This window comes from Amycolatopsis keratiniphila subsp. keratiniphila (assembly GCF_001620365.2).
Lineage (GTDB): Bacteria > Actinomycetota > Actinomycetes > Mycobacteriales > Pseudonocardiaceae > Amycolatopsis > Amycolatopsis keratiniphila.
Genome location: NZ_LQMT02000039.1, coordinates 117,068 through 231,118, shown reverse-complemented (window position 1 = coordinate 231,118; position 114,051 = coordinate 117,068). Strand labels below are relative to the sequence as shown.

Sequence of the window (114,051 nt, the reverse complement as noted above, 5' to 3'; positions counted from 1 at the left end):
CGGCCGTCGAGCCGTTGGCCGTGGCTGGTCGGCGTCGATCTCGCGCTGACCGTCGCCCTCATGTTCACCTCGGCGTGGATCCTGACCACCGCGCAGTTCGACGCCAACACCCCGCTCATCACGACGGTGTGGGCGGCGGTCCCGCCCGCGGCCGCCGGGACTCGGTTCGGCGCGCTCGGCGGGGTGCTCGCCGGGCTGGTGGTCTCGGTGGTCACCGGGCTGGTGCGCTGGCGGTTCGACGTCGACGTCGCGAGGGACGGTTTCCTGCTCACCGCGAGCGGGTTCGTCATCGGGCTCGCCGCGACCATGGCCCGCCGGTCCGCCGACGCGCTGACCAGGGCGTTGCGCATGGAGGCCGCGACGGCCGAACGGGAGCGGCTCGCCCGTTCGATCCACGACAGCGTCCTCCAGGTGCTCGCACGGGTGCGCAAACGCGGCGCCGAATTCGGCGGGGAGGCCGCCGAACTGGCGAAACTGGCCGGTGAGCAGGAGATCGCGCTGCGCGCGCTGGTCACCACTGAGCCCACGCATTCGAGCGAGAACGGGACCACCGACCTCCGGTCCGCGCTGCAGCTGCTCGCGACGCCGTCCGTGCAGGTCTCGACGCCGGCGGGCGAGGTCCAATTGCCCGAGCACGTGACCTCGGAGCTGGTGGCCGTGGCGCGCGAGGCGTTGTCGAACGTCGAAAAGCACGCGGGCGAAGACGCGCATGCCTGGGTGCTGCTGGAGGACCTGGGCACCGAGGTCGTGGTCAGCGTCCGCGACGACGGCCCGGGAATCGCGCCCGGTGTCCTGGAACGCGCGGCGGCCGAGGGACATCTAGGTATCGCGGAGTCCATCAAGGGACGGGTGCGGGATCTGGGCGGGAGCGTCGCCCTGGACACCGCGCCCGGCCAGGGCACGGAATGGGAAGTCAAGGTTCCAGTGGCGGCGAGGGGGAAGCGATGACCGAAGCGCCTCAGGTCTCGGTGATGGTGGTCGACGACCATCCGATGTGGCGGGACGGCGTCGCGCGCGACCTGGCCGAGCACGGGTTCGACGTGAAGGCCACCGCGCCGGACGCGCCCGCCGCGGTGCGGATCGCGCGGACGGTCCGGCCGGACGTCGTGCTGATGGACCTCAACCTCGGCGAGACGTCGGGTGTCGAAGCCACCCGCGAGATCACCGCGGAACTGCCGTCGACGAAGGTGCTCGTACTGTCCGCGAGCGGCGAGCACAGCGACGTCCTCGAGGCGGTCAAGGCCGGAGCGTCGGGATACCTGGTGAAATCGGCCTCGGCGAGCGAGCTGGTGGACGCGGTCAAGCGGACCGCGGCCGGCGACCCGGTGTTCACCGCCGGACTGGCCGGGCTCGTCCTCGGCGAGTACCGCCGCATGGCCGACGCGCCGGACGACGGGCCCGCGCCGCCGCGGCTGACCGAACGCGAGACCGACGTCCTGCGCCTGGTCGCGAAGGGGATGACGGCGCGGCAGATCGCCGAGAAGCTCGTGCTTTCGCACCGGACGGTGGAGAACCACGTCCAGTCGACGCTGCGGAAACTCCAGCTGCACAACCGCGTCGAACTCGCCCGCTACGCCATCGAGCACGGGTTGGACGAGGAGTAGCTCACCCCTGGCCGATCGTCACCACCCGCTGGTTCCGCTCGGCGGGCAGCGGGGTTTTGACGACCGTCCACTGTGGCCGGTCGAGCCGCCAGCTCGCGACGACGTCCGTGGCGAGCACCAGGCTGTCGTCCTCGGTCCATTCGACCGCGGCCCGCTTGAGCTCGGTCGCGATCGGGGTCGAGGGCGCATGTGTCCAGGTCAGCGTGTCGAGGGCGAGCACCCAGACGTCGGCGGTCTGCGTGGCCGTCCCCGCCCAGGCCGGGTCGCCGAACAGCACGGCGACCTTGTAACCGTCGCGGCTCGGCACCACCGGTCCCGGTTTGCCGTTGGCCACCGGCAGCTTGACCGGTGTGCGCTGGTTGTTCCGCAGGTCGAGCACGGAGAACTCGGTCAGCTCGGCCAGCAGCATCCGCTCCTTGGTGATCGCGAGGACACGCGGGAACTGGTGCACGGCGCGGCCGGTGGCGGGGTCGATCAGCACGTCCTCGGCGGTGGCCGTCCCGGTGTTCACCGTGATCAGCAGGCCCTGCGGCACCTCTTGGCGCACCGCCATCGTGCAGCTCGCCGGACGGCCGCGCCCGCGCTCGACGCCGAGCAAGGAGACGTATTGGAGGCGGCAGAGGTCGTCGCCGTCGTCGCGGATCAGCCAGACACCGCTCTCGTCGGCGGCCGGGGCCACACTGCGGGCCTTGCCGAGTCTCCAGGGCTGGTTCTTGGGATCGCCGTAGACGAGCACCTCGGACGGTTCCAGGCACGACGGCCCGCAGCGGCCTGCCGACAGCACGACCGGGAACTTGCCGACGCGGATGACGTCGTTGACCCGGTCACCGCCCGGAACACCGGGCAGCGGGGTGGTGGCGCCGGTGGCGGGATCGAGCATCGACGGCGGTGAGGTCGCCATGACGAGCCGGAAACCGCTGTAGTCCACCGGGATGCCTTCGAGCTTCGACGCCGGCGGGGCCGTCGGCTCCGGGACGGCTTCCGGCGGGTTCGCTTCGACAGTGCATCCGGTCAGCAGCAGGACAGCCGCCACCAGGGCGGCACAGGGGAGAAATGCGGGTCTGTTCAGGGTATTTCCCCGATCTCGCGCGTGAGAATCGGTTCTACCATTCCTGGCATGGGCGAGGAAGAGCAGCCGGCGACCGAAACCAAGCCGTTGACCGGACGGGACATCCGGGTCTCCGACGCGGAGCGCGAACACGTCGTCGAGGTCCTGCAGAAGGCGATCGGCCTCGGGATGCTGAACCTCGACGAGTTCACCGAACGGACCGACCGCGCCCTCGCCTCGAAGACCCGCGGTGAGCTGAACGCGGTGCTCACCGATCTGCCCGGCCTGGTGCATCCCGAAGCCGGGATGGTGCGGCAACAGCAGAACCCGTGGGCGCCGCCGCAGCAGCAGCCCGCCTACGCCTCGACGTCCGGTGTCATGGAACTCAACGGCAAGTACTCGGCGTTGCAGCGCAACGGGAACTGGCTCGTCCCCGAGTCGATGGTGATCCGGAACAAGTACGGCGCCACGAAACTGGACTTCTCCCAGGCCGAGATCCGGTATCCCGTGGTGCACATCGAACTGCAGGCCAAATGGGGGCCGGTGGAGATCACCATCCCCGAGGACGGCGCCGTCGACACGAACTCGATCACCGACATCAAGTTCGGCAACCTCGACGACCGGACCCGCTCGAACGGCCGCCCCGGCACGCCCCGGTTCGTCATCACCGGGCGCGTGCACGGGGGGTCGCTGATCATCAAGTACCCGCGGCGGGGGTTTTTCGGCTAGATGTGGCGCAGGTGCCGGACCACGAAGTACGCGACCGCGGCCAGCACCAGCGCCGCCAGCGCGGACACCGCGTGCATCCCGCTGGCGAACGCGTCATGCGCCGGAACGGCGTCGGCGAGCCGGGACCGGGTGACCGCGTTGCCCAGCGTCCCGACGGTCGCGATCCCCAGCGCGTAGCCGAATTCGTTGCCGGTCTGCGAAAGCGAGGCCGCCGAACCGGCCTTCTCCGGCGGCACGGAGCCGACGACCAGATCCGTGCCCAGGGTGATCAGCGGGCCGCCGCACAGGCAGGTGATGGCGAAGGCGATCGACGGGACGACCGGACCGGCTCCGGGCTCGACCTGCGTGAGCAGCAGGAACCCCGCGATCGCGCCGGCCAGCCCGGTGGCGATCAGGGTCGCGGGGCGGATACGACGGGCGAGGATCGGGGCGGCCAGGAAGCTGACGGTCGAGGCCAGCATGCCGGGCAGCAGCGCCAGCGCGGCGCCGACCGGGGAAAGTTCCAGGACGATCTGGAAGAACTGCGCGACGAAGAGCATGGTCGTGCCGCCCAGCATGGAGAACGCGCACATCCCGCCCAACGCCGTCGAGAACGCCCGGCCGCGGAACAGCGCCAGGTCGATCAGCGGGTCCTGGAGGATTCGCTGGCGCCGCACGAACACCACGCCGAAGCCGAGACCGATCAGGAGCGAGGCCACCGGGACCACGTGCACACCCTCGCGGGCGAGTTCCTTGATGCCGTAGACCGCGGGAAGGATCGTGACCAGCGAAAGCGCGACGCTCACCAGGTCGAGACGGCCGGCGTTCTCGTTGCGGTACTCGGGCAGGAGCTTCGGGCCGACGACGAGCAGCAGGACCATGGCGGGAACGCCGAGCAGGAACACCGAACCCCACCAGAAGTGCTCCAGCAGCACGCCGCCGACCATCGGCCCCACGATCGCGCCGACGGTGAAGCAGCCCGCCCAGATACCGATCGCGAGCGAACGCTGACGGCTGTCGGAGAACAGGTTGCTGATCAGGGCGAGCGTCGACGGCGCCAGCGTCGCACCGGCGATCCCGAGGATCGCGCGGGCGGCGATGAGCATCAGCGCGCTGGTCGAGAACGCGGCCAGCACGGAGGCCAGCCCGAACGCCGTGGCGCCGATGAGCAGCAGTTTCCGGCGGCCGATGCGGTCGCCGAGGGTGCCCATGGTGACCATGAACCCGGCGATCATGAAACCGTAGACGTCCATGATCCACAGCTGCTGGGTGCCGTCGGCGCCGAGGCTCTGGCTGAGCTTCGGCAGCGCGAGGATCAGCACGAACACGTCGAGGGAGACCAGGAAGGTGGGCAGGGCCAGCACGGCCAGCCCGACCCATTCCCGGCGTCCGGCCCGCGTCGGGGTCATGGTGGTCGTCATGGTCCGGTCCTTTCGTCGCTTCGGTGTCTTCACCTAGGCGTCGAAGTGGTGGACCGGATTTCGACATGCCCCCGGATCCGATTTTGGGAGCGGGGGACCTTTGCTACCGCTTGGCGGCGGCCTGCCTCGCGGACACCGGGTCCGACGTGGCCAGAACCGCGTCGGCCAGTGCCTCGCATTCGGCCAGCGTCGTGGCCGCCACGCTCGCGCCGACCGCGCGCACGGCGGGCGCGTTCATCGAGAGGCTGGTCAGGCCGAGCCCGGCCAGCACCAGCGCGAGCCTCGGGTCGGCGGCGGCCTCACCGCAGACGCCGGCGGGCTTGCCGGTGTCCTTCGCGGCCTGGCCGATGACCTTGAGCAGGCGCAGCAGCCCCGGCTGCCACGGGTCGTTGAGCTTGGCGACCGCGCCGAGCTGGCGATCCGCGGCGAAGGTGTACTGCGCGAGGTCGTTGGTGCCGACGGAGACGAAGTCGACCGCGTCGAGGATCTCGCGGGCGGTCAGCGCGGCGGCCGGGATCTCGATCATCACACCCGCGCGGGCGATTCCGGCGGCGCGGACGCGCTCGGCGAACCAGGCTGCCTCGGCGGCGGTGGCGACCATCGGAGCCATCACCGAGACCTCGGCGCCGGAGTCCTGAGCGGCGCCAGCGATGGCTTCGAGCTGGCGGTCGAGGATCTCGGGACGGTCGAAAGCGACGCGAAGGCCGCGTACGCCGAGGGCCGGGTTGGGCTCGTCCTCGGGCTCCAGGAAGGCGAGGGGTTTGTCCGCGCCCGCGTCGAGGGTGCGGACGATGACCGGCTTGCCGCGGAACGGCGTGAGCACGGCGGTGTAGGCCTTGCGCTGTTCTTCGACGCTCGGCTCGGAAGAGGCGTCGAGGTAGCAGAACTCGGTGCGGAAGAGGCCGACGCCTTCCGCGCCCGCCTCCGCGGCGGCCTTGGCGTCGGTGGCGGAACCGACGTTGCCGAGCACCTTCACGCGGTGGCCGTCGGAGGTCGCGCCGGTGCCGTCCCACTCGATCGCGCCGATCTTGGCGGCCGTGACGACCTCGGCGTCCGGGTCCGCGACCTCGACGACGCCGGTGTCACCGTCCACCGCAAGCGCTTGCGCGTCGAGCGCGAGGAGCCCGCGGACCGCGACGACGGCGGGAATGCCGAGCGCGCGGGCGAGGATCGCGGTGTGGCTGGTGGGGCCGCCCTCTTCGGTGACGAGCGCGAGCACCTTGTCCGGGTCGAGGCCCGCGGTGTCGGCGGGCGCGAGGTCGCGGGCGACGAGCACGCTCGGCGAGGCGAGGTCGGGAACGCCGGGAGGTGCGATGCCGAGCAGTTCGGCGATGAGCCTGTCGCGCACGTCGAGGACGTCGCGGGCCCGCTCGGCCATGTAGCCGCCGGCGGCCGCGAGCGCGTCGGCGAACTTCCCCGCCGCCTGGTGCACCGCACGCGGCGCGGGCAAGTTCTGCTCCTTGACCAGCTGCTCCGCCGAGGAGACGAGCGCCGGGTCGGCTGCCATCGCCGCGGTGGTGATGAGGATCGTCGCGGCCTCACCGGTCGCCGTCTCGGCGAGCTTCTCGAGCCTGCCCGCCACGATCTGCGCGGCCGGGGCGATCCGGGCGGCCTCGGCGGCGGGATCGGCCGGTGCCGGCGTGCTCGCGGGTTCACCGAGCGGTTCGGCGACCCGGACGACAGGACCGCTCGCGCGGCCGGGACTGACGGCGACCCCGGACAGTGACTCAGACGGCATGGTCTAGACCATATCTCATAAGCGGCGTGAGCTGGCTCATAGCCATCAGCAGAACACAGAAGAAGACATCATTCCAGTTCGGACGCCGTCGGATACGAAGGCTGCGCGCCTTGGCGGGTCACCGTGATCGCCGCCACCTTCACCGCCTTGCGCGCCGCATCGACCAGTTCCTCGCCCTTCGCGAGCGAAGTGGCGAGCGCCCCCGCGAAAGCGTCGCCGGCACCCGTCGTGTCGACGGCCTCGACCTTCGGTGACGACACCTCCGTCACCCCGTCGGCCGTCACCACCGCCGCCCCCTTCGCGCCGAGCGTCACGACCGCGGCCTTCGGCCCGAGGTTGAGCAACTTGGGGAAATCCGCCTCGCCACCGAGCAGGAACGCGGCCTCGTGCTCATTGACCAGGAGGACGTCGAGCCCCTTCAGGGTCTTCGTCGACAGTTCGGCCGCCGGGGACAGATTCAGCAGCGTCTTCACTTGGTGTTCGACGGCCTTCGCGACGGCGTGCTCGACGGTTTCGAGCGGGATCTCCAGCGACAACACCACGATCTCGGCGCCGTCGAGGTCGACGTCCTCGGGCCGCAAGGCGGAATTGGCGCCGGGCGAGACGAGGATCGAGTTCTCGCCGTCCGGCGTGACTGTGATGTACGCGATCCCCGTCGGGCGCTCGCTCGTGCGCAGCGAACCCGTGTCCACCCCGGACTCGGCGAGCGACCGCTTGAGCAAATCGCCGTACGGGTCGTCGCCGACCGCGCCGAGCAACGCGACATCCGCCCCGAGCCGGGCCGCGGCGACCGCGGTGTTGGCGCCCTTGCCACCCGGCGACAAGATCGTGTCGCCACCGAGTACGGTTTCGCCACCACCAGGTCGCCGATCGACCGGGACGACGAGATCGGCATTGGCGGACCCGATGACCAGCACCTGAGAAGTCATGGAAGAGACCATGCCATGACCAGCAGTTGTCCGGTCGAGACCCTTCTCCAGGCGAAGATGTGAAGAACTTTGTAACTTTCTCGGCGCGTAGTGCGACAATCAGGCGAGCAGCGGAACGCCGTCACTCTTTCGGGGGATAACCTTCCCCCGGGCGTCACTTCGGCGATCACGCCCGCTCTTGAGATGCGTTGCCGCGTCCAAGCGGTGACGTTGCCCCGATCCCGGCTTCCGTCGGGAAGAGGGCATCGGGTCGCCGGCGTCGATCACGTAGCCCCCCGAGTGATCGGCGCCGGCGGCGCCCCGGTGGGCGGGCTCCTCAGCTTGCTACCGCCGTCTCCCGGAATTCCACACGGTCTGATGTCCGCATACTGCTTTCGAACTCACGCCTCGCGTTCACGCTGAACGGGCGCCCCAGCCGATACCAACCACCGGCGAGACTTTCGGACTCGTCGTTGTACGGATCACTTCTGGTCAATTCAGCCAGCTTCGGATGGCGGATCGCGAACATGTCCGATCCCGGCAGGAAGTCCAAGTAGGTGGAGCCATGGTCGACTCCCCACCGCACCGCGTCGATCTCGTGCCACCACACTCCGACGAAGGTGCCGTAGGTCCGGAAGTAGAAGCCGCGAGGTCCGAGTTCCAGGACGACCTTTCTCTTCTTCTCGTGCGTCGCTCCTTCGAAGGCTTCGACCACCATCGTCACCACAAAGAGTCCGAAGAGCACTACAAGCGCGCAGACGCGCACTGAGCCCTCAGCGGCGGCAGCGACCACCACGGCCGTGACCTCGATCATCAGGGCCGCGAACCGAAAGACCCCCAGCTTGCGCTTGTCCCATCCGTTGACGTGGATCTTCACCACGTCGTCCACGACGTCAAGAGCTTCCTCGTGGGCCGTGACCACCACCGGTTCGTCGGGCACAGTCCGCACGGCGGTGTTGTCGTCCTCGATCGCGACATCGACATGTTTCACGAGAAAGGGCATCAGCAGCTTCAGCTCACGATGCCTGAGGTCCACGTCGGCCACTTGGAGGTCTCCATCGGGTTCACGGGCCAATCCAGCGGACAGCGCGTCGAAACCCGATCCCGGGCGAATGACCAGAGTGAAGTCGTCAGATCCGGAACGGTACGGGGAGTACTCGCGAAACTTGAGGCTCAGGATGACTTTCGCGATGTCCTCCCACCTGGCGCTCCAGGCCACCACGCCACCCTTGATGCGCCTGATTCCCGCAAGATCGAAAATCAGTTCATCAGCGGGAGGGGGCGTCCGGTAGTTACGGAACTCGATGGTTCCGCAGTAGATGAACACGGCGCAGAGGACCCCGGCCACGATGCGCACTGCCAACTGGTAATCGCCGACCACGGCGATCGCCATGACCACGGTCAAGGTGCCGAAAAGGATCACCAGCACCAGATGACCGATGACGCCGGGCGTTCGTGAGATCACCAACCGGTCATCGATCACTTGGCGTTCCTTTCACGTCGCTTAGAGTCCTACAGGGACCCAGAGATCCGCTGCCCACCCTGTTGCTCGAAGATCGGTGGCTCGGCTGCTTGATTCTCGGAGTCAGGAGACTTTTGTGGTGCGCCTGCCGCACTGTATGGACCCATGACCCCGGCTGGAGGCGGCGCCTTCTTGCTGGGCGGCTCCTCCTCCTCGCCGAAAACGTCGCCTACCGTCTCGTCGATCTTTTTCCCGATAGCCTTGCGTTTCTCCTTGACGAGGTTCGACTGGAAGTCTTCGCCGTATTTTTCCTTGAGGCGCCCAGTCATATTTTCCTTCACTTGCGCCAGGTTGTCGGTGAGGCTTTTGTCTTTGGCTGTGCCTTCCAAACCAAAGATGTGCTTGCGAGTCTCAGGCAGATCCTTTCTCGCCTCTGCGACCTTCGACGCGAAGGTGGTGTCAACTGGGCTGTCGACTGCCTTCTTCCCACCACCGGTGAACTTCTTCAGCGCCTTCGGAGTCAGGGCGTCCTTGATCTTGTCGAAGCCATCCGTGAGACGCTTGAAGAGGCCCTTCGCCTTGTCGAACGCCTTGGTCAGCTTCTTGATCCAACCGACGCATTTGTTCGCGTAGCCGATGGCCTTCGGTGTCCCCTCGGCGGCGATACCGGCGGGCATCGCCGGCCCGGGGTAACGCATCGCGATGCTTATGAGCTTCCCGAGACACTCGGAGATCAAGTCACGGACGATGGTTCGCACGACCGCGAGGATCATCTTGCATACGCTGACCAGCGTCCCGATGGAGTTCGCACCCGAGGCGATACCCGCGTACAGATCGGCCCGATTCTTGGCGAAGGCCCGATAGGCGTCCGCAGCATCACCGGTCCAATTCGCACTTTCGCGGTCGACGGCCTTGCCCAGGTCTTCGCTGACCGACTCGAGTTCTTTGCCTATGTTCTCCCAGGTCCCGATCATGTTGTCCAAGGCGACCTGATCACCGACGAGCCAATCGAGTGGCTCACGGAGAAACGGGACGTGCTCGATGATCCAACCGAACGCCGAAGCCGCCAGAGTCCCGATGGGATCGGCGACGAGATCGGCCAAGCCCATCGCCCCGTTGGCGAGGTTCGCCAACCCTTCCGCCCAGTCTCCGCTCGCGATCTTGGCGCCGGTGTCCCAGAAGTCTTGGAGGATTCCCGCGCCTTCGAGCGAGCTCTCATCCTGAGCGGCGTCTGTCTTGATCAGCGGATTGGGGCCCGGAGCCGCAACGGGGGTTTCTGCCATCGGTCAGTCCTCCACCTTGAAGAGGCTTTTGAACTCGTCCTCCTGCATTTGCTTCCTTTGCTGCCAGGTGTGCACACGATCGGCATGGTCGGCCGAAGCTTCGACAGCCGACTCGATCGCGCTCCGCGCCAAGCTTTGGACGGTGGCGCAGATCGCGGCGAGCGGGATTCCGACGAGGCCGAATGCTTCGTCGCCCATTGCCGCGTCTGCGGCAGATCCCGTCATCGCGACTCGTTGCCCCAGATAGTCGATCGTGTTGCGATGTGCGGCGAGCTCCGCGGGATCGACCTTGAAATCTTCACTGCCTTGTGGCTCTCCCATGCTTTCCCTCCCTCAAGAACCCGCTCAGCGCAGGAAGTCGCCGCCGGTGAAGTAGTCGTCCTCGTGGTCCGTCTGCTGCCGTCGCGCGGCTCGCGGCGGCGCGGGCGGGGCCGGGGGTGTCGGCGGCTTCGGGGCGGGAGGGGGCGGAGGCGCGTCGAGCTCGTCTTCGGCGACGAAGCGGTCGTCCTCGTCCGCTTCCTGGTGGCCGCCCTCGACGTAGCCCGTCGGTTCGGGTTCCGGGTACTCGTTGTGCAGCTGGTTGACCAGCTCGTTCATCGTTTCGGTGCCCGCGATGGACGGCACGCCGGTCTGCATCGCGCCCGCGAGTTTGCTCTGCGCGCTTTGGACGACGCGGAGGATCTCCTGCGCGAGCGCCGGGTTGTCCCGCACGGACGGGCCGATCTCCAGGCCGACGAGGTTCCCCGCGTAGTTGACCTTGACCGAGATCTGGCCGTCTTTGCTGCGTTCGGACACCGAGACGCTTTCGATCTCGGTGCGCATCTGATTCGCCTTCCGCTGGGCGTCGGCCAGTTTGGCCTCGAAATCAGCGAAGAGCTGCTCAGGGTTCGACACGCGAACCTCCCCTGTTCACGTCGTAGCCGTTCGGCGACCGAGTGTGGCATACGCGTCTGACATCGGGGAACGTTTGGCGGACATCCGCACCCCGGTCGTGTGGATCACCACAGGCGGCCTCCGGTTTTCCCTACCGGATCCGACGGCTTACCCCATGTTCCCGCAGGTCAGCGGGCCGTAGCGTGCCGGATATGACGATTTCGGACTGGAAACGCGCGGTCTACGCGCTTCTCGCGCTTCCGGGGTATTTCGGTGGCGCGAAGGTCCAGCGTGGACTGACGCGGCGCTGGCTCGGGCACGAGAGCGGGTCGCGGCCGCGGTACGTGGCGGCCTTCGGTCCGAGCGCGGTCGCGTTCCTGCTCGCTTTGCTGCTGTTCTACCTCGTCGGGCGCATCGCGACCTACGGGCTCTTCTGGACCGGCAGCGATCCCGAGGGCACGTGGGGCGGGCCGACGCTGGCGGGAGCGTGGATCGTGCACTTCCTCATCGCCGCCGGGATGGCCGTTCCGATCTTCCTGGCGCTCCGGCCGCTCACCAGGCTCCAGGCTCGCCTTCTCGGCTGAAACCCGTCTACCAGGTGTGATCGGCACGGTATTGTGCGTGAGCGCAAGACATCGACCGATTGGGCCGGGGAGGGCTTCGATGGGTTTGTTCGGGGATGTGTGGGAGGCGGCCACCGGCCTGCTCGGCAAGACCGGGGCCGGTGCGGTGGCCGGTTTCGCCGTGGGCGGGCCGGTCGGCGCGATCGTCGGTGGCATCGTCGCCTCGAACGCGAGTGACGGCTCCGGCGCGGTCAATCAAGGCGGCTTGACGCCCAAGCAGCTGCTCGAAGCCGTCGTGAACGGCCCTGGCACCGGCTCGTTGGAAGAGGCGCGCAGGGTCGGCGGTGAGCAGGCGCGGAACCAGACCCAGCTCCATGACGGGACCCGCGACGTGATGACAGCGTTGGAGTCCGCCTGGACCGGTGGAGCCGCGGACGCCGCGCGAGCGAAGCTTCAGCCGCTCGCCGACTCCTCCACCTCGGCGTCATCGAGCCTGGAGCGCAATTCGGGGCTGACGCAGACGCAGCTGGATCAGTTCGTGTCGCTGAAGAACTCGCTGGACCGCGAAGTCGCCGCCGACCCACCGACCACGGGCACCTACGACGACGTGACGCCGTGGGACACCGACACCGAAGACAAGGTCAACCAGTACAACCAAAAGGCGCAGGCGAATCTCGAGCGCTACAACGCCTACAACGCCCAGTCCACTTCGAACAACGCAGGCCGGACCATCGACTACGGGCAGCTCGGCGCTTTCGACGGCGGGGATTTCAAGGTCGACGACAGCCGGCCCGGCCCTGGCGACGGCGGCAAGGTTCGCGGGTTCGACGGGCGCTCCGATTCCGGTGGAGACGGGTATCGGCCGCCTCCCGGCGGGGTGCAGCCGCCGATCCCGTCGTCGGGACCTCCACCGTCCGGCCCCGAAACGCCGAACCACAGGCCGTACGAGATCCCTCGCCCACAGCCGTCAGATCCGGGCTACCGCCCCGGGCAGTACGACGACGGCACTCGGGCGGCGGGGTACACGCCTCCGCAGCCTTCGTCCTATCCGGGTTACCAGCCGCCGTCCTTCGGTCCCGGCACCGGCGGCGGGACCAACTTCGGCCCTGGTGGTGGCGGAGGCGGTTTCGGGCCGGGCTTCGGGCCCGGCGCAGGCGGCGGTTTCGGGCCAGGCTCGGGCTCGTCCGGCGGTCCTGGAAGCGGCTCGGCGCCTGGACCCGGTCGCGGCAGTGGGGCGATGGCGCCCGGTCAGCCCGGTCAAATCGCGCGGCCCGGAATGCCCGGTGGCCCCGCCGGGGGCGCGGGCAGGCCTGGCGCACCGGGAATGGGCCCGCTGGGTGCCGGTGCGGGCAAGGGCAAGGGCGGCGAGGACGAGGAACACAAGCGCGCCTCGTACCTGCAGGAAGCCGACCCTGACAGCGTCTTCGGCGGCACTGAGACAAAGCCGGTCCCGCCGGTGATCGGGCTCTGATCGTGTTCGAAGCACCCCTGTACCTGCCGAAGACCGTTCTGCTCACCGCGTGGGAGTGGGAGCGCCACGGCACTCCGCTCGCGGTGCTCGGCCCGGACCACCTGTGGCTCGCCGAGGACACCAAGAAGAAGCTCGACGACGCGGTGCTCGACACCCTCACCGAGTTGAAGCTGGCCTCCGGTGGCACTTTGACCAGGGAGTTCCGCGACCTCCTCCGCGTGCTGGCCACCGGTCCGCTCCGGTTCACCGCCTGGCTCGGCGACATCGAGTCGGAGGAGACCGGGAACATCCTCGTGTCGGCGTCCGGCCGGGACGCGGTCCGGGTGATCCGCCAGGACGAGAAGGTCCGAATCGATGTCATCGACCCGGGTTACGGCGCCGAATCGCTGGTCGACATGTTGCCCCCGGTCGAACCGGCCCGGATCGACCCGGTCAAGATCCCGAAATCCCGCTTCTCGGGCCAGCCGGTCTACGAGGATTCGTACGATCTCGAGGACCCGACCGAAGAGCCCGACTACGACCCCTTGCCCTCGGCACGGGAGCTGATGGCGGCGAAACGCACCGGCGTGCACCAGCTCTACGCGGCCAATAGCGGCACCAGGAGCACTCCGCTGACCGTGGTCGACACCGTTCACGCCGGACGCGTCCTCACGTACGTGCTGCCGGGCGAGGACGGCGAACCGCTGGTCAGCTTCGAACCGGGGCGGAGGGATGTCCTTGTCGACGTCCTCTACGCGACCCTGCACGGACTGAAGTAAAGGGGATTCGATGACTTCGTTCTTCGGGGACGTCTGGTTTCAGAACAGTGATGACGTCGGAGGCGGTGGAGCGGCGCCTGCCAGTGGTCAGGGCTTCACCATGAGCGGCGATGAAATGCGGGCCCTGCTCAAGAAGTGCCAAGACCAACGAAAATTGGTCCGGGAAATGCAAGATACCGCTTGGAAATTACAGCAAGTCACAGCGCCAGGCAATGAACCCGCGAGCAGGCATGCGGTCTATGGCCCAAACGGAATAAAAGAAACCGGGGTGTACTATGAAGGACACTTGCGATTCCAAGATAACTATTTCACCGAACTGATCCTCCGACTGGAAAAAGCACTGGGGATGACCGAGGAAACCGACCGGCAAGCAGCCGAAGCAACCAAGAAACGCGGGTCACTCGAATGACTTCACGGCACCAGGTGGCCACTCTCGTACTCATGGCGACCGGCACCTTGCTCCTGACGGCTTGCGATGGCAACCGCGTCGCTCCTGGCACTCCGACTCCAGGTACAAGCACACCTGCCGCATCGTCAAGCGCGGCGGGTGTCCCGCACAGCGGAGCGCCCGCTGTGCAGAACCCGCTACCAGCAAAGGTTCTCGACGGAAGCCCTTGCGATAGTGCGCTCACCGCCCAGCAACTCGAAACCTTCCTCGGCGAACCGGATCCCGCCAAACCCAGCACCGACGCTCTCGGCGCCGCTTGCAGGTGGAATGCCGCGTCCGGCAGTGGCGCAGGATTCACGGTCAGTTACCAAACCAAATCGGACCAAGGCATCAGCCTCGCCTACCAGAGCGTGAAATCAAAGGTAGCTCGATGGGTGGAGCTCACTCCTGTCGACGGCTATCCCGCGATTGGGTACGGCGGAAATGCTCCGGGCGACGAGCGGCATTGCGTCGTGGTGGTCGGGGTCTCTGATCAGCTCGCCTACTCGGTTTCTCTCTCTCGAGGAGACAAAGCGGGCCGCGAGGGCAAGGACTCGTGTGAACTCGGCCGCGACGTGGCCGCGGAAGTCCTGAAGAACGTCAAGGGGAGGGCGTAAGCCGCGCATAGACGGCCTCCGCACCTTTGGCCAGGTTTTCGCGGGTGGTGGCCGGGTCGGTCTTCGCGGCGACGAGACTGATCCGCACCATCGAGCGGCCTCTCTGGAACAGAACCTGGCCGCCGTCGGCGCGTCGATGGGCGCAGCTCGCCTCGCCGACCGGCCTGGCCAGCGCCTCGCCGCGTTCGAAATCGCACTGCTCGCGAACGGCGGCGATCGCGGCATCGGGGTGCGGCACGGACAGCACGGTCTGGCTCACGGTGACGTTCGGTGCGATTCCCTCCGAAAGCGCCACCAGGCCGGTCCGATCACAGCGCATCTCGACACTGTTGTACTTCGAGCCAGGGGTTTCGCTCAAACTGAACAGATCCTGCTGCAGACCATCGGTCGGCCGCTCGGTGATCGTGGTGAAGACCTCCGCGGGAAAGGCGGCACACGGGTCGGCGACGAGGTCGTAAGGCGCGGGGTACGTGTGCACGGGCATGGACCGCGGGCCTTGGGCGATGTTACGGCGGATGCCGTCGAGCAGCGTGGCCAAGGCGGCTTCGGGATCGGGGAGCTTGGTGAAGCCGGTGATGCCGAGTTCCAGGATGTTGTAGTCGGTCTGGAGACTCACCCTGACGTCGTCGCCCTCTCGGTGAGTACCGACCTTCAGGACGGCGTCCCGCCAATCCATCCTCCTCGAGAATCGCGAGTGCAGGACCTTCAGGTTCACGCTCGCGCCGGACACGGTGACGCCGCCGCACGTACTCGCCCACAGCCCCGTTCCGGCGAGATCCGGACGGTCTCCGTCGGTGGTGCTCAAGCGTTGTCCGCCCTGGAGAAAGCCGTCCTTCAGCACCATGCCCGCGGCGGCCAGCACCTCATGGGTGAGGACCGCGCAGGCGTTGTGGACGAACCCGCCCTGGAAGGTGGCGGGTGGTTCGGCGCTCGGGGTTTCCTTCAGGATGAAGCGCCGAGCTGGCGGAGGAGGGTCGGCGGCGGGCCCGGATCGGGGTACGCAAGCGGCGCAGAGCAAGGCGGGCACGACCAGCAGAAGTACGCGTTTCATCAAGCCGGAACGTTACGATTTGCGATCGCGGAAGCCAGCCCACTCCGGAGTGGTCCATTTGCCGCGAATCCCGTACTGACCACCTAGAATGCCCGGATGACGAACACCGGCCGCAGGGGTCGCGAGCGGGCCGCGACCGATCAGGACATCCGCCGGACGGCGCGGGCGCTCCTGGTCGAGCAGGGGCCGGAGGCCGTGACCCTGCGGGCGATCGCGCGCGAGCTCGGCATCACGGCGCCGGCGTTGTATCGCTACTACGGGTCCCGCGACGATCTGGTCGAGCATCTGCGCGCGGACGTCGTGGCGGATCTTGCGGCCGAGCTCGCCGAGGACATCGCGCAGCTGCCGGACGAGGGCGCGCTGCAGCTTTTCGCCATCTGCAAGGGATTCCGGCGCTGGGCGCTCGCGCACACCAAGGAGTTCACGCTGGTCTTCGCGTCGCCGGCGGGCGACGACACGTTGAGCAGGCTGGGCGAGCCGTTCGGGCGGATCTTCCTGGCGGCGGCTGGGCGGGTGCTCGCGATGCACGATCTGGTGACGCCGTCGAACGACGTGGTCCCGGCCGAGCTGCGCGACGATCTCACGTCGTTCCAAGAAGAACTGCTCGCCGTGCTGAAGGAGTCCGGGGCGACGTTCCCGCTCGAAAAGCTCGACCTCGGCGTGACGTACCTGATGATCCAGTTCTGGGCCCGGCTCTACGGGCACGTCACGCTCGAGGTCTTCGGCAACTACCCGATCCCGTTCTCGAAACCGGACGTCCTCTTCGACGCGATGCTGGCCGATCTCGCGCGCGAGATCGGCCTGTCCACCGAGTAGCTACGCCGCGTGCCCGCCGTCGACCGAGACGGTCGAGCCGGTCACGTACTTGCTTTCCGGCCGTGCCAGGAACGACACGGTGGCGGCGACCTCCGACGGCGAACCGTAGCGGTCGAACGCCGTCAGGCTCCGCTGGTCGGCGGCGTACGGGCCGTCGGCCGGGTTCATGTCGGTGTCGGTCGGGCCGGGGTGGACGATGTTCACCGTGATGCCGCGCGGCCCCAGTTCCCTGGCCAGGCCCTTGGTCATGCCCAGCAGCGCGGTCTTGCTCACCGCGTACAGCGACATCCCGGGGCCGGGCACCCGGTCCGAGACACAGCTGCCGATGCTGATCACGCGGCCGCCGTCGCCGAGGTGCCGGGCAGCGGCCTGGGTGGCCACGTAGACACCGCGGACGTTGACCGCGAGCACGCGGTCGATGTCCTCCAGGCTCGTCTGGTCGAGCGGGCCGACGAAGCCGACGCCCCCGTTGTTGACCAGCACGTCGAGCCTGCCGAATTCGGCGACCGCGGTGTCGACCGCGGAGACCACGGCCGCGGCGTCGGCGCTGTCGGCCTGGATGGCCAGCGCGCGGCGGCCGAGCGCCTTGATCTTGTCCACGACACCGGCCGCGAGTTCGGCGTTGTTCTGGTAGGTGAGCGCGACGTCGGCGCCGTCCTCGGCGAGCCGGATCGCCGTGGCGGCACCGATCCCGCGGCTGCCGCCGGTCACCAAAGCCACCTTGCCGTCGAGGGTCATGCGGTGTTCTCCGTTCGATTTCGTTGTCCTTGAACAACTCCATCGAATCGCCTCATGACCCTCGACGCTGGCGCCTTTCGGCCACGGCGTTACAGCACGATGTTGACCAACCGTCCCGGCACGACGATCACCTTGCGCGGGGTGCCGTCGCCGACCAGTGCGGCGACCTTCTCGTCGGCCAGCGCGGCCGCCTGCACCGCGTCCTTGCCCGCGTCGGCGGGCACGGTGACGCGGGAGCGCACCTTGCCGTTGACCTGGATCGGGTACTCCACCGAATCCTCGACCAGGTACTTCTCGTCGACGACCGGGAACGGCCCGTGCACCAGGGAGTCCGCGTGGCCCAGGCGCTTCCACAGCTCCTCGGCCAGGTGCGGGGCCAGCGGCGCCAGCATCAGCACCAGCGGCTCCACCAGCTCACGCGGAGTCGCCTCGGCACCGCCGTAGACCTTGGTGACGTGGTTGTTCAGCTCGATCAGCTTCGCGCCGGCCGTGTTGAACCGCAGCTCCGCGTAGTCCTCGCGGACCCCGGCGATCGCCTTGTGCAGCTGCTTGCGGTCGGCGTCCGTGGCGTCCACGGTGGACACACGCAGCTCACCGGTCTCCTCGTTGACGACCAGGCGCCACAGGCGCTGCAGGAAGCGCTGCGCGCCGACGACGTCCTTGGTCGCCCACGGCCGCGAGACGTCCAGCGGGCCCATCGACATCTCGTAGAAACGGAAGGTGTCGGCACCGTAGTCGGCGGCCATCTGGTCAGGAGTCACGACATTCTTCAGGCTCTTGCCCATCTTGCCGTATTCCTGGTTGACCTCTTCGTCGCCGAAGAAGAACTTGCCGTCCCGCTCCACGACCTGGTCGGCCTGGACGTGCACACCTCGGGCATCGGTGTACGCGTACGCCTGCACGTAACCCTGGTTGAACAGCTTCCGGTACGGCTCCTTGGACGACACGTGGCCCAGGTCGAACAGCACCTTGTGCCAGAACCGCGAGTACAGCAGGTGCAGCACCGCGTGCTCGACACCGCCGACGTACAGGTCCGTGCCGCCGGGGTCGTCGACGCCGTGCTCGGCGGGCCGCGGGCCGACCCAGTACGCCTCGTTCTCCGGCGCGACGAACACGTCCTGGTTGGTCGGGTCCAGGTACCGCAGCTGGTACCAGCAGGAACCCGCCCAGTTCGGCATGGTGTTGATGTCGCGGCGGTAGGTCTTCTTGCCCTCGCCCAGGTCCAGTTCGACCTCGACCCAGTCGGTGGCGCGCGCCAGCGGCGAGGACGGCGTGCTGTCCTTGTCCTCCGGGTCGAACGTCACGGGCGAGTAGTCGGCGACCTCGGGCAGCTCGACCGGCAGCATGCTTTCCGGCAGCGCGTGGACGTGGCCGTCCTCGTCGTAGACCACCGGGAACGGCTCGCCCCAGTAGCGCTGACGCGAGAACAGCCAGTCGCGCAGCTTGTACTGGACGGTGCCGCGGCCGTGCTCGTTCTCCTCCAGCCAGCCGATCATCGTCTTCTTGGCTTCGTCGACGCCCATTCCGTCCAGGAAGCCCGAGTTGATCGCGGGCCCGTCTCCGGTGAACGCCTTGCCGTCGAAGCCTTCCGTCGGCTGGACCGTGCGGATGATCTCCAGACCGAACTTCTCGGCGAACTCCCAGTCGCGCGTGTCCTGGCCGGGGACGGCCATGATCGCGCCGGTGCCGTAGCCCATCAGCACGTAGTCGGCGACGAAGACCGGGATTTCCTTGCCGTCGGCCGGATTCACCGCGTAGGAGCCGGTGAAGACGCCGGTCTTCTCCTTGTTCTCCTGACGGTCCAATTCGGACTTCCGCGAAGCGGCGGCGCGGTACTCGGCGATGGCTTCGGCCGGGGTGGCGGCGCCACCGGTCCAGCTCGCGTCGACGCCTTCCGGCCACGTGGCGGCGGTCAGCTCGTCGACCAGCGGGTGCTCGGGCGCGACCACCAGGTACGTGGCGCCGAACAGGGTGTCCGGACGGGTCGTGAAGACCTCGATCTTCTTGTCGCCGGACTCGAACGACACCCGCGCGCCGTGCGAACGGCCGATCCAGTTGCGCTGCATGGACTTGACCTTCTCGGGCCAGTCCAGCAGGTCCAGATCGTCGACCAGGCGGTCGGCGTACGCGGTGATGCGCATCATCCACTGACGCAGATTGCGCCGGAACACCGGGAAGTTGCCGCGTTCGCTGCGGCCGTCGGCGGTGACCTCTTCGTTCGACAGCACCGTGCCCAGCCCGGGGCACCAGTTCACCGGCGCCTCGGAGAAGTAGACCAGCCGATGCGTGTCGATGATCTCCAGCTGCTCGGCACGGGTCAGCTCGCACCAGTTTCGGCCGTCAGGCGTCCGGCGCTTGTCCTGGGCGTACTCGGTCTCCAGCTCGACGATCGGCCGGGCCTTGCCCGCCTTTTCGTCGTACCAGGAGTTGAAGATCTGCAGGAAGATCCACTGGGTCCACTTGTAGTACTCCGGATCGATCGTCGAAATCCGGCGACGCTCGTCGTGACCCAGGCCCAGGCGCCGGATCTGGCGCAGGTAGGTCTCCATGTTCTCTTCGGTCGTCTTGCGCGGGTGCTGCCCGGTCTGCACCGCGTACTGCTCGGCGGGCAGCCCGAAGGCGTCGAAGCCCATCGTGTGCAGCACGTTGCGGCCGATCATGCGGTGATACCGCGCGAAGACGTCGGTCGCGATGAAGCCCAGCGGGTGCCCGACGTGCAGGCCGGAGCCCGACGGGTACGGGAACATGTCCTGGACGAACAGCTTGTCCGACGGGACCTCGCCGCTCTCGTCCGCGAGCGGGCCCACCGGGTTCGGTGCGTGGTAGGTGCCGTGGTCGGACCAGTAGTCCTGCCAACGCTGCTCGATCTGGCCCGCCAGCTCCGCGGTGTAGCGGTGCTGAGGGGCCGCGTCGGCGCCTTCGCTCGCCTGGTTCATCGCCGAAATCCTCCGTGCTCATCCACGTCAAGCCACTCCAGAAACAACTCGACCCCTCAGCCCGGAGGGCATGAGGGGTCGCCGCGCTGGTCCCGGCCGTTCGACCGAGTTCAGCGCGGCAGGCTAAGGAGCAGCCGAGCCGTGTTCATGGGTCCAGTTTAACGCCCAGGTCAAAGGCGTTCCGAGGGGACCGCCAGAGCGATGAACTGGGTCACCTGGGTCGCGGAGAAGTTGTTGTCGCTGACCAGGACCAGGCTGCGCTCCCCGTTCGGGAGGCGCGGGCCCCAGGTCATGCCCTCGACGTTGTCCACCGTGGACAGCTTGAAGTCCGCGAGATCCGCGAGCAGGCGCTTCTTGACCGGCTTGACCTTCTTCGCGTCGGCGAGGGAGGGCGTGTTCAGGATGTTCGTGGCGCCCTTGGTGTCGATTTCGTAGATGCGGATCTTGTTGCCGACACCGGTGACGAACGACCGCTCCATCACCAGGTAGCGCGTCGGATCGGCCTGGTCGACGGCCAGCAGCGACGAGATGCCGGTGGTCGCGAACGCGCCGGGCGGGTTCGGCGACGCGAAGACCTTCTCCTGCGGGTACGCGTACTGCGCGAGGACCGGCCCGAACCGCGACTGGACGGTGATGCGCGAAAGGGCGCCCGACGTGGTGTTCGCCTCCGGGCCGTCCTGAAGCAGCGGCCCCTCGGCCGAGCTGGCGACCAGCGAGCCGAAGCCCGCGAAGGTGAGGCCTTCGAGCGCGAGGTTCTGCCGCGGCCCTGCCGTCGCGGTCATCTTCTCGTTGGCGGGAATCGGCAGGTCACGGACGTACGCGCCGTCGCGCTTCGCCTCACGGATCGACGGGTCGATCAGCGCCGCCGCCGACCGTTCGCCCTCCTGCGACCAGACGTACTGGCCGGTCCAGGGGTCGACGCGCAGCTCTTCGGGGTCGATCGTCTGCATGTTCGGCGGCTGCGCGGGATCGTTCTTCGCGAGCGGCGGGTACGGCGTGCCGTCGGGACGCAAGAGCGGCTTGGTGCCGGTGAAGGTCACCGGGCCGAGCCCTTTGGCGTCGAGGGAGAACTTCGCCGTGTAGAAGCGCGCCGGGTTGAGGGCGGAGCGGTCGTCGCAGATCAGCGCGTACTCGCCGGTGCGGGGGTCGTAATCGATGCTGGACAGGCCACCGACGACGGTGCCCTCGTAGGGCAGGGCGTTCGGGACGATCTGTTCCCCGATCAGGCGAAGCGGACGGTGACCCGCTTCGGCGGCCGGTGCGGCCATCAGGGTGAGGGGAACGGCCCCGATCAGGGCGGCAGTGAGAACTCGGCGTGACATGGCCTGTAGCACAGTCGATCAGGGTATCCGGCAGGTTGCCGGGACGTCACGCTTATCCTCGTGGAGTGTTCGTCATAGCGCTGGTCCCGATCGTGCTGGGTGTCCTCGTCGGCTGGGGTGGGTTCCTCGGCCTGCGTGAGAAGCTGCCGCGTGACCGCGGCGCCGGCGTGCGCACCGCCGCCACGATGCGCAGCGAAGACGCCTTCCGGCTCGGCAACAAGGTCGCCGGGGTCCCGACGCTGGCGGGCGGCGTGATCGCCGTGCTCGCGGGGATCGCCGCGCTGGTCATGCCGACGACCTTCGGGCTGCTGCTGGCCTCGTTCGTGGGCGTGGTCGGGCTGGTCGCCCTGGTCGCGGCCGGGGGAGTGCTCGGCAACCGCGCCGCCGCGACGGTGCCGGAGCCCGAACCGGAGCGGCCCGCCGGCTGCAGTGGCTGCGCTTGCGGCACCTGCGGTGTCTTCAAGAAGGCCGACACCGCCACCGCCTAATTACGCTGGAGGTCTCCCGGATGGGTGGCCAGCAGCGCCAGCGGGATTCCCTGCCGCCGCAGCACCTGACCCCACAGGTCCTGGTGCGGCGAGGCGAGGACGTCACTCGGCAGCGCCGGGACGATCACCCAGTCGTCGCGTTCGATCTCGTTCGCCAACTGGCCGGAATCCCAGCCCGCGTACCCGGCGAACACCCGCACGCCGCGGACCTTCGGCACCAGGATCTCGGGATCGGTGTCGAGGTCGACCAGCGCGACCGGGCCGCGGACGGCGATCACGCCGGGCACGCTCGACGCCGTCTCGCCGGTCCGCAGCGCGGCCAGGCACAACGCCGTCTTCTTCTCGACCGGACCACCGACGAACACCGACTGCGGCTCGGCGACGTGCCCGCCCCAGTTCGGGAGCACGTCGTACACCGGCACGTCACTCGGCCGGTTGAGCACGACGCCGAGCGTTCCCTCGTCCCGGTGATCGATGACGAACACGACGGTCCGCCTGAAGTTGGGATCGAACATCGTGGGGGCGGCGACCAGGAGCGTTCCCGGTTCGACCTCGGCGTCCGCTGGCACGTCCGCCATGATCCCACTTCGAGCGGAGACAAATCGTCCGGCTCTGGGAACAACAGCATCACGAGCACCGTTGGACACAACGGTCGGTGCGCTTTCCGTGTCCCCCGGGCTCACTGAAGAACCGCCTTTGTGGAATACCGTCCGGCTGGAGCCACACTGCGCATAGCCGCCGAGAGGCGACCTCAAAGCGCATCGGCCACCTTCAATAGGCTGGTGCCGTGACGACCACCGCCACGGCGCCCACCAGGGCGTTCGTCCGCGACCGTGACTTCCTCCGACTGCTGTTCACGCGGTTTTCCGCGCACTGGGGCAACGGCATGTACCAGGCCGGGCTGGCCGGCGCCGTCCTCTTCAACCCCGAACGCGCCGCCGACGCGCTCGCCATGGCGGGCGGGTTCGCGGCGCTGCTGCTGCCGTACTCGATCGTCGGCCCGTTCGCGGGCGCGCTGCTCGACCGCTGGGATCGCCGCAAGGTCTTGATCTTCGCGAGCCTGCTGCGGTCGGCCACCATCCTCGCGACGGCCGTCGCCGTGGGCACGGGTGTGGCCGGGATCGGGCTCTTTTCCCTCGCCTTGGCCTCCGAAGGCATCTCGCGGTTCATCGGCTCGGGTCTGTCCGCGTCGCTCCCTCACGTCGTCGAAGAGAAGTCCGTGGTGGCCGCGAACGCCTTCGCGGCCACCTGGGGTTCGGTGCTCGCCGTCGTCGGCGGCGGCTGCGCGATCGGCCTCCGGGCGCTGACCGGCGCGGACGACGCCGGTTCCGCCTGGGTCACCGCCGTCGCCGCGCTGGGCGGGATCGGCGCCGCCGTCCTCGCCGCCGGATTCGCGCGCGGGCTGCTCGGGCCGTCGACGGTCGACGAGCCGTCGAACCCTGCCCTAGCCGTTGCCCGCGGCCTGGCCGACGGCGCGAAGGCGGCCTGGCGCACGCCCAGCGTCACGGCCGGGTTCGTCGCGCTGTTCGCCCATCGCGCGTCGTACGGCATCTCGCTGCTGGTGACCGTGCTGTTGATGCGCAACCACTTCGCCGCCGGGATGACGGGGCTGGGCCAGATGGCGGCGTTCGCCGGTGCCGGGATCCTCGTCGCCGGATTGCTGACCGCCCGGCTGATCGAGCGGTTCGGCAGGGTCCGCGTCGTGGTGGGGGCGCTGGTGCTGGCGGCGGTCGCGCAATCCGCGCTCGGCCTGCCGATGGCGATCCCCACCGCGTTGCTCGCGGCGTTCCTGGTGACCGGCGCCGGGCAGGTGCTGAAACTGTCCGTCGATTCCTCGGTGCAGCTCGACGTCGCCGACGAAGCGAGGGGACGGGTCTTCGCGCTCTACGACACGCTTTTCAACATCACCCAGGTCGTCGCGGTCTCGCTGGCCGCGACGGTGATCCCGGCCGACGGCCGCTCACCGGAACTGCTCGTCACGGCGACCGTCCTCTACCTGGCGGGAGCGGCCGGTCATCTGCTCGCCGTGCGAAAACGCCAGATCCGGTGATATGACGCAAGCGTTGGCATTAGGGTGACGCTTACCGACACCGGGTGGCGTATGCCCGGGATCCAGCACCAGCGGGGGCTCAAGTGACGACGGCCGGCGACGACAGCGCACGCCTCGAAGCGCGCAATGCCGCCATGAAGGACCAGGTCGACACGCTGCTCGAACAGTTCGAGCGCCAGACGGCCCAGCTCCGGGACGCGCAGGAAGCCGCTTCGCAGACGTCGGCGACGGTGGTCTCGCAGGACGGCCTCGTCCGCGCCACCATCGACGCGACCGGCACCCTGGCCAAGCTCGAGATCCAGCCGAACGCCTTCGAGCGCACCAACCCCGCACAGCTGGCCAACACCGTGCTGACCCTGGTCCGCCAGGGATCGCTGCAGGTCAAGCAGCAGGTCGCCGAGCTGATGGCCCCGATCACCGAAGGGCTGCCGGACCTCTCGGACCTCATCGAAGGCGCGCCTTCGCTCCAAGGGCTGATGCCGGCCATCCCGGACTTCCTCGCGGCCGAAGAGGAAGAGGCACCGGCGAAGTCCGACGAAGACTTCGACGCCCCGCTGATGATCAAGGAGGACGCACCGCCGCCTCCGCCGCCTGCCCCGCCGACACCGAAACCGGTTCCGAAACGGGTGCGTCAGCAGGACGACGATGAGGAAGAGCCGCCCTCGAGCTGGCTGACCAGGGGAGTCTGATGCCGAACGGTGGGGGTGGCGCCGGGTTCACCGCGGACCCGGACGCGGTGAAATCGGCCGCGGCCAAACTGGGGATCGCCGCGGACCAGCTGGACGAGGCGGGCAAGGAACTGCTGGCCGCGATGAATTCGCTCGGCGCGTGCTGGGGCGACGACGACGCGGGCAAGGAGTTCGCGAAGGACTACGAGCCGGGCGCGCAGGGCTCGTCCGAGGGATTCGCGAACGTCGTCGAGGCGCTGCGGGGGATGCAGCACAACGTCGAACGGTCGATGACCGCGTTCACGAACGCCGAGGAAGAGATCAAGTCGACGCTGGACAAGAAGGTCTAGCGCCGTGGGTATGGAGATGCCCGACGCGGTCAAGTGGCTCTTGCCGATCGTCGTCGGGGAAAGCTGGCCCGAAGGCGACGAGGACAAGCTCCGCGAACTGCGCGACGCCTGGCACAACGCCTCGAAGGCGATCCAGCCGATCGCCGACACCGCGACCAAGGGCGCCACCGAGGTCCTCGGCGGCTGGAGCGGTCAGGGCGCGGAAAAGTTCGCCGAGGCCTGGAAGAAGTTCGTCGAGGGCGACGAGGCGTACTTCAAGTCGCTCGCCGATTCGTCGAAGGCGCTCGGCGACTCGTGCAACGCGACCGCGCTGGACGTCGAGTACACGAAGTACATGATCATCATCTCGCTGGTGATCCTGGCCGCGCAGATCGTCGCGATGATCGCGGCCGCAGCGGTGACGTTCGGCGGTTCGACGGCCGGGATCGCGCCGGCGCAGATCGCCACCCGCATGACCGTCCAGATGATCTTCCGCCAGCTGATGCAGAAGCTCGCGCAGGAAGGCTTCAAGAAGGTCGCGAAGGAACTCCTGGAGAAACTTCTCAAGGAGGGCCTGAAGAAGATCGGCAAGGAAGTCCTGCAGAACACGGCGATGAACCTCGCCATGGACGCGGGGATCCAGGGCCTGCAGATGGCCAAGGGCGACCGCGACAGCTGGGATTTCAGCAAGACCAAGGATTCCGCGATCAGCGGCGCCGTCGACGGTGTGGTGGGCGCGGGCAGCAGCAGTATCGGCAAGGGCGCCACCAAGGGACTTTCCGACAGCGTCGGCGGCCAGATCGTCGACAGCGCGGCGCGGGGTGCCGTGCGCGGCGCGGCCGAAGGCGTCGCCAGCACGGTCGGGCAGGCCGCCGTCACCGGTGACCTGGACAAGCTTTCGGCCAAGGACGTGCTGATGGGCGCGTCCGGCGGAGCGGTCGGCGGGGGTGTCGACGGGGCGAAGAGCCAGATCGGCGACATCAAGGCCGCGAACACGCCCGGCGATTCGGGTCCTTCCACGCCGGATGTGGATACCGGGGATGCGGGGACGGGTTCGCGTACTCCGGGGTCTTCGGACTCGCGCTCTTCTTCTTCGGATTCTTCGGATTCGAGTTCCTCCTCGGACTCGCGCTCCTCCTCGGACTCTGGCTCCTCCTCGGATTCGGGCACTTCGGCGGAACCGCGTTCTTCATCGGATTCCGGTTCCTCTTCGCGGTCGGACTCCTCGCCGGATCCGGCACCGCGGTCCACTTCGGACGGTCAGGCGGCTTCGAGCCGGGGTTCGGACGGCTCCGGCGATCCGCAGCCGCGTTCCGAGAGCGGCCCGCAGCGGACGGCGGAGAGCGACCGGGTCAGCCAGTCGTCGACGCAGGCTCCGGAACGTCCGGCCGACGCCCCGGCGAACACCGGGGACGGTCAGCGTGCGGCGCAGACCCACCAGAACGCCCCAGCGGCCGCCGCCGACAACGGATCCGGTCAGCAGCAAGCCGCGGCGGGTAATCAGCAACAGGCACCCGCCGCCCAGTCGCAAGCGCCGGCTTCGGGTCCCGCGCCGAGCCCGGCACCGGGACCGGCGTCCGGTCCGGCACCGAGTCCTTCGCCATCCAGCGCGATGCCGCCGGCCGCTTCCACGGGCGCGCCGTCGAGTTCGGGCGGATACGGCATGGCGTCGAACCCGGGTTCGAGCTCGCCCGCTCCGTCAGGCGGTTACGGCATGACGCCCGGCGGCAACGGGCCCACCCCCGGCGGCGGTTTCCCGCCTCCCGGGCACGACCCATCCCGGCCTCCCCGGCCGAACGACGGCGTCCAGGCCGCGGGTTTCGCGAGCAACGGCGGACCGCAGCAGCCGCGGTTCGACCAGCCGCCCGCGCCGATGCCCTTCCAGGGTCAGCAGCCGATGCAGCCGCCGCCTCCGGGTGGGTTCGCGCCGCCTCCGCCCGGTGGTGGCGGCCCCATGCCACCGCGAGGACCGCAGGGTCAGCCGGGTCCGATGGGCCCCCGTCCACCGCAGCAGCATCCCGGCCAGGGTGGACATCCGCAGGACCGCGGACCGCGTCAGCGTCCTCAGCAACCACCGCAGCCCCCTGGTCCGCAGGGTCCGCCGAGGCCGCCCCAGGGTTACCAGGGCAGGCCCGGACCTGGTCCGGGGCCGAACGGCGGGGTTCCGCCGCGCCCGCAGACACCTCCGCCCGGACCGCCTCCGGGCAACCGCGGTCCGGGGGGCTACCCGCCGCCTCCGCCGCGACCCCAGCACCCGGGCAACGGTCCGTTCCCCGGCAACCGCGGCCCGATGCCGCCGCCTCCGCCCGGGCACCACCCCGGTCAGCCGGGACGTCCCGGACAGCAGCCCGGACGGCCGATGCCGCCCGGTGCCGAGCCGCCGCGTTTCGGTGGTCCGCAGCGTCCGCCGCAGGTGCCGTCACCGCGTCCTGGCCACGACCCGAACGCGGGGCCCCAGCGTCCGCCGCAGCAGCAGCCGCCGGTGCGGCCGGTGGAGCACGCGCCGCGGCAGGTGCCTCAGGACCACGGCGCGAACGCGCCCAAGGACACCGAGCTCCCGAAGGACACCCAGGCGCCGAAGGACGTCGAGGCCCCCAAGGACACGGAAGTCCCCAAGGACACCGAGACGCCGAAGGACGTCGAGAGCCCCAAGGACACCGACGCGCCAACGCCCGACGACAAGCCGACCATCGACGAGCCGTACCTGACCGACCCGGACTTCCACACGGACGATCCCGCCGCCTACCGCGCGCTCGCCGAGACGCAGATCGACAAACGCGGTTTCGACAAGGACACCGGGGAAGCGCGGAGCGAGCAGGTCCGCCGCGAAGGCCTCGCCAAACGCGACGCCCACGAAGACCCGCGTGTCAAGGAAATGTCGGATCAGGGCGCGTACGCGGTGCACAGCTACACGCGTACCGACATGGCCGAGCGGATCACGCACGCCCAGCGCCACGGCGGCCCCGAGCTGGACGCGCTCCGGCCGCATATCGAGGCGATCACCTCGGGCCTCAACGAGATGCCCGCTTACGAGGGCCTCGTCTCGCGGCGGGTGAACTTCAACGGCAACGAAAGCGCGATCCGGGCCTTCCTCGAAGCGCACGCCGAGGGCAAGGTCATCGTCGACCCGCAGATGCTGAGCACGTCGCGGGTCACGCCCGAGCATCCGCGCAGCAACTTCCCCGGCGAAGTCGAGATGCGCATCCAGTCGAAGACCGGGCGCCACATCGAAGACCTCGCGTCCAAAAAGGACGAACGCGAAGTGCTGATGAAGTCGGCGACGCAGCTGCGCGTCACCGACGTCAAGATGGGCCCGGGGCATCCCGACCACCCGGACTACAAGAAGCGCCTCGACGACGGTTCGCCGAACGACCTGCCGAAGTGGATCGTCGAATGCGAGGAGGTCGTCAAGGGCGACGACGGCCACCTGACCGCGGAGCAGGTGCAGCAGAAGGTCGCGGAACGGCGTGAGTACAACAACGCCGTGCAGGAGCGGCTGGCGCAGGAAGCCGCCGACCAGGAAGCACAGCTGCGCCGCGATCACCCGGAGCTGTTCCAGAACCAGGGTCTCGGCGGGCTCGAAACCAAGCTGGCCGACGGCAAGGGTGGCTGGATCGACGCCACCGACGCCCCGGCCAGGGAGACCCCGAAGCCGCCGAGGGAGCACGCTCCCGACGGTGGCTGGTCCGAGCTGGCGAAGCCGCTCGAAGAGGGTGGGACGCCGGTCATCCACGCCGGTTCGACCGAGACGCCGCACCAGCAGGTCCGGCTGGTCATGGACGAACTGCCCGCGATCGGCGAGGCCAACACCCGCAACTACTACGCGCCCGAATCGTGGAAGGACGGCTACCAGACGAACTCGGCCGAGGCACTGGTCGCGTTCGAGAACCGGATGAACGGTGGCGACGCCGTCGCGGGGCCGTCGACGGCTGGTTCGCCGCTGCAGCACGTCAGCGACCGGCTCGGCGGGCAGTGGTCGGATCGGAACGGTTTCGCCGACATCGCCCGTGAGCTGGGCGAACGTCCGGTCGGCGCGCGGACCGCGGTGGCGTTCGAGCATCACGCCCCCGCCGATCCGAACGCGCCGGAGGGCTCGCCGCGGTCGAAGGACCGGATCGAGACGCGCATCGTCGCCGCGGTGAACACGCCGCACGGCGTGGTCTTCGCCGACCCGATGACCGGGCGGCTCGCGACGCTGCCCGACGATCCGACGTCGATCAAGGCGATGCCGATGGGCGGCAGTGAGGCTCCTGACGCTCCGCACACGCCGGAAGCACCGGAGCGCACGCATACGGAAACCCCGGTCCAGGAGCAGGCGCCCAAGACCGAACTCGACATCGCCGAGCGGCTCAAGGGCCCGGAAGAAACGCCCACGCGAATCGACGAGAGCTATCTCGGCGACGAGAACTTCCGTGGCACGCCTGAGGATCACAAGAGCCTCCGTGACCGCTACGACAGCGCCGAACTCGCCGAGCAGGCCCGCGAAAAGGCGCTTAAGCGTCTTGAAGCAAGCCCGCTGAAGGACCGCGTCTCACCCGAAGCCGCCGAAGCGATCTACTCGTACTCGCGCGAACACGCCTACGCGATCAACGAAGCCAACCGCAAGGGTGAGTCGCACCCCGACTTCGAGAACGCCCAGCGCAGCACCCGGGCGATCGTCGGCGCGCTCAACGAGCTGCCGGACTTCCACGGTGAGGCCATCCGCGGCATCGACACCAAGGGCGACATGCAGGCCGCCGCGATCATGGCGGCGCACTACGAGCCGGGGCAGACCGTCCCCGAGCCGACCATGACCAGCTCCACGATCAAGACGTCGCCGGACACGAAGTCGAAATTCGGCCAGGACGTCGAGATCCACATCGTCTCGAAGACGGGCAAGGACGTCTCGTCGCTCGCCGAGAACCCCGGCGAGAACGAGGCCATCAACAAGCCGGCCACGCAGCTTTACGTGCACAGCAAGGAGTTCAAGACTCCGCCGCTGGTCGACCGGCCGAAGTGGGTCATCCACGCCGAAGAGGTCACTCCCGGCGACCCGCGCTACCTCGACCCCGAGACCGCCAAGCAGAAGATGGACGAGCGGCGGGCCCGGCACGCCGCGGAGGCGCCGGAACTCGCGCGTCTCGCCCAGGCGCAGTCGATGGCGCGCCTCGGCGGCTTCGACGAGCCGCAGACCCCGCACGTCACCACGGAGAACCCGGCACAGCACACGGTCGCGGACGCCGACAAGGGACCCGAGTACGGCGAGCAGCCCGTCACCGACGACACGATCGAGCTGCCCACCCCCGAGCGGGACTACTCGTCGATGGCGGTCGCGACGAACCCGCCGAGCGAACCGGCGATCCACGCCGGTTCGGCGAGCCCCGAGCAGCAGGCCGCGTACATCGCCGACCGGCACCCGCGGCTCGGCGAGGTCAACCCGCATTTCAACGACCCCGACGCGCTCGCGAACGGCTACCGCTCCAACTGCACCCGCACTCCGGGCGCGTACATGGACCGGCTGAACGGCATCGATTCGACCGCCGACCCGCTGCTCGTGCACGAGATGGACAGCCGCGGCACGCTGGAGCACGTCGAAGAGCGGTTCGGCGGGCAGTTCTCCGACCGCGCCGACTACGACACCGTGATCCGCGAGATGCGCGGCATGCCGACCGACCACCACGCGGTCGTCGCGGTGAAGTACCTCGACGAGAACGGTGTCGAGCGCGGCCACGTCGCGATGGTGGCGAACACGCGTGACGGTGTCGCGTTCATCGACCCGCAGTCGGGTGCGCTGATGAACCTGCCGCATCCGCCGCTGAGCATGAAGCTGATGCACGTCGGTGTCCCGGAGGGCCCGGCCGCGCAGCCAGTCGACCCGCGGATCGCCTACGCCAGGGAAGACACGCCCGACGTGCAGCCGTCGCGGATCGGGCCGGACGGCCGTCCGATCGTGACGCCGCCGCACGACGCGGGCTACGGCATGGCCCACGACGAGCAGCCCCGGGCCGACGCCGAACGGTTCCTGAACGATCCCGAGGTCGCGGCCGCGGTGGACGGACTCGACCCGGACAAGAAGCGGGCCGTCCACGAGGACGAAAACGGCGTCAAGCACGACGTCGGGCCGATGCGGGACTTCATCCGCGAGCACCTGCCCGCGCATCCGGAACTCGTCCGGCTGATGGAGCACCCCGACAACGCGTACCTGCGGGCTTCGCTGCTGAACAACCCGATGACGATCGGCAGCCTGCTGCTGCACCCGGAGGCCATCCCGATCCTCGAAGACGCCCTGCGTGACGTCGAGGAACGCGGCTACCAGATGATCGACGACGTCCGTGAGGACGGCCCCGGCGACACGCCGCTGACGCAGGAGCAGCGGGACCTCGCGAACACGGCGGCGGACATCGCCGCCGACGTGGACCCCGGCGACCAGTACCACGCCGGCTTCGATCGCGCGGACAAGGGCGATGCCGCGAAGATCCAGGAATTCCTCGACGCCGAACGGGCGGCGTGGCCGCGGAACCAGGGCGATCTCAACCGGATCGCCGAACGGATCGCGGAGGAGAACAACGGCGAGTCTTCAGGGCGTCCCGGCCCGAAGGACGACGACCGCGCGAAAGCGAAGATCGCGGGCTACGACGGCGACGCGTCGAAACTCACCGACCTGGTGGGTGTGAAGATCCAGTTCGACACGCTGGCCGACGTCTACAACGCGCTGAACGCGGTGATGGCCGATCCGGATCTCCGGATCGTCAGCTTCGACGACCGGTTCGCGAATCCGCAGGACAGCGGGTACCGCGATCTGCAGATGAATGTCCGGCTGCCGAACGGGCATGTCGCCGAACTGAGGCTGCACCTGCGGCATATCGACACCGTTTCGGCCTACGAACACGCCTTGTACGAGGTCCGCCGCGACTTCCCGACGTACAACCGGACACTGGACGCGGACAACAAGAAGCGGTTGTCCCCGGAGCAGGCCCTGCTGGAAGCGGCGCTGATGGACCGGGTCCGGGAGAAGTTCATGGCCGGTCTCCGCAAGGGCCTGCCGCCGGAGGAGAACACGTGATCCAGACACCGTCCTTCTACACGTACTTCGGGAAGACGTACCGCGTCGAGTCGACTCCCGACGGTGGCCTGACGGGTTACCTCCTCAACCTGAGCTCCGGCGAGTTCGACGAAAAGCCGGAGCACGTGCGCGAGGTCCTGCGGGCGATGGCGAGTTCGGACATCAGCAAGGTGCCCGAGGAGAAATTCGTCCAGGAGACCGAACGAGCCCGCGCGTACGAACTCAAAGGCGACGGTCCGATCTTCGCGTTGTACGAGACCATCGACGGCCTCTACCGGCAGGCCAAGAGCGAGAACCGGCGCGTGGAACCGCAGGAATCGGCGTTGATCAAGGCACTTCGCAAGCGCACCTTCAAGATGTGGGAGGACGAGCTGGCCCGCCGCGCCGCCGGTGAGCCGCCGTCGTTCCGCGCGGAGCCGCGTTTCCCGAACCGGGCGCGATGATTCACGTGGAACAACTCACTCCGGAACAACAGCGCGGGCTGCTGGTCCAGATCGGCAGGCTCATCCTGGCGGGTATCACCGACCCCGCCCACGCCGCGGTCGCCGATTTCCGGCAGGCCGGGGAGCACACCGAACTCGAGGGCCACAACCTCGCGCCCGCGTCCGAGCTGAACGAGCTCTTCGGCAGGCTTCGCACCGGGATGTACGCGACCGGCCGGGGGACCTGGCTCCAGTCGCGGTTCACGCTGAAACCCGACGGCACCTTCGACTTCGACTTCACTCTCGACGACGAGCCGTCGTGGACCGAGGCACCACCGTCTTCGGCGTACCCGGACGAGCTGGCCGCGTTCCCGCGCGAGGACGAGCACGTCCCGGACTGGTGGCGGCTACGCGCTCAGCTGCCGTTGCGAGTCGAGTTCCGGCACGCCCGGATCGTCGACGCGTACACCGAGGGCGAGCCGCCGGTGGTGGACAGACCGGAGCTCGACGAGTCCGAGGCGCCGCTGGTCGCGCAGTACCTCGAACGTGAACCGGCGATCCTGTCCGGCAGCGGACTCGGCAAGGACATCTTCGATCCGGAGGCCGATGGCGACGTCCCGGAGAGCTACCACACCGACGGCACCTGGATCTGGCACGCGTCCGTGCCGCACTACCTGCGGAAATACGGGGTCCCGCCGGAGCCGGAGCTGGTCGAGCACATCCGCGGTCAGCGCTTCCAGCCGCCGTACGTCGAGCATCTGGTGCGGCGTACCGCGGAGGCGGATCTGCTCGGCAAGCCGCGGCCGAGACCGGGCCGCTCCGACGTCAAGAGGACCGAGGGCGACATCGCCGCGGAGCTGGAGACGTCGCCCAATCCGCAGCTGATCGACGAAGAACTCCTGGTCGTGCTGGTCAGCAGGCTCGGCGAACACGCCGTCTGGCCCGAGGCCTACCGCATCGGCGACCGCGCGGACGGCGCCTGGTGCCTCAACTTCACCGAGAAGGGCTGGGAGGTCGCGGCTTACTCGGATGGCGCCGCGGTCTCACCGAAGTATTTCGACAAGCTCGAAGACGCGTCGCATCAGCTACTCGGCGCGCTTCTGCTGCATCCGGCGAGGATGACCGCCGGACATGAGACGCCACTGGAGACGGCGAAGGAACTCGCCGACTGGCCGGTGCAGGCGGCGCCGGGTGAGCCTCCCCTCACCTTGCTCCGCAACAAGCGCGTCAGCCGGATGGTCGCCGGTACGGTCGTACTGCGGTTCGGCGAGGAAACCGGCAATCTGGTTCACCACGGAGGGGTACGGTTCGCCACGACGTCCCTGCCGCTGGAACGGGAGCGTGTCGGTGGGACCTACCGGCTGCGACGCCCGCTCCACGTGATCATCGGTGTCACCGTCCCTTGGGCGAACATGCCCGGTGGGGCGGTGGCCTACGTGCTCCCGAGGACCATCGCCGAGCACGTGTCCGACGGCAGCCTGGAGAGGATCGAGTAGGTGGAATCGGCGGAAGCGGTAGCCAAGGTCGAAGAGTGGCTGCGCGCGGTCCACGGTCCGGACGTGTCCGAACCGGGCGGCGCCGGCCTGCGCGTGAACCACGAGAAGGTCCTGCGCATCCCTGAGGGCTGGTCTGTCCCCTACAACACGATCGCCTTCCTCGACGAGGGTCACGCCGAGAAGGAGATCTTCCCGCCGCCGTCGGTGATCGTGCGCGAGCCCGACGGCGAGCTGCGCCAGGCGCATCCGCAGCCCGGCGGGCTCAGCGTCCCGGTCGCGTTCCCCGGCCAGGAGGCCTGGCGCGAGGTCGTCGACCCCGAGTACGCCAAGTCCGGTCTCGGTGACCTCGGCGTCCCGCCGGCGGTGGTCGCGGGCTGGGTCAAGGTCAACGCGGAAGGCGTGCAGACCGGGGAGGAACGGGAGAACCCCGAGTACAAGGCCGGTCCGGTCCGCCGCGGCTACCCGAAACCGGAGAACAAGCTCGAAACGCTGCTGTCGTTCGCCAGTGTCGGCTGGCTGACCAGGGAACAGCTGCTCATCGGGCTGCTGCGCTGCGAGGTCTACGTCCCGCTCGACCTGGCGTCGGGCAAGACGGAGCGGTTCTACTTCAACGAGGAACGCGCCGAGCTGCGCGTGTTCAGCTCCACCAGGAACCTCCCGTCCCGCGAACACGGGTACTGGAAGGTCGACATCGCCACCCTGGCCGGGTACGAGAGCCCGCCGAACCTCGTGATCAACGGCGGTCCCGCGACGTTCGAGGACGTCAGCGGCGCCGAGCTCGCCGAGACCGCGCAGCGGTTCCCCCGCCGGGGCCCGGGGGTCGACGTCAACGAACGCTGCCCGGAAGCGGAACCGGAGCTGGAGACCCTCGCGGTCGAAACCGCCGCGAAGATGGGCCTGTCCGAGCCGGTGAAGCCGCCACTGGCCGCGGCCGAGCGGGCACGCCGCCGCGGGTTCGAGCTGAGTGCCGAGGAATGCCAGAAGACCGTCCTCGGCCAGTCCTGGCTGGCCCGGCTCAAGCAGCCGGAACCGACCCGCGCCCGGCCGAACGACCTGCGGGCGAACGGGCTGGCGCCGGGTTACGACAACGAAGGCCAGATCCAGCCGCGTCTGGACACCTTCGGCAAGTACTTCGACCGAGACCGCTCCAGCTCGCGCTACGGCTGGCAGCGCGTCACGGGCGCGTACGTGGGCTTCGCGCTCGGAGAGGCGCTCGGGGCGGCCGTCGACCGCATGCGGCTCGACGAAATCCACAACACCTACGGCCCCGAGGGCGTCTCCGACCTGACGGTCGCCTTCGACCTGCCCGGTCGCGTCGGGCCGCTCACCCAGCGGCTGCTGTTCTACACCGAGGCCGTGATCCGCAGCCCGCATCGCGAGCAGCCGGAGAACCGCGACGCCGAGAAGGCGCTCGGCACGGTCGCCCGCAACTCGCTGATGCGCTGGCTGCACACCCAGGGCGCGCCGCTGGACAACGCCGACGGCTGGCTCGTGAAGGTGCCGGAACTCCGTGTCCGCCGCACCCCCGACGACGCCGAGCTGAACGCCTACCACGCGCTGGCGACCGTCTCGCCGACGGCGATGCCGATGAGCGGGCCGGACGCGCTGGTCGCGGCGCTGCCGGCGGCGATGACCGCGGCCGGGCCGGGGAGCGCGATGAGCGGCGGCGTCCGGCAGGCGGTGCGCGACCTCGTCGCGGTCACGCATCCCGGCGAGGTCGACGTCGAAGCGGCGACCTACCTGACCTGGCTGTTCGAACCCGCGCTGACCTCGGAGGCGTTCAGCTACCCGATCTGGAACACCTCCCGCGAGATCTTCAGCGACCAGAACCCGCACCAGCGGGGGCCGGTCTGGGCGGATCTCAAGGCGATGGTCGCGGAATCGGTGCCGTTCTTCGGCAAGCACGGCCTGCCCGACCTGCGGGTCCCGGAGCTGATCGGCGACGGCAAGAGCACGCTTTCCGTGCTGGGCCGCGCGTTCGCGGCGCTGTCCGGCTTCGAGAACTACCCGGAGCAGGCGCTGCTGCGGGCGGTCAACCACTCGGGCCGCAGCGCGATCACCGGCGCCATCGCCGGCGCGCTGCTCGGCGCCCGCACCGGTATCCCCGGGCTGCCGCAGAAGTGGGTCGAGCAGCTGGAACTGCGTTACCTGCTGGAGAACATCGCCACGGACGCGTTCTGGCACTTCGACCGCCATTCGGCGCTGCACGAGGTCGACGGCTGGTCCCAGCGGTATCCCCGCTGGTGAAACTGGAATGGGGGGCGGAGCTGAGATGAAGCCTGGAAAAGCGACCGAAGGCGTGAACCCACTCCGGCCGTAGGCGCGGGTTCACCGACAGGCAACTGGAATGGGGACGATGAACGAAGAGGAAGCCGTCAGCCGTGTCGAGGAGTGGCTGACGGACCGAGGCGGGGAGGGCACCGGCGCGTTGCGGGTCCGCCGCGACTACGTCGTGCGCGCGACCGACGGCTGGAACGTCACGTACAACACCGTCGGCTGGCTCGACGGCACCGACCCCGGCGCGGGCCTGTTCCCCAGCCCGGTCGCCTTCGTCCCGGACGACGGCGGAGAGATCCGCCTCGACCTGGAGCTGATGGCCGTTTCGGCGGCGGGAGACGATCCGGACGCGTTCACCCGGTGGGCGGAAGTCGTCGATCCCGAATTCGATCCGGCCGCGGTCCCCGGCTTGCCCGTGCCGAAGGCGGCGATCCTGCGCTGGGAGCAGCACACGCTCCTCGGGGAGCCGACCGGCGCGGTCCGCGCGAACCCCGACCACCGGCCGGGGCCGCGGTTCGCCGGCCGCCCGGCACCGGAAAGCCCCGTCGAGACACTTCTCGGCTATCTCCGCGTCGAGTGGATCACGCCGGAGGAGTTCGTCCACTGGATGCTCGACCTCGACGTGCTGGCCCCGGCGAAGGACGGCCACCTGCAGGTCCGCGACTTCGGTGACGCGGGCGTGCGTTTCGTCGTCTACACCTCCGAGGCTCAGGTGCCGTCCGAGTACACGGTGTGGCAGCGGATCCAGCCCCGCGTGCTCCTGCGCCGGGGCAAGGACAACCCCGGCGTCGGTCTGCTGGTCAACCCCGGGCGTCCGGAGACGTTCAACGTCTACCCGGAGACGCTGCGGCAGGTCGCCGACCTCGAACTCCCGGCCGGTACCGAGCGGCCGGAGTCCGTCGGGCGTCCCGCCTACTTCAGCGGGGAGTACGACACTCCGGCCGTCGCGAACCTGCGGAGCCTCGTCGACCAGGCGCGGGACAACGGCTACCCGCTGAGCAGCGAAGAGCTCACTCTCTTCACGCAGGCCGCGACGCTGTCGTTCGAGCGCTCGCGGGCGAAGTACGACGGCCGTCCGCTGCCCGAACTGCCCGAAGACCTGTTCGCGAACGGGCTGGTCACGCACTTTTACGACAATGGTGAGCCGCGTCCGAGCGCCTGGACGTTCGGGAAGTTCTACGACCCGACGCTCCCCGTCGGCAGCTTTGCGTACCCGAGGCTTCTCGGCGCGTACGTCGGCTTCGCGCTCGGAGACGCACTCGGCTCTGGCGCCGATCCTGCCGACGGCCTGCCGCTCGGCGGCCTGACCCGGCAGCTGCTGTTCCACACCGAATCGGTGATCCGCGGCCTGGACCCGACGCCGGACAAACCCGAGATCCCGGCCTCGCTGCCCGCGGGTGGACGGCCGGACGGCTGGGTCGCCAAGGCCACCGCGGCCGCCGGACCGGCACCCGCCGAGTTCTCGGCCATGCTGGCGACCGCGCTCGCCGCGACGGTGACCGGTGGCGTGCAGGGTCCCGCCGACAGTACCTTCTACGCGATGAAGGTGGTCCGCGAACTGGTCGGTTCCGCGGCCGGTCACGAGGTCGTCCACGGCGCCGAACTGCTGGTGAACGTGTTCCGCGCCCAACTCGCGGCCCAGAACGGCGAACCGGCGGTCGCGAACTTCCTCGAAGGCTTCGACGAGTACAGCGGCGAGGTCGGCGAGCTGGTCAAGACGGTGCTCGACCTCCGCAACGACATCGGCGGAGACGACATCGAGCAGTTCGACAGCATCGGCGACGGCCGGACGCCGCTTTCGGTGCTCGGCCGGGCCCTGTTCGCCGCCGCCAAGCGCGGGTACGACGCCGAAGCGGCGCTGGCGCTGGCCGCTCGCGGCGGTTCGGTGACGGCCGCGCTGACCGGCGCGATGGTGGGCGCGAGGCTCACCGTGCCCGGTCTGCCGGAGGCCTGGCTCGCCGCGTACGCCGGCCTCGGCGTCATCGACAATCTGGCGGGCGACGCCTATTACTACTTCAACCGCTTCGGCCTGCCCCGCGAGCCCGAAGAGCGGCGGCGCTGGGAAGCGAAGCGGTATCCACGAGGAGATCAGTAGAGCAATGCGCGAGTGGCTTCAACATCCGGCGACCAGGTCGCGGCTGCGCGGCAGCCTGTTCGCCGGGGCGATCGGTGACGCGCTCGGCGCGAAGACCGAGTTCGACTCGATCGACCGCATCCGCGAGATCGCCGGCCCCGCCGGGATCACCGACCTCATCCCCGCGTACGGCGGCGTCGGGCGCATCACCGACGACACCCAGATGACGCTCTTCACCCTCGAAGGCCTGATCAGGGCCCACCACGGAACGGTGCCCGTCGAGCAGTCGCTCCAGCTGGCCTACCAGCGCTGGCTGCACACCCAGGGCGTCTCGTGGGAGCGCGCCCGCGGCCCGCAGGACACGAGCGCGGAACCGGACGGCTGGCTGATCACGAACCGCGAGCTGTTCAGCCGTCGCGCACCCGGGCTCACCTGCTTCAGCGAGCTGGAGGCGTACGGCAGGACGGGCGTGCGCGCCGGCATGGACAAGCCGGTGAACAACTCGAAGGGCTGCGGCGGGATCATGCGCGCGGCACCGGTCGCGCTGTGGTCGGACGACCTCGCCGAGGTGTTCCGGCTCGGCGCCGAGAGCGCGGCGCTGACGCACGGTCACCCGAGCGGGTATCTCTCGTCGGGTGCCTTCGCGGTGATCGTGCGCGAACTGCTACTCGGGAAACCGCTGCTCGACGCCATCGCGACCGCCCGTGCCGAGCTGGAGAAGTACCAGGGTCACGAGGAGCAGAGCGTCGCACTCGACCAGGCACTCGCCCTCGCGAAGGAAGGCGCCCCGACGCCGGAGAAGCTCGAAACACTCGGCCAGGGGAACATCGGCGAAACCGCGCTTTCGATGTCGGTCTACGTCGCGCTGACCACCACGGACGCGAACGCCGCGCTGCTCGCGTCGGTGAACCACAGCGGCGACAGCGACTCGACCGGGTCGATCTGCGGAAACCTCGTCGGCGCGATGTACGGCGAGGAAGCGCTCAACACCGACTGGCTCGCGAAGCTGGAGCTGGCCGAGGTCATCGGCGGGCTGGCGGACGACGCGCTCGCGGAGTTCGGCGGGAGCGCACCGGGTGACGACCGGTGGTACGCCCGCTATCCGGCCCACTAGATTTACCTCCGGTTTGGGGTACTTGGGGAGGGGACACATAGTGCGTTACCGGGTTCAAGCGGCGGAGCGGCCGGATGGCCTGTACGCCGTCTGGGGGGACACCGTCTTCGCGGCCCAGCGGTCGACCGAAGACGGCACGCTGCTGCTCATCGCGCCGCCGGGGGAAGCGGCGCCCGAGGGCTTCGACCGCGACTGGAACGGCCGTCCGGCCAGGGTCGTGCTGAACGGCGAGGCGGGAGCGACCTTCAGCCTCCAGTCGTACGGCCGGTTCGACGACGAGCACTTCCAGATCGCGCCGAGCACCGGCGGCGGCGACCTGACGTTGCGCTGGGCCGGCGAGGACGCGGCCCGCGCGGCCGAACTGGGCCTGACGGACTTCTCGACCACGGCCGCGCCGACGCGGCTGACGGCCTTGTGGCAGACCAGGCACGACTTCGTCGAGACGCCGGAAGCCCGGCTTCAGCCGGGTACGGGCGATCAGGGCGCGCTGCTACGCGCCATCGGCCGGACGCTGCTGCGCGTGCTGCCGCCGGGCTGGCAGCGGGTCGGCGCCCAGTTCCGGCAGGTCGGCGACTACTCCGAACTCGAGGTCCGCTCGGTCGGCGACGAGGGCAACGGCCCGGTGTCGGTGTCGATCGCGGCGCCGCCGGAGCTCGGCTCGCTGTTCGCGCGGCTGCGCGCGGCGATGCACCAGCCCGAGACCGGCACCTGGTTCCAGGGCACGTTCACGCTCGACTCGGAGTCGCACTTCGACTTCGACTTCGACGCCGACCAGGAACCGACGTGGCGGCTCGCGCCGAACGAAGGCGGGAAGCCGTCTCCGCGCGCGTACGCGACCGAGCTCGCGATCTTCCCGCGCGACCAGAAACACGTCCCGGCCTGGCTTTCGGCCAAGGCGGGCCTGCCGCTCGACATCGTGTTCCGGCACGCGCAGGTCGTCGACGCGCACAACGAGGGCGAACGACCGGTCGTCAACCGGCCGCCGGTGCCGCCGGACATGATGCGCGGCGTCCTCGACTACCTCTTCCGCTCGCCGGTGGCGCTGACCCGGCCGGGCCCGCAGCCCGACATCTTCACCCCGAACGGCCCGCCGGACGTGCCGAACGCCTTCCACACCGACGGCGTCTGGATCTGGCCCGCGGCCGTCCCCCACTACCTGCGGAAGTACGGGGTGCCGCCGGAACCCGAGCTGGTCGAGCACATCCGGGCCGCCGGTTTCCGGCCGCCGCTGATCGGCGAGCTGGTGCGGGCGACCGCCGAGGCGGAGATCGTCGGCAAGCCCCGGCCGCCGCAGACCGCCGCGGACCTGCCGGACGACAGTGCCCGCACCCGGGTCGAACGCGACGGCGAACCGTCTCGCGACATCCGGGCCGTCGAGGTGCTGGACGTCCTGTACCAGCGGCTGGCCGAGCACGGCGTGGCGCCGACGTCGTACCGGATCGGCGCGAACGCGGTACCGGAGCCGGGGCTCTGGACCTTGCGCCGCACCGAAAGCGGCTGGGAGGTGTCCCGTCCGCCGACCGACGAGCCGGTGGCGTTCGCCAAACTCGAAGAGGCGGCGCGGTTCTTCCTCGGCACCCTGCTGCTGTATCCGGCACGGGCCGCGGCGGGCGCGAGCGAGGAGGCCGACAACCCGGCCGACTGGCCGATCCTGCCGCTGCGGGGCGAGCCGCCGCTGAACTTCTTCCGGCGCAAGCGGATCGTCGTCCTCCCGGCGGGCACCACGGTGCAGCGGTTCGGGAACGAGACCGGCAACCTCGTGCACGCCGAATCGGCGCGGTTCATCGAGACGTCGCTGGCCGCCGACCGCGAACGGGAGCGCCGTCTCTACCGCGTCCTGCGGCCGCTGCGCGTGGTCACCGGTATCACCGCGCCGTGGAACGGGACGCCGGGCGGGGCCGTGGCCTACGTGCTGCCCCGGCCGATCGCCCAGCATCTCGAAACCGGCGCGCTCTCCCGGGTCCAGTAGTCAGAAGGCCTTCGCGACCAGCTCGTAGGACCGGGCCCGCGCGGCCGCGTCGTACACCGGTGCCGTCAGCATCAGCTCGTCGGCACCGGTGGCCGCGGCGAGATCCTTCAGCGACCGCACCACCTTCTCCGGTCCGCCGTGTGCCTGCGCGGCGGTGAACTGCGCGATCAGCTCCTTCGACTCCGGCGTGAACTCGTGTGCGGCGGCCTGCTCCCTGGTCGGGAAGGCGAGGTCGCCGCCCTCGCCGTTGAGCAGGTACGACTTGATCACCGCGCACGGCCCGGCGACGTAGGCCGCTTCGGCGTCCGTGTCCGCGCAGATGGTCTCGACGCAAAGGATCACGTACGGCTCTTCGCGCCACCGGGATGGCTTGAAGTTCTCGCGATACGCCTGCAGCACCTCGGCCGTGTTCTGCGGCCGGATGTGGTGCGCGACCGCGATCGGCAGGCCGAGCTCGGCGGCGAGACCGGCGCCGGCCGCACTCGAGCACAACAGCCACGGCTCCGGCGTCGGCACCTCGCCGGGCAGCACCCGGATCCCCGTCTCCCCGGCCAGATGACGCAGCAACTCGGCGACGTCGGCGCGGTATTCGCCGTCCGTCGCCGGATCCGCGCCGCGTCGCAGCGCCCGGACGATCTTCTCGTCGAAGGTGCCCGGACCACGCCCGACGCCGAGGTCGATCCGGCCGGGGTGCAGCGCCGAAAGCGTCGCGAACTGCTCGGCGACCGCCAGCGGGGCGTGGTTCGGCGCCATCACCCCGCCGGAACCGACCCGGATCGACGACGTCACCGCCGCCAGATGCGCGGCAAGCACCGGCGGCGAAGCCGTGGCGATGGCCGGCGAGCCGTGGTGCTCCGCGATCCAGACGCGGTGGTACCCCAGTTCCTCCAGTTTCGTGGTGACGGTGGCTGTCGAAGCGAGTACTTCGGTGGCCGCGCGGCCGTCCTCGACGATGGCGAGTTCGAGCGCGGAAAGCGGGATCCCCATACCCCCAACGTAGCCAAACTCAGGACGCGGTGATCAGCACCGCGGGCGACCACCAGTAGTCCGCGAGCGGCTCGATCCGGATGCCGGTGAAGCCCGCTTCCTTCAGCTGCGAAGCCCAATCGGTGGCGGGCTGCTCCCAGTTCGTCCGGCCCGTCCCGGGTTCGACCAGGCCGAGCAGGACCGGCAGCAGGAACCCCTGCGCCACCAGCGACGCCTCCTTGCCGTACTCAGCGATCCCGCGTTCGTAGCGCGTGACCAGGGAAAGCAGGTACTCGGCGGAGTCCTCGTCGTACTCGGGCACGTCGAACTCGGCCAGCACCAGACAGGAGGTTCGGGGCCGGAGCGCCCGCAGGACCTCGGTGCGTTCCTCGGTCGGGATCGACTGGAGCGCGAAGGTCGACTGCGTCAGCTGCCACTGCTGGTCGTCGTCGCGGTCGAGGAACTCCTGCGCGGTGGCCTCCCAGGTGTGCAGGCCGCGGGTGCCGTCGAGGTGCTTGCGCGTTTCCGCCAGCAGAGCGCGCGACGGCTCGACGAGATCGATCCGGCCCGGCTGCCGGTCCGCCTGTTCGAGGGCCGGGACGACGGCGAGCCCGTCTCCGCAACCGAGGTCGAGCAGCGAACCGACGGTGCCGTAGCGCCGGGCGAGCATGGCGCTGAGCTGCCGGTAGAGCTTGACGTTCCCGCCCCCGCGGATGAACGCGGTGAACGCGGCGGGCCGGTCGTAGACGGCACCACCGCCGCCCTCGGTCAGGTATCGGTGCAGTTCGATGCCGAGCGTGGATCCGGCCCGCTCGGCGAGGTCCGCTGCCTTGGCCCGGTCACCGTCGCGGTACGCGGTGAGCGCTTCGGCCAGGACGTCCGTTTTCTTCATGTTCTCCTGTTTACCGTCAGAAAGGCACCCAAAGGGTGACTCTGGTGCCATTGCCCGGAGCCGACTCCACCCGCGCGGTCCCGCCGACCTCGTTCAGGCGGGCGGTGATGGACTCGCTGATCCCGAAACCGGCGGGCCGGGTGTCGAGGCTGAACCCGGCGCCGTGGTCGCGCGTGATCACCGCGACGCCGCCTTCCTGCTCCTCGACCCGCACCACGACCTTGTCCGTCCCCGCGTGCTTGAGCGTGTTGCGCAGCGACTCGCGGACGGCGTCGCGGATGGCGATCTGCCGTACCTCGGAAAGCGTGTCGTCGTCGAGCTCCGCGATCACGAGCTGGGCACGCAACCCGTCCCGCGCCATCTCCGCGGCCAGCGAGGCGAGCTTCTCGCCGAGCGGCCGCGACCCGGCCTCCGAGCGTTCCGAAGCCTCGTTCTCGATCGTCCGCCGCAGCTCCATCGACTGCGCCCGCGCCAGCCGCTGCACCTCGGCGAGCCGCGCGGCCGGATCGCCCTTGTTGGCCAGCGCGATCGCTTCGAGGGTCTGCAGCACGGAGTCGTGCAGCATCCGGTGCTGGCGGGCACGTTCGGCGATCCGGCCGTTGCGGATGCCGTACGCGAGAGCGAGCCGGGTGCCGAGCCCGATCAGGACGAGGGCGCCGCTCGCGGTGAAGAGCACACCGAGGATCGCCGGGAAGGTGGCCATGGCGTCGCCGGGCGCGGCGTGACCGGTGCCGAACACCGACGCCAGCATCCGCACCGGGAAGCTGACGACGGCGAGCGCCGCGGCGGCGGGCATGCCCAGCGCCAGCGCCAGCAGCGCGACCTCGCCGAGCAGGTGTTTGCCGGGAACCGCCATCGCCTCGGTGAAGACCGAAGCCGGCACCAGCGCGCCGACGGCCAGCGGCGCGAGCAGGGTGAACACGAGGTCGATCGCGAGCAGCCGGGCGGCGTGCTGCGGGCGGAACGGCGCCGAGCGCAGCATCCACCGGATCCCGTACAGCGAGAGCCCGACCGAACCGAGCGCCACCAGCCCGACCGGGCCGATCCCGATCATGCCGTGCGTGGAGACGTAGACGCCGAACGCGCCGGGCACCGCGAAAAGCCGGTAGACCAGCGGGACGAGGGCGACGTAGCGGGCGGCTCTGAGCAGCAGGTTGTCGCGATGTGCCGTGTCGATGGGACCGGACATCTGCTGGATCCGCCGCAGCGCGCGCATCGGTGTCGGATCGCCGACCTCGTCCGAAAGCTCGCTCGTCGCCGTCGCCAGCGCGGGCGCGCCACGGCGCAGCAAAGTCACCAGGAAACTGGGCGGCCGCTTCGCCATGGATTTTCCCCCTGCCCGGAGCACCGGCAGGAGTATCTCCGGTTACGCCGTGTGGATCCAGAGACCAAGGGGGTTTATCTCAGCCTATGCCGTTCTCGGCGGCCCACTTCTTCAATTCGGCCACCGCCTCGTCGTGCTCCAGCGGGCCGCGGTCGAGCCGCAGTTCCTTCAGGTGCTTCCACGCCTTGCCGACGTCCGGCCCCGGCTTGAGCCCGAGGATCCGCATGATCTCCTCGCCGTTGAGGTCCGGCCGGACCCGGTCGAGGTCCTCCTGTGCCTGGATCGCCGCGATCCGCCGCTCGAGGTCGTCGTAGGTCGCCTGCAGCGCGGCCGCCTTCTTGCGGTTTCGCGTGGTGCAGTCGGCGCGCACGAGCTTGTGCAGCCGGGGCAGCAGGTCACCGGCGTCGGTGACGTAGCGCCGCACCGCCGAATCCGTCCATTCGCCCTTGCCGTAGCCGTGGAACCGCAGGTGAAGGAACACGAGCTGGCTGACGTCCTGGACGATCTCCTTCGAGAACTTCAGCGCCCGCAAACGCTTGCGCGCCATTTTCGCGCCGACGACCTCGTGGTGGTGGAAGCTCACGCCGCCACCGGGCTGGAACTCGCGCGTCGCGGGCTTGCCGATGTCGTGCAGGAGCGCCGCGAGCCGCAGGATCAGATCCGGCTCGGAGGTCGGTTCGTGCGACTTCTCCAGGTCGATCGCCTGCGCGAGCACGGTCAGCGAGTGCTGGTAGACGTCCTTGTGCTGGTGGTGCTCGTCGATCGCCAGCCGCATCCCCGGCACTTCGGGGAGCACGCGATCGGCGAGACGGGTGTCCACCAGCAGCTCGATCCCGGGCCGGGGGTCGTCCGCGAGCAGCAGCTTCGACAGCTCGGCCTGGACGCGCTCGGCGGTGATCCGGTCGATCTCCTCGGCCATCGACGACATCGCGTCGACCACGCGCGGCGCCGCGGTGAACCCGAGCTGCGCGGAGAACCGCGCGGCCCGCAGCATGCGCAGCGGATCGTCGGCGAAGGACTCCTGCGGGGTCGCGGGCGTGTCGAGCACCTTGTCCTGCAGCGCCTGGAGCCCGTCGTGCGGGTCGACGAAGGTCTTGTTCGCCAGGTCGATCGCCATCGCGTTGACCGTGAAGTCGCGGCGGAGCAGGTCTCCCTCGATGCTGTCGCCGAAGGTGACCTCGGGGTTGCGGCCGACGCGGTCGTAGCTGTCGGCGCGGAACGTGGTGATCTCCAGGGTCATGCCCTGTTTGGTCACACCGACGGTGCCGAACGCGATGCCGACGTCCCACACCGCGTCGCCCCAGGCGCTGACGATCTTGAGCACCTGGTCCGGCCGGGCGTCGGTGGTGAAGTCGAGGTCGCTCGACAGCCTGCGGAGCATCATGTCGCGGACGCTGCCGCCGACCAGGTACAGGCTGTGCCCCGCCTTCGCGAAGAGCTTCGCGAGCTCGTCCGCCAGCGGGGAGATGCGCATCAGCTCGGTCACAGCGTTCTGCATCGCAGTGCTCTTCCCCGCAATCGCCTGCCCGGCGACCACCTTGTTCACGACAATCCCACCACGATTTGGATGTACTACTACGGCCCGGCCCAACACGGGCACGGTGAGCCAGCGTACCCGTACCGCCGTTTGCTCTAGCATCGCAGCATGTCTGGATCAGCCGGCCGCTCCGGCGCTTCGAAGCCGGGCCGCCGGCGGAGGCGCAGGCGGGGGCGGCGGCTGACCACGGTCGACGAAACCTCGGCCGGCGGACTCGTCGTCGACGCCGAACGGGCGAACGCCGCGCTGATCGGGCGGCTCGACCGGCACGGCAGACTGCTGTGGTCGCTGCCCAAGGGCCACATCGAGGACGGTGAGACGGTGGAGCAGACGGCGGTGCGCGAGGTGAAGGAAGAGACCGGAATCTCGGCGCGCGTCCTGCAGCCCCTCGGCACCATCGACTACTGGTTCGTGGCCGAGCGACGGCGTGTGCACAAGACGGTGCACCATTTCATCCTGGAATCCACCGGCGGCGAACTTTCGGACGAGGATGTCGAGGTGACCGAGGTCGCCTGGGTGCCGCTCGCCGACCTGGAGACCAAACTCGCCTACTCCGACGAGCGCAAGCTGGTCCGGAAGGCCAAAGAACTCTTCGCGCAGCAACAGCACACCGCCGAGGGAGCACCTGAGTGAAGCGGCTTGCCGCCACTGTCCTGTCGATCCTGTTCCTGGCCCTGGCCGCCTCGCCCGTCGCGGTCGCGCAGGCACAGGAACAGCCCCGGCTGCGCGTGGACCTCGACCAGCTGAACCCCCGCGTGATCAGCACGAACTCGGCTTCGCTCACGGTCACCGGCCGCGTCACCAACATCGGCGACCGGCGGATCAGCAAACTGGGCGTCCGGCTGCAGCTGGGCACCAGGCTGCAGAGCGAGCAGCAGATCGGCGACGTCCTGGCCGGTGACAAGTTCAAGGACCTCGGGGCGACCGAGTTCGTCGACCTCGAACCGGACGAACTGGAGCCGGGGCAGAGCGCCGCGCTGAACCTGTCCGTCCCGCTCGGCCAGTCGTCGAAGCTACAGTTCCCGAAGCCCGGCGTGTACCCGTTGCTGGTCAACGTCAACGGCACCCCGGATTTCGGCGGCCCCGAGCGGCTGGCGGCGGTCACCCTGCTGATGCCGGTGCTCGGCGTCCCCGGCAGGGCTCCCGCGTCACGTCCCACGTCGGCGCCGTCCACGAGCCTGCTGTGGCCGATCGCCAACAGCACCGTGCACGTCGTCTCGTCCCCGCTCGGCGGTCCGCTGACCCTGGCGGACGAGCGGCTCGCCGGTGAACTGGCCGCCGGTGGACGGCTCGACTCGCTGGTCGAGGCGGCGCGAGCGGCCGAGGCGGACACGAAGGTCTCGTCGTCGTTGTGCCTGGCCATCGACCCCGACCTGGTCGCGACCGTCGACGGGATGAGCCGCGGCTACCAGGTCGCCGGCGGCGCTCCCGGCAAGGGCGTCGAGACCGCGAAGAACTGGCTCGGCAGGCTGAAGGCGCTGGTCGCGGGGCGGTGCGTGGTCACCCTCCCGTTCGCCGATGCCGACCTCACCGCGCTGACGAAGGTCCGCGCGGGCGACGCCACCGACACCGCGCTCATGGCGAGCGCGCTGGGCGGTGCCGGGACGATCAAGAACCTGCTCGGCATCCAGCCGCAGGACGGCGTGCTCTGGCCCGGCGGCTCCCTCGACTCGCAGACCGTCGAAGCGATCGCCAAAGCCGGCGTCAAGACCGTGCTGACCGATTCGGGCAGGCTCCAGTCCGGCTCGCCGCTTTCGGGCGGGGTGTCGATCGAGGGCACGGACCTGCGCGCGCAGCCGATCGACGCGCTGATCTCGTCCGCGCTGAACGGCTCGGGGTCCACGCAGAACGGGCTCGGCGCCATCGCCTTCCGGGCGGGCCTCGGCGGGCAGCCCGAGGGACCGGCGCGCTCGCGGCTGCTGATCGCGCCGCCGCGGCACTGGGCGGCGAGCGGCACCGAACTCACCACGTTCCTGGAGCGGATGGGCGACTTCTACACCGCCGGACTGATCAAGGCGGCGCCGTTGCCCGAGCTGCTCGGTGACAGCCCGTCCGGGACGGCGTCGGTCAACTACGACCCGCAGGATCTGACGGCCGCGACCAGCGGTGAGGTCACCGCGAAGATGTCCCAGATCGACAACGAGACGCTCGGCCTGTCGTCGGCGATGACGATGGATGCCACCAAACGAGTGAATCCGGCCGACGTGATCGCCCCGGTCCGGTTCGCCCTCATCCGGGCCGCGTCGACCTCGTGGCGCGGCGCGGACGCGGCGATCGTCACCGGCAACGCGCGCGGCGACCTCGAAGCGATCCGCAGCCAGGTCACCGTGGAGCGGCCGAAGCAGACGATCGCGCTGGCCTCCGGCGCGTCGCCCCTGCCCGCGTACATCACCAACGGCCTTCCGGTCGGTATCAACGTCCGCACCGTGCTCAAGAACAACGTGGGCCTGCGCCCCACCGAAGCGGTCCCGGAGCGCACCGTCCCGGCGAACGGCGCCATCAACCAGCTGCTCCCGGTCGAGGCGCTGCGCGCCGGCCGGTTCAGCGTCGACGTGGCGCTGACCACGCCCGACGGGACCCCGCTCGGTTCCGACGCGCGGTTCGAGCTGACCTCCACGGAGTACGGCGCGATCACCATCATCATCACCATCACCGCGGCGGGTGCGCTGCTGCTCCTGTCGTCCCGGCGGATCTACCGGAGGATCAAGGACTCGCGGGCCGATCGGACGAACGAAACCGCCCCACGTGTGACCGAGGACGCACAGGTTTAAGTGTTTCCGGCCGTTCCCGATTACCCTGGGTCGAACGATGCCGCCGGGCATCACGTAGCCGAGCACCGAGGATTGGGCGCGCGTTGGAAAGAGAGCCGGGTGTACCGCCCGAGCGTGCAGGCCGTCCCCGGCGCGAAGGTACTCCGCCACCGCCCCGTCGCACCGAAGGGCAGCCACGCCGTCCGGAGCGTCGCCAGCCGCCCCCGCAGCAGCCTCCGCCCGAACGCGGTGAGCGGCCGCGGCGGGCCGTGCCGCCGCCTCCCCAGCAGCCCCCGCCGGACGGCCGCCGCCAGCGGGTGGTGGGCCGTCCCGACGACGAAACGCGACGGCTGAGGCCACCCCAGAACCCGCCGCCACCACCGCGGAAAATGCCCCCTGGGCAGGGGACGCCGCCTCCGCCGACCCGCCGTCAACCGGTGCCGCCTCCGCAGGGGCCGCCGCTGCCGCAGCCGTCGCAGAACCAGCCGCCGCGCCGTCCGACGGCTCCTCAGGCTCTCAACCAGACACCGCCCCCGCCGCATCGCGGGCGCCGCCAGCCGCCGCCGGTCCGCCCGTGGCAGGTCGACCGGCGTGACGAAGCCGACGCGACGCGGTTCATCCCGCGCACCCCCGGCGTCCCGATGGGCTCGCGCTGGCCGGTCGCCGACCCCGACGTCCTCCGCCCGTACGACCAGCTCGCCACGCAGGTCATGCCGGCGATCAAGGACGCGCCGCTGGTCAAACCGCGTCCAGGGGACACCGGCGAACAGGATGTCGCCGCCCCGGCGAAGGCGCCGTCGATCGCGAAGTCCAGCGGCCGGATGGCGATCGCCTCGCTGATCAGCCGCATCACCGGCTTCGCGTGGAAGCTGCTGTTGGTCGCGGCCATCGGCGCCCAGGTGGAGAACGACTCGTTCAACGTCGCCAACACCATGCCGAACATCATCTTCGAACTGCTGATGGGCGGCGTGCTGTCCAGCCTGGTGGTCCCGCTGCTCGTGCGGTCGCAGGACGACAAGGACGGCGGCGAGGCCTACACCCAACGGCTGGTCACCGTGGCGGGCACGCTGCTCGTCGTCGGGACGACGATCGCCGTGTTCGCGGCGCCGCTGATCACCAAGCTCTACGTCGACGACAAGGGTCAGGCGAATCCCGAGCTGGTCACGGCGTTCGCGTACCTGCTGCTGCCGCAGATCTTCTTCTACGGCGTGTTCGCGCTGCTGTCGGCGGTGCTGAACGCGAAGAACATCTTCGGCCCGACGGCGTGGGCGCCGGTGATCAACAACCTCGTCGTCATCTTCACGATCCTCGTCGTGTGGATCATGCCGGGGAACATCTCCACCGATCCGGTGTCGATCACCGACCCGAAGCTGCTGACCCTCGGCATCGGCGTGACCTCGGGCATCGTGGCGCAGTCGGTGCTGCTGGTCCCGCCGCTGCTGCGGTCCGGGTTCAAGTTCAAATGGCGCTGGGGCATCGACAAGCGCATGAAGGAGTTCGGCGGGCTGGCGCTGTGGACCGTCGGCTACGTCGCGGTCAGCCAGATCGGCTACACGATCACCACCCGGGTGCTGACCAGCGGTTCGCAGGGCGGTGTGACCGCGTACAGCAACGCGTGGCTGCTCTTCCAGCTGCCGTACGGCGTCATCGGCGTGTCGCTGCTGACCGCGATCATGCCTCGGATGAGCCGCGCGGCCGCCGACGGCGACCACAAGAAGCTGATCGGCGACCTCTCCTACGCGTCGCGGATCTCGACGGTGATGCTCGTGCCGATCTCCGCGGTGATGACCGTGGTGGGCGGTTCGGTCGGTATCGCCCTGTTCACCCTGGGCAAGGGCACCGTCGAAGACGCCTCGCGCATGGGCGAGGCGCTGGCCATCTCCGCGTTCGCGCTGCTGCCGTACGCGCTGGTCATGCTCCAGATGCGGGTGTTCTACGCGATGAAGGACGCGCGGACGCCGGTGCTGATCATGATCGTGATGACCGTGGTCAAGGTGCCGCTGCTGTACCTGTGCCCGGCGCTGCTGTCGCCGGACAACATCGTGCTCGGCGTGATGATGGTCAACGGCCTCACGTTCGTCGTCGGCGCGATCCTCGGTCAGGTCTGGCTGTGGGTGACCCTCGGAAACCTCCGGAGCAAGCGAGTGCTCGGGGTGATCCTCTTCACGGTCGTCGCGAGTGTGCTCGGAGTCGGCGCGGCGTGGCTCGCCGGGCAGATCGTGCCTGACTCGTTCGGGCCTACTTTCCATGCCTGGGTGAAACTTCTCCTGCAGACGGTGGTCGGGATCGCGGTGTCGTTCGGCGTGCTCATCGCCTTGAAGGTCGAGGAATTGAAGCCCGCCACGGCGAGGATCACCCGGTTGATCAAGCGTGGATAACGATTCACGTACGGATGGCGCGCGTTCACGGGTCGTATTCTGGGTACCCTCGGGGCGGGAGCTACGCGGGAGAGTGCGGTGGATACGAGACGGAGCGAACAGGCAGGGGAGGCGAGCCAGGTGGGCATCCGGGCCCAAGGCGGGTCGCTGGCCCCTGGCCGGGTCGTCGGTGACGGCCGGTATCGCCTGCTCGCACAGTTCGGGGTGGACGAGCGGGCGGCCGCGCATCTTTGGCGCGCCCGAGACGGGCAGCTGAAGCGAGATGTCGCGCTGACGCTGCTGGTCGGCGACCCCGCGGACGCGGAAGCCGCCCGGCTCGCGCGCCGGACGCTGGAGCGTGCGGCGCACGCCTCGAAGTTCGGCCACGGCGGGGTCGCGCGCGTCCTCGACGTGCTCAGTCTCGGCAGCGGCGTCACCTCGAGCGAAGGCCTGCTCGGTGTCGTCGTGGCGGAATGGACCAAGGGCAGCGACCTGGTCGACCTCGTGGCGCAACGCCCGGTGGCGCCCGCGGCGGCGGCCCGGATGGTGCAGGCACTGGCGGAAGCCGTCGACCATGCCCATCAGAACGGTCTCGTCCTCGGCCTCGACCACCCGCAGCGTCTGCGGCTCACCCCGGACGGCGCGCTGAAGCTCGCCTTCCCGGGCCCGTTGCCCGAAGCGACTCTTCGCGACGACGTCAAAGCACTCGGCGCCGTCCTGTACCTGCTGCTGACCGGCCGTTGGGCGCTTCCCGGCGGCCCGGCCGCGATCCCGGCGGCGCCGCACGCGCCGACCGGCCGCGTCATCCCGCCGCGTTCGCTGGTCCCGACGGTGCCCGTCGAGCTGTCCTCGCTCGCCGTCCGCACCATCGAGGACGGCGGCCACGGCGGCATCCGCACCAGCGCGGCGATCCTGCGCGTGCTGGACCAGGTCGCCGAAGCCGAGGAACGCACCCAGCTGATCAAGGCCGTCGGCGAGGAAGAGGCCGTCGCCGAATCGGACGGCACGGTCTGGACGACGAAGAAACCGGTCAAGGACGTCGCGCGGCGCAAGAAGCTGGCGTTCGGCGTGACCGTGCTGGTCGTCGCGACCGTGGTCATCCTCGCCTGGGGCGGGATGATGCTGATCAACCTGTTCCAGGGCGAATCGAAGTCCAGCGGCCCGAAGATCAACGTCGCCGCGTCGTCCTCACAGGTCGCGCCACCCCCGGGTGAACAGCAGCCGCCCGCGCAGAAGCCGCCGGCACCCGCCGTGGGTGCCGCGGTCAAGCCGTCGGCCGTGGCCGTCTACAACCCGGGCAGCAAGGGCGACAGCCCCGGCAAGGCCAGGAACGCCACCGACGGCGACTCGGTCACCTCGTGGAAGACCGACCAGTACGACGAGCAGTTCCCGGTGCTCAAGGACGGTGTCGGGCTGGTCGTGACGTTCAAGGACCCGATCAACCTGAGCCAGGTCAAGATCGACGCGGCGAACGCCGGTTCGAAGGTCGAGATCCGCTCCGCCGACAAGAAGAACCCGAAACTCGACGAGACGAAGGTCGTCGGGAGCGGGGACCTCGCGGCGGGCGAGTCGACCATCGCTTTGCAGCAGCCTCAGCAGGGTCAGTACTTCATCATCTGGATCACTCAGCTGGGTGAAGATGACAAAGGAAAGTTGGTCACCGAACTCAAAGAGCTGACCTTCCTGCCTGCGGGGTGACGTCAGACACCGGGTCAGTAGGCTCTCCCGGGTGACAGCTGCAGCTCCCACGGACGCGGATCTCATAGCGGCGCATGCCGCTGGGGATCCGCACGCGTTCAGTGAACTGGTCCAGCGACATCGAGACCGCATGTGGGCGGTGGCCCTGCGCACCTTGCGGGATCCGGAAGAAGCCGCGGACGCCCTGCAGGACGCCTTCATCTCCGCGTTCCGAGCAGCGGGCAACTTCAGAGCGGAATCGCAGGTCACGACGTGGTTGCACCGTATCGTCGTGAACGCGTGCCTCGACCGCATCCGGCGGGGCAAGGCCAGACCGACCGTCCCGCTGCCCGAGACCGGGCAGTTCAACGAGCCGGCTTCGCCGCGCGACTCGATGTCCGAGCGCGAGACGAGCCTGGTCGTCAAGGAAGCCCTCGACCAGCTCCCCGAAGAGCAACGTGCCCCGATCGTGTTGGTCGACGTCGAGGGATACTCCGTCGCCGAGACGGCGAAGATGCTCGGCATCGCCGAGGGCACGGTCAAGAGCCGGTGTGCCCGAGGTCGCGGAAAGCTCGCGAAGGTTCTCGGACATCTACGGAACCCCGATGCTATTGCGAACGTCCCAACTCACGAAAGCAAACGAGAGCGCGCTACCCCGCAACGGGGTGCCAGGCGTCCTCAGGGCACGCCGGGTGACGGGGAGGGACGATGACAGACGAGAGCAGGGGGATCGGTGGGACCGTCGGTCCGCCGTGGTCTGTCGATGTGCTCGCCGACCTGCACGCAGGTGTGCTGGACGAGCGTGAGGCGGCCGAACTCTGGCCGTTGGTGAACGCCGACCCCGAAGCACTGGCGATCATCGAAGCACTGGAAGCGACCACGGCCGACCTCGCGGAACTCGCGAACGAGCCGGTCGCTCCGATGCCTGCCGAGTACGCGGCACGGATCGATGCCGCGCTGGCCGCCGAAATGCGGGCGACGCCTGCGTTTCAAGGCGCATCTGAAAGGCAGCAGGAGCAGGTCGCCCCGGTGGTGGACCTCGCGGCCGCACGGCGGCGGCGGAACAAACGGATCGGCTGGGGCGCCGGGATAGCGACGGTTGCCGCGGCGGCCATCGCCGCCGTGGCGATCGTCGTCCCGACCACCCGGGAGCCGGATTCGGGCGGTATCGCCCAGCCGGCGCCTTCGGCTCCTGCCGGACCTTCGGTCGGCGGAGACGGCGGAGGGGCCGAAGCCCTCGTCGGCAAGGCGATCGGCGTCCGCGACTTCGGCTCACTGAAGACCGAAGAGCGCCTCGACGCGTGCGTCGCCGCTGCCGGCATGGACGCCGACGTGCGGCCGGAGGGCATCCGGCCGGTGAACGTGGCGGGCAAGGACGGCGTGATGGTGATCTACACCACAGGCAAACTCGCCCAGTTCCGCATCGTCGCCTTCGGTGCCGACTGCGGCCCGGGCAACCCGTCGGTCCTCTTCGACAAAATCATCGGAGCGAAGTAACCGGCCGAAACCTCATTGGTCCCCCGCTCCCCACCAGCCCCAATTCCGGGGGAGCGGGGGACCTTTGCTACCACGCTAGTTTTCCTAGCGGCGCTAGAGGTCGGATCTCCGCCGTGGCGCAAGGCGGGAGAAAGTAGCGCCGGTCACCACGGGAACACCGGCCCTTACGATCGTGTTGAGCCTGGTGAACAGGTCACTACGAGCGGAGGTCACGGGTGGCTGCCGAGGAGATCAGGAACCTGATCATTGTGGGGTCGGGTCCTGCGGGATACACCGCCGCTGTCTACGCGGCACGAGCGCAGCTCGAACCGCTGGTGTTCGAGGGCACTCAGTTCGGCGGTGCGTTGATGACGACGACGGAGGTCGAGAACTTCCCCGGCTTCCGCGAAGGCATCCAGGGCCCCGACCTCATGGAAGAGATGCGTGAGCAGGCGAAGCGTTTCGGCGCCGACCTGCGCCAGGAGGACGTCGAGTCCGTCGAGCTGACCGGTGACGTCAAGTACGTCGTCGCGAACGGCAAGCGCTACGCCGCCCGCGCGGTCGTGCTCTCGATGGGTGCCGCCGCCCGCTATCTGAACGTGCCCGGCGAGCAGGAACTGCTCGGCCGCGGTGTTTCGGCCTGCGCCACCTGCGACGGCTTCTTCTTCCGCGACCACGACATCGTGGTCGCGGGCGGCGGCGACTCCGCGATGGAGGAGGCGACCTTCCTGACGAAGTTCGCCAAGTCCGTCACGATCGTCCACCGTCGCGAGGAGTTCCGTGCCTCCAAGATCATGCTGGAGCGCGCCCGCGAGAACGAGAAGATCAAGTGGGCGCTCAACAAGCAGATCACCGGGGTCGAGGGTGAGGGCAAGGTCGAGGGCCTGACGCTCAAGGACACGGTGACCGGCGAGGAGTCCAAGCTGGACGTGACCGGGTTCTTCGTGGCGATCGGGCACGACCCGCGCAGCGAACTGGTGCGCGGTCAGGTGGACCTCGACGAGGACGGCTACGTGCTCACCCAGGGCCGGACCTCGTACACGAACCTCCCCGGTGTCTTCGCGGCCGGCGACCTGGTCGACCGCACGTACCGGCAGGCGATCACCGCCGCGGGCTCGGGCTGCGCGGCCGCCATCGATGCAGAACGATGGCTGGCGGAGCACGCCGGGGTCGAGGCCGCCCAGGAGACGCCCGAGCTGGTCGGCGGCGGCTACGGCGCCACCACCAACTGACTTTTCCCAGCCCGTTCACCACCCCCAGAAGGAGACACCATGGCCAACACCGTGACGGTGACCGACAAGACCTTCGTCGACGACGTGCTGACGAGCGAGAAGCCCGTCCTGGTCGACTTCTGGGCGACCTGGTGTGGCCCGTGCAAGATGGTCGCCCCGGTGCTCGAGGAGATCGCGGCGGAGAACGGCGAGAAGCTGACCATCGCGAAGCTCGACATCGATGCGAACCCGAACACTGCGCGTGACTACCAGGTGATGTCGATCCCGACGCTGATCCTGTTCCAGGGCGGCAAGCCGGTGAAGCAGATCGTCGGCGCCAAGCCGAAGGCCGCGTTGCTCTCGGACCTCGCCGACGTCCTCTGATCTCGCGTTTCACCAGCCGAAACCCGGGGCCTGCTCAGGCTCCGGGTTTCGTCGTTCGCCGGAATGGGTAAAACTCCCTGTTACGGGAACGCCTGGACGAGTTCCACGAACGGCGACTTGACGCACCGACCGGGCCTCCGCGCTCACCGAGAGTTCACAGGGCACAATAGAGCACCGGGGTTCGCCCCGCAGGGTTTTCATAGTCGTGCATCGAGCTCGATCGGTGCCCCAAAGGGAAGAGCGAGGAGTGCATGCGGGTACTCCGCCGCGGTGACGCCGGACCGGACGTCGCCGAGATCAGGTCCACGCTGGCGGCGATGGAGCTGCTCCCGCCGGTGACCGAATCCGGGGAGTACGAGGTCTTCGACACGGCGATGGAACACGCCGTCCGGGCGTTCCAGCAGCGCCGTGGGCTCATCACCGACGGCCTGGTGGGCCCGGCGACCTATCAGGCGCTTCGCGGCGCGGGCTTCCATCTGGGCAGCCGCCCGCTGACCTACATGTTCTCCGCCCCCATGCAGGGTGACGACGTTTTCGCGCTCCAGGAGCGGCTGACCGAACTCGGTTTCGACGCCGGCCGCCCGGACGGGCATTTCGGCCCGCAGACCGAACGCGCGCTCAAGACCTTCCAGCGCGACATGCGCCTGGTCGCCGACGGTATGTGCGGCCCGGCCACCATCCGTGAGCTGCACCGGCTCTCCTCGCCGCGGGCCCGCGGCGGCCGCCCCGTTTTCCTGCGTGAGCAGGAGCAGGTGCGGCAGGCGGGTCCCCGGCTGCGCGGCAAGCGCATCGTGATCGACCCGGGCCACGGCGGCGAGGACCTCGGTGTCGTCGCCGGTGGCCTGCGTGAGGCGGACATCGCCTGGGACCTGGCGCGGCGGCTCGAAGGCCGGATGCAGGCGACCGGCATGGAGGCGCTGATCTCGCGCGGCCCGAACCAGAGCCCGAGCGAGGGCGACCGGGCGAAATTCGCGAACGAGGCGGGCGCCGACCTGTTCCTTTCGCTGCACAACGACAAGAACTCCTCGCCCAAGGCGCAGGGGGTCGCGAGTTTCCACTTCGGTACCGGCAACGGCACCACGTCGACCGTCGGCGAGCTGCTGGCGGGCTTCATCCAGCGTGAGCTGGCCGCCCGCACCGGCATGCTCGACTGCCGCACGCACTACAAGACCTGGGAGATCTTCACCCGTACCCGCTGCCCGGCGGTGCGGATCGAGATCGGCTACCTGACCAACCCGGAAGACAGCCGCAAACTGGCGGACCCGGCTTTCCGCGACGTCGTCGCCGAAGGCATCCTGGTCGCCGTGAAGCGGCTGTATCTGCTCGGCGAAGGGGACCAGCCGACCGGCACGTTCACCTTCGCGGACGTCCTGGCCCACGAACTCGCCAAAGCGGAGTAGCCAGTCCTCCACACCCGCACGCGGGCGCACATCCCTCCGCCGAATCCCTCGGCACAACCGGTTGTGTGCCCTCTCGGCCGAGCACGCCACCCCTAGATCCACCCGGCGCGCAGCCCCCGCCCTTCCCGGGGGGCGTCCCCAGGTCCAGCCTACCCATCCACAGATTTTCCACCGCTCCTATCAGCGATCTGTGGATAACTCGGCGGGTTACCCACAGCTGTCCCCAGGCCGGGGGATGGCTGCTGCGCGCGCTCGAAAACTCTGCTAAATGGCGCCGGCGGAGAGGGTCAGGCGCGGCCCAGGCTCGGCTCGGCCGTCGTGATGGAGACCTGGCCGAGCAGCCGCTCGAGGGCCGCCTCCACGTCTTCCTTCCACGAAATCGCCGACCGCAGTTCCAGTCGCAGCCGCGGCCACCGCGGATGCGGCCGCACGGTCTTGAACCCGACGCTCTGCAGGAACGCGGCAGGCAGCACACAGCTGTGCCCGCCGTCCGGATCGGTCTCGTCGGGCTTGGCATCCCCGAAGGCCTCGATCGCGCGGACACCTCGTTTGGTGAGGTCCTTCGCGACGGCCTGCACCAGCATCCGGCCGAGTCCGCCACCCTGGAATTCGGGAAGCACCTGGAAGGCGGTCAGCAGGACCGCGTCCGGGCCGGGAGGCGAAGTCGGGAAGGCCAGCGAGCGCGGCACGGCGTTCGGCGGCGCGTAGAGCACGAAACCGACGGGCAAGGTGTCGCTGTAGACGATCCGGCCGCAGGAACCCCACTCCAGCAGCACGCTGGAGACCCAAGCTTCCTTTTCGACCTCGGTCGCGCCGTATTCCTCGGCCTGCGCCTTCAGATGCGGCGCCAGCTCCCAGTACACGCAGCGGCGGCAGCTCTTGGGCAGGTGCTCGAGGTTGTCCAGGGTTACGCCCACGACGCGACGCGACACAGACAAACCTCCCTGAATGACGACACCCGACGCAGCCTTGTCCCGAGCAGGGCTCACCGAAGGGGTCCAGACCGAGGATAGGCCGATGTGATGAACACCGGAAGGCCAGGGCCCCTAGAGGGAGGGTGGTTACACTCGATGGAACTACCAGTCGGTAGCGACTATGTCCACTTCGAAGCCGGGTGAAGCGCCTGATGACCGAGAACCGCCCTGTCCGGCCGGAGCCCGGCCGCCACAACCTCGACCCTCACCTCGACCGCTACGCCGCGCGTACGGCCGGGATGACTGCTTCCGAGATCAGGGCGTTGTTCGCGGTGGCCAGCCGCCCCGAAGTGGTATCGCTCGCCGGCGGGATGCCGAACCTCGCGGCGCTCCCGCTGGACACACTGTCCGCGCAGGTCGGCGAGCTCATCGCCGAGGACGGCCTGGTCGCGCTCCAGTACGGCTCCGCGCACGGCGTCCCCGCCCTGCGCGAGCAGATCTGCGAAATCATGGCCCTCGAAGGCATCAAGGCCCACCCGGACGACGTCGTCGTGACGGTCGGCTCCCAGATGGGGCTCGACATGGTCACCCGGCTGTTCTGCGATCCGGGCGACGTCATCATCGCCGAGGGCCCGTCGTACGTCGGCGCGCTCGGCTCCTTCGCCGCGTACCAGGCGGACGTCGTCCACGTCGCGATGGACGACCACGGCCTGGTCCCCGAGGGGCTGCGCGCCGCGCTCGCGGAGACGCGGAAAGCGGGCCGCCGGGTCAAGTTCCTCTACACGATCCCGAACTTCCACAACCCCGGCGGCGTCACACTGGCCGTTGAGCGGCGCGCGGAGATCGTGGAGATCTGCCGCGAGAACGACATCCTCATCGTCGAGGACAACCCGTACGGTCTGCTCGGCTTCAGCGGTCAGACGTACCCGGCGCTTCGCTCGATCGATCCCGACAACGTCGTGTACCTGGGCTCTTTTTCGAAGACATTCGCCTCGGGCCTGCGGGTCGGCTGGGTGCTCGCACCCCACGCCGTCCGGGAGAAGCTCGTGCTCGCGGCCGAGTCCGCGACGCTTTGTCCGCCGACGCTTAACCAGTTGATCGTGTCGCGATACCTCTCGACTCACGACTGGATGGGTCAGATCAAGACCTTCCGCGAAAACTACCGGGAGCGCCGGGACGCGATCCTGTCCGCGCTCGAACAGCACATGCCAGCCGGCTGCAGCTGGACCAAACCCGATGGCGGTTTCTACGTCTGGATGACCGTCCCCGAAGGCGTGGACACGAAGGCGATGCTGCCGAGGGCCGTCACGGCCCGGGTCGCGTACGCCTCCGGAACCGGTTTCTACGCCGACGGTTTCGGCAGCAGACAGCTTCGTCTTTCCTACTGCTACCCGACACCCGAACGGATCCGCGAAGGCGTCCGGCGGCTCGCCGCGGTGCTCGAGTCCGAAATGGACTTGGCGCGTACCTTCGGTAACGCGAGCCCACGCTCGATCTCGGGGCCGCAGAACCCCTCTCCGGACACGGTCTGATCGACCGGACGTCCCCAAAGTACAAAGGAGTCCCGGTGGTCGACCGCACCGTTGCCGTACTCGCAGGCGGCCTTTCCCACGAACGCGACGTCTCCCTCCGCTCCGGGCGCCGGCTCTCGGTCGCGTTGCGGGCGGAAGGTCTCATCGTCGAAGAATGGGACACCGACGCGGGTCTGCTCGAACGCCTTCGCACCCAGCGGCCCGACGCGGCCATCGTCGCCCTTCACGGTGGTGAAGGGGAGAACGGTGCGGTGCAGACGATCCTGGAGATGCTCGACGTGCCTTACGTCGGCACCAGTTCGCGAGGCTGCCGGCGCGCGTGGGACAAGCCGACGGCCAAGGCACTCGTCGCCGACGCCGGCTTCACCACGCCGGATTGGGTCGTGCTGCCGCACAGCACCTTCCGCGAGCTCGGCGCGCAAGCCGTGCTGGACTCGATGGTCGACACGCTGGGGCTGCCCATGATCCTGAAGCCCGACCAGGGTGGATCGGCGCTGGGCGCCCAGGTCGTCAGGGAAGCCGCGGAAATGCCCGGCGCGATGGTGGGCTGCTTCGCCTACGGCGACACCGTCCTCGCCGAGAAGTTCGTTTCCGGCGTCGAGGTGGCCGTGACGGTCATCGAAGGCGAAGAGGGACCTGAGGCCCTGCCGGCGGTCGAAATCGTGCCTGAGAGCGGCGTGTACGACTACACCGCCCGCTACACCGCCGGGCTGACCGATTTCTTCACCCCCGCGCGGATCCCCGACGACGCCGCCAAGGCGGTCGGCGAGCTGGCCGTCGCCGTGCACCGGCAACTCGGGCTGCGCGACATCTCACGCACCGACGCGGTGATCACCGACGACGGCACGGTCCACTTCCTCGCGGTGAACCCCTCGCCGGGTCTCACCGAGACGTCGATCGTGCCCGTGGCGATCGAGGCGGCCGGCTCCACCCTCGGCTCGGTCTTCGCCGACCTCGTCGGACGGGCGATTTCCCGCAAGAGCTGAATCGGATTCGGCGAAGAGGACTTGCCCGCTGCGGGCAAGTCCTCTTTTTCTATTGCCGGGCCACGACGACGATCTGGTGCTCGTCCTCGTAGACGACCTGTCCCGGGTTCGCCGACCAGACGGTTTCACACGGAACTTCGTGCGTCTCCAGGATCGACAGGTAGCCATCGACTCGCTCGATGAAGACGCGAGCGGTCGCCTTGAACCACGCCGCGGCCCCTGGATTGACCTCCGCGTCGTAGACGCTCGGGTCGGTGCGCGCGGGGTTGATGAAGTTCGCGTCGTACCAGTCGTTGTTCGTCCGGCGGAACGCTTCCTGCTCGACGGTGAGGCGTCCGGCGCGGGCGAGCCCGTTGACGAGACCGAAGACCCCGGTGAAGTTCCCTCGTTCATCGCGGGTCGGACTCTGGAAGCGGACGAAGGGGAGGCCGGTCATCGCCGGGGCCATCCGCGCACCCACGACAACAGCTCTTCGTCGCGCAGGGAGCCGATCACGACATCGGCGGGGAAGTCCTGGTGCTTCAACGTGGGCACCCCGATGACGGGTACGCCGGCCGCTCGCGCCGATCGGAGGCCGGTCATGGAGTCCTCGAACGCCAGCGCGTCGGCAGGCTCGACGTTCAGGAGGACACAAGCGGTCGAGTACATCTCCGGATCCGGCTTCGGCGCGGTCACCTCGTCGGCGGCCAGTTTCACGGGAAACATTTCCGCGAGGCCACCGCGAGCGAGCGCGGCGTCCAGCAGAGCTCGGGGCGAGTTGCTCGCGACGGCGACCGGTACGGCGGCGGCGGCCAGTTCGACCAACTCACGCGCGCCGGGCATCGCCTCCGCCTTCGCGGTGACGACTTCGGTCACCAACCTCAGCAACTCGTCCGCGATCTCGGCGCCGGCATCCGGTTCACCGAACGCCTCCGCCATCGCGTCGGCGGCGGCCGGGAGCGACTTGCCGATCACCAATGCCTTCTCGTCCGCGCCGAAGGGGAGCCCGCGCCGCGCGAACAGTTCGGTCTCGGCGACGGACCAACACGGCTCGGTGTCCATGAGCAATCCGTCGCAATCGAAGACGACCGCGCGCGGATTTCGACCGCCGAAAAGCGCCTTCACACTTGCCCCCAGTCAAGCACTCAACGTCACCGAATCGTCAACACTCAGCTATCGTCACCGTGACAAAACGACCCGGGGTGATCCCTAATCGGTTTCCGATGCCCGATTTGCCTGATTTTGATCCATGAGCGCCACGATGCGTTCAAGATCGTCAACGGAGCCGAATTCGAGCGTGATCCGCCCCTTGCGACGACCCAAGTCGACCTTCACCCGAGTGTCGAATCGGTCCGAAAGACGGTTCGCCAGTTCTTGGAGACCGGGCGCCTGGATCGGCTTGCGGGGAGCGGGCTTCGGCTTGGCCGGCTTTTCGCTCTTTTTGAGCGTGACGGCTTCCTCGGTCGCGCGGACCGACATGCCCTCCGCGACGATCCGTGCGGCGAGCTCTTCCTGACTGTCGGCGTCCTCGAGAGACAGCAGCGCCCGCGCGTGGCCCGCCGAAAGCACCCCGGCCGCGACTCGTCGCTGGACCGCGAGGGGGAGTTTGAGCAAGCGGATCGTGTTCGTGATGACCGGGCGGCTGCGCCCGATCCGGCTCGCCAGCTCCTCGTGCGTGACCGCGAATTCGTCGAGCAGCTGCTGATACGCGGCCGCCTCTTCGAGCGGGTTGAGCTGAACGCGGTGGATGTTCTCCAGCAGCGCGTCGCGCAGCATCGCCTCGTCGGCGGTCTGGCGGACGATCGCCGGGATCGCCTCCAGCTCCGCCAGCTGCGAGGCACGCAGCCGCCGCTCGCCCATGACGAGCTCGTACTCGTCGTTGCCGAGCTCGCGGACCACGATGGGCTGCATGAGCCCGAACTCGCGGATCGAGTGCTCCAGCTCGTTGAGCGCGTCTTCGTCGAAGACCTGCCGCGGCTGCTTCGGGTTCGGCTTGATCTGGCTGACCGGCACCTCGCGGTAGACCGCGCCGGCGACCGTTCCGCCGTGCGAACCGGCCGCGCCGTTGGCCGCGAACCAACCCTTGTCATCCGGCCCCGCGGGCTTGCTCGGGGGAGCGGCGGGGACGGGGGAACCGTTCTCGGCCGGAGCCGCGGAACCCGGCGGCGGACCGGTGGGGATCAGGGCGGCGAGCCCGCGCCCGAGCCCCCCTCTGCGCTCGCTCATGCCGTACCGCTCCTTTCCTTCATCTCCACTCCGCGCTGGGCGATCTCCTTCGCCGCGTCCACGTAGCTCATCGCGCCCCGCGAACCCGGGTCGTACGCGAGGACGGTCTGCCCGTATCCGGGCGCCTCGGAGACCTTCACACTGCGCGGGATCACCGTCTTGAGAACAGTGTCCCCGAAGTGGTTTCGGACCTCGTTCGTCACCTGATCGGCCAGCTTCGTCCGGCCGTCGTACATGGTGAGCAGAATCGTGGAGACGCTGAGTTCGCGGTTCAGGTGCGCCTGAACGAGCTCGATGTTGCTCAGCAGTTGCCCCAGACCTTCGAGCGCGTAGTACTCGCATTGGATCGGGATCAGCACCTCCTGCGCGGCGACCATCGCGTTGACGGTCAGCAGACCGAGCGACGGCGGGCAGTCGATGAAGACGTAGTCGACGCCGATCTCGTCGAGGATCTCGGACGAGAGCGCCTCCTTGAGCCGCATCTCACGGGACGCCATGGAGACGAGTTCGATCTCGGCACCGGCGAGGTCGATGGTCGCGGGCACGCAGTAGAGATTGGGCGACTGCTCGCTCTGCGCCGCCGCCTCGGCCAGCGACACCTCACCGATCAGCACCTCGTAGATCGACGGCGTGCCGGATCGGTGGTCGATGTCGAGCGCGGTGCTCGCGTTGCCCTGGGGGTCCAGGTCGATCACGAGCGTCTTGAGCCCGTGGACGGCGAGGGCGGCGGCGAGGTTCACCGTGCTCGTCGTCTTGCCGACGCCGCCCTTCTGGTTGGCGACCGTCAGCACCCGCCGACGGTTCGGCCGGGGGAGCGCACCCTCCTTGGGGTGCAGCACGCTGGCGGCGCGGACGGCTTCTTCGGCGATGGGCGTCCAGCCGAGTTCCTGGCCGGCGCTCGCAGGGTCGGACGGCGGGGGAGTCACCGGTCTCGAGCCTCCTCTGTAGTGGACGTGAGAGTCGTTCTGCGTTGTTTCACGTGGAACCGGTCTAGCTACGCCTGCGCGATCGAGACGGTTTCGGGGGCAGACGGTGGATCACGACGACCGTGCTCGGAACCTCGAGCACCTTGGTGCCGCACTCGAAGACTTCCGGTTCGCCGCCGCCGGCCTTCCGGACGTCGGCGCGATCGCGTTCGATTTCCTCTCCAGCGCTCGCTCCTTTGAGGGCGACCAGAGCGCCTTGGGAACGCACGAGCGGGAGGCACCAGTTCGCGAGCCGGGCCAAGGGAGCGACCGCCCGGGCGGTGACGACATCCGCGCCACCGAGCTCCTCACGTACCTGCCGCTCTTCCGCGCGCCCGCGGACAACGGTGATGGGGAGTTCCAGCTTCTCGGCAACCTCGGCCAGCCAGTCGACCCGGCGAGCCATCGGTTCGAGCAGAACGATATCGAGGTCCGGTCGGCTGATCGCGAGCGGTACACCCGGCAGCCCCGCACCCGAGCCGACGTCGACCACACGGGCGCCTTCGGGGATCCGCTCACCGATCACGGCGGAGTTGAGGACGTGCCGCTCCCACAACCGGTCGACCTCGCGAGGGCCGATGAGCCCGCGCTCGACGCCATGCCGTTCCAGGAGTTCGACGTAGCCGGCGGCTTGCTCGACGCGGTCTCCGAATACTTCCGACGCCGCATTCCGTACCGATGCGGCGACCCCGTCCAAGCCCACTCTCGCTCCTCAACCCTCGACGCCGTTTCACGTGAAACGCGCTCCACTGATTGTCCATGACGCCGACCGCAAAACGGGGAGACAGTCCGAAGTTGTGGACAACTCCACTCGGCTTCCCTCGTTTCACGTGAAACCCCACGGCTGTAATTCACCCCGGACACAAAGAAGCGGCCCGCCGGATGACCGGCGGGCCGCTTCGTTCGAGTAACCGTCAGGCGGGGAAGATGACGACCCGGCGCTTCGGGTCCTCTCCTTCACTCTCGCTCTTGACGCCGTCGACGGCGGCGACCGCGTCGTGCACGACCTTCCGTTCGAACGGGCTCATCGGCTGAAGCCGGACACGCTCGCCGGACGAGACGACCGTCTCGGCGGTCGAGCGACCGAGCTCGCGGAGCTCCTCGCGGCGGTCCGCGCGCCAGCCCGCGATGTCCAGCATCAGCCGGCTCCGCGAACCGGTCTCCTGCTGCACCGCCAGCCGGGTCAGCTCCTGCAGTGCCTCGAGGACGGTGCCGCGGGGACCGACGAGCTTCTCCAGGTCCTCGCCGCCGTCGATGCTGACGATCGCACGGCCCGCTTCGACATCGAGGTCGATGTCGCCGTCGTAGTCCAAAAGGTCGAGCAGCCGCTCGAGGTAGTCACCGGCGATGTCGCCCTCCTTCACGAGGACGTCGTCGTCGACACCTCCCTTGCGAGCGGTCTCTTCAGCGGCGCCCTCAACCTCGGGCGCGCTGTTCTCCTCGGCGTCGATCGTGTCGATCGTCTCCGCCATTACTGGTCTCCTCTCCGGCCCGGTCGGCGTCAGCGACGCTTCCGGCCCGATTTCTTAGTCGAGTCCGAGATGAGACCGGGCACGTCCGCACCGTTCTCCTTCGAGCCGTTCGTCGACGACTCGGCTGTTGCGTCTTTGGCGTCCTTCTTCTCCGCGGCGGACGATCCGGTCTGGGCGAAGCCGTGCGGCGAGCCCGCCTTCTTGACCTGACCACCGGAGGACGGCTTGTTCTTCTTCTGCTGGACCGGCTTCTGACCGGGGCGCGGCGCGGTCGGCTTCTGGCCGGGCTTCGGGCCGAGGTTGGAGCGCTTCTCCTTCTCGGCGGCCTTGCGGGCCTCTTCTTCCTTGTCGATCTTCGTGTAGACGAGACGCTGCTGCATCAGGGTCCAGCCGTTGTTGGCGAGCCAGTAGAAGAGCAGACCGATCGGGAAGAGGGCACCGAAGACGAGGACACCGAGCGGGAAGATGTACATCGTCAGCTTGTTCATCATCGCGGTCTGCGGCGTGGCCGACTCGGGGTTCTGGCGCTGGACCGAGTGACGCGCGGTGAGGTGCGTGGCGATGCTGGCGACGATCATCAGCGGGATCGCGACCGGGGCGACGTGCCAGTGGAAGCCGGCGGCCGTGTTGCCGCCGCTGACCATGTCGACACCGGTGTAGATGGCTTCACCGAGGTTGGTCCCGAACAGCTTCGCGTTGACGTACGACTCGACACCGGCCTGGTCGAAGAAGTAGTTCTCGGTCTTCGGCCCGCCGTACGGGTTGATGGTGAACATCCGCAGGACGTGGTTCAGACCGATGAAGACCGGGATCTGAAGCAGCATCGGCAGGCAGCTGCCCAGCGGGTTGACGCCGTGCTCCTTCTGGAGCTTCTGCATCTCCATCGCCTGGCGCTGCCGGTCGTTCGCGTACTTCTTCTGGATCTTCTTCATTTCCGGCGCGAAGTCCTGCATCTTCTTCATCGACCGGACCTGGTTCACGAACGGCTTGAACATGATGCCGCGGACCGTGAACGTCAAGAAGATGATCGCCAGGACCCAAGAAACCGCGTTCGCCTCACCGAACACGAGCCCGAAGACCTTGTGCCAACACCACAAGATGAAGGACACGGGGTAGTAGATGAAGTCGAGCACTGAGCTACTCCTCGATCGGTGTTTCAGGTCGGCGGTGGCGCCACGAGAACGTCTCGGGTACCGGGTCGCGGCCGGGCATGGTCCACGGGCCACAGCGCAGCAGACGCCGGACCGCGAGATAGGTGCCGCGGCCGGCGCCGTGCCGGGTCAGTGCCTCGACGGCGTACGCGCTACAGCTCGGGTAGAACCGGCACGCCGGAGGAAGGAAGGGCGAGATCGCCTTGCGGTACAGCTTGATGGGCAGGAGCAGCACCCATGCCACCGGGCCTGGGCGGGCGTCTTCGGTGGTCTCGTTCTCGGTGGCTCGCATGCCGTTACACCGCTGATCCGTGGTCGGAAGGTCGCGTCTGGCGGGACAGCCCGAGACGCCGCAACGACGCGTCGAGGTCCGAGCCGAGTTCCGCGCTGGACGCGTCCGCGGCCGGAGGTAGTGCCCGTATCACCAACGTGCTGCCCGGCGGCAGTGTTCCGATCCTGGCGGAAACGAGATGCCTCAACCGGCGGGTGACCCGGTGGCGGACCACCGAATTGCCCACCGCCTTGCTCACCACAAAACCCGCCCGCGCCGCTTCGGCGGCATCGGGCGGGTCCGTGGTCAACGCATGGACGACGAGGCGGCGCCTGCCTGCCTTGGCCCCACGCCGCATCACGGCACGGAAATCCTCACTGCGCCGCAACCTCGCGGCGGCCGGCAGCACGACGTCCCTCGACGACGGCCGGATCAGGCGGACAGCGCGCCGCGGCCCTTGCGACGGCGAGCCGCCAGGATGGCCCGGCCGGCGCGGGTCCGCATGCGCAGCCGGAATCCGTGGACCCGGGCGCGGCGGCGGTTGTTCGGCTGGAAGGTGCGCTTACCCTTGCTCACGACTAACTTCTCCTGTTTCTCGGCCGCCGGGAACGGTTCGACCCGTTCCTGGCGTGTCGTGCTGACGCACGGCAGTCTCTGGTGTCTCCTACCAACGTGTGGCCTCGTCACGTCGAGCGACGACAACGTGGGCACGCGAAACGCCCCCGCTGTATACGGGAGACCTTACGAGGGTACGCACCCACCGCCCGGGCCCGGCAGGCACCCCCTCGACCACGGACCGCGACCGTACGTGGAGAGTGATCACCGGCGACGCGAGGGCACCGAATGGCAACACGCCGTACACCGTGAAATGCTTGCGCGCGAGGACGCCTTGTGGCAACGAGCGGGGCTTGTTAGCGTGCCCCTCCCGGGTTTTCGCCGAGGTGGAACGGTGCAGGCGCCCGGGTGTCCTTGGGGATGTGGAGGCGTCCCGTCGGCATACGACGATCCCGCAGGTGGCGTCACCGCGGGCCGCCGTACATTAGTGCACAGCTGTGGACAACTATGTGGATATTTGCTGTGCGCACGAGCCGACCGGGCCATGATGACGCTCGACCCGGCGTTCGGGCCGCTGAGTGATCTCGCCGCAGCGCACCGACGAGGGGAGGGGAGTCAGGCAGGTGTCCGATCACCAGCACAATCTTGGCGTCATCTGGGAACAGGTCGTGCGCGAGCTGTCCGATGGCACCCTCTCCCCGCAGCAGCGCGCCTGGATGCGGGTGACCCGGCCGATCGGCCTGCTCGACGGCACCGCGCTCCTCGCCGCCCCCAGCGACTTCGCCAAGGAAGCGATCGAACGCGCCCTGCGCGGCGCGATCACCGAAGCCCTCTCGCGACGGCTCGGCCGCGCGGTCTCGCTCGCGGTGAAGGTCGACAGCACCGAGCCCCACACTCCGATGCCTCCGCCTTCGCCGGGTCCTCGCTACGAACCGACGTCACCCAGCCGGGTGGAAAACGGGTCCGGCCCGGTGCCGGGTACTCCTCCGCTGCCCGAGGGTGACGGCATGCTGTCCCCGACCAGGCCCCGGCCCGAGCCTCCGAAGCCCAGGCCGCCGAGGCAGCAGCCGGTGGACAACAGCCTCAACGATGGCGATGACAGCGATGAAGAAGTCGACGAAGAGGGCGAGGCCCTCGCCGCCGTGACCGAGATCTGGCCGACGTTCTCCGGTCAGCCGATCGCCGGCCAGCCCTACACCGCGCCGGCGCAGCCGCAGACGTCGAAGACGAAGCTCAACGAGAAGTACACGTTCGACACCTTCGTCATCGGTGCGTCGAACCGCTTCGCGCACGCGGCCGCGGTCGCCGTCGCCGAAGCACCGGCGCGCGCGTACAACCCGTTGTTCATCTGGGGAGAGTCCGGGCTCGGGAAGACCCACCTGCTGCACGCCGTCGGGCATTACGCCCAGCGGCTGTTCCCCGGTATGCGCGTGCGGTACGTGTCGACCGAAGAGTTCACCAACGACTTCATCAACTCGCTGCGCGACGACCGCAAGGTCGCGTTCCAGCGCCGCTACCGCGACATCGACATCCTGCTCGTCGACGACATCCAGTTCCTGGAGGGCAAAGAAGGTACGCAGGAAGAGTTCTTCCACACCTTCAACACCCTCCACAACGCGAACAAGCAGATCGTCGTCTCCTCCGACCGCCCGCCGAAGCGCCTCGAAACGCTGGAAGACCGGCTTCGCACGCGGTTCGAGTGGGGCCTCATCACCGACATCCAGCCGCCGGAACTCGAAACGCGTATCGCGATCCTTCGCAAGAAGGCGGCGCAGGACCGGCTCGCGGTTCCCGGCGAGGTCCTGGAGTTCATCGCTTCGCGCGTCGAGGCGAACATCCGGGAACTCGAAGGCGCGCTCATCCGCGTCACCGCCTTCGCGTCGCTGAACCAGCAGCCGGTCGACGTGGCCCTCGCCGAGATCGTGCTCCGGGACCTCATCCCGGATTCGCACGCGCCGGAGATCACCGCGCCGACCATCATGGGCGTCACTTCCGAGTTCTTCGACGTGACGCTCGACGACCTCTGCGGCCCCGGCAAGACGAAGGCGCTCGCCACCGCACGCCAGATCGCGATGTACCTCTGCCGCGAATTGACCGACATGTCGCTCCCGAAGATCGGGCAGACCTTCGGCGGCCGCGACCACACCACGGTCATGCACGCGGACAAGAAGATCCGCAAGGAGATGGCCGAACGACGGCGCATCTACGACCAGGTCCAGGAGCTGACCTCCAGGATCAAACAGCGCGCTCGGCAGTAATCCTCTAGTACACAACGCTTTTCAGGGGCTCTCACCGTCCAGGTGGGAGCCCCTTCTTCGTGTCCACATAGGCCTGAAACGCGTGTAGAGCCGCGAAGCACGGGTACATGAGGAGAAGCGGCGAAGGGCGCGAAGGAGGCGAAGCGCGCTTGAGTCGCCTTCGCGTTTTTCCTTGTGTACAAAGGAATCCACATGCTGTGGGCAGCTTGTGCACAACTCCGGCGGGGCGGAGAGCTGCGGCGACCGGGGTTCCGTCCACATCGCACTCACAGGGAATCCACAGTATTTCCACACCAAGATCCACACGCTGTCCCCAGGTTGCCCACATCTTGTGCACAAGGGTGATGCGGGCTGCACAGATCACTCTCCCGAGCGATTCCGGTCACGAACGCCGCCCACAACCCTGGGTACAAACCGCCCCGCGACTGGGGATAACCGTGGGGACAACTGTGGATGACTGTGGACAGATCGAGCGCCGCCCGAATCCATCCACGGACACCCTCAGCTGTCCACCGTCCGTACACACCCGGAGTCCACAGGCTTCCGAGCGCCCGGACCTGCGCGAACGAGCCTTGTCCACACAATCCACAACACCTATTACTACTGCTGTCTTTTCTTCTTCTCTAGAAGAGAACAAAACAAAAACAGGCGAAGGACGAAGTTGGGGACAGCTCCGGAGTCGTGTCGTCTTGTCGACAAAAGCAAGGGGAGGCCGAGGTGACGTGGACCCCGGGGACGGCCTAACGTGGGTCCCTGCACCTGGTCTGCGTGTCGACGTGCGTTCGCGTCCTCGCACGGACCGAACACACCTGCGAGGCACCTGGCCATCGCGCTCTCCGGCCGAGGTGACCCGTTGAGCTTTCGAGCCGTCAGGGGCTCGGCTGTCGAAAGGAAGCGCGCATGAAGATCCGCGTCGAGCGTGACGGGCTGGCCGACGCCGTCGCGTGGGTGGCGAGAAGCCTCCCGTCGCGGCCTCCGGTCCCGGTTCTGGGCGGTGTCCTGCTCGATGCGGGATCCGACGGGACGAGTGACGCCCTCACCGTCTCCGGATTCGACTACGAGGTCTCCGCAACGGTCGGCGTGCCGGCCACCATCGCCGACGGCGGCCGCCTCCTGGTCTCCGGTCGTCTGCTGGCCGACATCACCAAGTCACTGCCCGCGCAGCCCGTCGAGATCTCCGTCGACGGCGCCCGCGCGACCATCACCTGCGGGTCCGCGCGCTTCTCCCTGCCGACCATGCCGGTCGAGGACTACCCGCAGCTCCCGTCCCAGCCCGCCTTCGCAGGCGAGCTCACCGGTGACGCGTTCGGCCAGGCGGTCACCCAGGTCGTCGTCGCCGCGGGCAAGGACGACACCCTCCCGATGCTGACCGGTATGCGCCTGGAGATCTCCGGCTCCTCGCTGACCCTGGTCGCCACCGACCGCTTCCGGCTCGCCATGCGCGAGTTCACCTGGGAGCCGGCCGAGGGGCTGTCCGACGCCGCCGTGCTCGTCCCGGCGCGCACGCTCGCCGAGGCCGCGAAGACGCTCGGCGCCAGCGGTGCCAAGATCCGGCTCGCGCTCGCCAGCGGTGAAGGCCTGCTCGGTCTCTCCGGTTCCGGTCGCTACACCACGACCCGTCTCCTCGACGCGGAGTTCCCGCCGTACCGGCAGCTGCTGCCGGCGCAGCACACGTCGCGCGCGGTCATCGAGGTCTCCGCGCTCGCCGAGTCCATCAAGCGTGTTTCGCTGGTCGCCGAGCGTGGCACCCAGGTGCGGCTGGAGTTCAACGACGGTTCGCTGCGGCTGTCCGCCGGTGGCGACGACGAGGGTTCGGCCGAAGAAGAGCTTCAGGTCGACTACGAGGGTGAGCCGGTGACCATCGCGTTCAACCCGGGTTACCTCGTCGACGGGCTCGGCGCGCTGAACGCGAACCGGGCGGAACTGACGTTCACCACTCCGAACCGGCCGGCGCTGATCAAGCCCGCCGACGAGGAGGGCAACGTCGTCCCCGGCTACCTGTACCTCCTGATGCCGGTTCGCCTCCCGGGCTGACCGGCCGCCACTTTCTGTTCGCACCAAAGGGGATCTTCATGGCTCAGCTGGGACTCATCGGCCTCGGCAAAATGGGGTTCAACATGCGTGAGCGGCTGCGCGCGGCCGGTCACGAGGTGGTCGGCTACGACCGCAACCCCGACGTCACCGACTCCACCTCACTCGAGGACATGGTGTCCAAACTGGACGGTCCGAGGATCGTCTGGATCATGGTGCCCGCCGGCGAACCGACCCGGCAGACCGTCGCGGAGCTCGGCAACCTGCTGTCCGAGGGCGACCTCGTGATCGACGGCGGCAACTCGAAGTACACCGACGACCGGATCAACGCGGACCTGCTCGCCGCCAAGAAGGTCGGTTACCTCGACTGCGGGGTTTCCGGTGGCGTGTGGGGCAAGGACAACGGCTACGGCCTGATGGTCGGCGGCGCGGCTTCGGACGTCGAGAAGGCCATGCCGATCTTCGACGCGCTTCGCCCCGAAGGTCCGCGTGACGAGGGCTTCTCGCACGCCGGCGCCGTCGGCTCCGGTCACTACGCGAAGATGATCCACAACGGCATCGAGTACGGCATGATGCAGGCCTTCGCCGAAGGCTTCGAGCTGCTCGAAGCCGCGAAGGTCGTCGAGAACGTGCCCGCGGTGATCAAGGGCTGGCAGCGGGGGACCGTCGTCCGCTCGTGGCTGCTCGACCTGCTCGTCCGCGCGCTCGACGAGGACCCGGAGCTGGACGACCTCGAGGGCTATGTCGAGGATTCCGGCGAAGGCCGGTGGACGCTGGAAGAGGCGATCAACAACGCGGTCCCGGCGCCGGTCATCTCGGCCGCGCTGTTCGCGCGGTTCGCCTCGCGCCAGGAGGACTCGGCCGCCATGCGGGCCGTCGCCGCGCTGCGCAACCAGTTCGGCGGGCACTCGGTCAAGAAGGCCGGCGACTAGGCGAGCGGGTTGTATTTAAGACATCTGCAGGTCACCGACTTCCGGTCCTGGCCACAAGCCGATCTCGCGCTCGAACCCGGCCCGACCGTCCTCGTCGGACAGAACGGCCGCGGCAAGACGAACCTCCTGGAGGCGATCGGCTACATCGCGACCCTGGGCTCGCACCGCGTCGCGACCGACGCGCCGTTGGTACGGCACGGGTGCGAACGCGCGCTCATCAGGGTCGCGGTGGTCAACGAGGACCGCGAGCTGACGGTCGAGCTGGAGATCACGCCCGGCAAGGCGAACCGCGCGCGGGTCAACCGCGGCGCGGTCGGCAAGCCCCGTGACGTGCTCGGGATCCTGCGCACGGTGCTGTTCTCCCCGGAGGATCTGGCGCTCGTGCGCGGGGATCCCGGGGAGCGCCGCCGCTTCATGGACGAACTCCTCGTGCTGCGCGCGCCCCGGTACGCCGGGGTCCGCGCCGACTACGAGAAGGTGCTGAAGCAGCGGAACGCCCTGCTCAAGACGGCGGGCAAGCGGCGTACGGGACGCGAAGACCCGTACGCGTTGTCGACGCTCGACGTCTGGGACGACCACTTGTCGGTGGCGGGCGCCGCGCTGCTGGCCGCGCGGCTCAACCTGATCGCGGATCTCGCGCCGTACGCGGCCGCCGCGTACATGGGGGTCGCGCCCGACTCGAGACCGGCGAAGATCGCGTACAAGTCGAGCCTGGGTGAAGCGATGCCGGAGGGCTACGGCACTCCGGACGGTCCTCGCGCCGACCAAGCGGTCCTCAAGGAAGTGCTGGTGGAGGCCCTGAAACGGTCGCGGAACCTGGAGCTCGAACGTGGGGTGAGCATGGTCGGCCCGCATCGGGACGAGCTCGATCTCATCCTCGGCGAAGCGCCTGCGAAGGGCTACGCGAGCCATGGGGAGTCCTGGTCGTTCGCCCTCGCGTTGCGTCTGGGAAGCTACGAGCTCCTGCGTGGCGAGGCCGGGGAACCGGTGCTTCTGCTGGATGATGTGTTCGCCGAGCTGGACCGGCGTCGCCGGGCCCGGCTGGCGGAGGTGGCGGCAGGCGCCGAGCAGGTGCTGGTGACCGCCGCCGTGGACGAGGACGTGCCCGCCGAACTGGCCGGACATCGCTTCCTCGTGGCCGATGGTGAGATCAACCGAGGGTGAATCCGCGCGGCGGACACCCCGGGTGATCGGCGCCACAGCAGTTGCCCACCGATCTGGGGACAAACCTGTGGACAGTGTGGATAACACCAGGAAAGCGTTATCGCCCCGCGTGACCAAGGGGCCTGATAAGCGGCTTGACACCCCTCACTCGGGTGGTGACCCAAGTGAGGGAGCCTTGTTCGATACGCAGCGTGAACCCATCGCGGTATCGAACGGTGCAACCGATACCGAAAGCAAGGAACCGGCGACGGGGCGTGACCTCGCGCGCGCCGCGCTGGACGCCGCGAAGGCGAAAGCCAAGGCCCGTGGAGTTGAACCGGGCGTGCGCCGCGGCCGTATCACCGGAGGGGGAGCCGCTTCGGTCGGCCAAAGCCCGCGACGTCGTCGCTGGTCAGGACCAGGCGCCGACGCTCGCGACCCGCAGCCGCTCGGCAGGCTCGCCTCTCGGATCGCGGTCGACCGCGGCTGGAACACGCGGCTGGCCAACGGCCAGGTCTTCGGGAGCTGGACGCGGCTTGTGGGTGAAGAGGTCGCCGAACACGCTCAGCCGGTGGCCTTGAAGGACGGCGAGCTGACCGTCCGCGCGAGTTCGACGGCGTGGGCGACGCAGCTTCGCCTGCTTCAGGGGCAGCTGCTGGCGAAGATCGCCAAGGGCGTCGGGAACGGCGTGGTGAAGAAGATGCGGATCCAGGGACCGACGGCGCCGAGCTGGCGGAAAGGGCCGCGGCACGTCCCGGGACGCGGCCCGCGTGACACGTACGGCTGACCCGAGTTGCGCTTCGCCGCGACAGTGCCCATTAAAGCGCCGAGAACGCCTCCAGAGTGCTTCGCGAACGTCAAGACTCTTCTTCGAACGAATTAGCGCGCCTGTGAGCAAATCAGGGGTGTCCTTGCCGCATGTCTGCGGACGCGGCCAAGTACACTGGAGATGAGCGAGCGTCCGCTCGGGCGAGACGAGGAGAATCAACGCCTGTGACCGAGAACAAGAGCGAGTACAACGCGTCGTCGATCACGGTGCTCGAAGGCCTCGAAGCCGTCCGCAAGCGTCCCGGTATGTACATCGGTTCCACCGGTGAACGCGGCCTCCACCACCTCGTCCAGGAGGTGGTCGACAACTCCGTCGACGAGGCGATGGCCGGCTACGCGACCAAGGTCGAGGTTACCTTGCTGGCCGACGGCGGGGTGCGAGTCGTCGACGATGGCCGCGGCATCCCGGTCGACATCCACCCCAAGGAGCAGAAGCCGACCCTGGAGGTCGTGCTCACCGTGCTCCACGCGGGCGGCAAGTTCGACAGCGACTCCTACGCGGTCTCCGGTGGTCTGCACGGCGTCGGCGTCTCCGTGGTGAACGCGCTCTCGACCAAGCTGATCGCCGAGGTCAAACGCGGCGGGCACAGCTGGCGGCAGGTGTACACCGACCAGATCCCCGGCGAGCTGGAAGACCTCGGCCCGGCCGAGGACACCGGCACCACGATCACCTTCTGGGCCGACGGCGACATCTTCGAGACCACGACGTACAACTTCGAGACGATCTCCCGGCGTCTTCAGGAGATGGCCTTCCTCAACAAGGGCCTGACCCTTTCGCTGCGCGACGAGCGCGTCGCCGACGAAGAGACCGAAGCCGACGCTTCCGGCCAGGCGGCGCGGGTCAAGGAGAAGACCTACTGCTACCCGGGCGGTCTCGAAGACTTCGTCAAGCACATCAACGGCAGCAAGGACCCGATCCACGCGTCCGTGATCTCCTTCGAGGCCAAGGGCACCGGCCTCGAGGTCGAGGTCGCCATGCAGTGGAACAACGGCTTCACGCCGTCGGTGTACACCTTCGCCAACACGATCAACACGCACGAGGGCGGCACGCACGAAGAGGGCTTCCGCGCCGCGCTCACCCGCGTCGTCAACGCGTACGCGCGCGAGAAGAAGCTGCTCAAGGAGAAGGACGCCAACCTCTCCGGTGACGACGTGCGCGAGGGGCTCGCCGCGATCGTCTCGATCAAGCTCTCCGAGCCGCAGTTCGAAGGCCAGACCAAGACCAAGCTGGGCAACAGCGAGGCCAAGACGTTCGTGCAGCAGACCTCGAACGAATGGCTGGCCGACTGGTTCGAGCGCAACCCCACCGAGGCGAAGACGATCATCAACAAGTCGATCTCCTCGGCGCAGGCGCGGATGGCCGCCCGCAAGGCGCGCGACCTGGTCCGCCGCAAGGGCGCGCTGGAGATCGGCGGGCTGCCCGGCAAGCTCAAGGACTGCCGCTCGACCAACCCGTCGGAATGCGAGCTCTACATCGTCGAGGGTGACTCGGCGGGCGGTTCGGCCAAGGAAGGCCGCGACTCGATGTACCAGGCGATCCTGCCGATCCGGGGCAAGATCATCAACGTCGAGAAGGCACGTATCGACCGCGTCCTCAAGAACACCGAGGTCCAGTCGCTGATCACCGCGCTCGGCACCGGTATCCACGAAGAGTTCGACATCGAGAAGCTGCGCTACCACAAGATCGTGCTGATGGCCGACGCCGACGTCGACGGCCAGCACATCACCACGCTGCTGCTCACCTTCCTGTTCCGGTTCATGCCCCCGCTGATCGAGCACGGGCACGTGTTCCTCTCGCGCCCGCCGCTGTACAAGATCAAGTGGCCGCGGCAGGACCCGGAATACGCGTACTCCGACAGGGAACGCGACGCCGTCATCCAGGCGGGTGTCGAGGCCGGCCGGAAGCTGCCGAAGGACGACGCGATCCAGCGCTACAAGGGTCTCGGCGAGATGAACGCGGAAGAGCTGTGGGAGACCACGATGGACCCGGCGAACCGGCTGCTCGGCCAGGTCACCCTGGACGACGCCGCGCAGGCCGACGACCTGTTCTCCGTCCTGATGGGCGAGGACGTCGAAGCGCGCCGTTCCTTCATCACGCGTAACGCCAAGGACGTGCGCTTCCTGGACGTGTAGACGTCCCCGTTCCTCTTTGTCCCCTTAGGACTGCTCCCACGAGAAGGACCTCATGACGGAAACCTTGCCGCCGGCTCCGGACCACGACCGGATCGAACCGGTCGACATCCAGCAGGAGATGCAGCGCTCCTACATCGACTACGCGATGAGCGTCATCGTGTCGCGGGCGCTGCCGGACGTGCGGGACGGCCTCAAGCCGGTGCACCGCCGCGTGCTGTACTCGATGTTCGACTCCGGCTTCCGCCCCGACCGCGGGTACAACAAGTGCTCCCGCGTCGTCGGCGACGTGATGGGCAACTACCACCCGCACGGTGACTCCGCGATCTACGACGCGCTGGTGCGGCTCGCGCAGCCGTGGTCGCTGCGGTACCCGCTGATCGACGGCCAGGGCAACTTCGGTTCGTCGGGCAACGACCCAGCCGCCGCCATGCGGTACACCGAGTCCCGGCTCGCGCCTCTCGCGATGCACATGCTGCAGGACATCGAAGAAGAGACCGTCGACTTCTCCGACAACTACGACGGCCGCACGCAGGAGCCCGACGTCCTGCCGTCGCGGTTCCCGAACCTGCTGGTCAACGGTGGTTCCGGGATCGCGGTCGGGATGGCGACCAACATCCCGCCGCACAACCTGCGCGAGGTCGCCGACGGCGTCAAATGGGCGCTGGAGAACTACGAGGCCAGCGACGACGAGCTGCTCGCCGCGCTGCTGGTCCGGATCAAGGGCCCGGACTTCCCGACCAAGGCGATGATCCTCGGCAACTCCGGGATCGAGGACGCGTACCGCACCGGCCGCGGTTCCGTGCGCATGCGCGCGGTCGTCGAGGTCGAAGAGGACGCCAAGGGCCGCACGATCCTGGTCGTGTCCGAGCTGCCGTACCAGGTCAACCCGGACAACCTGGTGGAGAACATCGCGAACCTGGTCCGCGACGGCAAGCTCACCGGCATCTCCGACATCGCCGACGAGTCCAACAGCCGCAGCGGGATGCGGATCGTCGTCACGATCAAACGTGACGCGGTCGCCAAGGTCGTGCTGAACAACCTGTACAAGCACACCCAGCTGCAGCAGAACTTCGGTGTCAACATGCTGGCCCTGGTCGACGGCGTGCCCCGCACGCTGCGGCTCGACCAGATGATCCGGCACTACGTGAAGCACCAGATCGACGTCATCGTCCGCCGGACCCGGTTCCGGCTGCGCAAGGCCGAGGAACGCGCCCACATCCTGCGCGGTCTGGTCAAGGCGCTGGACATGCTCGACGAGGTCATCGCCCTCATCCGGCGCTCGCCCTCGGCCGAAGAGGCCCGGCCCGCCCTGATGAGCCTGCTCGACGTCGACGAGATCCAGGCGACCGCGATCCTCGACATGCAGCTCCGCCGCCTCGCGGCACTGGAGCGGCAGCGGATCATCGACACCCTGGCCGAGATCGAACTCGAGATCGCCGACCTCAAGGACATCCTCGAGAAGCCCGAGCGGCAGCGCGCGATCATCGCCGAGGAGCTCCAGGAGATCGTCGACAAGTACGGCGACGACCGGCGCACCAAGATCATCCCGTTCGACGGCGAGGTCTCGGTCGAAGACCTCATCGCGGTCGAGGACGTGGTCGTCACGATCACCCGCACGGGTTACGCCAAGCGAACGAAAACCGATCTGTACCGCTCGCAGAAACGCGGCGGCAAGGGCGTCCAGGGCGCGACCCTCAAACAGGACGACATCGTCCAGCACTTCTTCGTCTGCTCGACGCACGACTGGATCCTGTTCTTCACGAACAAGGGCCGCGTGTACCGGGCGAAGGCGTACGACCTGCCCGAGGCCAACCGCAACGCGCGCGGCCAGCACGTCGCGAACCTGCTCGCGTTCCAGCCCGACGAGCAGATCGCCCAGGTCATCGAGATCCCGAACTACGAGGTCGCCCCGTACCTCGTGCTCGCGACCCGCCGCGGCCTGGTGAAGAAGACCAAGCTCACCGACTTCGACTCCAACCGCGCCGGCGGCCTCATCGCCGTCAACCTGCGCGAAGGGGACGAGCTGGTCGGCGCGGTCCTCGCGGCCGCCGAGGACGACCTGCTCCTCGTGTCCGCGGAAGGCCAGTCGATCCGCTTCCACGCCACCGACGAAGCCCTGCGCCCGATGGGCCGCGCGACGTCCGGTGTGCTGGGCATGCGGTTCAACGACGGCGACGAACTGCTCGGCATCAACGTCGTCCAGCCGGACAAGTTCCTCCTCGTCGCCACCGGCGGCGGCTACGCCAAGCGGACTCCGACCGAGGATTACCCGGTCCAGGGCCGCGGCGGCAAGGGTGTGCTCACCATTCAGTACGACCAGAAACGTGGCAGGCTGGTGGGCGCGGTCATCGTCGACGCCGAAGACGAGCTTTACGCGATCACCTCCAGCGGCGGGGTGATCCGTACTTCGGCCGGGCAGGTGCGCAAGGCAGGCAGGCAGACGAAGGGAGTGCGGCTGATGAATCTCGACGAAGGAACCACTCTTCTCGCGGTCGCACGCAACGCGGACGAGCCCTCAGACGTCGCCACTGCAGGTAGTACTGAAGGAGAAGAAACCCCGGCGTCGGAGCAGGAGTAGACGACGCCCCACGTACTGGGTAAGGACTGACACCTCGTGACACCATCCGAGAAGCCCGAAGCAGGCGGCGCGCAGGCGGGTTCTTCGAGCCCGCCCTGGCAGCGTGACAGCGGCGCCGGGGAACCCGAAGGCTCCAGCGAGCAGACGGTCTCGGTGTCTTCGGTCGCCACCGAAGACGTGGCCCACTCGGACCCGAAGCGGGACACGACCACCGTGACCGACTATCACGGGGTCAGCGGCACAGCCGCGAAGAGGCTTTTCGGCGACAGCGGAGAGGGCGACCCCGCCCCCTCCGCCATCCCGTCGGCCTCCCGCACCCGTGCCGCCCCCACCGCACTCCGCCGCCCCGGCCGCGGACCGCGTCGCGCCAGCCTGCAGATCAAACGCTTCGACCCCTGGTCGGTGCTGAAACTGTCCCTCGTCCTCGGCGTCGCGCTGTTCTTCGTATGGCTCGTCGCCGTCGGCGTCCTCTACACCGTCCTCGACGGCATGGGCGTCTGGGACAAACTCAACGGGACCTACTCGTCGCTCGTCGGCGGCGAAGGAGCCGACGCACCGGCCGACCCGTTGATCAGCGCCGGCCGCGTCTTCGGTATCGCGGCCATCCTCGGCGCCATCAACATCGTGCTGATCTCGGCGCTGGCCACCGTCAGCGCCTTCATCTACAACGTCTCCGCCGACCTCGCCGGAGGCCTGGAAGTGACCCTTTCCGAACGAGAGTGACCCGGTTGCAGGGCGCCGAAAGGCGTCCTGTAATCTTCTCCTCGTTCGGGCCCATAGCTCAGGCGGTTAGAGCGCTTCGCTGATAACGAAGAGGTCCCAGGTTCAAGTCCTGGTGGGCCCACACCGAAAGCCGGTTCGCGATTCTCGCGGGCCGGCTTTTTCGTTGCGCGCGTCGGCTTCTCGTTCGGGGAGGAACTCGTCGAGCAACGTGAAGAGCAGTTTCGAGACGCGTGCTTCCTGCTCGGCTGTGATGTCCCAGCTGGTCCAGCCTTCCGGCAGCGCGAGGTGGCGCACCTGGCCGGTCCAGCCGTGGTTGCAATCCTTTCCGCGACGTGCGACCAACCAGTCCCGCCACCCGTCGAGCCCGGGGCCGCCGTGCCGAAGCGCGTGCTGGTCGTAGCCGATCAGAAATGACTCCAGGTCGGGAAGGGATCGGATACCGAACATCAGTGGTCGTTCGGCGACGGAGGCGAAGTGCTCGCGCTCGCTACAGGCCTTCACATCTCGCATGACCACATCCTGCCGCCCCAGTGGCCGAGGTCATGGGCGCTTCCCGGCAGGGTCTTCGGTTCCACGTGGAACGTTGGGCAGGGGGCGTCCGGCGAACGGCGTGCAGTAGCATCGGTGGGGAAGCGGAGCAACTCGGCGGAAAGAGGGGGCTTCTGATGAAGAAGCTGTTGGCACTCGCGGTCATCGCGGGCGGCGTGCTGTTCGTGATCAAACGCAACAAGGCCGCCAAGGCCGAGGCCGACCTCTGGCGTGAGGCCACCGCTCCCACCGAGCGTCCGCTGGGAACCGCTTCCACCAACGGAAGCGCCCCGGCCAAGGCCGCGGACGCGTCCCGCAACAACTGATTTCGGCGCGGGCGGTTATCATGATCGCCTGCGACCCGGGGCTGTAGCTCAATTGGTAGAGCACTGCCTTTGCAAGGCAGGGGTCAGGGGTTCGATTCCCCTCAGCTCCACTCTCGGAAACGAGAAGGCCACCCGTACCGCGGGTGGCCTTGTCGTTTCCGCCAGAATGCGCGCATGGGTGTCCTCTTCGACTACTTCGCCGCCCCGGACAACGACGCCGCGGCCGCCACGATCGACCTCGTCGGAGGTCCGACCGAGGCCGCCTTGCCGACCGTCCAGCTCAAGGGCGTCGATCCGTTCGTGCAGCTGGGCACGGCGGAGTCCCTGCTCACCGGTGTCGACTACGACACCGTCATCGCCCGCGACCTCGCCCCGGTCGCCATGGCCGACGAAGGCGCGCGTCTGGTCGTCCCGCTGACCGAAGAGCTGTCCGCCGCGCTGTCCGGCGCCGACGCGGAGCGCCTGCGAGAGGTGGCCGAGCCCTGGTCCCGGACTGAGGAGTTCGGCGGCCAGGCCGATCCCGCCGACCTGGCCGCCCTGCTGGACGACCTCGCGGAACTCGCCCGTGGCGCCAAGACCCGGGGAGATCGCCTCTACTGCTGGGTCTGCGTCTGAGTGGTGACGCTCGTCACCGTACGCGGATGACAAAGTCGCACGCTCAGCCAAGTCAACGCTGCTTACATGGGGGTGGAATCCGGACAGCGAGGTGAACATGGTCAGTTTCGAAACCGACCTCGACGATCTCAGGTTGTCGAGCAAGGAACTGCAGAACGCCGCGGACATAGTCGGTACCGCACACACCGGTGTGCGAGGACAGGACGTGCCCGCTCCCGACCCGGTCACGGGGAGCCTTCTTCCCAGCCTTTTCGCGCCGGACACCGCGTTCGGGAAAAGCCTGGGCATGCGCGGGGTTTCGGCGGCGTACGAGGAACACCGCCAGGCCGTCGAGAAGATGCTCGCGAAGCTGCACCGCAGCACGCAGGACGCCTCGCGGGCCCTGGAGCGGGTCGCCGAACTTTACGAATCGGTGGACGAGGACAACAAGCAGCGAGTGAACCGCGCGGCATACGGGAACCAGGGGTAGCGGCGTGGACGACGGGTACTTCACCGCACTGGACGCGGAAACCACCTCCGGCTTCGGTGACAACAGCAAACTTCTCGAGGGCATCTCCCACGACCTCACCGCGGGTGCCGAAAAAGCCTTCACGGCATTGGACCTCCTCTACCCGCCGTTCTTCGGTGCCGACGTCGACTTGAGCGGCGGTCTGAAGGAAGAGGTCCGCGACTTCTTCCTCGAATTCTCCGAGGCGGAACTCGTCGGCGAGACCAGCCTGCAGACCATGATCGAGGCCTACGAAGGTCTCTGGAACGCTTTCCAGGACACGAAAGCGCCGCTCGACCGGTCCTTGGTCCTGCTTCTCAAGTGGCGTGGTGAAGGCGCCGAGACCGCCAAGAGCTACATCCAGGGTCTCGTGAACACCTATTCCCGCGTGGGTACCAAACTCACCGTGCTGGAAGCCGACATCGTGGCCGCGCGGGACGCCATCGCGACCGCACGGGCCGACCTGAGCACTCTCGCCGCCTCCTTCCTGACCGCGGCGGAAAAATACCGGGACGACAAGGAACGGCAGGACGAATCCGCCTTGGTGAAGGCGTTGGCCGCGACCTTCGCCGCCGCTGTCACCGCTCTGCTCGTGGCCGCCGCGCCTCCGGCGGGCCTCACCGCGGCGACGTTCTTCACCACGGCGAACGGAGTACAGGTCGCCGGTGCGGCGGCCGGTGCCGGGCTCTCGACCCTGGTCTCCGAGAACGCCGCGATCGTCGGGGACAGCCCCGAAATGATCTACAACAGCTTCCACGACGGTGTGGTCAACATCCGTGAAGCCATGTTCCGCGCGTCGGAATCGCTGATCTCGAAGATCAACACCGAGATCAACAACCTGCCGATCATCCCCGAACCGCCGGACGTCAGCCCGGGCGAAACGTTCGACCCGGGCAACTTCGAAACGGAGAACACCGACAAGGGAACGGAAAAGCGGGTCCGGGACAAGAACGTCGACATCTCGAACGACGGCAAGTTCCAGGAACCGCCGCGGGAGCTGTCACCCCTCAAGGAGTGAGCGTGGCCGAAAAACCGGCACCCAAGAAACCGGGTGACGACCGGCAAGCGATGCTCGAGGCGCTGGCCGCCCTCTCGGTGGACGCGTCCTCACCGGACGGTGCCGTTTCCGTTTCGGTCAACACCGACGGCGTGATGACGCGGCTTCGGGTGGGCGAAGCCGCGTCGCGGATGTCGCCCGCCGAGATCGCGGACACCGTCATGCGGACCTATCAGGAAGCGCAGCAGGGATCCGCGAAACGCAGCGCGGAGCTGATGGCGCCGATCGGCAACGCCGGCTACATCACCGACCGGCTCCGCTGGCGGCTCGGGTTCACCCCTTCGTTCCAGGAGCCCGGGGAAACCGTCACACCGCCGTCGCCGCGGCGGACGACCGCGGGCACCGAGAACGTGGTGCTCAAAGACCGTTCGGAGGAACCGGCCGGGTCCGTACCGGACGAGCAGCCCGAATCCGAGGATCAGTACTACGAGCAAGGCCTGCGGTACCGGCCTTCCTGGTAGCGGCGGGGCTTGCCCTCAAGCGTGCTTCAGCGGGCACGCTGGCCCGGCGGCGGAAGATCATCCGCCGCCGGAGCCGGAGGGTGACGATATGAGACGTGAAGGCGTCGTGCTCGCGTTGGCGTGTGCGGGATCCTTCGTGGTGATCCTCGACGCGACGATCGTTTCCGTTGCCCTGCCGTCGATCCGGCTCGGTCTCGGATTCTCGGCGGGCGCGCTGGCCTGGGTGGTGAACGCGTACACCCTCGCCTTCGCCGGTTTCCTGTTGCTGGGCGGCCGGTTGTGCGACGAATTCGGCGTCCGGCGGATCTTCGTGCTCGGGATGAGCCTGTTCACCGTCGCGCGGCTCGCCGCCGGGCTCGCCGGTTCCCCGGAAACGCTGCTCGTCGCCCGCACGGTGCAAGGGTTCGGTGGCGCGCTGCTGATGCCGGTGACGCTTTCCTTGCTCACCACGACGTTCACCGAACCCGCCCGCCGTGCACGAGCCTTGGGCACCTGGAGCGCGGTGGGTGCGGCCGGTGCCGCTGCAGGACCGGTGATCGGTGGCCTGCTGACCCAATGGGCGGGCTGGCGCTGGGTTTTCTTCGTCAGCGTCCCGATCGGGGTGGTGGCCGTCGTCGCCGCCGGAGCGGTGCTGCCACTGCGGGATCGAAGCCGTCCTCGCGGCAGGCTGGACGTGCTCGGCGCGATTCTGTCGGCGACGGGACTCGTCGGTGTGGTCTACGCGGTGATGCGTTCGTCCTCCGACGGCTGGGGCAGCGCGGCCGTGCTGCTTCCGTTGTCCGGCGGGCTCGTCCTGCTCGCCGTTTTCCTGGTGCACCAGCACAGGTGGGCGGACGAACCGCTGGTCGCGCTCGGGATCTTCCGGCTGCGCTCGGTCAGCAGCGGGAACCTGGTGATCTTCTTGCTGGGCCTGGGTTTCCTTGCCAGCCCGATCCTGCTTTCGCTGTACCTGCAGGACGTCCACGGCTACTCGCCGATGCGAGCCGGGCTCGCCTACCTGCCGGTGGGGGTGGCGATGTTCGCCGGCGCGCGGACGGCGGGCGGGCTGTCGGTGCGGATCGGGCCCCGGCGTGCGGCGGCGTTGTACTGCGCGATCGGCGCGGCGGGTTTCGCCGGGATCGCGGTGCTGGCCGGTGCGCACGCTTCCTACGTCGTTTCCGTGCTGGTGCCGGGAATGGTCTTCGGATTCGGGACGGCGGCGGCCTTCACCCCGATCACCGTGGCCGCCACCAGCGGGGTGCCGGAACGGCAGAACGGCCTGGCCGCCGGTCTGCTGAACACCGTCCGGCAGACCAGCGGCGCGCTCGGGCTCGCCGCGTTGACCGCGCTCGCCGCGGCGGTGACCGCGAGTTCGCCCTCCGGCCTGCCGAAAGGGGAGGCGCTGGTGCACGGCTACACCGCCGCGTTCCTCGCCTCCGCCGCCTGCCTCACGGCCGCCGCGGTGGTCGCGGCGCTGGCGATGCCGGGGCTCAGCTCGCCGCGGCGTGGGCGGGCAGATCGACCCGGTCGCGGAACCACGGGCAATCCTCAAGGTTCCCCTCGCGGCGGCAGGTGAGCAGCTCGACCAGGTAGTCGTGCGCGGTGTCGAGCCGCGCACGCTCCTGCTCGATCTCGGCGAGCCGCCCCGTCACCACTTCCCGCCAGCGGTGCTGCTCGGCGAGCAGTTCGGTGATCCTGGCCAGGCCGAGCCCGCCGACCTGCCGCCAGTGTTTGATCAGCGCGATGCGGTACAGCTGATCGTCGTCGTAGTACCGCTGCCCCGAGCGGCGGCGGGCGGTGATCAGCCCTCGGCGCTCCCAGTAGTGCAGGGTCGAGATCGCCAGCCCGAAATGGTCGGCGGCCTCGCGAACCGGCGTCAAGGAATCCATGCGGTCAGTCTAGGTTAGGTGACCCTAACTTTCGAGCCAGCCAGGTGAAGGTCCACCGGTAGAAGCTCCGCGCGGCGAGGCTGGTGTTGATCGAATGACCGCTGCCCCGCACGATCTCGTCGGCACCGCAGTCGCCGCTTCCGCAGACCAGGGTGTCGTGCTCACCCAGGACGTACGCCGTCGGAACCTTCGGCGCCGATCGTTTCGACGCACCGGGCTCCACCGCACGGAGTTCCGCCGACGCCAGCGTGTCCTTGAGGGCCTCTTCGACGGGGATGATCGCCGGGTCGTAGGTGCCGGGATGATGGAAGGTCTGGGCGCGTGTGCCGGGCCGGGTCGTGAAATAGCCGCGGGCCCAAGGCTTTCCGGCGAACTTCGGGTCCAGTTCGGCGGGATGGAACGGGGACGCGGCCGCGGCTCGGGCGCCGGGCCGGTCACGCGGGATACCGCTGATGATCACGGCGTCGACGCCGCCTCGCTCGGCGGCCTTTTCCGCGACGAGGCCGCCCATCGAATGTCCATTGAGGACGATGGTGCGGAACCGCGGGCGCAGCTGCCGGACGACCTGATGCACGGCCTCGCCGCCGGCCTCGAAGTCGAGGGTCTCCGGGTCCGGGCGGCCGCTGCGGCCGTATCCGAGCCTGTCGAGGTTGAGCGTCGCGTAGCCCGCGCGAGTCGCGCTGTCCACATAGGAGTATCGACGCGGCTGGTACGGCCAGTCCCAGTAGGAGCGGTCGTAGGTCCCGCCGTGCAGCAGGATCTGCACCGGGGTGCGGGAGGTGAGCTTCCGGCGGGAGCAGAGTTCTCCCGCGATGGTCTGGTGTTCGCCGTTCACCTGCACCGAAAAGCGTTGTTCGGCGCAGCGGGCCGGCCGTTCCGCGGCGACGGCGGTCGTGGCTCCCGGCGAGGTGAGGAGCGCGGTGAGCAGGGCGGCTTTCACGGTGAATTTCATGGCGGAAGCGTCGCTCGACGGATGGGGTCGCGTCGTCGTGCCGACGTGGAGATCGACGGCTACGTCAGGCGCGCACCATCCCGCTTCGGTACGCGAACACCACCAGCTGCGCGCGATCGCGGGCGTGCACCTTGCTCATCGCGCGGCTGACATGCGTCCGCACCGTGGCCGCGCTGATGAAGAACTCCCGCGCGATCTCCTCGTTCGACATCCCCTGCGCGACCCGCTGGACGACTTCGTGCTCCCGTTCGGTGAACGCCGAACCGTCCGCACGCGGCAGCGAAGCCGACGGCCGCGCGGTGAATTCCGCGATCAGGCGCCGGGTGACGCCCGGGGAGAGGAGCGCGTCGCCCGAGGCGACCACGCGCACGGCTTGGAGGAGATCCGCGGGCGCGGTGTGCTTGAGCAGGAACCCGCTGGCGCCCGCGCGTAAGGCGTCGAAGACGTATTCGTCCAGGTCGAAGGTGGTCAGCATGACGACACGGACCTCGGAAAGCCGCTCGTCCGCCACGATGCGGCGGGTGGCCTCGATGCCGTCGAGGCCGGGCATCCGGACGTCCATCAGCACAACGTCGGGCAGGGTCTCCGCGACGACGGCCACCGCCGCCTCGCCGTCGTCCGCCTCGCCCACCACGGTGATGCCGGCTTCCGCCCGGAGCAACGCCGCGAAACCGGACCGCACCAGTAGCTGATCGTCGGCGAGCACCACCCTGATCACGGCCATCGCGCGCTCACCCGGAACCTCCCGTCCTCGCGTTCCGCGGTCAGTGTGCCGCCGGTCGCCCTGGCCCGTTCACCCATTCCCCTGATCCCGGCACCGGGAACGTCCGGACCGGGCGTGCGGACGTCGTTGACCACGTCGAGCCGCAGGCCGTTCTCGTCCACCCGCACGGTCACACCGACGGGGGAAGCACCGTGCTTCGCGGCGTTCGTGAGCGATTCCTGGACGATCCGGTACACCGCGCCGCCGACCGGCTGATCGATCCCGGGAGCGTCGAGGTCCAGCGTGACGGCCAGCTCGGCCCGATTCATCGAAGCGACCAGCTCCGGAATGTCCGCGATCCCCGCCGAGGGCCGCAACGGGGCGGAGTCGTCACGCAGCAGCCGCACCATGGCGTTCAGTTCGTCCAGGATCGTGCCGCTGACCGTGCGGACGACTTCGAGCGCTTCCTTCGCCACTTCCGGATGATCGTCGATGACGTGCCGGGCCATCCCCGACTGGACGTTGATCACCGCCATCGCGTGGCCGACGCTGTCGTGCAGATCCTGTGCGATACGCAGCCGTTCGGCGAGGACGCGATCGCGTTCCGCCCGTTCGGCGGCAGCGGTCCGCTCACGACGTCCTCGAAGCGCGTCGGCCGCGAAGACCGCGACACCTGCCCAGCCGACGAAGACCAGATCAAGGACGCCTGCCCCGCCGGTGGCCACGTTCGTGCCGACGACCGTCGCCGCCATACCGGCCGCGACGGCGTACGCGAGGCGTCGTGAGCGCAGGATCCCGAGCGCGAACAACGGCACGAGACCGGCGAACAGCACCGGACCGTCGGGATAGCCGAACCCCAGGTAGAGCAGGAGCGCAAACGCTTCCGCCAACGCTGCCGCCACCGGTGTGCGCCAGACAGCGGTCAGGGCGACGCAAGCGAGCGCGACGATCGCGAACCCGAAGGCGTCGACCGGCCGCTCCCCGTGTTCGGGCTCCAGGTTCGCCGTGCCGACCACGAGCAACGCGCTCAACGCGAGCCAAGCGGCGACGGCACCACCTCTGATCAGCCACCTCACCGGCTCAGTCTGCCGAACCGGGGGCGCGCGCACGTCAGCGTTCCGTGGATCCCGCCTACGTCAGATGTGCAGCAGCCGCTCGTCGAGCGCCGCCAGATGGTCGCGGCCGAACTCGCCGTTCTCCAGGTCGCGCCACAACGCCGGCGGCAGATCCTGAGCCACCTCGGGCGAGCGTGAGGCGGCGGCCAGCGCGATCGTCGCGACGGTGTCGACGTCGCCGGTCAGCGCGACGGCGGAGTGGAGCATCCGGGCGAGTCCTCCGCCGCCGGTCAACACGGTCAGCGCGGCGCGCACGCTCATCCAGCCCTGCGGCCCGACCTTGCCCGACCACGGCAGCGCCCAGCCGCCGTGCCCGACGTCCTCGGGCAGGATGCCTTCGATCCACCTCGCGATCTCGGAAAGCGGACCGAGGCGATGATGGCAGTAGTGCACGGCCAGCGCGGCCGCCTGCGCCGCGGCGATCCCGGCCGGGGTGTCGTGCGTGATCCTGGCCTGCAGTTTCGCGTGATAGAGCACGTCGTCGACGGTCGGCAGGATCCCGATCGGCCCGGCGCGCATGGCGGCGCCGCTCTTGTCGCTCTGCGGCCGGAGCCGCCGCAACAGCTCTTCGCCGTCGCGGACCTCGCTGAGCAGCTGATGGAACCGCGGCGCGTAGCCGTCGTGCGGATCGCGGTGATACGCCCGCACGAACTGTTCGGCGAGCAGCAGCGGCGTCCACCGCAGTCCCGAGACGAGCACTTCGGCGATCGCGATCGTCATCTGCGTGTCGTCGGTGTAGCGACCGGCAGGCGCACCGGGCTGACCGTGATGCGGCACGTAGCCGGTCAGGTTGTTGTGTTCCGCGACGAAGCTCGGGTACGCGTGCTCGAAGGCGCCTCCGTACGCGTCGCCGATGGCGAGCTCGACCAGCATCCGGACTCCTTCAGGCGGTGAAGCGTGCCGTTTCCGAGGGAAGTTTGCCGTAGGTGTCGCGGTAGAAACCGGAAAACCGGCCGAGATGCGTGAAGCCCCACCGCAGCGCGACGTCGGTGACGGTGCCTTCGGCGCGCCCTTGCGCGATCGCGAGCAGGTCCTGGTGCACGTGGTCGAGCCGCACCCGGCGCAGGTACTCCATCGGCGTCAGCCCCAGCTCCGTCCTGAACGCTTGTTGCAGCGCGCGCACGCTGACCCGCGCGGCCATCGCGAGCTCGCCGATCGACACCGGTTCGGCGGCGTGCTCTTCGCAGTAGGTCATCGCCCGGCGCACCGCCGTCGACTTCGGCCGATGCCGTTCCGCGGCGAGATCGCCGGACAGCGAATGCGGCTGACTGTCGAGCAGCCCGTGCAGCAGCAGTTTCTCGAAATGCGCGGCGGCCAGCGGCGACCGGTCGAACATCCCCGACGCGGCGGTCTCGCTGAAGGTGTGGAGCAGGGTGAGCCATTGGTCCATGTCCGGCGCGATCACCGGATCGAACCGCAGGGTCGACGTCGGTGCCTCGCCGAGCCGCTCGTGCATCGTGTCCGTCACCAGCTGCCTGCCCAGGCGGAGCAGGAGGATGTCGGGATGGTCGTACCTGGTCTGGAACCGGGTGCCCGGACCGGTCACGACATGTCGCGCCGGCACGATCTCGCCGTCGATCTTGACCTGGCTCTGGCCGTTGAGGGTCACGACGACGGTGTACGCGTCCTCGGTCTCTTCGCCCTGGAGGACGACGTCGGAGTCCAGCGTCAACTCGTAGACCGACAGGCCGTTCGGGTCGATTCCGGTCACGCGGAGCCCGCTGAGCTGGGAGATGTCGAAGAACCCGGTGGGCGCCGGGGTGTGCAGCTTGACCGTGTCCGGGGCGAGGAACGCCTGGAAGGTGTGCTCGAGTTCGTCGAAGTCGTCGCCGGTGACCACCGTCGACGCGATCGGGGAGCCTTCCGAGAACCGCTTGCGCACCTGCCGATCCTGCCAGGCTGCGGGGGGTCACCGGATGCCAATACGGTGGAAACATGGCGACCGGCAAACTGCGCGCGTGGTGGGCACATCGGCAGGGACTCGACGGATCGTCGCACGGGTCATCGGCGGCCGAGGTGCTGGAACGGACCGGCTGGATGCGCTCGGTCGGCGGGTCGGCGCCCTATCTCGGGCTGTTCGCCAGGGCAGGCCTCGACCGCGAGACGGTGGACGCGGACGTCGCCCGGCTGGCCATCCATGAACTGCCTTCGGCGCGCGGCTGCACTTACGTGCTGCCGTCGGCGGATTTCGAACTCGGCCTGACCGTCGGTGCCGCCGCGCCCGCCGGTGAACTCGCGGCCGCGGAGAAGTACCTCGGCGTCACGCAGGCCGAGATCGAGCAGCTGTGCGTCACCGTCGCCGACCTTCTCGACGCGTCGGACGAGCCGCTCGGCCCGCCCGCGATCAAGGACGCCGCCGGGGCCGCGGTGCGGAATCTGGGGGAGGCGGGCCGCAAACGCGGCACCACCACGACGTTGCCGCTCGCGCTCGGCCTGCTCCAGGCGCGCGGCGACATCCGCCGGGTTCCGGTCGACGGACGGCTGGACCGGCAGCGCTACGGCTACGTCCGCTGGACGCCGTCCCCGCGTGGCGGACTGTCCGATATGGACACCGCGCGGACCGAACTCGCCCGGCGGTACTTCTCGTGGGCGGCCCCGGCGTCGCTCAGGCACTTCCGCTGGTTCTCCGGATTCACCGCCGCGAGTGCGAAGAAGATCGCGGCAGAGCTGGAACTGGTGCCGCTCGACGGCACCGATCTCTTGCTGCCCAAGGAGCTCGTGGACGAATTCGCCGCCTTCACCGTGCCGTCGGAGCCGTCGTACGCGCTGCTCGCGGGGATCGACGGCATCCATCTTCTGCACCGCGAGATGTCGCGGCTGCTGGCCGACGCCGACGTCGAACGCCCGGTGCCCGGCGGCCGCGCGGGGGAGACGCTGGGCGGACAGGCCGATCCGCCGAGTCACGTGATCGTCGACAGGGGCCGCATCGCCGGTTTGTGGGAGTTCGACACCGAGGCCGGGAAGATCGTCCACAAGTTCTTCGGCGACGAGGACGCCGCGTTGCGCGAGACGATCGCGAGGACCGAGGAATTCGTCCGTGACCGGCTGGGCGACGCCCGGAGCTTCAGCTTGGATTCGCCGAAGAGCCGGGCGTCGCGAGTGGCCGATCTCAGGCTTTCGCCTCGTTGATCAGGATGTCGACGGCCTTGTCGTTGCGGGCGGTCTGCTCCGGGATCACCGAAGCTGGCGGGTAGAAGCCGTCGATCCCGCCGTCCTTCGGATACATCTCGAAGGTGTAGCTGAGGATCTTGTGCTTGCCCCACGCCCAGTCGTTGACGTCGCCGTCGGTGACGTACAGATCGCTGGACTGCTCCGGCGTGTAGCCGTTGGTGGCGGCCATCTGCTTGCCGACGTCGGCGAAGCGCTTCGCTTCCTCCTCGTTCAGGCCCGTGTCGGTCTCGGCCTTCGTGTAGCCGTACGGCCACAGCACCAGTTCCGAGAAGGTGTGGAAGTCGATGTGCGTCTTGATCTGCTGCGCACCGCCGACCACGCGGGAGTCGACGAAGTCCGCGACCGCCTTGGTCTCGGGCTCGGAGAACGCCGACGGACCGTGGTAGTCCTCGGCGGACGGGCTGTTGCTCGACCCGCCGCAGCAGTTCCACTTGTAGCCCCAGTTGCGGTTCGGGTCGGTGCCGACCGCGCTGCTGCCCGGCACGGGCTTCCGCGTCTTGCGCCAGCCCTGGTACTCGCCGCCGGTGATGTCGTACTCGGAGCCGTCCGGGTTGACGTTCGGGATCACGTAGATCTCGTGCTCGTCGACCATCTTCTTGATGGCCGGGTCGCTCGCGTACCCGCTGGTGAACCGCTGCACGATCCGCAGGCACATCTCGGTGGTGAGGTGTTCGCGCGCGTGCTGGTTGCAGGTGAACAGGACCTCGGGCTCGTTCTCGTCCGTGCCCGCGTTGTCGCTGATCTTCAGCAGGTTCAGCTCGCGGCCTTCGTAGGACTTGCCGACGCTCGACAGCGTCGCGATGTCGCTGTGGTCCTTCGCGGCCTTCTGCAGCTCCGCCGTCGTTTCGGCGTAGGTGTGGTACGCCTCGTCGCCCGGCGGGAAGTCACCCGCGACGGCCGCGGTGCCCGCCCGATCGCTCCGTTGTTTCAGCATGCTGTCGAAGTCGCCGAGCGGCTTCAGGCCGAAACCGCCGGCGCGCAGGGCCGCGGCCTGTCCCGGCGTGGCGACGACGGTCAGCGCGCCGCCGCGCGAGCCCGCGACGTCGACACCGGTGCGGGCGACCTCGGTGCGCTTGTCGGGAGTGGACGCGCCCTCCACCGAATACAGCCCTCTCGCCGGGTCGCCGGTCTGGGCGCTCGCGACGGGCGTCGTGACGGCCAGCAGGGCGAGCCCTGTGGCGGCCAAGGCGCCCCCGATGCGACGGCGTGTGGACATTTCGCCTCCGAACGATCTGGGGACAAGGTGGCGTTCACCGTCGCCGAAGTGAATCATCCACGACAACCCGACGATCGTCGTTCCCAGTTACCGTTTACGGCCAGAGGCGTTCTTTGTGCCAGCTCCCGTCCACGCGCCGGTAGCGGAGCCGCCGGTGCCGCCGGTCGTGGCTCGCCTGCCAGAACTCCACTTCGGACGGCGTCACCAGGTAGCGGGTCCAGGTTTCCGGTGCCACGCCGGGATTCTCCTCGACCCACCGCGCCGCTTCCGCGGCCGCGCGGTCGAGATCGGCCGGATCGTCGAGCACCTGGGACTGCCTGCCGATGAACGCCTCCACCCGCGACGCCGGCGGCCGGGCGGTGAAATCGGCCGCGGACACCTCGGCAGCGGCGACCGAGACCGGGCCGCGCAGCCGGACCTGACGGCCTCGCCCCGGCCAGAAGAACGTCAGCGCGGCGAACGGATTCTTCGCCAGCTGCACACCTTTCGGGCTTTCGGAGCTCGTGGCGACCGCCCAGGTGTCCCCGTCGACGTCCTTGAGGATCACGACGCGGGCGTCCGGCACCCCATCGGCGTCCACTGTGGACAGAGTGACGGCGTGCGGCGCAAGGACGTGTCGCCCCGCCTCGTCGAGCCAATCCAGGAAAAGCTCGCGCGGGGTCGCGGGTGTGGCCTCGGTGTCGAACTCCGGGAGTTCTTCGGGGAACGAAGGCCAGCCGCGCAACGTGCGGTCCATCAGTACCCCGGCGGGCGCTGCGGCGGATAACCGGGCGCGGGCGGCGGATAGTGCGGCGGATGCTGACCCGGCGGCGGACCCTGCGCGGGCGGCGGCCCGACCGGATACTGCGGCTGCGGTTGCCAGCCGGGAGGTGGCTGCTGCTGACCGGGCGGTGGGCCGGGCGGTCCCGGCGGCATCGGCGGCTGCTGTCCCTGCGACTGTGCCCACTGCACCTGCTGATAGACCTCGGCGGGCTGCGGGAAACAGAACGTCAGCTTCGCGTTGACCGAACCCTGTACCGCCGCGCCCCACAGCTTCCCGCCGACGAACGCGTACATCTGCGCCGCCGAAACGTCGACGGCCACCATGCGTGTCTCGCCGCCGAACTGGTTGCCGGATTTCGCCGACGCGGCCTGCGCGGCGTCCGGGTACACCCGGTCACCGATCAGCCCGGCGATCACCACCGAAGCGGCCGTCCAGCCGACCGTGCCCATCACGTTCGCGCGCGCGTGCTGGGTCGCCAGCCCGGTGAAGTCGTACAACGCGGGCGCCGTCACCTCCGGGATGGCCGCGGCGACGACGCAGTAGTTCATCGTCGACATCATCACGGACTCGGTGAACAGGCCCACGACAGCGGCGCTCGGGCCGATCTGGACCGTGTTCAGCCTGCCCCCGCTGCGCTGGATGCGCTCTGCCACCGCACCCAGGTACTGCTCCTTGCTGAGCACTGACGCCTCCCGAAGACTCCTCGCGCACGGCCATCGTCGCACGAACGGCGATCTGCTTCACTGGACGCCACTATGCGACGTCTTCTGATCTTGCCGCTCGTCGTGCCGCTGCTGGCGGCCTGCGGGCCGACGGAACAGCCGCCGCCCGCGGCGAGTTCGCCCGCGCCGTCGAACACCCCGGCGCCCAGCATCCCGCCCGCCCCGGAGCCCACCGGCAAGGGCCCGTGCCCGTACCTCGGCAACGAGTTCGTCTCGGACGCCAACGGGCAGAAGGTCTCCAAGGTCAAGACGTCGGCCGATCAGCCGCATCCGACCTGCTTCTTCTACGCGCTCAGCGGGAAACTGCAGCTCACCGTGCGCGTGTACGTCGGGGAACCCGCCGTGGCCAAGGCGCTGGTGGATCAGGCGGCGCCCATCGACACCTCCAACCCCGCCGACGAACCGGCGGGCTGGAAGGGCGGCTACCAACCTTCCGGCGAAGGCGCCGTTTACGCCGTCGCGAAGGGTGGGAACGCGGTAGTCGTGACCACCAACCAGAAGCAGAGCATCAAGGCACGTACGGTGGCGAAGGAGGCTATCGGTGAGCTGAAGCTCTAGGTAGTGGTATCCACACGTCAGAGTGAAGTTGATCTTGTACTACCCTGTGCCGCACGCGCGAGGTTTCGCGGGACCAGCGCGACGCCAGATCCGGCGGAGGCCGCCTTGCGGTGTGGCTCGGCGGCACAAAAGATCATTTCTCCCCATAAGACAAAAGGACAGGTTTCGTGGCTGACACCCTCAAGGAAATCTTGCTCGACTCCAGCCGTCGCCCGGCGGTCGTGAGCGACTTCGAAGGCCTCGTCGACGCCGAGGTCTCGGACAAGGGCGGCGTTTCGGGTGCCGTCGTGAAGACCGGCTTCGCCGCCGTCAAGAAGATCAAGCCGGGCATCATCCCCGCCGCCGTCGACACCCTGCTCGACGACTTCACCGTCGCCCTCGAGCCGTTCTACGGTGACTACAAGGCCAAGGGTGGCAACGACTTCGGCGCCTACCTGGCCGGCCGCGGCGACGAGGCCTCGGACGCGCTCCTGTCGGTCACCGACTCGCGCGCCGAGAAGAGCAGCCGCGACAGCATCAAGAAGGTGTACTCGAAGCTGCGCCCGAACGGCAAGAAGAACGTCGAGGAGGCCCTGCCCCGCCTCGGCCAGCTGATCGACAAGCACGCTGCGTCTGTTTGATAGCGCGCCGAAGGGGCGTCGTTCGCTCTCAACGTTTTCGTTGAAGCGGAGGGCGCCCCTTCGTCATGTTCAGGGTGTCGCGCCGAATACCCGGAGCAGACTCGTGTGCAGGGCGTCCGCCGCCTCGTCGGCGGACATCCGGCCGGAGTCGACCTCCTCACCCGACGCGTGGCCGAGTTTCACGGTGACCGCCACCAGCCAGCCCGTCGGCAGCCGGTCATCGAACTCGCCCGTCTCCTTGCCTCGCCGGATGACGCGTTCGAGCCGCTCGGCGACCGGTGAATGGCGCCGCTCATCGGCGTCCTGGCTCGCGGGCAGGGAAGTGATCTTCCGGAGCAGGGCGGGGTACCGCCCGGACGTGCGGCGTCCGGCTTCGATCAGCCGCACCAGCGCCTCGGCGGCCGGCCCTTCGCCGAGGTCCGCGGCGTCCATCGCGGCGACGGCCTCCTCGGTGATGCGGTCGAGTACCGCGGCCAGGAGTTCCCCTCGTGACGGGAAATGGGCGTAGACCGTCTGACGGGTCACGCCGGCGGCGGTGGCGATGGCTTCGACCCCGGCGTCGGGATCGGTGCCGAGGGTCTGGAGCGCCGCGTCCAGGATCGAAGCCCTGCTGCGCTGTGCGTCGGAGCGCTGGTTCCGCGACGAGGATCGAGGCATCTCTTACACCTTGTCAGAATTGATGGGCCGTGGATATCTTACAGCCTGCAAGAGATCGTTCGTGAGGCTGGGAGCGACCATGGCGGCTTTCCACGGCACGGACACGAAGACGCGAGCGTGATCGCCGACCGCTATCACGCGCCGGACATCGTGCAAATCGCCGACGGCCACCGGATGGACCGGGACAACCTGATCGAGCACACCCGCCCGGTCCGCAAGAACCGGCCCACCGCGCGAGACCGGATCGCCGCCCGGAGCACCTTGTACGTGACGAACCGCAAGAGGGATCTCGCGATGGAGGTGTACTTCTTCGGCGAGTTCACCCCCGACGGCCGGATGCGCCGCGGACACATGCTCACCCGCACCCTTCCTGTCACCGAGACGTGAAAGGGCCGCCCGGGACCGGAGAAGCGGTCCTGGGCGGCCCTTCGCGACAAGCAGAAAAGGGTGAGGCGTCAGTTCTTCTTGTCGGCGGAACCCGCGTTCGAAGCCTGGTGCCCGTTCTTCGGGGCCGTGGGCTTCGCCGGAGCGGGACCGGAAGCGGCGGGCTTCGCCGGAGCGGCGGGCTTCGCCGGCTGAGCCGGTTTCGGCGCGGCCGCGGCCGGAGCGGCGGGCTTCGCGGGAGGAGCGGGCGGGGCCTTCGGCGGCGCGGGCGCGACCGGCGGCTCCTGCTTGGAACGCAGCGCGTAGGCGGCACCGGCGCCGACGACCGCGATACCGATCACCCACGGCCAGCGACGACGCTTACGCGTGCCCTTCGCGGCGGTCTTCGCCTCGATGAGCGCGGCCTTGAAGTCCTTCTTCGCCGCCTTGAAGTCCTTCTTGCCCCGGCGCTTGGACTCACCGGCGGACTTCGCGGCCTGGATGGCGGCCTTGCGTGCCTTGCGACCCGGCTTCCGCATCTCGGAAAGCCTGGCCAGCGCCTCCTTACGAGCCGCCTTCGAGCTCCGCTTGAGCTCCTTGCGGGTCAGTTCCGTCTTCTTCGCGAGCTTCTTGCGCGCGCGACGGCTGGTCTTAGCGATCTCACCGGCGCTCTCGGAGAGCTTCTGCTCGGCTACCTCGACGGCGTGGGCGGTGGCTTCCTTACCCGCCTCGACAGCACGTTTGCGCAGGCCGAGCGCGCCGGCCTTCGCCGACTCGCTCACCGAATCTGCGGCCCGGGTCATGGCCTTCACCTCATCAATCGTTTTGATTCTGCTTCGTTGCTTGTAACCTATCGTGCCCCTTTTCCCCAGATCTTGCCGCAGATGGCACGATGAAGCTCGTGACTGAAAGCAAGGGATCCCCCGTTGGTGGCGCGCTGAAGGCCACTCTGCACACCAACCAGGGTGACATCAACCTGAACCTGTTCCCCGACCACGCACCGAAGACGGTCGCGAACTTCGTCGGGCTCGCCGAGGGCAGCAAGGAGTACACCCAGCCCAACGCGCAGGGCACGAACTCGGGCCCGTTCTACGACGGGTCGATCTTCCACCGCGTCATCGACGGCTTCATGCTGCAGGGCGGCGACCCGACCGGCACCGGCCGCGGCGGCCCCGGCTACAAGTTCGGCGACGAGTTCCACCCGGAGCTCCAGTTCTCCAAGCCGTACCTGCTGGCCATGGCCAACGCCGGACCCGGCACCAACGGCTCGCAGTTCTTCATCACCGTCGCGCCGACGACGCACCTGAACTTCAAGCACACCATCTTCGGCGAGGTCGCGGACCAGGCTTCCCGCGAGGTCGTCGACGCGATCGGCCGCACGGCGACCGGTCCGGCCGACCGTCCGCTGCAGGACATCGTCATCGAGAAGGTCAGCATCAGCCGCTGATCGCACAGCCGGTCACTGGGGATTTCGGTAGGTTGGTGGCATCGTGAGCCAACCACCGAATCCCCAGTACCAGCAGGCCGCCATGCCCGGTTGCTGGTGGCACCCGAACCGGCCGACCGGGCTGAGCTGTTCACGCTGCGAGCGTCCGGCCTGCCCGGATTGCCTGCGCGAAGCCGCCGTCGGCTTCCAGTGCACGGATTGCGTCCAAGCCGGCCGTCAGCAGGATCGCGTCCAGCAGAAGCAGTATCGCGACGCCGGCTACGGCTCACGCACCCTCGCGGGCGCCCAGCCCGCCCGGACGGCTGTCGTGACGCCGGTCCTCCTGGCGCTCAACGTCCTCATCTTCTTCATCACGGTCGCCCAGTCCGGCAGCCTCGCGAACAACAACTTCTCCGAGCTGTTCCAGTACGGCCAGCTGTGGAATCCCGCGACGCTGGCGGGCGACGAATGGTGGCGGATCCTCACTTCGGGCTTCCTCCAGTACGGCCTGCTGCACATCGCGAGCAACGCGTTCTCGCTGTGGTTCGTGGGGCGCCCGCTGGAGACCGCGCTCGGCCGCGTCCCGTTCACGGCGCTCTACTTCGTCTCGCTGCTCGGCGGCTCGGTCGCGAACCTGGTCTTCAGCGACCTCGACGCCGTCCCGGTGGTCGGCGCGTCCGGCGCCATCTTCGGGCTCATCGGCGCGTACACGGTCATCGTCATCAAGCTGCGGCTCAATCCGACGTGGCTGCTGGTGATCCTCGGCCTGAACGTCTTCATCACCTTCCAGGTGCCCGGCATCTCCATCCTCGGGCACGCCGGCGGGTTCGTCGCGGGGCTCCTGACCACCTTCGCGCTGCTGTACGCGCCGGACAAGAACCGGCTGAAGTGGCAGCTCGGCGGGATCGCGATCGTCGTGGTGGCGATGATCGGGCTCGTCGTGTGGAAGGACTCGCAGACGATTTCCGCGACGTGTGAGCTCGCCACCAGCCGGGGCGTGCCCTCCTACGCCTGCTACCCGGAGTAGCCGAGCTTCCCCCGAGTGGGTCATCCGGAAACCCGGTGGAGAAGCAGCCGGGCTGGGTACCTTCGAGTTGATCATGTGCATCGTCAACTTGGGGGTTGAGATGAAGATCCGGAAAGCAGCAGCTCTCGCCGCCGTCGCCGTGCTGGCTTCGGTATCGGCACCCGCGGTCGCACAGGCCGGGCAAGCCGCCGAGACCTGTCAGACCTACACGAAACGCTATTTCCTCGGCTCGGGCAGCACCATCACGCTCCGTGTCGCCTACGTGGATTCGGCGTTGAAAATCTGCTTCGGCGATCCCGGCGTCACGTCCTCGGCGGCCACGCAGACCGTCGGCACGACGGGGCCGGGCGCGGCCACCGGCTGGGAGATCACGGCTGGCCCGGCGGTGGTGGAAGACCAGCGGCCCCGGCACGTCAAAGCGAAGTTCAGCGGGTCCCTGCGGAACTGCGTCGTCAAGATCAACCCGATCTGCTCGCCGGCCTCGCCGTACGAGATCTTCGGGGAATACGCGCCGCCCGCGGTCGGCCCGGCCGTCCCGGGCTGGTCACACGGCCCGAACGGCGACGTGCACTACTACGACAACGCCTGACCCTTGAGGGTGGTGAGGACCTCCAGCACGTCGCGGGGGTCCTCACCGAGGTCGATCCGGCCGAACACCAGCAGGTGGTCGCCGGATTCGACCTCGAGGGTCAGGCTGTCCCGGCCGAGCCGGCGCGTGGTGCGCAGCCGGAGCCGGGCTTCGCTCCAGGAGTAGCGGTGCGCACCGCCCACGGTCCTGGCCAGTAATCCGCCGGGGCCTGCCGCCAGCCGGGGACGGAGCAGGGTGCCGTGCAGCGCGAGCGCGCCCACGGACAGCATCGCGACCCCGGTCAGGACGGTGCCGCCGACGTCGCCGCCGATGGCCAGCCACAGCACGCCTGCCAGCAGCAACAGGGTGAGCACCCAGGCCACTACCACAACGTTGCGCTGCGGCGCCCACGAGGTGGGGTAGTTATCCACAGGGGTTATCCACACTGGGGATGAGTCACACCGGTGTAATTCGGCGTCAAGCCGCCATCCGGGGTAATGCTCACCGCCACCGCATCGTCATGAGCAACCCGGCGATCATCAGCACGAAACCGATGGCGAAGTTCGTGTTGCCCAGATCCGCCATGAAGGGGATCTTGTCGCCCGCGATGTAGTTGACGACCAGCCACATCAGGCCGATCAGCATGAGGCCGAACATCACGATCTTGTAGAACAGGTTCGACGGGCCCGCGGCCTTGACCTTCACCGGCGTGCGGCGATCGGTCGGCGGGGTGTACGCCGTCTTCTTGCGGACCTTGGACTTCGGCATCGTGTTCCTCGCGTACTGTTCGGCTTCCCTGGTGGCGATGACCCGCTTTCGGGTGCGCAACCAGCGCCACGTGCACACGTTAACGTAAACGAGCGCCGCTGGGCACCGTCCGGGACCGGTCGATTTCCCGCACTGTGACAATGGTGTCACAGACGGTTCGGCAGCGGTTTGGTTCGAGACTGAGGAGCTTTGCGTGGCTGAGCGGGAAGAGCCGGGCGGGGACCGTCGGCGGTACTCCGAACGACCACCCGGCGGAGGCCGTCCGGCCCCCCGGCGTAGACCGGAGGACGCAATCCCGCCGCGTCGCGGCCAGGGAGAGGCGCCGACACCCCGCCGGAGGCCGCCGGACGGCAGGTCCTACGAAGGTCCGCCGCCGCGCCGCCGGAGCGACGCGCCGCCGCCGCGCCGGCGTCCCATGCCGCCGCCCGGGTCGACCGAAGAGACCGTCGTCTTCGAACCGGTCGGCGGTGGCACCGCGACCGAGGAACGTCCGCCGCCGCGCGAACTGGGCAAGGGCGGCGTCGCCATCCGGACCGTTGGCGAGCTCCTCATCACCGCCGGCCTGGTGGTGCTGCTGTTCATGGTCTACGAGGTCTACGTGACCGACCTCTTCTCCGCGGGCAAACAGTCCGAGGCCAGTTCCGAGCTGGACGGCGAATGGGGCAAGGACCGGCAACTGCATCCGGACCTGGTCGACGGGAAGGCGTTCGCCAGGATCCACATCCCGGTGTTCGGCGCCGACTTCAACTTCACCATCCAGGAAGGCACCACCGAGGCCGCGCTCGAAGTCGGCCCCGGCCACTACAAGGGCACCGCGCTGCCGGGCGAGCCCGGCAACTTCGCGATCGCCGGACACCGGGTCGGCAAGGGCGCGCCGTTCAACGATCTGGACAACCTCAGCTCGTGCGACCAGATCATCATCGAGACGCAGACCGACTTCTACATCTACAAGGTGCTGCCGTACAAGGACGAGGTCGAGGGCTGGGCGGCGGGCAAGGGCGCGCAGCCGAAGTGCAAGAACGTCGGGACCCTGCGCAACCCGAACGCCGCCGACGGCGGCCCCTACGGCGAGACCAACGGCCGCCGTATCGTGTTCCCGACCAAGGGCGACACGGTGAACCCGGTGCCGTACAAGGACCCGGAGATCCTGCCGAAGGCCGATCAGGTCTCGCTGCTCACGCTGACGACCTGTCACCCGAAGTTCTCGGCGAAGGAACGGCTCATCATCCACGCGGTGCTGGCCCAGCAGGTGCCGAAGAACCAGGTCGGCTCCTACGCCGAACTCCTGCCCAAGATCTCGGAGGCGCGCTGATGTACGGCTGGATCTGGCGCAAGCTGCCGGGCCCCTTCGCGGTGAAGCTGGCGACGGCGGTCGTGCTGGCGCTCGGGATCGTGGCGCTGCTGATGTTCGTCGTCTTCCCGTGGCTGGAACCGCGGTTGTGGTTCAACGAGGTTTCGGTTCAGTAGGCGTGCGATTCGGAGTCTTTCTCGTCTCCGGCCGGTTTCCCGGCCAGGAGGACGCCGACGTGCTGCGCCGGTCGGTCGATGCCGCCATCGCCGCCGAGCGGGCCGGGTTCGACGACGTGTGGTTCGCCGAGCACCACTTCATGCCGTACGGCGTCTGCCCGTCCGCGATCACCCTCGCCGCGCACGTGCTCGGCCGCACCGAGCGGATCGCCGTCGGCACCGCGGTGAGCGTGCTGTCCGTCGCGCATCCGGTGGCGCTCGCCGAACAGTGGTCGCTGCTCGACGCCGTTTCCGGCGGACGGCTACGGATCGGCGTCGGCCGCGGCGGGCCGTGGCAGGACCTCGAGGTGTTCGGCACCGGCGCTTCCCGCTACGAAACGGGGTTCGAGGAGAGTCTCGACCTGATGCTCGCGGCGATGACGTCGGAGACGGTCTCGGCCGACGGCGACCATTTCAAGTTCCGCGAGGTGCCGATGGTGCCGCGGCCGGAACGCTCCCCGCGGCTGGTCGTGGCCTGCGGCGATGCCCGTTCGCGGGCGGTGCGGCTCGCCGCCGATCGTGGGCTGCCGATGCTGCTCGGCCTGCACACCGACGACGACGGCAAGATCGAAACCCTTGCCGCGTACGGGGATTCCGCCGCCGAGCACGTGTCGACGGTGATGTGCCAGGTCGGGGACGACGCGCTGGACGTCGTGCGGTCGGCGTTGCCGGGTTCCCTGAAAGAGGGATTCGCCGGCCACGTGTACCTCGACGGCAAACGGGGCTTGGACAAGGATCCGGTGTCCTACACCGACAAACTGTGCGAGATGCACCCGATCGGCGGAGTGGAGTACTGCGTCGACAGGCTGGGAACGAGCATCCGGCGTACCGGGGTCTCCCACGTGATCATGATGGTGGAAGCGTCCGGTACGCCGGAGGGAACGCTCGAGAACATCGCGCGGATCGGGGAAGAGGTCCTGCCCGCGCTGCGGAACGGTTAGCAGTCGCGGAGTTCGGGGCTCTGGTTCAGCAGCTGGCCGCGCACCGAGACGAACGCGCGGTAGCGGTCACTGTCCACTTGGGACGGTTTGAACGCGGCGACGCGGTGGCAGTTCTGGAACGCCAGCTTCACCCCGAAGTGCCGTTCCAGTCCGCCGCGGATGGAGTCCGAGGCCAGCGCCCGCAGCAGCTGGCCGCGTTCGGCCTCGCTCGGCGGCGGCGTCTCGTTGTCGGCGAACCCGTCGGCCGCGCCTTCGGCCTCCGCGATGACACCGGTGATCACGGTCCAGGCGTAGGGCAGGGATTCCCGGACACAGGCGACGAATTCGGCGTCGGAGACCTCCCCGCGCTCGGCCTTCTCCAGCAGCGCGGGCGATACATCCAGAGACATCGGACCTCCGAGAGAGACACAGTGAACGTGGGCCGTCTTCCTGACTACCCACCCGCGGGCCAAGTCACAAGAGAAAACGATCATCATCACCACTTTGGCGGAAGCCGTCGTCACTCCCAGCGAAAGAGCTTCGCCGCCACGACACAACTGCCCACCGCGAAAGCCGCCAACACGGCGAGTTGCAGCGGCTGGGCGCCGGCGCCGGTCCAGGCGTCTTCGAGGGCTTTGACGCCCGGCGGGATGTACGCGCCGATGTCGCGGATGGCCTCCGGCAGCAACGGGCGAGGCAGGTAGACGCCGCCGAGGAACATGATCGGGAGGTAGGCGATCAGCGCGAGCCCGTTCGCGGCGCGGCTGGTCTTGGCGACCGAGGCGGCGATCAGGCCGAGGCCGAAGATCGCGGTCGTGCCGAGGACGAACGTCAGCAGGAAGCCGAGCGGGTGCCGCGGGGTGGGGACGTCGAAGACGGTGCCCGCGGTCACGAGAAGGATGCCGACCCCGCCGATCGTCACGATGACGTTGATGATCAGCTGCGCCACCAGCAGCTGGGCAGGGTGCACCGGAGTGGTGGCGAAGCGGCGGAGGATGCCTTGTTCGCGATAGGTCGCGATGATCCCGGGGATCGATTGCAGGCCCATCATGGCGATGGTGAGCACGACCATCGACGGCACCCAGGCGTCGAGGAAGCGCATACCCGACGCCGTTTCGCTCTCCGCGCGAATGGCGGGAATGGCGCCGAGGATGGCCGTGATGGCCGTCGGCAGGACGAGCCCGCCGATGACGAAGCCGGGCGTGCGGAGGGCGAGTTTCGTTTCGGTGAGGGTGATCTTGGCGAGTGTGTTCATTTTCGTCTCCTGGCTCAGTCGCGGCCGGTCAGGGTCACGAAGGCTTCGTCCAAAGTGGATTTACCGGCGCGGTCGCGGAGCTCGCCGGTGGTGCCGGTGGCGACCACGCGCCCGGCGTCGAAGATCGCGAGGCGGTCGCAAAGGCGTTCGGCCTCGTCCATGAAATGGGTGACGAGCAGGACGGTGACCCCGGTGTCGCGCACGGCTTCGACGAGCTTCCAGGTGTCGCGGCGGGCGTGCGGGTCCAGCCCGGTGGTCAGCTCGTCGAGGACGGCGACCTCGGGGCGGCCCACCAGCGCGAGCGCGATCGAGACGCGCTGCTTCTGCCCGCCGGAGAGCTTGCCGAAGTACTTGTCCCGTTGTTCGGTGAGACCGAGCTTCGCGAGCAGGTCACCGGTGTCGGCGGGGTTCGCGTAGAAGGAGGCGTAGAGGTCGAGCGCCTCGTGGACCTTGATCTTGTCCGGCAGGCGGCTTTCCTGGAGCTGCGAGCCGAGGCGCTGCCGGAGGGCGGTGTGGTCCTTGCCGGGGTCGAGGCCGAGGACCGACATGGTGCCGGAGTCCGGGGTGCGCAGTCCCTGGAGGCATTCGACCGTGGTGGTCTTGCCGGCGCCGTTGGTCCCGAGGATCCCGAAGATCTCGCCCTGTTCCACGTGGAACGAAACGTCGTCGACCGCGACGTGCTCCCCGTACGTCTTGCGGAGGTTGGTGACTTCGATGAGTGGCATGCGAAAAACGTTATGGCGCAACGGACTTGGCCAGAATGACGCTGAACCCACAGCTGGGGTGGGGCTGGACCCACCCTGATCGGGGGCCTGTGGTCACTGTGCCGGGCCGGGGCGGTGGGGAAGACTTCGTCGCATGTTCCGCACCTACCTCACCTCCGTGCGCCGGGGCTTCGTGCTCGCGGCGTTGGCGCTGGTGAGCTGGCTGGACCTGCTGCTCGAACTGGTGGGTTTCTGCCTGCTCTGTGTCGGCCTGGTCTTCGCCTACACGCTCGCGCTCGAAGGGACGCGTCCGCGTGCCGCGCTCACCCGGCGACTGGCCGGACGCTGGTGCGGTGTCGACGTCGAGCCGCCCTACCGGCCGGCGCCGCCCGAGCCGGAACGCGAGCGCGACGGCTGGTACCGCGACGGGAACAGCCTGTTCAAACGGTCGTGGTTCATCAAATGGACCAAACGGTTCGAATGGATCTCCGACGATCCGGCGACCGGCCGCGATCTCGGCTGGCAGCTGTGGAATCCATTCGCGGGCCTGCTGCTGATCCCCGCGGTCCTGCTGGCCGGGCCGCGCGCCCTCCGGCTGTACGGGAGGTGGACGCGTTGGTGGCTCGGCCCCCGCCCGGGCCGCACCGGGGACGGCTGGCTCAAGACCAGGCTGAAGGCGCTGGGATTCCAGCTGGGCCTGCTCGCGCTTTCGGCCGCGCAGCTCGGGATGGCGATCCCGACGTTGCTCGCCCTGATCTGGCCGGCGCCGCTGTTCCCGGCGATGGTCGTCGCCGGTCGTTCGGTGACCGACACCCTGCGCCGCGAGGCCAAGAACTGGACCGGCGTGCGGATCGACCGGCCGTATCTGCCGGAGCCGCCGTTCCCCGTGCCGCGGGCGGACGGGATGTACCGCCACGGGCGGCAGCTGTACGACACCCCGTGGTGGCCGGCGAGGCTGGCGCGTTTGCGCTGGGCGATGGTCGACCGTGCGACCTGGCGCGACCTGGCGGCCGCGGTGGTCAACTCCGCGGTGCTGCTGGTGCTGGCCGTGCCGACGGTGGCGTTGGTGTCCCTCGGCCTTTGGGGTGTGGTGGCGCTCTGGATCTGGCGGCCGTTCGGGCAAGCGCTCGCGCTGACTCCTGTCGCCGTGGCGGCGGTCGTCGCCGGATTGGCCGCGACGCCTTGGCTTGCCCGTCTGGGGGCGCGCTTCGCGAAGGTGCTTCTCGGTCCGACAGAGGCTTCGCGGCTCGGGCAGCGTGTCGAACGGCTGAAGCAGACGCGGACCGACGCGTCGGTCGCGCAAGCCGCCGAACTGCGGCGTATCGAGCGGGATCTGCACGACGGGGTCCAGTCACGGCTGGTCGCGATGGGGATGAAGCTGGGCGCGGTCGAAGCGCTGATCGACAGCGACCCGGCCGCGGCGAAACGGCTGGCCGCCGAGCTGCGGCAGACGTCGTCCGAGACGCTGACCGAGTTGCGGCTGCTGGTGCGCGGGATTCACCCGCCGGTGTTGTCCGAGCGCGGGCTCGGCGACGCAGTGCGCGCGATGGCGCTCGACAGTCCGCTGCGGGCTTCGGTGAACGGCACCCTGCCCCGGCTGGAGCAGCCCGCGGAGGCGTGCGCGTACTTCGCGGTCAGCGAGTTGCTGGGCAACGCCGCCAAACACGGCGAGGCGCGGCGAGTGTCGATCGAACTGGGCTACGACGACGGTCTGCTGCGGATCGAGGTGACCGACGACGGGAAGGGCGGCGCGAACGCGGCCCGGGGGAGCGGGATTCGCGGGATCGAACGCAGACTAGGCGCCTTCGACGGTACTTTTGCTCTGACCAGCCCGCTCGGCGGGCCGACGAAGGCGATCATGGAGATCCCGTGCCAGCTCGACCCCGATGCGTCGTCGCCGAAGACCAGTACCTCCTCCGAGACGGCCTGACGCATTTGCTGACCGCGCACGGTTTCGACGTCGTCGAGGCGGTGGGCACCGGGCCGGAACTGGAGCGGGCGCTGCGCGCGCACCGGCCCGACGTTTCGGTCGTCGACGTCCGGATGCCGCCGACGCTCACCGACGAAGGACTCCAGGTCTCGCTGGCCGTGCGGCGCGACATCCCCGGGCTGCCGATTCTCGTTCTGTCGCAACATGTCGAGCAGCTCTACGCGCGGGAACTCCTCGCCGACGGGGCAGGCGCGATCGGATACCTGTTGAAGGACCGGGTCTTCAACGCGGACCAGTTCATCGACGCGGTGCGGCGGGTGGCGGGCGGCGGCACCGCGATGGACCCCGAGGTGATCGCGAAACTGGTGGCGGGCAACGCTTCCGATCCCCTCTCCGCGCTGACCCCGCGCGAACGCGAGGTGCTCGGACTGATGGCCGAAGGCTGTTCCAACGCCGCCATCGCTTCGCGGCTGCACTTCAGCGAAGGGGCGGTAGGGAAGCACACCGCGAACATCTTCGCGAAGCTCGGCATCGTCGCCTCGGACGACACGAACCGCCGCGTGCTCGCGGTCCTCGCTTACCTGGGAACGCCGTGAAGGCCCCCTTCCCTCGACTCAGCCGAGGGAAGGGGGCCTTCACGCGCAGTTGGTTCAGCCTCGCGAGATGCGGGTCATTTCCTCGCGTTCCACGACCTTCACGCGTTCCCGGCCGTGCGGAGCGCCGAGGGCCTTCTCGTGGGCGTCGAGCTTGCCCCAGCCTTCCCAGGTGGTGAAGGGAACGCCGCGTTCGGTCAGGAAACCGAGGATCGCGTCGGGGTCCTCGACGGCCGGGGCCGTGAGGTTGTCGGCGTCGGCCAGCAGGCTCGCGATGGTTTCGGCCGCGTCGCCCTTGGTGTGGCCGATGAGGCCGACCGGCCCGCGTTTGATCCAGCCGGTCACGTAGACGCCCGGCACCTGCTCCTCGTCGATGTCCAGCACCCGGCCCGCCTGGTTCGGCACGGTCCCGGTGGTGTGGTCGAACGGGATCTCCGGCAGATGCGACGACAGGTAGCCCACCGCGCGGTAGACGGCCTGGACGTCCCAGTCGTGGAACTCGCCGGTGCCGCGCACGTTGCCGTCACCGGTCAGTTCGGTGCGCTCGGTCCGCAGGCCGGTCACCTTGCCGTCCTCGCCGACGATCTCGCACGGCGAGTGCAGGAAGTGCAGGTGCAGCCGCTTCGGCCGGTCGCCCTGGTCGCGGATCGCCCACTCCTGCAGCGTCTTCACGACCATGTCGATCTGCTTCGACGCCCGCAGCGCGGCGATGCTGCCCTCGTCGAACTCGATGTCCTCGGGGTAGACGATGACCTCGACGTTCGGCGAGTGGTCCAGCTCGCGCAGCTCCAGCGGCGTGAACTTCGCCTGAGCCGGGCCGCGGCGGCCGAACACGTGCACGTCGGTGACCGGGCTGGCCTTCAGGCCCTGGTAGACGTTGTCCGGGATGTCGGTGCTGAGCAGCTCGTCGGCGGTCTTCGCGAGGATCCGCGCCACGTCGAGCGCCACGTTCCCGACGCCGAGGACCGCGACCGAGGTCGCGTTCAGCGGCCAGGTGCGCGGCACGTCCGGGTGCCCGTCGTACCAGGAGACGAAGTCGGCGGCGCCGTAGCTGCCGTCGAGGTCGATCCCGGGGATGTCGAGCGCGCGGTCGGCCATGGCGCCGGTCGAGAAGATCACCGCGTCGTAGAACTGGCGCAGGTCGTCGAGCTTCAGGTCGGTCCCGTAGTCGACGTTGCCCAGCAGCCGGATGTTCGGCTTGTCGAGGACCTTGTGCAGGGCGGTGACGATGCCCTTGATCCGGGGGTGGTCGGGCGCGACGCCGTACCGGATCAGCCCGAACGGCGCCGGCATGCGCTCGAACAGGTCGATCGTTACAGATCCAGCGCTGTCGGAGGACTTGTCGAGCAGGTCGGCCGCGTAGATGCCGGCCGGACCGGCACCCACGATGGCTACACGAAGAGAACGGCTCACTCCTACCACGGTAAGTTAGGTAGCCCTAACAATCATTGTGATCTGGCGTACGGTCCACCTGGTGGGAGCCGCTAAGCTGGCTTCATGCGCGTGCTCGTCGTCGACAACTACGACAGTTTTGTCTACAACCTGGTCCAGTACCTGGCCCAGCTCGGCGCCGACTGCACCGTCTGGCGTAACGACGTGGTGGAGCTCGACAAGCTCGGCGAGTTCGACGCGGTCCTCGTCTCTCCCGGCCCCGGAACCCCGGAACGCGCTGGTCAGAGCATGGACGTCATCCGTGAATGCGCCGAAAAGCGCATCCCGATGCTCGGCGTCTGCCTCGGCCACCAGGCGCTCGGCGTGGTCTTCGGCGCCACCGTCGACCGCGCCCCGGAACTGCTGCACGGCAAGACCAGTCAAGTCCACCATTCGGGCGGCGGAGTGCTCGCCGGGCTCCCTGCGGAATTCACCGCCACGCGGTACCACTCGCTGACCGTTTTGCCGGAAACCATCGACGAGACCGTGTTCGAGATCACAGGCCGCACGGAGTCCGGTGTCGTGATGGGCATGCGGCACCGCGAGCTGCCGCTCGAAGGCGTCCAGTTCCACCCCGAGTCCGTGCTCACCCAGGGCGGTCACCGGATGCTGGCGAACTGGATGGCGTCCGCCGGGCACCCGGTCCCCGACGCAGGAGTCAACGAACTCGAACAGGCGACCCGCGCGCTGCAGAAGGCCGCTGCTGCGTGACCTCGCTGATCCGGCTCGAAGGAGTCGGTAAGCGCTATGGCCGCGGCGAACCCGTGCTCGCCGACGTCGACCTCGACATCCCGGCGGGTCGCGTCGTCGGCGTCCTCGGTTCGAACGGCTCGGGGAAGTCGACGCTGCTCAGGATCCTCGCGGCACTTTCCCGTGAGACTTCGGGAGCCGTCGTGGGCGATCCACGCGTCGGCTACCTCCCGGACCGCTTCCCGGCGGGACAACGGATGAGTGCCAGGGCGTACCTGCGGCATATGGCCCGCATCGACGGCCATGTCGACTTGTCGGCGATCGATCCCCTGCTGGACCGGCTGGCGCTGGTCGGCGGCCCGGACGCGCCCTTGCGGACCCTGTCGAAGGGCAACGCCCAGAAGGTCGGCCTCGCCCAGGCGGTCCTCGCCGAGCCGGACCTGCTGATCCTCGACGAGCCCTGGTCCGGTCTCGACGTCGAAGCCCACACCGTGCTCGGGGAACTCGTCGCCGAGACCAAGGAGCGGGGCGCGAGCGTGGTCTTTACCGATCACCGAGCCTCCGTCGTGCACGCCCACGCCGACGACGTCTACCGGATCGACGACGGCCTTCTGACTCGTGTCGAAAAAAGAGCCGAAAACGCGACAAGGATCGTGCTTCACGGACCCGGCGGCGATTGGTCTTCGGAACTCGGCGTGAGCCACGTCGTGGCCGAGGACGGGAAGGTGGTCCTGACGGTCGAAGCCGGGCACGCCGACACGGTCCTGCTCCGCGCGCTCAACCGCGGCTTTTCGGTCCGGGAGGTGACGCCGTGCTCGCCATGACCCGCTACTACCTCGCGCTGCTCGGCCACTCCCAGCGCTATCTGCCCGCGATCCTCGCGTACATCGCGGTGAACACCGTGCTCTACACGGATCCGAAGTCGCCGCTGCTGCCGCAGTACGGGATCAGCGCGGGCTCGCTCCTCGTCGTGTCGTGCTGGCTGACCATCGCGATGCTCGACGTCGAAGACCCGGTCCAGCGGCTGGTGACCTTCAGCCACGCGCGACGCTGGCGGTCGGTCCTCGGCGGCGCCACGCTGGCCGTCTTCGGCTGTGCGGTCGTGCTGATCCTCGTGACGGTGCTGTGGTCGGGACTCCGGACCGGCGGCTTCACGATCGGCACCTTCGCGCTGGGGGCCTCGGCGCACGCGCTGTGCGCGCTGTTCGGGATCGCGATCGGCCTGCCCTGTTCGCGGCTGCTGGTGCCGCGGGTCGGCTGGTCCGTCCTGGCCGCGATCTTCGCCCTCGCGGCGGTGCTCCTGGTGAAGTGGCTGCCGCTCGCCAATCCGCTGCTGCGAGCCTTGGCCTCGCAACAACCACTGACCGGTCCGTTCATCGTGGCCGTCGTAGCCGCGGTCTCCGCTTTGCTGCTGAGCGCGACGGCCGTCGGGTATCTGCTCAGGCGCAACGCCTGATGCCGCGGCTCATCGTGCTCAACGGCCCGCCCGCCTGCGGGAAGTCGACCCTTGCCCGGTTGTACGCCGAAGACCATCCGCTGACGCTGAACCTCGACATCGACCGGCTCCGCGGCCTGCTCGGCGCCTGGCGCGAGAACGCCGCGAAAGCCGGGACGCTCGCCCGCGACCTCGCCGTGAGCGCCGCTCGCACCCAGCTGCTCGCGGGCCACGACGTGATCGTCCCGCAGTTCCTCGGCCGCGCCGATCTCCTCGAACGCCTCGAAACGCTCGCCGTCGAAACGGCCGCGGAGTTCCACGAAATCGTCCTCCTCGACACCAAGGACAACGTGCTCCGGCGGTTCGCCGAGCGCACGCGCGCGGCGGCGGAGCCCGAACACGTCGAGGCGCACGAGATGCTGGGCGGGCCCGAACGGCTGGCGGAGATGTACGACCGGCTCATGGCGCTCATCGCCACGCGGCCGAAGGCGGTCGTGGTGCGGACCAGCAGCGGGCGGATTCAGCAGGCATACCAAGGACTGCTCGAAAGCTTGGCGCTCTGATCGACGCCTATCCAGGGGGTCGTGAGTGGTGAGGACGGTTCTATTGAGAGGTAAGTCAAACATGGCGTGTGGAGTTGGTGGTGGGAGCATGCTCGCCATAACGGCCTGGCGCGCGCCCCTTGACTGTCCACAAGGGACGCTGTTCGAGCGAAAATGCCCGATTTGGCCACTTTGTGCGGGGGTCGTGAGTGATTTGGGTGGTTCTAACCCTCATTATCACTCACGACCCCGTCCGGAAACGGACATAAAGGTATCAAATGGATGCCGGATCGACGCGATATGTCCCTTGTGGACACTCGGGATCAGGTCTGTCTGCATCGCCAGTCCGGACTCACGCCGCATGGGCTTTCATTCCCGTCTGCAGCTGGCGAAGAACGTCTAACGAAGGGGCTGGACATGAAAAGGGCCCCGCACGAAACCGTGCGGGGCCCTCCTCACTCAGCTCCGGATCACGGAGGCGGGAAGAGCCGCGAGCTCGACGACGTCGGCGTCTCGTCGCTTTCGACGATGAACAGCGTGATCGGCGCGTTCTTCGCGATCTTCGAACCGGCCTGCGGGTTGGTCTTGCTGACCTTGCCCGCCAGATCCTTGTCACCGTTCTTGTCGGCCTGCGTGTCCAGCTGACCGTTCCAGCCCAGCTGCTGCAACTGGCGGAGTGCCTGATCCTCGGTCATGCCCTTCAGGTTCGGCATGTCGAAGGTCTCCTGGTTGCCGTTCGACACCGACAGCTTGACCACACTGCCGACGGCCAGCTTGCCGCCGTTCGGGGTCTGGTCGATCACGGTGCCCTTGGGCTGGTCGGAGTCGACGTTGGTGACCTGCGGGGTGAACCCGGCCGCCTTCAACCCGGCTTCGGCCTCGGCCTGAGTCTTGCCCTTGTAGTTCGGGACCGTCTTCAGTTCCTTGGACTTGCCGACCGTGATGTCGACCCTCGAACCCTGGTCGACCTCGGCCTGCGCGCTCGGGTTCTGCGACATGACCTTGCCTGCCTGGTTCGGGTCTTCGGTCTCTTCCTCGCTGGTCGCACCGAGCTTCAGACCGGCTTCGGTCAGCGCCGTGGTGGCCTCGGAGACGCTCTTGCCCTTGAGGTCCGGCGTCTTGACCTTGCCCGGCTTCGCGCCGACGGTCAGCGTGATCTTGTCCGAGGTCGGTACCACCTGCCCCTCGGCGGGGTTGATGCTGATGACCTTGTCGATCTGGTTCTCGTCACACGAGGGCTGGCCGTTCACGGACTCGCCGGTGCAAGTGATCTTCTTGGTTTCGAGTGAGGTGAAGCCGGCGCCGCGCAGCGTGTCCTTCGCCGAGACCTCGGACTGCCCGACCACCTTCGGGACCGTCTTGCTCTCCGCACCGGCGCCCTGGAAAGCACCCATCAGCCACATGATCAGCAGCACGATGGCGGCCAGCGAGACCACGAGACCGGCGATGAGCCAGGCGCGCCGCTTCTTCTTCGCGGCCGGGTCTTCGTCGTCTTCCTCGTACTGGTCGTAGCGCGGCGGCACCCGGCGGTCGGAGTCCATGACCTGGGTGCGCTCGTCCTCCGACATCACCATCGGCGCGGCGGGCCGCTGACCGGACAGCGTCCGGACCAGGTCCGAACGCATCTCCGCGGACGACTGGTACCGGTTCGCCGGGCCCTTCGCGAGCGCCTTGAGCACGACGGCGTCGAGCTCGGGCGCCACGGCCGGGTTCACCGACGACGGCGGGTTCGGGTCTTCCCGGACGTGCTGGTACGCCACCGCCACGGGCGAGTCGCCGGTGAAGGGCGGCTCGCCGGTGATGAGTTCGTACAGCACGCAGCCGGCGGCGTAGACGTCGGAACGCGCGTCGACGGACTCACCGCGGGCCTGCTCCGGCGAGAGGTACTGCGCCGTGCCGATCACCGCGGCGGTCTGCGTCATCGCGGACTGCCCGTCGTGCATGGCGCGCGCGATGCCGAAGTCCATCACCTTGACGGCGCCGTTCTTCGTGATCATCACGTTCGCCGGTTTGACGTCGCGGTGCACGATGCCGTGCCGGTGCGAGAAGTCCAGTGCCGCGCAGACGTCGGCCATGACCTCCATGGCCCGCTTCTGCGACATCGGGCCTTCGGTCTTCACGATGTCGCGCAGAGTCCGTCCTTCGACGTACTCCATCACGATGTAGGGCAGCGGGCCGAACTCGGTGTTCGTCTCGCCGGTGTCGTAGACGGCGACGATCGCCGGGTGGTTCAGTGCCGCCGCGTTCTGTGCCTCGCGACGGAAACGTTCTTGGAACTGGGGATCCCGCGCCAGGTCGGCACGCAGGATCTTGATCGCCACCTCCCGGCCCAGGCGCACGTCGTGGCCGTGGTGGACCTCGGACATGCCTCCGTAGCCGAGCGTCTCGCCCAGCTCGTAGCGGTTGCTGAGCAGTCTTGGTGTGCTCATCTCTGCGTGCCGTTCCATTCCGTCCAAGGTTTGCTGCTCATCATTCCTGGATTCGCCTGTCCGGCCGGCTCCTCGGTGCCGCCCTCCGCCGGTGCCGCGGGGTATGCGGACGTCGGCGGAGGACCTTCGGACTTCTTACCCGGAGCCGGCGCGTGTTCACTCGTTTCCACGCCGCCCGACTGCGGTCCGTTGCCCGAACCGACCAGTCTCACGATGAGGAAGGCTCCTGCCACCAGTACTGCGATCAGGATCACCGCGAGCAGCAGCCACCAGCCCCATTGTGGCCGTCTGCCGGGCAGACGGCGGACCGCCATCGGCGGC

110 protein-coding genes and 2 tRNA genes (2 of these 112 only partly in view) are annotated in these 114,051 nt (G+C 68.6%); 64 read left to right on the top strand and 48 right to left on the bottom strand.

The features are described from left to right. A protein-coding gene (macS, locus tag AVR91_RS36440; protein ID WP_063274139.1) for a MacS family sensor histidine kinase crosses the window boundary here: on the top strand, positions 1–948 show its 3' portion. It extends 219 nt beyond the left edge of the window; 948 of the gene's 1,167 nt are visible here — the last part of the coding sequence; the start codon falls outside the window, past its left edge; it ends in the stop codon at positions 946–948. After that, on the top strand, positions 945–1,604 hold the full coding sequence (locus AVR91_RS36435) for a response regulator (RefSeq protein ID WP_063274140.1): 660 nt from the start codon (positions 945–947) through the stop codon (positions 1,602–1,604). Before macS ends, AVR91_RS36435 begins: the two co-directional genes overlap by 4 nt. Position 1,605: 1 nt before the next feature. On the opposite strand, the gene AVR91_RS36430 is transcribed toward AVR91_RS36435, so the two are convergent. Beyond that, complete coding sequence (locus tag AVR91_RS36430) at positions 1,606–2,637, bottom strand: hypothetical protein (protein ID WP_063274141.1); 1,032 nt, start codon at positions 2,635–2,637, stop codon at positions 1,606–1,608. Between the two features lie 84 nt (positions 2,638–2,721). Here AVR91_RS36430 and AVR91_RS36425 point away from each other — a divergent pair, with 84 nt between their 5' ends. Beyond that, the gene (locus tag AVR91_RS36425) at positions 2,722–3,381 is read left to right on the top strand and encodes a DUF1707 SHOCT-like domain-containing protein (protein WP_016338313.1); all 660 of its coding nucleotides are present in this window, start codon (positions 2,722–2,724) and stop codon (positions 3,379–3,381) included. Here the strand turns inward: AVR91_RS36425 and AVR91_RS36420 are convergent. From AVR91_RS36420 to AVR91_RS36390, 7 genes are all read right to left on the bottom strand, one after another. After that, positions 3,378–4,781, bottom strand: coding sequence for an MFS transporter (locus AVR91_RS36420; RefSeq protein WP_063274142.1), 1,404 nt, complete (start codon positions 4,779–4,781; stop codon positions 3,378–3,380). The two genes, AVR91_RS36425 and AVR91_RS36420, sit on opposite strands and share 4 nt — an antisense overlap. A gap of 103 nt (positions 4,782–4,884) precedes the next feature. Continuing rightward, positions 4,885–6,519, bottom strand: a complete 1,635-nt coding sequence (gene ptsP / locus AVR91_RS36415) for a phosphoenolpyruvate--protein phosphotransferase (protein WP_063274143.1) — start codon at positions 6,517–6,519, stop codon at positions 4,885–4,887. A gap of 68 nt (positions 6,520–6,587) precedes the next feature. Beyond that, positions 6,588–7,448, bottom strand: a complete 861-nt coding sequence (locus AVR91_RS36410) for a ribokinase (RefSeq protein WP_063274186.1) — start codon at positions 7,446–7,448, stop codon at positions 6,588–6,590. A 316-nt stretch (positions 7,449–7,764) separates the two neighbouring features. Then, entirely contained in the window at positions 7,765–8,910 is a 1,146-nt protein-coding gene (locus AVR91_RS36405) for a hypothetical protein (protein WP_063274144.1), read from the bottom strand. 29 nt (positions 8,911–8,939) lie between these two features. Beyond that, entirely contained in the window at positions 8,940–10,172 is a 1,233-nt protein-coding gene (locus AVR91_RS36400; protein ID WP_063274145.1) for a WXG100 family type VII secretion target, read from the bottom strand. A gap of 3 nt (positions 10,173–10,175) precedes the next feature. Then, positions 10,176–10,493 (bottom strand): hypothetical protein, encoded by a 318-nt coding sequence (locus AVR91_RS36395; protein WP_063274146.1) that lies wholly within the window; start codon positions 10,491–10,493, stop codon positions 10,176–10,178. Between the two features lie 24 nt (positions 10,494–10,517). Further along, complete coding sequence (locus tag AVR91_RS36390; RefSeq protein ID WP_063274147.1) at positions 10,518–11,066, bottom strand: YbaB/EbfC family nucleoid-associated protein; 549 nt, start codon at positions 11,064–11,066, stop codon at positions 10,518–10,520. 191 nt (positions 11,067–11,257) lie between these two features. Here AVR91_RS36390 and AVR91_RS36385 point away from each other — a divergent pair, with 191 nt between their 5' ends. The 5 genes from AVR91_RS36385 (at position 11,258) to AVR91_RS36365 (ending at position 14,881) form a co-directional block, all read left to right on the top strand. Next, positions 11,258–11,629, top strand: a complete 372-nt coding sequence (locus AVR91_RS36385) for a hypothetical protein (protein WP_063274148.1) — start codon at positions 11,258–11,260, stop codon at positions 11,627–11,629. A gap of 79 nt (positions 11,630–11,708) precedes the next feature. Then, positions 11,709–13,079 carry a hypothetical protein gene (locus AVR91_RS36380; RefSeq protein ID WP_063274149.1) on the top strand — a complete coding sequence of 457 codons (1,371 nt, stop codon included), beginning with the start codon at positions 11,709–11,711 and terminating at the stop codon, positions 13,077–13,079. Between the two features lie 2 nt (positions 13,080–13,081). Continuing rightward, a complete protein-coding gene (locus AVR91_RS36375) occupies positions 13,082–13,837 on the top strand; it encodes an ESX secretion-associated protein EspG (protein WP_063274150.1) in 756 nt (251 codons plus the stop codon). 10 nt (positions 13,838–13,847) lie between these two features. Continuing rightward, entirely contained in the window at positions 13,848–14,246 is a 399-nt protein-coding gene (locus AVR91_RS36370; protein WP_076857518.1) for a hypothetical protein, read from the top strand. Next, positions 14,243–14,881 (top strand): DUF3558 domain-containing protein, encoded by a 639-nt coding sequence (locus tag AVR91_RS36365; protein WP_323807906.1) that lies wholly within the window; start codon positions 14,243–14,245, stop codon positions 14,879–14,881. Before AVR91_RS36370 ends, AVR91_RS36365 begins: the two co-directional genes overlap by 4 nt. Here the strand turns inward: AVR91_RS36365 and AVR91_RS36360 are convergent. Beyond that, entirely contained in the window at positions 14,865–15,932 is a 1,068-nt protein-coding gene (locus AVR91_RS36360; RefSeq protein ID WP_063274151.1) for a hypothetical protein, read from the bottom strand. The two genes, AVR91_RS36365 and AVR91_RS36360, sit on opposite strands and share 17 nt — an antisense overlap. A gap of 96 nt (positions 15,933–16,028) precedes the next feature. Here AVR91_RS36360 and AVR91_RS36355 point away from each other — a divergent pair, with 96 nt between their 5' ends. Beyond that, positions 16,029–16,748: a TetR/AcrR family transcriptional regulator gene (locus tag AVR91_RS36355; RefSeq protein ID WP_063274152.1), complete on the top strand. Its 720-nt coding sequence runs from the start codon at positions 16,029–16,031 to the stop codon at positions 16,746–16,748. Here the strand turns inward: AVR91_RS36355 and AVR91_RS36350 are convergent, their stop codons facing one another. The 3 genes from AVR91_RS36350 to AVR91_RS36340 form a co-directional block, all read right to left on the bottom strand. Continuing rightward, positions 16,749–17,486 carry an SDR family oxidoreductase gene (locus AVR91_RS36350; protein WP_016338323.1) on the bottom strand — a complete coding sequence of 246 codons (738 nt, stop codon included), beginning with the start codon at positions 17,484–17,486 and terminating at the stop codon, positions 16,749–16,751. 89 nt (positions 17,487–17,575) lie between these two features. Further along, the gene (gene leuS / locus AVR91_RS36345; protein WP_063274153.1) at positions 17,576–20,422 is read right to left on the bottom strand and encodes a leucine--tRNA ligase; all 2,847 of its coding nucleotides are present in this window, start codon (positions 20,420–20,422) and stop codon (positions 17,576–17,578) included. Positions 20,423–20,592: 170 nt separating this feature from the next. Further along, positions 20,593–21,744, bottom strand: a complete 1,152-nt coding sequence (locus AVR91_RS36340) for an esterase-like activity of phytase family protein (protein ID WP_063274154.1) — start codon at positions 21,742–21,744, stop codon at positions 20,593–20,595. A gap of 65 nt (positions 21,745–21,809) precedes the next feature. On the opposite strand from AVR91_RS36340, the gene AVR91_RS36335 reads away from it, so the two are divergent. Beyond that, positions 21,810–22,232 carry an SdpI family protein gene (locus AVR91_RS36335; protein WP_016338326.1) on the top strand — a complete coding sequence of 141 codons (423 nt, stop codon included), beginning with the start codon at positions 21,810–21,812 and terminating at the stop codon, positions 22,230–22,232. Here the strand turns inward: AVR91_RS36335 and AVR91_RS36330 are convergent. Next, a complete protein-coding gene (locus tag AVR91_RS36330; RefSeq protein ID WP_063274155.1) occupies positions 22,229–22,810 on the bottom strand; it encodes a YqgE/AlgH family protein in 582 nt (193 codons plus the stop codon). The two genes, AVR91_RS36335 and AVR91_RS36330, sit on opposite strands and share 4 nt — an antisense overlap. A 209-nt stretch (positions 22,811–23,019) precedes the next feature. On the opposite strand from AVR91_RS36330, the gene AVR91_RS36325 reads away from it, so the two are divergent. From AVR91_RS36325 to AVR91_RS36280, 10 genes are all read left to right on the top strand, one after another. After that, on the top strand, positions 23,020–24,282 hold the full coding sequence (locus AVR91_RS36325; protein ID WP_063274156.1) for an MFS transporter: 1,263 nt from the start codon (positions 23,020–23,022) through the stop codon (positions 24,280–24,282). An 83-nt stretch (positions 24,283–24,365) separates the two neighbouring features. Continuing rightward, positions 24,366–24,971 carry a YbaB/EbfC family nucleoid-associated protein gene (locus AVR91_RS36320; RefSeq protein ID WP_063274157.1) on the top strand — a complete coding sequence of 202 codons (606 nt, stop codon included), beginning with the start codon at positions 24,366–24,368 and terminating at the stop codon, positions 24,969–24,971. Continuing rightward, positions 24,971–25,300: a WXG100 family type VII secretion target gene (locus AVR91_RS36315; protein ID WP_063274158.1), complete on the top strand. Its 330-nt coding sequence runs from the start codon at positions 24,971–24,973 to the stop codon at positions 25,298–25,300. The genes AVR91_RS36320 and AVR91_RS36315 overlap by 1 nt, the downstream gene beginning before the upstream one ends. A 10-nt stretch (positions 25,301–25,310) precedes the next feature. Beyond that, on the top strand, positions 25,311–32,321 hold the full coding sequence (locus AVR91_RS44365) for a WXG100-like domain-containing protein (protein ID WP_063274159.1): 7,011 nt from the start codon (positions 25,311–25,313) through the stop codon (positions 32,319–32,321). Next, complete coding sequence (locus tag AVR91_RS36305) at positions 32,318–32,764, top strand: hypothetical protein (protein ID WP_063274160.1); 447 nt, start codon at positions 32,318–32,320, stop codon at positions 32,762–32,764. The genes AVR91_RS44365 and AVR91_RS36305 overlap by 4 nt, the downstream gene beginning before the upstream one ends. A gap of 5 nt (positions 32,765–32,769) precedes the next feature. After that, positions 32,770–34,239: a TNT domain-containing protein gene (locus AVR91_RS36300; protein WP_143254213.1), complete on the top strand. Its 1,470-nt coding sequence runs from the start codon at positions 32,770–32,772 to the stop codon at positions 34,237–34,239. Continuing rightward, positions 34,240–36,486 carry an ADP-ribosylglycohydrolase family protein gene (locus AVR91_RS36295; protein WP_063274162.1) on the top strand — a complete coding sequence of 749 codons (2,247 nt, stop codon included), beginning with the start codon at positions 34,240–34,242 and terminating at the stop codon, positions 36,484–36,486. A gap of 109 nt (positions 36,487–36,595) precedes the next feature. Continuing rightward, entirely contained in the window at positions 36,596–38,611 is a 2,016-nt protein-coding gene (locus AVR91_RS36290) for a YrhB domain-containing protein (protein WP_063274163.1), read from the top strand. 4 nt (positions 38,612–38,615) lie between these two features. Continuing rightward, positions 38,616–39,704, top strand: a complete 1,089-nt coding sequence (locus tag AVR91_RS36285; protein WP_063274164.1) for an ADP-ribosylglycohydrolase family protein — start codon at positions 38,616–38,618, stop codon at positions 39,702–39,704. 40 nt (positions 39,705–39,744) lie between these two features. After that, complete coding sequence (locus tag AVR91_RS36280) at positions 39,745–41,673, top strand: TNT domain-containing protein (RefSeq protein ID WP_063274165.1); 1,929 nt, start codon at positions 39,745–39,747, stop codon at positions 41,671–41,673. Here AVR91_RS36280 and AVR91_RS36275 read toward each other — a convergent pair whose 3' ends face one another. The 4 genes from AVR91_RS36275 to AVR91_RS36260 all read right to left on the bottom strand — a co-directional run bounded on the left by AVR91_RS36275 (position 41,674) and on the right by AVR91_RS36260 (position 46,353). After that, a complete protein-coding gene (locus tag AVR91_RS36275) occupies positions 41,674–42,660 on the bottom strand; it encodes an LLM class flavin-dependent oxidoreductase (RefSeq protein WP_063274166.1) in 987 nt (328 codons plus the stop codon). Positions 42,661–42,679: 19 nt separating this feature from the next. Continuing rightward, positions 42,680–43,531: a class I SAM-dependent methyltransferase gene (locus tag AVR91_RS36270; protein WP_063274167.1), complete on the bottom strand. Its 852-nt coding sequence runs from the start codon at positions 43,529–43,531 to the stop codon at positions 42,680–42,682. A gap of 16 nt (positions 43,532–43,547) precedes the next feature. Beyond that, on the bottom strand, positions 43,548–44,855 hold the full coding sequence (locus AVR91_RS36265; protein WP_063274168.1) for a sensor histidine kinase: 1,308 nt from the start codon (positions 44,853–44,855) through the stop codon (positions 43,548–43,550). 79 nt (positions 44,856–44,934) lie between these two features. Further along, the gene (locus AVR91_RS36260; protein ID WP_063274169.1) at positions 44,935–46,353 is read right to left on the bottom strand and encodes a CCA tRNA nucleotidyltransferase; all 1,419 of its coding nucleotides are present in this window, start codon (positions 46,351–46,353) and stop codon (positions 44,935–44,937) included. A gap of 147 nt (positions 46,354–46,500) precedes the next feature. Between AVR91_RS36260 and AVR91_RS36255 the strand changes: the two genes are divergently transcribed. The 10 genes from AVR91_RS36255 (at position 46,501) to AVR91_RS36210 (ending at position 57,647) form a co-directional block, all read left to right on the top strand. Next, complete coding sequence (locus AVR91_RS36255) at positions 46,501–47,025, top strand: NUDIX hydrolase (protein WP_037334014.1); 525 nt, start codon at positions 46,501–46,503, stop codon at positions 47,023–47,025. Continuing rightward, positions 47,022–49,163, top strand: a complete 2,142-nt coding sequence (locus AVR91_RS36250; RefSeq protein ID WP_063274170.1) for a DUF6049 family protein — start codon at positions 47,022–47,024, stop codon at positions 49,161–49,163. The genes AVR91_RS36255 and AVR91_RS36250 overlap by 4 nt, the downstream gene beginning before the upstream one ends. 99 nt (positions 49,164–49,262) lie before the next feature. Further along, positions 49,263–49,496 (top strand): hypothetical protein, encoded by a 234-nt coding sequence (locus tag AVR91_RS36245; protein ID WP_076857516.1) that lies wholly within the window; start codon positions 49,263–49,265, stop codon positions 49,494–49,496. Positions 49,497–49,579: 83 nt separating this feature from the next. Then, on the top strand, positions 49,580–51,520 hold the full coding sequence (murJ, locus tag AVR91_RS36240) for a murein biosynthesis integral membrane protein MurJ (protein WP_143254212.1): 1,941 nt from the start codon (positions 49,580–49,582) through the stop codon (positions 51,518–51,520). Between the two features lie 120 nt (positions 51,521–51,640). Beyond that, the gene (locus tag AVR91_RS36235; RefSeq protein WP_083737880.1) at positions 51,641–53,197 is read left to right on the top strand and encodes a protein kinase family protein; all 1,557 of its coding nucleotides are present in this window, start codon (positions 51,641–51,643) and stop codon (positions 53,195–53,197) included. A gap of 31 nt (positions 53,198–53,228) precedes the next feature. Beyond that, a complete protein-coding gene (gene sigM, locus AVR91_RS36230; protein ID WP_037333997.1) occupies positions 53,229–53,888 on the top strand; it encodes an RNA polymerase sigma factor SigM in 660 nt (219 codons plus the stop codon). Beyond that, positions 53,885–54,673: a hypothetical protein gene (locus AVR91_RS36225; RefSeq protein WP_063274172.1), complete on the top strand. Its 789-nt coding sequence runs from the start codon at positions 53,885–53,887 to the stop codon at positions 54,671–54,673. Before sigM ends, AVR91_RS36225 begins: the two co-directional genes overlap by 4 nt. Positions 54,674–54,888: 215 nt before the next feature. Then, a complete protein-coding gene (gene trxB / locus AVR91_RS36220; protein WP_063274173.1) occupies positions 54,889–55,884 on the top strand; it encodes a thioredoxin-disulfide reductase in 996 nt (331 codons plus the stop codon). Positions 55,885–55,923: 39 nt separating this feature from the next. Beyond that, positions 55,924–56,247, top strand: a complete 324-nt coding sequence (trxA, locus tag AVR91_RS36215; RefSeq protein ID WP_007032253.1) for a thioredoxin — start codon at positions 55,924–55,926, stop codon at positions 56,245–56,247. Between the two features lie 251 nt (positions 56,248–56,498). Further along, positions 56,499–57,647, top strand: coding sequence for an N-acetylmuramoyl-L-alanine amidase (locus tag AVR91_RS36210; protein ID WP_063274174.1), 1,149 nt, complete (start codon positions 56,499–56,501; stop codon positions 57,645–57,647). Between the two features lie 287 nt (positions 57,648–57,934). Here AVR91_RS36210 and AVR91_RS36205 read toward each other — a convergent pair whose 3' ends face one another. Beyond that, the gene (locus AVR91_RS36205; protein ID WP_026467184.1) at positions 57,935–58,579 is read right to left on the bottom strand and encodes a GNAT family N-acetyltransferase; all 645 of its coding nucleotides are present in this window, start codon (positions 58,577–58,579) and stop codon (positions 57,935–57,937) included. Positions 58,580–58,773: 194 nt separating this feature from the next. Here AVR91_RS36205 and AVR91_RS36200 point away from each other — a divergent pair, with 194 nt between their 5' ends. Both AVR91_RS36200 and AVR91_RS36195 read left to right on the top strand, forming a co-directional pair. Continuing rightward, positions 58,774–60,093: an aminotransferase-like domain-containing protein gene (locus AVR91_RS36200; RefSeq protein WP_043849273.1), complete on the top strand. Its 1,320-nt coding sequence runs from the start codon at positions 58,774–58,776 to the stop codon at positions 60,091–60,093. 35 nt (positions 60,094–60,128) lie between these two features. Next, positions 60,129–61,079: a D-alanine--D-alanine ligase family protein gene (locus AVR91_RS36195; RefSeq protein ID WP_063274175.1), complete on the top strand. Its 951-nt coding sequence runs from the start codon at positions 60,129–60,131 to the stop codon at positions 61,077–61,079. A gap of 49 nt (positions 61,080–61,128) precedes the next feature. Here the strand turns inward: AVR91_RS36195 and AVR91_RS36190 are convergent, their stop codons facing one another. The 10 genes from AVR91_RS36190 to rpmH form a co-directional block, all read right to left on the bottom strand. Next, the gene (locus AVR91_RS36190) at positions 61,129–61,515 is read right to left on the bottom strand and encodes a hypothetical protein (RefSeq protein WP_063274188.1); all 387 of its coding nucleotides are present in this window, start codon (positions 61,513–61,515) and stop codon (positions 61,129–61,131) included. After that, entirely contained in the window at positions 61,512–62,183 is a 672-nt protein-coding gene (locus AVR91_RS36185; protein ID WP_063274176.1) for an HAD family hydrolase, read from the bottom strand. Before AVR91_RS36185 ends, AVR91_RS36190 begins: the two co-directional genes overlap by 4 nt. 84 nt (positions 62,184–62,267) lie before the next feature. After that, the gene (locus tag AVR91_RS36180) at positions 62,268–63,284 is read right to left on the bottom strand and encodes a ParB/RepB/Spo0J family partition protein (protein ID WP_063274177.1); all 1,017 of its coding nucleotides are present in this window, start codon (positions 63,282–63,284) and stop codon (positions 62,268–62,270) included. Beyond that, a complete protein-coding gene (locus AVR91_RS36175; RefSeq protein ID WP_016338354.1) occupies positions 63,281–64,210 on the bottom strand; it encodes a ParA family protein in 930 nt (309 codons plus the stop codon). The genes AVR91_RS36180 and AVR91_RS36175 overlap by 4 nt, the downstream gene beginning before the upstream one ends. A gap of 64 nt (positions 64,211–64,274) precedes the next feature. Then, entirely contained in the window at positions 64,275–64,952 is a 678-nt protein-coding gene (gene rsmG, locus AVR91_RS36170) for a 16S rRNA (guanine(527)-N(7))-methyltransferase RsmG (RefSeq protein ID WP_063274178.1), read from the bottom strand. Between the two features lie 211 nt (positions 64,953–65,163). Continuing rightward, positions 65,164–65,721, bottom strand: coding sequence for a Jag family protein (locus AVR91_RS36165; protein WP_063276693.1), 558 nt, complete (start codon positions 65,719–65,721; stop codon positions 65,164–65,166). A 29-nt stretch (positions 65,722–65,750) separates the two neighbouring features. Beyond that, positions 65,751–66,854: a membrane protein insertase YidC gene (yidC, locus tag AVR91_RS36160; protein WP_063276694.1), complete on the bottom strand. Its 1,104-nt coding sequence runs from the start codon at positions 66,852–66,854 to the stop codon at positions 65,751–65,753. Between the two features lie 4 nt (positions 66,855–66,858). Continuing rightward, positions 66,859–67,164 carry a membrane protein insertion efficiency factor YidD gene (gene yidD / locus AVR91_RS36155; RefSeq protein WP_016338357.1) on the bottom strand — a complete coding sequence of 102 codons (306 nt, stop codon included), beginning with the start codon at positions 67,162–67,164 and terminating at the stop codon, positions 66,859–66,861. A gap of 4 nt (positions 67,165–67,168) precedes the next feature. Beyond that, positions 67,169–67,552, bottom strand: a complete 384-nt coding sequence (rnpA, locus tag AVR91_RS36150) for a ribonuclease P protein component (protein WP_063276695.1) — start codon at positions 67,550–67,552, stop codon at positions 67,169–67,171. A gap of 23 nt (positions 67,553–67,575) precedes the next feature. Then, entirely contained in the window at positions 67,576–67,719 is a 144-nt protein-coding gene (gene rpmH, locus AVR91_RS36145) for a 50S ribosomal protein L34 (protein ID WP_005154511.1), read from the bottom strand. 602 nt (positions 67,720–68,321) lie between these two features. Between rpmH and dnaA the strand changes: the two genes are divergently transcribed. The 9 genes from dnaA to AVR91_RS36100 all read left to right on the top strand — a co-directional run bounded on the left by dnaA (position 68,322) and on the right by AVR91_RS36100 (position 80,445). Then, entirely contained in the window at positions 68,322–69,956 is a 1,635-nt protein-coding gene (dnaA, locus tag AVR91_RS36140; protein WP_063276696.1) for a chromosomal replication initiator protein DnaA, read from the top strand. 900 nt (positions 69,957–70,856) lie between these two features. Further along, positions 70,857–71,990: a DNA polymerase III subunit beta gene (dnaN, locus tag AVR91_RS36135; protein ID WP_020632653.1), complete on the top strand. Its 1,134-nt coding sequence runs from the start codon at positions 70,857–70,859 to the stop codon at positions 71,988–71,990. A gap of 38 nt (positions 71,991–72,028) precedes the next feature. Continuing rightward, entirely contained in the window at positions 72,029–72,919 is an 891-nt protein-coding gene (gene gnd / locus AVR91_RS36130) for a phosphogluconate dehydrogenase (NAD(+)-dependent, decarboxylating) (protein ID WP_037333975.1), read from the top strand. 9 nt (positions 72,920–72,928) lie between these two features. Continuing rightward, the gene (gene recF / locus AVR91_RS36125) at positions 72,929–74,083 is read left to right on the top strand and encodes a DNA replication/repair protein RecF (RefSeq protein WP_063276697.1); all 1,155 of its coding nucleotides are present in this window, start codon (positions 72,929–72,931) and stop codon (positions 74,081–74,083) included. 199 nt (positions 74,084–74,282) lie between these two features. Continuing rightward, the gene (locus AVR91_RS36120) at positions 74,283–74,849 is read left to right on the top strand and encodes a DciA family protein (RefSeq protein ID WP_063276777.1); all 567 of its coding nucleotides are present in this window, start codon (positions 74,283–74,285) and stop codon (positions 74,847–74,849) included. A gap of 206 nt (positions 74,850–75,055) precedes the next feature. After that, entirely contained in the window at positions 75,056–77,023 is a 1,968-nt protein-coding gene (gene gyrB / locus AVR91_RS36115) for a DNA topoisomerase (ATP-hydrolyzing) subunit B (protein ID WP_016330464.1), read from the top strand. 52 nt (positions 77,024–77,075) lie between these two features. Next, complete coding sequence (gene gyrA, locus AVR91_RS36110) at positions 77,076–79,601, top strand: DNA gyrase subunit A (protein WP_016330465.1); 2,526 nt, start codon at positions 77,076–77,078, stop codon at positions 79,599–79,601. A 36-nt stretch (positions 79,602–79,637) separates the two neighbouring features. Next, positions 79,638–80,324, top strand: coding sequence for a DUF3566 domain-containing protein (locus AVR91_RS36105; protein WP_016330466.1), 687 nt, complete (start codon positions 79,638–79,640; stop codon positions 80,322–80,324). A 47-nt stretch (positions 80,325–80,371) separates the two neighbouring features. After that, positions 80,372–80,445 (top strand) — tRNA-Ile (locus AVR91_RS36100). On the opposite strand, the gene AVR91_RS36095 is transcribed toward AVR91_RS36100, so the two are convergent. Continuing rightward, positions 80,427–80,834, bottom strand: coding sequence for a hypothetical protein (locus AVR91_RS36095; protein ID WP_076857514.1), 408 nt, complete (start codon positions 80,832–80,834; stop codon positions 80,427–80,429). The two genes, AVR91_RS36100 and AVR91_RS36095, sit on opposite strands and share 19 nt — an antisense overlap. Before the next feature lie 155 nt (positions 80,835–80,989). On the opposite strand from AVR91_RS36095, the gene AVR91_RS36090 reads away from it, so the two are divergent. From AVR91_RS36090 to AVR91_RS36060, 7 genes are all read left to right on the top strand, one after another. Continuing rightward, positions 80,990–81,178 carry a DLW-39 family protein gene (locus tag AVR91_RS36090; RefSeq protein ID WP_016330468.1) on the top strand — a complete coding sequence of 63 codons (189 nt, stop codon included), beginning with the start codon at positions 80,990–80,992 and terminating at the stop codon, positions 81,176–81,178. Positions 81,179–81,215: 37 nt separating this feature from the next. After that, positions 81,216–81,288, top strand: a tRNA-Ala gene (locus AVR91_RS36085). Positions 81,289–81,352: 64 nt separating this feature from the next. After that, positions 81,353–81,793 carry a hypothetical protein gene (locus AVR91_RS36080; RefSeq protein ID WP_063276698.1) on the top strand — a complete coding sequence of 147 codons (441 nt, stop codon included), beginning with the start codon at positions 81,353–81,355 and terminating at the stop codon, positions 81,791–81,793. Positions 81,794–81,890: 97 nt separating this feature from the next. Next, a complete protein-coding gene (locus AVR91_RS36075) occupies positions 81,891–82,262 on the top strand; it encodes a hypothetical protein (RefSeq protein WP_063276778.1) in 372 nt (123 codons plus the stop codon). A gap of 4 nt (positions 82,263–82,266) precedes the next feature. Continuing rightward, positions 82,267–83,298: a hypothetical protein gene (locus AVR91_RS36070; protein ID WP_063276699.1), complete on the top strand. Its 1,032-nt coding sequence runs from the start codon at positions 82,267–82,269 to the stop codon at positions 83,296–83,298. Positions 83,299–83,300: 2 nt separating this feature from the next. Next, positions 83,301–83,798 carry a YbaB/EbfC family nucleoid-associated protein gene (locus AVR91_RS36065; RefSeq protein ID WP_228709436.1) on the top strand — a complete coding sequence of 166 codons (498 nt, stop codon included), beginning with the start codon at positions 83,301–83,303 and terminating at the stop codon, positions 83,796–83,798. 88 nt (positions 83,799–83,886) lie between these two features. Beyond that, positions 83,887–85,353 carry a DHA2 family efflux MFS transporter permease subunit gene (locus tag AVR91_RS36060; RefSeq protein ID WP_063276700.1) on the top strand — a complete coding sequence of 489 codons (1,467 nt, stop codon included), beginning with the start codon at positions 83,887–83,889 and terminating at the stop codon, positions 85,351–85,353. Here AVR91_RS36060 and AVR91_RS36055 read toward each other — a convergent pair. From AVR91_RS36055 to AVR91_RS36030, 6 genes are all read right to left on the bottom strand, one after another. Continuing rightward, entirely contained in the window at positions 85,268–85,666 is a 399-nt protein-coding gene (locus AVR91_RS36055) for a helix-turn-helix domain-containing protein (RefSeq protein ID WP_063276701.1), read from the bottom strand. The two genes, AVR91_RS36060 and AVR91_RS36055, sit on opposite strands and share 86 nt — an antisense overlap. Before the next feature lie 4 nt (positions 85,667–85,670). Continuing rightward, positions 85,671–86,618 (bottom strand): alpha/beta hydrolase, encoded by a 948-nt coding sequence (locus AVR91_RS36050; RefSeq protein WP_063276702.1) that lies wholly within the window; start codon positions 86,616–86,618, stop codon positions 85,671–85,673. A 64-nt stretch (positions 86,619–86,682) separates the two neighbouring features. Further along, the gene (locus AVR91_RS36045) at positions 86,683–87,342 is read right to left on the bottom strand and encodes a response regulator (protein WP_083737878.1); all 660 of its coding nucleotides are present in this window, start codon (positions 87,340–87,342) and stop codon (positions 86,683–86,685) included. Beyond that, the gene (locus AVR91_RS36040; RefSeq protein ID WP_063276703.1) at positions 87,333–88,397 is read right to left on the bottom strand and encodes a sensor histidine kinase; all 1,065 of its coding nucleotides are present in this window, start codon (positions 88,395–88,397) and stop codon (positions 87,333–87,335) included. The genes AVR91_RS36045 and AVR91_RS36040 overlap by 10 nt, the downstream gene beginning before the upstream one ends. 60 nt (positions 88,398–88,457) lie before the next feature. Then, a complete protein-coding gene (locus AVR91_RS36035) occupies positions 88,458–89,309 on the bottom strand; it encodes an ADP-ribosylglycohydrolase family protein (RefSeq protein WP_063276704.1) in 852 nt (283 codons plus the stop codon). 10 nt (positions 89,310–89,319) lie between these two features. Beyond that, the gene (locus AVR91_RS36030; protein ID WP_063276705.1) at positions 89,320–90,318 is read right to left on the bottom strand and encodes a helix-turn-helix transcriptional regulator; all 999 of its coding nucleotides are present in this window, start codon (positions 90,316–90,318) and stop codon (positions 89,320–89,322) included. Between the two features lie 53 nt (positions 90,319–90,371). Between AVR91_RS36030 and AVR91_RS36025 the strand changes: the two genes are divergently transcribed. Further along, positions 90,372–91,565 (top strand): DNA glycosylase AlkZ-like family protein, encoded by a 1,194-nt coding sequence (locus tag AVR91_RS36025; protein ID WP_063276706.1) that lies wholly within the window; start codon positions 90,372–90,374, stop codon positions 91,563–91,565. Here the strand turns inward: AVR91_RS36025 and AVR91_RS36020 are convergent. From AVR91_RS36020 to AVR91_RS36010, 3 genes are all read right to left on the bottom strand, one after another. Beyond that, entirely contained in the window at positions 91,546–92,823 is a 1,278-nt protein-coding gene (locus AVR91_RS36020; protein WP_083737876.1) for a M14 family metallopeptidase, read from the bottom strand. The genes AVR91_RS36025 and AVR91_RS36020 overlap by 20 nt on opposite strands. A gap of 94 nt (positions 92,824–92,917) precedes the next feature. Beyond that, positions 92,918–93,559, bottom strand: a complete 642-nt coding sequence (locus tag AVR91_RS36015) for a pyridoxine/pyridoxamine 5'-phosphate oxidase (protein ID WP_063276707.1) — start codon at positions 93,557–93,559, stop codon at positions 92,918–92,920. Continuing rightward, positions 93,559–94,269 (bottom strand): hypothetical protein, encoded by a 711-nt coding sequence (locus AVR91_RS36010; RefSeq protein WP_063276708.1) that lies wholly within the window; start codon positions 94,267–94,269, stop codon positions 93,559–93,561. Before AVR91_RS36010 ends, AVR91_RS36015 begins: the two co-directional genes overlap by 1 nt. Positions 94,270–94,341: 72 nt before the next feature. On the opposite strand from AVR91_RS36010, the gene AVR91_RS36005 reads away from it, so the two are divergent. Both AVR91_RS36005 and AVR91_RS36000 read left to right on the top strand, forming a co-directional pair. After that, complete coding sequence (locus AVR91_RS36005; protein ID WP_037333956.1) at positions 94,342–94,866, top strand: DUF2020 domain-containing protein; 525 nt, start codon at positions 94,342–94,344, stop codon at positions 94,864–94,866. A 167-nt stretch (positions 94,867–95,033) separates the two neighbouring features. Further along, the gene (locus AVR91_RS36000; protein WP_063276709.1) at positions 95,034–95,486 is read left to right on the top strand and encodes a DUF6918 family protein; all 453 of its coding nucleotides are present in this window, start codon (positions 95,034–95,036) and stop codon (positions 95,484–95,486) included. A gap of 69 nt (positions 95,487–95,555) precedes the next feature. Here the strand turns inward: AVR91_RS36000 and AVR91_RS35995 are convergent, their stop codons facing one another. Continuing rightward, positions 95,556–96,143 carry a TetR/AcrR family transcriptional regulator gene (locus tag AVR91_RS35995; protein ID WP_063276710.1) on the bottom strand — a complete coding sequence of 196 codons (588 nt, stop codon included), beginning with the start codon at positions 96,141–96,143 and terminating at the stop codon, positions 95,556–95,558. Between the two features lie 117 nt (positions 96,144–96,260). Here AVR91_RS35995 and AVR91_RS35990 point away from each other — a divergent pair, with 117 nt between their 5' ends. After that, positions 96,261–96,530: a hypothetical protein gene (locus tag AVR91_RS35990; protein WP_228709435.1), complete on the top strand. Its 270-nt coding sequence runs from the start codon at positions 96,261–96,263 to the stop codon at positions 96,528–96,530. Positions 96,531–96,598: 68 nt separating this feature from the next. Here the strand turns inward: AVR91_RS35990 and AVR91_RS35985 are convergent, their stop codons facing one another. After that, entirely contained in the window at positions 96,599–97,309 is a 711-nt protein-coding gene (locus AVR91_RS35985) for a hypothetical protein (protein WP_063276711.1), read from the bottom strand. A gap of 89 nt (positions 97,310–97,398) precedes the next feature. Here AVR91_RS35985 and AVR91_RS35980 point away from each other — a divergent pair, with 89 nt between their 5' ends. The 3 genes from AVR91_RS35980 (at position 97,399) to AVR91_RS35970 (ending at position 99,548) form a co-directional block, all read left to right on the top strand. Next, a complete protein-coding gene (locus AVR91_RS35980; RefSeq protein WP_063276712.1) occupies positions 97,399–97,953 on the top strand; it encodes a peptidylprolyl isomerase in 555 nt (184 codons plus the stop codon). A gap of 43 nt (positions 97,954–97,996) precedes the next feature. Beyond that, complete coding sequence (locus AVR91_RS35975) at positions 97,997–98,959, top strand: rhomboid family intramembrane serine protease (protein WP_063276713.1); 963 nt, start codon at positions 97,997–97,999, stop codon at positions 98,957–98,959. Positions 98,960–99,059: 100 nt separating this feature from the next. Continuing rightward, on the top strand, positions 99,060–99,548 hold the full coding sequence (locus AVR91_RS35970; protein WP_016330486.1) for a hypothetical protein: 489 nt from the start codon (positions 99,060–99,062) through the stop codon (positions 99,546–99,548). Here the strand turns inward: AVR91_RS35970 and AVR91_RS35965 are convergent. Both AVR91_RS35965 and crgA read right to left on the bottom strand, forming a co-directional pair. Further along, a complete protein-coding gene (locus AVR91_RS35965) occupies positions 99,533–99,910 on the bottom strand; it encodes a PH domain-containing protein (protein ID WP_016330487.1) in 378 nt (125 codons plus the stop codon). The two genes, AVR91_RS35970 and AVR91_RS35965, sit on opposite strands and share 16 nt — an antisense overlap. Positions 99,911–100,028: 118 nt before the next feature. Continuing rightward, a complete protein-coding gene (crgA, locus tag AVR91_RS35960; RefSeq protein WP_034322048.1) occupies positions 100,029–100,295 on the bottom strand; it encodes a cell division protein CrgA in 267 nt (88 codons plus the stop codon). Between the two features lie 415 nt (positions 100,296–100,710). On the opposite strand from crgA, the gene AVR91_RS35955 reads away from it, so the two are divergent. The 3 genes from AVR91_RS35955 to AVR91_RS35950 are packed head-to-tail and all read left to right on the top strand — an operon-like array spanning position 100,711 to position 102,742. Beyond that, positions 100,711–101,607 carry a class E sortase gene (locus AVR91_RS35955; protein WP_016330489.1) on the top strand — a complete coding sequence of 299 codons (897 nt, stop codon included), beginning with the start codon at positions 100,711–100,713 and terminating at the stop codon, positions 101,605–101,607. After that, positions 101,607–101,762, top strand: a complete 156-nt coding sequence (locus AVR91_RS43000) for a hypothetical protein (RefSeq protein ID WP_005161850.1) — start codon at positions 101,607–101,609, stop codon at positions 101,760–101,762. Before AVR91_RS35955 ends, AVR91_RS43000 begins: the two co-directional genes overlap by 1 nt. 2 nt (positions 101,763–101,764) lie before the next feature. After that, positions 101,765–102,742 carry an LLM class flavin-dependent oxidoreductase gene (locus AVR91_RS35950; RefSeq protein ID WP_063276714.1) on the top strand — a complete coding sequence of 326 codons (978 nt, stop codon included), beginning with the start codon at positions 101,765–101,767 and terminating at the stop codon, positions 102,740–102,742. Here AVR91_RS35950 and AVR91_RS35945 read toward each other — a convergent pair. From AVR91_RS35945 to AVR91_RS35935, 3 genes are all read right to left on the bottom strand, one after another. Further along, complete coding sequence (locus AVR91_RS35945) at positions 102,739–103,131, bottom strand: SCO5389 family protein (protein WP_063276715.1); 393 nt, start codon at positions 103,129–103,131, stop codon at positions 102,739–102,741. The two genes, AVR91_RS35950 and AVR91_RS35945, sit on opposite strands and share 4 nt — an antisense overlap. Positions 103,132–103,241: 110 nt before the next feature. After that, positions 103,242–103,976 (bottom strand): ABC transporter permease, encoded by a 735-nt coding sequence (locus AVR91_RS35940; protein WP_063276716.1) that lies wholly within the window; start codon positions 103,974–103,976, stop codon positions 103,242–103,244. A 14-nt stretch (positions 103,977–103,990) separates the two neighbouring features. Continuing rightward, positions 103,991–104,701 carry an ABC transporter ATP-binding protein gene (locus AVR91_RS35935; protein WP_063276717.1) on the bottom strand — a complete coding sequence of 237 codons (711 nt, stop codon included), beginning with the start codon at positions 104,699–104,701 and terminating at the stop codon, positions 103,991–103,993. A gap of 133 nt (positions 104,702–104,834) precedes the next feature. On the opposite strand from AVR91_RS35935, the gene AVR91_RS35930 reads away from it, so the two are divergent. Next, the gene (locus AVR91_RS35930) at positions 104,835–106,610 is read left to right on the top strand and encodes a sensor histidine kinase (RefSeq protein WP_063276718.1); all 1,776 of its coding nucleotides are present in this window, start codon (positions 104,835–104,837) and stop codon (positions 106,608–106,610) included. Beyond that, positions 106,550–107,206, top strand: a complete 657-nt coding sequence (locus AVR91_RS35925) for a response regulator (protein ID WP_063276719.1) — start codon at positions 106,550–106,552, stop codon at positions 107,204–107,206. The genes AVR91_RS35930 and AVR91_RS35925 overlap by 61 nt, the downstream gene beginning before the upstream one ends. Positions 107,207–107,260: 54 nt before the next feature. On the opposite strand, the gene AVR91_RS35920 is transcribed toward AVR91_RS35925, so the two are convergent. Continuing rightward, a complete protein-coding gene (locus AVR91_RS35920; RefSeq protein ID WP_063276720.1) occupies positions 107,261–108,589 on the bottom strand; it encodes a ferredoxin--NADP reductase domain-containing protein in 1,329 nt (442 codons plus the stop codon). Between the two features lie 111 nt (positions 108,590–108,700). On the opposite strand from AVR91_RS35920, the gene AVR91_RS35915 reads away from it, so the two are divergent. Genes AVR91_RS35915 through AVR91_RS35900 form a run of 4 tightly spaced genes read left to right on the top strand, consistent with a single transcriptional unit; the run spans position 108,701 to position 111,322 of the window. Next, a complete protein-coding gene (locus AVR91_RS35915; RefSeq protein WP_063276721.1) occupies positions 108,701–109,345 on the top strand; it encodes an aminodeoxychorismate/anthranilate synthase component II in 645 nt (214 codons plus the stop codon). After that, positions 109,342–110,148, top strand: a complete 807-nt coding sequence (locus tag AVR91_RS35910) for an ATP-binding cassette domain-containing protein (RefSeq protein WP_083737873.1) — start codon at positions 109,342–109,344, stop codon at positions 110,146–110,148. The genes AVR91_RS35915 and AVR91_RS35910 overlap by 4 nt, the downstream gene beginning before the upstream one ends. Continuing rightward, positions 110,136–110,780, top strand: a complete 645-nt coding sequence (locus AVR91_RS35905; RefSeq protein ID WP_063276722.1) for a hypothetical protein — start codon at positions 110,136–110,138, stop codon at positions 110,778–110,780. Before AVR91_RS35910 ends, AVR91_RS35905 begins: the two co-directional genes overlap by 13 nt. After that, complete coding sequence (locus AVR91_RS35900) at positions 110,780–111,322, top strand: AAA family ATPase (RefSeq protein WP_063276723.1); 543 nt, start codon at positions 110,780–110,782, stop codon at positions 111,320–111,322. Before AVR91_RS35905 ends, AVR91_RS35900 begins: the two co-directional genes overlap by 1 nt. A gap of 449 nt (positions 111,323–111,771) precedes the next feature. On the opposite strand, the gene pknB is transcribed toward AVR91_RS35900, so the two are convergent. Beyond that, complete coding sequence (gene pknB / locus AVR91_RS35895; RefSeq protein ID WP_063276784.1) at positions 111,772–113,730, bottom strand: Stk1 family PASTA domain-containing Ser/Thr kinase; 1,959 nt, start codon at positions 113,728–113,730, stop codon at positions 111,772–111,774. Further along, positions 113,727–114,051, bottom strand: partial view of a protein kinase domain-containing protein gene (locus AVR91_RS35890; RefSeq protein WP_063276724.1) — the end only. Its footprint extends 983 nt past the window's final position; only the last 325 of its 1,308 coding nucleotides appear in the window; its start codon lies beyond the right edge, outside the window; it ends in the stop codon at positions 113,727–113,729. The genes pknB and AVR91_RS35890 overlap by 4 nt, the downstream gene beginning before the upstream one ends.

Coding starts and splice junctions, on each gene's coding strand:
- yidD (WP_016338357.1), bottom strand. CDS start 67,164: ATGCGAGCCACCGAGAACGAGACCACCGAAGACGCCCGCCCAGGCCCG.
- crgA (WP_034322048.1), bottom strand. CDS start 100,295: ATGCCGAAGTCCAAGGTCCGCAAGAAGACGGCGTACACCCCGCCGACC.
- pknB (WP_063276784.1), bottom strand. CDS start 113,730: ATGAGCACACCAAGACTGCTCAGCAACCGCTACGAGCTGGGCGAGACG.
- AVR91_RS36180 (WP_063274177.1), bottom strand. CDS start 63,284: ATGAGCGAGCGCAGAGGGGGGCTCGGGCGCGGGCTCGCCGCCCTGATC.
- leuS (WP_063274153.1), bottom strand. CDS start 20,422: ATGAACCAGGCGAGCGAAGGCGCCGACGCGGCCCCTCAGCACCGCTAC.
- AVR91_RS35915 (WP_063276721.1), top strand. CDS start 108,701: ATGCGCGTGCTCGTCGTCGACAACTACGACAGTTTTGTCTACAACCTG.
- AVR91_RS36400 (WP_063274145.1), bottom strand. CDS start 10,172: ATGGCAGAAACCCCCGTTGCGGCTCCGGGCCCCAATCCGCTGATCAAG.
- AVR91_RS36435 (WP_063274140.1), top strand. CDS start 945: ATGACCGAAGCGCCTCAGGTCTCGGTGATGGTGGTCGACGACCATCCG.
- AVR91_RS36370 (WP_076857518.1), top strand. CDS start 13,848: ATGACTTCGTTCTTCGGGGACGTCTGGTTTCAGAACAGTGATGACGTC.
- AVR91_RS36425 (WP_016338313.1), top strand. CDS start 2,722: ATGGGCGAGGAAGAGCAGCCGGCGACCGAAACCAAGCCGTTGACCGGA.
- AVR91_RS36020 (WP_083737876.1), bottom strand. CDS start 92,823: ATGTCCACACGCCGTCGCATCGGGGGCGCCTTGGCCGCCACAGGGCTC.
- AVR91_RS36410 (WP_063274186.1), bottom strand. CDS start 7,448: ATGACTTCTCAGGTGCTGGTCATCGGGTCCGCCAATGCCGATCTCGTC.
- AVR91_RS35945 (WP_063276715.1), bottom strand. CDS start 103,131: ATGTCTCTGGATGTATCGCCCGCGCTGCTGGAGAAGGCCGAGCGCGGG.
- AVR91_RS35980 (WP_063276712.1), top strand. CDS start 97,399: ATGAAGCTCGTGACTGAAAGCAAGGGATCCCCCGTTGGTGGCGCGCTG.
- AVR91_RS36015 (WP_063276707.1), bottom strand. CDS start 93,559: ATGGACCGCACGTTGCGCGGCTGGCCTTCGTTCCCCGAAGAACTCCCG.
- AVR91_RS36380 (WP_063274149.1), top strand. CDS start 11,709: ATGGGTTTGTTCGGGGATGTGTGGGAGGCGGCCACCGGCCTGCTCGGC.
- AVR91_RS36210 (WP_063274174.1), top strand. CDS start 56,499: ATGCGGGTACTCCGCCGCGGTGACGCCGGACCGGACGTCGCCGAGATC.
- AVR91_RS36090 (WP_016330468.1), top strand. CDS start 80,990: ATGAAGAAGCTGTTGGCACTCGCGGTCATCGCGGGCGGCGTGCTGTTC.
- AVR91_RS36190 (WP_063274188.1), bottom strand. CDS start 61,515: ATGACCGGCCTCCCCTTCGTCCGCTTCCAGAGTCCGACCCGCGATGAA.
- trxA (WP_007032253.1), top strand. CDS start 55,924: ATGGCCAACACCGTGACGGTGACCGACAAGACCTTCGTCGACGACGTG.
- ptsP (WP_063274143.1), bottom strand. CDS start 6,519: ATGCCGTCTGAGTCACTGTCCGGGGTCGCCGTCAGTCCCGGCCGCGCG.
- AVR91_RS36365 (WP_323807906.1), top strand. CDS start 14,243: ATGACTTCACGGCACCAGGTGGCCACTCTCGTACTCATGGCGACCGGC.
- AVR91_RS35970 (WP_016330486.1), top strand. CDS start 99,060: ATGAAGATCCGGAAAGCAGCAGCTCTCGCCGCCGTCGCCGTGCTGGCT.
- AVR91_RS36395 (WP_063274146.1), bottom strand. CDS start 10,493: ATGGGAGAGCCACAAGGCAGTGAAGATTTCAAGGTCGATCCCGCGGAG.
- AVR91_RS43000 (WP_005161850.1), top strand. CDS start 101,607: ATGTACGGCTGGATCTGGCGCAAGCTGCCGGGCCCCTTCGCGGTGAAG.
- gyrA (WP_016330465.1), top strand. CDS start 77,076: ATGACGGAAACCTTGCCGCCGGCTCCGGACCACGACCGGATCGAACCG.
- AVR91_RS35995 (WP_063276710.1), bottom strand. CDS start 96,143: ATGCCTCGATCCTCGTCGCGGAACCAGCGCTCCGACGCACAGCGCAGC.
- AVR91_RS36095 (WP_076857514.1), bottom strand. CDS start 80,834: ATGCGAGATGTGAAGGCCTGTAGCGAGCGCGAGCACTTCGCCTCCGTC.
- AVR91_RS36285 (WP_063274164.1), top strand. CDS start 38,616: ATGCGCGAGTGGCTTCAACATCCGGCGACCAGGTCGCGGCTGCGCGGC.
- AVR91_RS36255 (WP_037334014.1), top strand. CDS start 46,501: ATGTCTGGATCAGCCGGCCGCTCCGGCGCTTCGAAGCCGGGCCGCCGG.
- AVR91_RS36025 (WP_063276706.1), top strand. CDS start 90,372: ATGGCGACCGGCAAACTGCGCGCGTGGTGGGCACATCGGCAGGGACTC.
- AVR91_RS36005 (WP_037333956.1), top strand. CDS start 94,342: ATGCGACGTCTTCTGATCTTGCCGCTCGTCGTGCCGCTGCTGGCGGCC.
- AVR91_RS36275 (WP_063274166.1), bottom strand. CDS start 42,660: ATGGGGATCCCGCTTTCCGCGCTCGAACTCGCCATCGTCGAGGACGGC.
- AVR91_RS35930 (WP_063276718.1), top strand. CDS start 104,835: ATGTTCCGCACCTACCTCACCTCCGTGCGCCGGGGCTTCGTGCTCGCG.
- AVR91_RS35985 (WP_063276711.1), bottom strand. CDS start 97,309: ATGACCCGGGCCGCAGATTCGGTGAGCGAGTCGGCGAAGGCCGGCGCG.
- AVR91_RS44365 (WP_063274159.1), top strand. CDS start 25,311: ATGGAGATGCCCGACGCGGTCAAGTGGCTCTTGCCGATCGTCGTCGGG.
- AVR91_RS36350 (WP_016338323.1), bottom strand. CDS start 17,486: ATGACCCTCGACGGCAAGGTGGCTTTGGTGACCGGCGGCAGCCGCGGG.
- AVR91_RS36055 (WP_063276701.1), bottom strand. CDS start 85,666: ATGGATTCCTTGACGCCGGTTCGCGAGGCCGCCGACCATTTCGGGCTG.
- AVR91_RS36330 (WP_063274155.1), bottom strand. CDS start 22,810: ATGGCGGACGTGCCAGCGGACGCCGAGGTCGAACCGGGAACGCTCCTG.
- AVR91_RS36200 (WP_043849273.1), top strand. CDS start 58,774: ATGACCGAGAACCGCCCTGTCCGGCCGGAGCCCGGCCGCCACAACCTC.
- AVR91_RS35900 (WP_063276723.1), top strand. CDS start 110,780: ATGCCGCGGCTCATCGTGCTCAACGGCCCGCCCGCCTGCGGGAAGTCG.
- AVR91_RS36265 (WP_063274168.1), bottom strand. CDS start 44,855: ATGGCGAAGCGGCCGCCCAGTTTCCTGGTGACTTTGCTGCGCCGTGGC.
- AVR91_RS36385 (WP_063274148.1), top strand. CDS start 11,258: ATGACGATTTCGGACTGGAAACGCGCGGTCTACGCGCTTCTCGCGCTT.
- AVR91_RS35935 (WP_063276717.1), bottom strand. CDS start 104,701: ATGCCACTCATCGAAGTCACCAACCTCCGCAAGACGTACGGGGAGCAC.
- gnd (WP_037333975.1), top strand. CDS start 72,029: ATGGCTCAGCTGGGACTCATCGGCCTCGGCAAAATGGGGTTCAACATG.
- AVR91_RS36260 (WP_063274169.1), bottom strand. CDS start 46,353: ATGCAGAACGCTGTGACCGAGCTGATGCGCATCTCCCCGCTGGCGGAC.
- AVR91_RS36270 (WP_063274167.1), bottom strand. CDS start 43,531: ATGAAGAAAACGGACGTCCTGGCCGAAGCGCTCACCGCGTACCGCGAC.
- AVR91_RS36225 (WP_063274172.1), top strand. CDS start 53,885: ATGACAGACGAGAGCAGGGGGATCGGTGGGACCGTCGGTCCGCCGTGG.
- AVR91_RS36165 (WP_063276693.1), bottom strand. CDS start 65,721: ATGGCGGAGACGATCGACACGATCGACGCCGAGGAGAACAGCGCGCCC.
- AVR91_RS36075 (WP_063276778.1), top strand. CDS start 81,891: ATGGTCAGTTTCGAAACCGACCTCGACGATCTCAGGTTGTCGAGCAAG.
- AVR91_RS35940 (WP_063276716.1), bottom strand. CDS start 103,976: ATGAACACACTCGCCAAGATCACCCTCACCGAAACGAAACTCGCCCTC.
- AVR91_RS36080 (WP_063276698.1), top strand. CDS start 81,353: ATGGGTGTCCTCTTCGACTACTTCGCCGCCCCGGACAACGACGCCGCG.
- AVR91_RS36035 (WP_063276704.1), bottom strand. CDS start 89,309: ATGCTGGTCGAGCTCGCCATCGGCGACGCGTACGGAGGCGCCTTCGAG.
- AVR91_RS36060 (WP_063276700.1), top strand. CDS start 83,887: ATGAGACGTGAAGGCGTCGTGCTCGCGTTGGCGTGTGCGGGATCCTTC.
- AVR91_RS35955 (WP_016330489.1), top strand. CDS start 100,711: ATGCCGCCGCCCGGGTCGACCGAAGAGACCGTCGTCTTCGAACCGGTC.
- AVR91_RS36340 (WP_063274154.1), bottom strand. CDS start 21,744: ATGTCACGCCGAGTTCTCACTGCCGCCCTGATCGGGGCCGTTCCCCTC.
- AVR91_RS36420 (WP_063274142.1), bottom strand. CDS start 4,781: ATGACGACCACCATGACCCCGACGCGGGCCGGACGCCGGGAATGGGTC.
- dnaN (WP_020632653.1), top strand. CDS start 70,857: ATGAAGATCCGCGTCGAGCGTGACGGGCTGGCCGACGCCGTCGCGTGG.
- AVR91_RS36360 (WP_063274151.1), bottom strand. CDS start 15,932: ATGAAACGCGTACTTCTGCTGGTCGTGCCCGCCTTGCTCTGCGCCGCT.
- AVR91_RS36045 (WP_083737878.1), bottom strand. CDS start 87,342: ATGGCCGTGATCAGGGTGGTGCTCGCCGACGATCAGCTACTGGTGCGG.
- AVR91_RS36290 (WP_063274163.1), top strand. CDS start 36,596: ATGAACGAAGAGGAAGCCGTCAGCCGTGTCGAGGAGTGGCTGACGGAC.
- AVR91_RS36315 (WP_063274158.1), top strand. CDS start 24,971: ATGCCGAACGGTGGGGGTGGCGCCGGGTTCACCGCGGACCCGGACGCG.
- AVR91_RS36355 (WP_063274152.1), top strand. CDS start 16,029: ATGACGAACACCGGCCGCAGGGGTCGCGAGCGGGCCGCGACCGATCAG.
- AVR91_RS36050 (WP_063276702.1), bottom strand. CDS start 86,618: ATGAAATTCACCGTGAAAGCCGCCCTGCTCACCGCGCTCCTCACCTCG.